Below are 115,343 nucleotides of genomic sequence, written 5' to 3'. Positions count from 1 at the left end.
CTGCTGTGTTCATATATAAATAAGTTCTTTAGTGAATGACGAGACGGTTATTTTCATTCATTATTAAGATACATGTTAGTTAGCTAGTATCGGTAAAAGCGATATGTTTAGTATTGAACAACTTCAGGCATTTGTAGCTACCGTTGAGGCTGGATCGTTTTCGGCCGCAGCGCGTAGTTTAAGTAAAGCGCAGTCGGTAGTAAGTCAGCATATTATTAATTTAGAAATAGACTGTAATGCGACATTATTTGAGCGCACAGGGCGCTATCCACAATTAACCGAAGCCGGTAAACAGTTACTACCCCAGGCTAAGGCCGTGCTTAATCAACACCAGCGATTAACAAACTCTGCATTAGCACTAAACGAAAAAACACCAACCGAAATCACTATCGCACTTGACGAAGGGATCCCGTTTAAAACTATCGCGAGTATTATTAGCAAGCTGCAAAGTAAGTATCCTTACGTATCGCTTGAGTTTTTAAGTGCATCCAGCCATGACATAATTGACATGCTAAACAGCGAAAAGCCTATGACGGGTATTATTTTTAGTGAATTAAATATACCGAGTTACTTAGACTATGAATGTATTGGAACGGTAAAATTTGATTTATATGTTGCTAAGTCGCACCCTTTAGCGGGGATCAGATGTGAGAATATGGATGGTCTTCGGCTACATAGACAACTTCTTCTTCGTTCGCGCAATACACAAACAAGCAGCTTTCAGCTAAAAATTAGCCCAGAGATTTGGTATGCCGATAATTACTTTGTATTACTCGAGCTAGCAATACAAGGTAACGGGTGGTGCTTATTACCAAACCATGTAGCTCTAGATGCAGTACAAAGTGGTGAGCTGGTTAAACTTCCTCTTGAGTTTGAAGAAATGGGTTGGTTGGCTAATGTTGATGTATTACAGCATCAGCGGCATAGTAATCAAAAAGCGTTTAAAGCGCTTCGAAGTGTATTACGAGGGCTGTTATAAAATTTCTATTGTGGAATATTATTTCCATAATGATTGGGTTTTTTACCTCTTTTTTAACTGTGTCAATAAAGCCAAAATAGCGTCATTAACACAGCGTATTAAACGACGAGAGGCAAAACACATGAAAGCAATTGGATATCAACAAAACTTACCTGTTTCAAACGAGCTATCACTTCAAGACATCGAACTTGAAATGCCAACAGCACACGGCCACGATATTTTAGTGGAAGTAAAAGCAGTATCTGTTAATCCGGCTGATTTTAAAATTCGTGAATCAATGCCAGCGCCAGAAGGCGAATACAAAGTACTTGGCTTTGATGCTACAGGCGTTGTTAAATCTGTTGGCGAAAATGTGTCTTTATTTAAACCTGGCGACAAAGTTTGGTATGCCGGCGATGTAACGCGTTCAGGTAGTAATGCACAGTTTCAATTAGTTGATGAGCGTATTGTAGGTAAAATGCCAACGACGTTATCTAACTTTGAAGCCGCAGCGCTTCCTCTTACTAGCCTTACCGCATGGGAGTTGTTGTTTGATAGATTAAACGTAGCTGAAAATGATGATTCTAAAAGTATTTTAGTGATTGGTGCTGCCGGCGGTGTAGGCTCAATTATGGTGCAATTGTTAAAGCAGCGCACTAAGCTTAAAATTATTGCTACAGCGTCTCGCGCCGAAACCACGTCGTGGTTAGAGGATTTAGGTGCCGATACTATTATTAATCACCGTAATTTATTAAGTGAAGAGTTTGCAGCTAAAAATTTAGGTGAAGTAGATTATGTCGTTAGTTTAAATAACACTGCTCAACACTTGCCTGAAATAGTTAAAGTGATTAAGCCACAAGGTAAGTTTGCACTGATTGACGACCCTGAAACACTTGATATTGTGCCATTCAAAACCAAATGTGTGTCGGTACATTGGGAGCTTATGTTTACTCGTTCATTATTTAAAACAGACGATATGCAAGAGCAACACGTTATTTTAAATAACGTAGCGACGATGATTGACGAAGGCCTGATTAAAACAACATTTGGTGAGCATTTAGGCACTATTAACGCCGTTAATTTACGTAAAGCGCATCAGCATCTTGAAACGCAAACGGCTAAAGGTAAAGTTGTTTTAGAGGGCTTTTAAATAACCACTTTATAAGTATATTTTGAGTACACAAAAAAGCCCCTAACGGGGCTTTTTTATATCTGCTATTTGTATAACTGTTTGTAATTAGGCATATGTTCAACCCAAAATGGCGGTGTACCAATATACTCTTGCACGGTTTTAATAAACTCACTTACCAATGGGGTTTGTTTACGATGAGGGTAAAGCGCGTAAATACCTGTGCCCATAGTTGATAGTTTATAATTAGTTAAAAGCGGCACAAGGCCCATTTTATCAATAGGTTCTTCTAGATTAAATAAATCGAGCATTACATACCCAAGCCCTGCTTTTACTGCATCGACCATAGCGCGTACATCACTCACTTTGTAATTGCCTTTCATTTTATGTATTTTTTGCTCATCACCATGAGGCTCAGTGCTTAACTTAACTTGGTCGAGACTTACATCGCCATTGCCATAAATAATAGCGGGTAAAGCTAATAAATCTTCTGGCGTGCTTGGCATTCCGTGCTTTTTTATAAAATCATGTGATGCAACAAGCGCAAAGTGCATATTAGCAATTTTTCTAGCCATTAAATTAGAGTCGTTTAGTTTGCCTATTCTAAAGGCTAAATCGTAATGATCGGCAATAATATCGTTACGCTTATCGTCAAGCATCAAGGTTGTTTTTACCTCAGGATACTTTTGCATAAATATATTAATAGCGGGCTGAATATACTGCTGACCAAAAAACATACCGGAGGTAATGCGCAAAATACCTTTTGGCTTTGCCTGATACGAGTCGGCTATGCTATGGATATCAGAAAGTGTATCGATAAGAATATGCGCTTGCGTTAAAATTTCCTCTCCTGCTGAGGTGAGCGAAAACGAGCGCGTAGAACGATTTAACAATTGCACACCTAAACTGGTTTCGAGTTTTTTAATTTGTTTAGACAGCGACGAATTATCCATATCATGCAGTGCTGCGGCTTTGGCAAATGAGCCTTTTTGCACTACATCTACAAATAACGTTAATTGATTAGTTATCGACATATCACTCTCCTAAATCCCAGTAAGGTGTATCGCCATAATAGCCACTTGCAAAATCAACAAACGCACGTACTTTACTGGGTAAAAACTGTCTGTTTGCATACACCATGTAAAGCCCCATTGGCTCGGGTTCATAGTCTTTTAAAATGCGCACTACTTTACCTTGAGCCAGTGCTTCCCCTGCTATAAATGTTGGCTGCATAGCAATACCACCACCCGCAATGGCTGTATTTAGTAGCAAATCACCATTGTTAGCCACAAAGTTACTTTCAAGCTTTAGCTCGCTTTTTAGCTCATTAACCCCAAATAATCGCTTTGTGGGCTCGCTGTGGGAATAGCGTAAATAATTATGTGACTGTAAATCTAAAAGCGTTTGTGGCGTGCCATGGCGTTTTAAATAGTCGGGTGACGCAAACACCGCTAGGTGTATAGGTGCAATTTTTTTAGCTATCAACGTTGAGTTTTTTAATACGCCAATGCGCAGAGCAATATCAATACCCTGCTCTACTATGTCTACATATTGGTCGGTGAGCCGTAAATCTAACTTTAAATTTGGATACTGCTTTTGAAAATCAACTAGCAAGCCTGCTAAATGCTTTGTACCAAACGACATAGGCGCACTAATACTAAGCACACCCGATACATTTTCGCTTAAGTTATTGAGGGAGTTTTCCATGTCTTCAATATCAATAACCACCTGCTGACAACGCTGATAATACTGATTTCCAGCCTCTGTAACACTTACTTTTCGCGTTGTACGGTGTAATAAACGTGTGCGTAGATTATCTTCCAGCGCAGAAATATATTTGCTGACTAACTGCGGCGAAATATCGAGTTTATCGGCCGCTTTTGAAAATGATCCTTCTTGCACAACGGCTAAAAAGGTCTTCATGGTGGTGAGCTTATCCATTTTTTAACAATGCCTTGTTGATAATGTATAAATAAGTATCATATTTATCGTCAAATTAGAAACTTATATAGTGTTTATAACACGTTTATTTGTTTAAGGTTTTAGTATGACTCAGCCAGCTTTATTTATATCTCACGGCTCGCCAATGATGGCTGTTCAGCAATCGGCTACGTCAGATTTTCTTGCATCATTAGGTCAAACGCTTAGTAAACCACGTGCTATTGTGGTTTTTTCTGCCCACTTTGATGAAGCGCACGATATAGTTATTACATCAGGAGATACGCCGCATACTATTCACGACTTTTATAACTTCCCCAAGCCCCTATATGAAATTCAATACCCAGCACCAGGAGACCCTAAGCTTGCTAATACTATTAGTGAGCACTTTTACAAAGCGGGTATTAAAACGGTGCAAAGTGCAGATCAAGGGTGGGATCATGGTGTGTGGATCCCGCTGCGCTTAATGTACCCAGCAGCTAATATTCCCATTGTTCAGGTGTCTATTAACACGCGTTTAGGCGCTCAGGCGATGTATAAATACGGACAGTTACTTGCACCACTGCGCAGCGATAACGTATTAATTATTGGCTCAGGCGGTATTAGTCACAATCTACGTGAAATATTTAAAAGCCCTGCTACACCTAATCGTGTTCAAATGGTTAATGAGTTTACTTATTGGGTTGAGCAAAAATTAATAGCGCAAAACACCCAGGCGTTACTTAGCTATTTAAATGAAGCACCCCATGCTTTATTTAATCACCCTACCCAGGAGCACTTTTTACCTCTTTTTGCAGCGCTTGGAAGTAGTGACGGTAAAGCCAAAAAAATACATGAAGATATAGAAATGGATATTTTAGCACTCGATGCTTATAAGTTTTATTAATTTGAGCGTTCGTTCAAATTAAGTTAAGCTGTAAGCAAGTACTCTAAAACCAACTTCATTTATTTTATTGCGGAGCAAACATGGCAACTACACTTGCATTTGACGTATACGGTACGCTAATAAACACTCACGGCGTACTGTCCTTACTCGACGACATGATTGGCGATAACGCCCAAGCATTTTCAAATACATGGCGCGAAAAGCAATTAGAGTATTCATTTAGACGTGGATTAATGCAAAATTATATTCCTTTCTCGCTATGTACAAAACACGCACTCGATTACGCCTGCTTAGCGCACAAAACCGAGCTAAGTGAAGATCAAAAGGGGCAACTGCTAGAGCTTTATAAAACGCTTCCTGCGTTCGATGATGTAAAAGCAGGCCTTGAGCAATTAAAAGCGAAAGATTACCGTTTGTTTGCATTTTCAAACGGCGCTGCCGACGCAGTTCATACCTTATTAGAAACCGCTGGCATTAGTGAGCTTTTTGAAGGGGTAGTAAGTGCCGACGACGTTAAAACCTTTAAACCAAACCCAGGGGTTTATAGCCACTTTTTACGCGAAACCAATTCAACAGGCGCAAACACGTGGCTTGTATCAAGTAACCCGTTTGATGTAACCGGTGCCATATCGCACGGTATGCGAGCGGCGTGGATTCAACGATCTAAAGATTCAATTTTTGATCCGTGGGAAATACAGCCAAATACTATTGCAACCGATTTACTCGATTTAAAAGCAAAATTAGAAAGCGTTAACTAATTTTCTATTCCCCCTTTTGCTTATGGTATTAAGTGCCGTGGGTGTAAAGGGGGTTTACGTTTTAACTATTTACTCCCGCCTTTATTAGCTCAATCACTGTATTCATACGTTTTGCCAACGGCCTATTTCGGTGATGGCACACATAAATAGATTCACTAACCGGACATTTTAAATGATGTGTTTTTATAAGTAGTGGTTTATTGAATGCGCCAACAGCATGAGCAGGTAATACCGTAAAACCCAGCCCTAAGCTTACAGGTTCTAGTATCAAACTAATTTGGTTAGAAAATCCCGTACGTCTTATTTGGTCAATATGCTCAAACTCACTGTAGTTTTCGCTTAGTAGTAGCTGCGCATGATGGCTTGCATCGGGGTGAGCAATAAACCCTAGCTCACACAGGGTTTGCCAATTAGGCATGTTTATACCTGCAGGCGTTACAAGTAGTAGTGGCTCTTGGCTTATTTTATGGCTGGTTAGTTCGCTAAATGTTGGAGCTTGAGTTAAAAACCCAATGTCGGCACTGTGGTTTGCTACAGCTTGTTCAACACTTACATTGGGCGCAAAGCGGTAATCAATAATTAGTTCTTTATGCTCAGATTGCAGTGCTAATAATTGATTATAAAACTTTAAACCACAACTGCCCGGAGATTGAATCTTTACCGCTCTGCTGTACGGCGAATCATCTTTTAATTGTTGTTCTAAAAATTGCCAATCATTAAGAAGTAAGCTGCCCTGCTGATATAAGTTTTGGCCCTGAGGGGTAAGCGAAAACTGCTTACCATGGCGCTCAAGTAAAGCGCAGTTAACTTGCTGCTCTAGCTTTTTAATATGCTGACTTACGCCAGACTGGGTCATATAAAGGCGCTCAGCTGTTTGGGTAAAGTGATTTACTTCAACCAAAGTGCAAAAGGTGTTTAGCCATGTTGGATTTATCATTACAAAATGTACTCAAAATGATGATTAATGATAATTTTACTTAATATGTAGCGGTTCGTAAACTAACTCCATCAACTAGTCGTAAGACAAAATAAGTCACACGTTAAAGAGGAAGCATTATGAGTCATACATATCCACGTAGTTTTTCGCACATTGGTATTTCAGTACCCGACGTTGAAAAAGCCGTTGAGTTTTATACAAAGGTTATGGGTTGGTACACTATTATGGAACCTACTTTGATAACCGAAGATAAAAGCCCAATTGGTGAAATGTGTACAGAAGTGTTTGGTGAAAAATGGGAAAAATTCAAAATAGCACACCTATCTACAGGCGATCGTATTGGTGTCGAAATTTTTGAATTTAAAAACCAAGAAAACCCTAAAGACAACTTTGAATACTGGAAAACTGGTATTTTCCATTTTTGCGTTCAAGACCCTGATGTAGAAGGTTTAGCCGAGCGTATTGTGGAAGCTGGCGGTAAAAAACGTATGGAAGCCCCACGTTATTACTACCCAGGTGAAAAACCATACCGCATGATCTACATGGAAGACCCGTTTGGTAACATACTTGAGATTTACAGCCACAGCTACGAGCTAATTTACAGCGCAGGCGCTTACTAAATAGCACTTAGCTAAAAACAAAGACCGCAGTATTTATTACTGCGGTCTTTTTGTTTCAGTTATAGAGTTTTTAAATACACTTCACCGTCTTCTTATTCTCTATAACTTGTTTTTGCTTAGCTTGTGCAGCATGTTTTGCCCTGAGTTGAAAATATTATCAACCTCCAGAAAAACACTACCAATCGAACTGTGTCCTAGTGAATTTATGAACGACATAATGTATTTGTTAGGAACTTTTGCTCTTATCCACAAACAGGCTACATGTCAGTACCGCTGAGATTAAAAAACAAAACATTACGCTTAATGTAAATAATATAAAGTTTTCATTTTTTGATATAGCTGCTCCTTTAAGGAGTATTTCACCGCTATTAAGTGCATCTACTCCTACATAGATCATCAACGGAATTACAAAAAATGCATTGCTGAGCTTAATAAGTAAGTCCTTTGATGAAAGACTTACTAATTGAGAAGCATTATGCTCTTCCTCGTCTCTATTTAATAGTTCGGCTTTTAATAGCTCAAAGCGTTCAGGGTACAAAGCCCTATCAATAGACGTGATAGCTTCTTGCAATTCAGTAATAGAATATTCTGAATAATTTGGTTCCATCTATTAAACCTTCTCCAGTGCCTAACGCTTACATAAGCGGAAAAATATAGTTGACCAAAATGGTTTTAGGAACAAAAAACAGCCAGCTATAATTTTTTCATTTGATATTTACGTTAGGTTTTTTAGTTAACTGTATATAAAACAAGTATATATAGCTAATGGGCCAAAGTAAGAATATGGAAGCTACTAGTTTAAAGTGTCCATTTTTATATGAATGTGCTTGTGCTGAAAACCAACTTAATAAAGCTCCAATTACACATAAAATCTTAAGAATGTTACCAAACCAGTGTTCATTAAGGAAACTCATAAAACTGGTGTTTTGACTTGCAAATATAAATAACAAAAGAGCTGAGGTACCAAATAAGAGACAGCTTCTTGATTCTGAACATTTTAGTAAGAATAGGCTAAAACCATCTTCCATGTTTTCACTAAAAAGTGGATGCTTCATAGAACTCCATTTAACATCTAACAATTTTATAGGCCGCGAATCGAGCATACTTCTGCCGATGTCACGCTCATGTTTCTACTTTATACAGTTTTAACAAATTACCTAAGGCATTGCTATCAAAAGCTATTTAATATTTACAAGCAAAGTTAAGGCATATAAATGCGCGTTTCGCTCATTTCCTTGATTATGTAAGTAAGCAGCAGTTTGGCTGGCTTAATAGGTATTACAAGTATATGATATTGATAATTATTTGCATTAAAGTGTTTTAAAGGTGTGTATGAAAAAGTCTATGTTAACTCTGGCGTTAGTTACGGGTTTGAGTGGTTGTAGTACAACAGCTACGGAGCCTGATAAAAGCTCATCGCTTTATTACTCAGCACTTTATAATGCACAGGCAAAGCCTGTTAGCTCTGTATTATTAGAGCCCAAGTTATTAAATGCCGATGTGGTTTTAGTGGGTGAATTGCATACACATCCGGGCGTGCATTTATTTCAGACTGAGTTATTTGAGCAATTAAGCAAAAGTAATAAACGCACTGCGCTGTCGCTTGAGCAATTTAGCCGCGCGGATCAGCCTATTTTAAACCAGTATGTTAAAGGTGAAATTGGTGAGCAATACTTAATTGATAACACCCAAGCGTGGCCAAATTACAAAAGTGATTACCGTGCGCTGGTAGAGCTGGCAAAAACGAACAATAGCGATGTAATAGCTGCAAATGCCCCTAAAAATATAGTCACCTGTATTGGCAGGCAAGGCATAAGTTACCTAAGTAAACTTGATGAAACACAGCAGAGCTATATTGCAGCCACTATTGATACATCCCCCAGTGATTATAAACAACGTTTTATGACCTCAATGCACCATGGCACGCCAAGTCAAAACGAAAATTATTATGCTGCGCAAGTTACCTGGGATGAAACCATGGGGGAGTCTATCGTTAACTATTTAAATAATCATAAAGATGCGCAGGTAATGCATATAGCGGGCGATTTTCATGTGAAAAATGGCGAAGGTATAGCGCGCGTTATTAAGCGTTTAGCGCCAGAGCTTAAGGTTGTGTGGATATCGCCGGTTACAAGTGTGCAAGCTAACCAAACAGGGTATCAGTTGCAAGTTAACCCTTTGCCACCCCGTTATGTACAAAAAGAACATCAGCAAGCCGCTTTTAAAGCTTTAGCTAAACGAGGCGATCAAACAGTTTGCTTATAAAATGACGACATAGTTGGTGAATTTCTTAACCAGAGCTCAGGTTAACTATGTCGTCATGTATTTAGTTTAGTTATTGCGTGCTTGATTGGTTAGCGCAACCAGCGCTTTACGAACCTCTAACGGGCTGTTGCACTGGGTATTAAAATTAATAAAGTAATTACGCTTTTGGCTTTGTATATAAAAACCAGTGGGTAATAGGCCGCTCATTATTGGGGTGTTATCGGCTACGCCGTAGTGCTGCATTAATATGAGCGACATAGCATCTTGATGGTCGTCGTTCATGTGGCTTATCATGCTTTGCTGCTGGTTTTCATCCCAGTTTTTTGCCTCATCCTGCCATTCGTTTTGCTCAAGCCAAAATATTTTGCCAAAGCCACCAATGTAACGCACACGAATTACGTCTAATTGCCATAATTGAAAGTCGTGCGCGTTGCGATAGCTGGCGGCTTCGGGGTATAAGGCAATATAATTGTTGAGTAAAGTGTCTGCTTGCTCACTTGGCACAACAGAGCCATCACCTACGAGCGTTATGCGGCCGTGCTCGTTTTGATCGCCACTGTCGGTGGCGTCAAATACGGTAAGGCTCATACGTGAGTCGTGCTTTAGATTTTTAGTGTGCTGGGCTATATCGCTAATAAAAAAGTAAACACGGCCTTGTTCGTCGCACATATAGGGGGTTACTGAGCCAAACGGGTAGCCGCGTAAATTATTAGAAATAGTCGACATGACACCCGCATTGGTTTTGTAAACCAAGGTGCGTGCATCGTTTAATGCTTGCTCTCTCATAAAAACTCCTGACGTTGAGAAAAAACCATGGGTGCATCGTTATAAGGATGAGGATTTACGTGCAGTTTCATGGCGTACATTTGTTGTAAGTTTTGTTCAGTTAATACGGTGTTTATAGGCCCACTTTGCAGCACTTTTTTGTTGTGCAATAAAATAGCATCGGTTGCATAAAGGCTGGCTAAATTTAGATCGTGTATTGCAATAATGGCGCTGTTGCCCTGCTCTACAAAGGTTTTAACGCAGCTGAGCAGTGCATGTTGGTGGCGCATATCAAGTGCTGATGTAGGCTCGTCGAGCAGCATTAGTTTAGGCTCTGCCGATTGTGTAAAGGCATTAAGCTGCGCTAAGGTACGCGCCATATGAACACGTTGTTGCTCTCCGCCCGAAAGCGCACTTACGCGGCGAGTTAAGTAATGGCTTAAATCCATAATAGCGGCGTATTTATGTACTTTTTCGCTTTGCATTTTTAATGACTCTACATACGGGTAGCGGCCCATTGCAATAAGCTCAAATACAGTAAAATCAAACCCTACGTGGTTTGCTTGCATCATGACTGCGCGCTGTGTTGCAAGGCGTTTTTTAGCGTGTGAGGCTAAAGGCTTTGTATTAAAAAGTACACTGCCTGTAAAGGAATGCATTCCTGCTAAGGTATGCAGTAAGGTTGATTTACCCGCGCCATTTTCACCAAGTAGTGCGACAAGCTGCCCTGCTTTAGCACTGCCGCTAATGGTGTTTAAAACGTTATGATTATCAAAGCCAACGCTTAAGTTATTAAACGTGATCATGACCAACCTCGCTTATTTTTAACTATTAAATAAATAAACAATGGCGCGCCCAATAGCGCGGTAATAATGCCAATGGGTAGCTCTGCTGGCATTATAACAATGCGTGCTAACCAGTCAGAAAGTAGCAATACCACCACGCCAATTAGCATACAAAGCGGCAGCATATTACGTAAATGCGGCCCTACCATTAAGCGGGCAATATGTGGGACTACCAAGCCAACAAACCCTATTAAACCGGTAAGCGCTACAACCGCACCTACTCCTAATGCAACGAGTATAATTACATATAATTTAAGTTTATTAGTGTCTACTCCTAGGTACTGAGCTTGTGACTCGCCAATCAGGAGTAAGTTCATGGGGTTTTTTAACCGCCACAGGCCAATTAGGCTGATAAACAGTAACGGCGCCGCTTGAATAATAGTGCTCCAGCTTGCCCCGCCTAATGATCCCATGGTCCAATAATTTATTAATCGCAATGCACTGTCGTCGGCAAAAAAGCTCAATAACCCAATAATCGCAAAGGCTAACGCGTTAATAGCAACCCCGACTAATATAAGTGTGGTGATATTAATTTGCCCTTGCTGCTTGGCAATAAAATATACCAGCGAGGTAACGCCAAGCGCTCCTAAAAACGAGGCATAAGGTAAGTACAGCTGAGCGTTAAAATTAAACTGCGCGCTAAGTGCTATAAACGCCACAGCAACCATAGCCGCACCTGCACTAATACCAATAATAGATGGGTCGGCTAATGGGTTGCGGCATAATGCTTGAGTTGCCGCCCCTGTTTGGGCAAGTATCAGCCCTACTAATACAGCAAGTACAAAACGCGGCAAACGTATTTGCATTACCACATTAATTTGCAGGGCATCAAACTGGTTAAAGTACTCGGGCGCAAGCCAAGCAATGGCTAAACGCCAATCCCATCCGGCAGGCCCATACCCTATGCTTAGTAGCGCCAAAGCAAAAATACACACAGAGGCTAATAGCATCCATTTATGGGTTGGGCTAAGTGTTATGGGCGTAAAGCGGCTCAATGTTAGGGTGTTCATAATTGGGTTTTATATTCGTTAAGCTCATTAATTGCTGTGGCAATACGCGGCGACATGCCAAGCGAAAGTAAGCTATCCATTACAAGTAAGTTACAGCTTTGCGCGGCTTTTAATAAGCGTAGCGGAGCTTGCTTACAAAAGGCTTGTTTACCACCAAGGCTTTGTACAACATGCTTTGGCGCAACTAAAAAGTCGGGCTGATTTACAGCAAGTACTTCACTGTTAATTGCTTTAAAGCCTGAATGCGTAGTGGCTATATTAGTAATGCCAGCATAGCTAAATAATAAATTAGGGACGGTTTCTTGCCCTGCGGCAACAAGCCCGCGCTCATTAGCTGAGAGTAAAAATAGTGCACTGTGCGTTTGTTGTTTTGCTTTTTCAGGTAATGAGTTTGTAATGTGCGTAATAAGTGATTGCGCTTTTTGCTTGGCGTTTAAGTCGGTACCAAGGCGTTTAATTAGCTCAAGTAGCTCATTAACTGAGGTGGGCTTTTTATAATGAATTAGCTTAACCCCTGTTGCCTTAATTTGTTTAAGTGCTTGGCTTCGCCCTGCGCCTTCAAGCGCTAATAAGGTGGTTGGGCGCATTGAAAGTACGCCTTCTGCCGCTAAATCGCGGTAATAACCCACTTGTGGTAATTGCGTAGCTTGCTGCGGGTACATACTAGATTGATCAACTGCTACAAGGGTACTTTGTTTGCCCAGTGCATAAATTATTTCTGTAAGGGTGCCGCCAGCACTAATAACGCGCTCCTGTGCAAGTGCAGGTTGAGCGACTAAAGCAAACAATATAAATAGGTATTTCATTACAAACTCCGGCTTTTATTTTTCGGCTATTATAACTAGTTAAATCTAAATGAAAATGATTATCATAATTAATTGATCTTAATTTGACTTAGTTGTAACATCCTTGTCATAAATAATAACTATTATCATTTGGAGTTAAAGTGAACCCCTCTACATTTAAATTTACTGCTATAGCAGCCTTATTACTTGGCTCAGACACTGCATTTGCCGAAAACATAATTGACGAACATATTGTTGTGAGTGGCTCGCGCTTTGAACAAAAGCTTAAAGATGTAACTGGCTCAGTAACTGTTATTACCGAGCAAGATATAGAACGCCAGCTAGCTGTAGATTTACAAACTATGTTTAAATACGATTCAAGCATTGCAACCACTGGCAGCGGTGCAGGCGCGCAAACACTTACCGTACGTGGTGTTGGTGGTAACCGTGTTGTATTTATAAAAGATGGCCGACGCACCAACGATGGTTATGCTGGCGGAGGGGGTTATTTAGTTGGCCGTAATTACTTTGATGTAGCAGGCGTAAAACAAGTAGAAGTAGCCAAAGGTGCTGCATCGTCTTTATATGGCTCTGATGCACTCGGTGGCATTGTGGTTATAACCACTAAAGATCCAAGCGATTACTTAAAAGATAGCAGCAGCTTTGTAAAAATGGCACTAGGGTATCAAGGTCAAAGCAACCAAATTGCCGCTGATATTACCGCTGCAAAAGACTTAGGCGACTTTGCAGTAAGCGCAGTTTATAGCCACCGCGACAGCGAAGAAGTACAAAACTATGACGAAAACTTACCCGGTTATGATGCAAAGTCGGATGCTTTATTAGTTAAATTTGAGCAACAGCTTGATGAAAAACGCACACTTAAATACACCCTTGATTACTTTAATCAAACAATTGAGCAAGTAATAACTCCCGCCATTCAAGAAACTGAAGAAGACGACACTAGTTGGTCATTGGCGCTAGATTATCATTCAGAGGTAGCAACAGCGGCATTTGATAAATGGTACGGACAAGTGTCTTATAGTAGTTACGAGCAGCAAAGCGATCAAATTAGTGGCGCAAGCACCTACACCGATTATAACGACTATCGCTTTGAGCAAAATATTTTAGGTTTAAAAGCGGTATTTAATAAAGGGCTTAAAGGAGAAACCACCGATCACGAAGTGGTATACGGAGTTGATATCGATTTATACGACACCACTCGCCCACGTTTAAAAACACGTGTTTTAGCTGATGGTACGGTTGATTTTACAGACCAAAAACAAAAAGCGTTTCCGGGTGCCGATACCTCTTTAATTGGCGCTTATGTACAAGACAGTATTTCGTTTAAAAACAGTGCCTGGTCGGTTATTGCAGGCGTGCGATATGATTACTACACCCTAGAAGCTAAAAGTGATGAGCTTTACGCTGATGCGCAGCTTGATGATATTACCGAATCTGCTTTTTCGCCTAAGCTAGGTGTTATATATCAAGTGGATGATAACTTATCGTGGTATGGGCAATACGTACGAGGTTTTAAAATACCACCACACGACCAAGCTTATCAAAGCCACGGTGTAGAGCCGTTTTATCAAATATTACCAAACGCTGATTTAGACCCAGAAAGCAGCAACTCATTTGAGCTTGGGCTTAGATACGCAAGCAGCGATATTAGCGTAAATGTAAGTGCTTTTTATGCAGCATACGATGACTTTATAGAAACCGCCGTAGTGGGTGTTGAGCCAACGTATATTCCTGGCGTAAACAAAACGCTGTATCAGTATCAAAATATTAGCGAAACACAAATAAGCGGTGTAGAAGCAGGGATTGCCGTGTATGTTGCTGAAAATATACTGCTTGAGGCAAACGTAGCCTACGTTGATGGTGAAAACAAAGAAACCGATCAGCCACTTACCAGCATTAGCCCGTTAAACGGCTCAGTATTGTTAAGTACAGAACAGGGTAATATTAACTGGACCGCTGCATGGCGTTTAGCTAAATCGCAATCTGATGTAGTACTTGATGCAAACGGTGATAAAACCACACAAGGGCATGGCTACGGCGTTGTTGATTTATACGCAAACTACGAATGGCAAGCGTGGCGGCTAAATGTAGGTGTACTTAACTTGCTCGATAAAGAATATGTACCTTTTGAGTTGATTGCAGGTCAATCGCAAAGTGCTGATTTTAGCCAATACACCCAACCTGGGCGTAACTTTTCAGCAAGGGTAAGCTATCAGTTTTAATTAGGGCTAAACAAATGGCAATAAACGCTGCATGGGTATGCAGCGTTTATTGCACATATTTACTCAAGTCAAATTACTTAATGGTGAGTATACTCAGGTACACTTCTACATACTTAATGCCCATTAACACTTTATATAAACAGCACTTTTAAAGCCAAAATCGCCGTTATTTATAAATTAATTAATCGCAAAGTCTTGGTTTTCTAAATAGCTGGGGCGTTTTTAAAACATGCTGTTAGCTTACTTGCAAGCGTTGTATTTATTGCGCTGTCGCATTCTAATTCCCCGTTATACTCCCCCTTAGTAAGCGGCACTAATCTTAACGAGTCATAGCTTGGTTTACTTTGTATTTTATGAATTACCAAGCCTTGTTGCTGCGTTAGTTTTACTAATGAAAATGCATTTTTGTGTTTTATTAGTCGTGATTTTTCAACATATAACGGGTTTTAAAAAGTTAGTTTGGTAGTAAAACTGCTTTGGCATTAGCGTATTTACCAAATTTTTTGATTGATGACTTAGCACTTACAAAAATAACTGTAAAGGGGGTTAACAGTCACTATAGCAAAGGCATAGTAATGATTTACAAGCCATCAAAAGCAGATGGCTGGCTTAATAAACTCTCTGTAAAGTATTTATCAATTTAAAGTAATACAGTGTATTACTTAACTAAGCTGCGCTTAGCTAATATCGGCCACTACGCATCGGTTACGACCATGCTCTTTAGCATGGTATAGCGCCTTATCGGCACATTTATATACTTGGGCAATATCAGTACTATGCTCAGGCCAGGTCGCAATACCTATAGAAATAGTGATTTTTCCTATGGTGTTTATTTCTGTCGATTCTACTGTTTTACGTAAACGCTCTGCTATTTTATAGGCACTTTGGCTGTTTTCATTTGGTAGTACAAGAACAAATTCTTCACCGCCGATTCTTGATACTATGTCGTCTCTTCTTGATAGTTTTTTAATTATATTTGTTAGCGAAACTAAAGTTTCGTCGCCTTTATCATGTCCAAAAGTATCGTTAACACGTTTAAAAAAGTCGATATCAATTTCTAATATAGCGAATGGGGTTTGCTTTAGCATAAGCTGGTTAAGTAGGCCGTTTAAGCTTCTTCTGTTATGCGTATCTGTTAAGGGATCTGTTTGTGAGTCATGGCGTAGCACACCTATTTGTGCTTGTAATAAAGTAACCTCTCTTAACATCGCTAACTTCAGTTCTTGACTTTCAAAATACCACGACTTCACGCTTTTAAGTTTTTCTAAGCTTTTTGGATCATCGAGTGTATTTGCGTTATCGGCTAATCGCTTTAGCGGCCTTGCTATAAAGTGTGCGAATAAACCAATAAAAATAAATGTGACTAATGCCATAGGTATTGTTTGTTTAATGACTTCAATAGTTAATGTATCTAGCGAAGAGAGCGTTGATTCTAATGGTCTTTGCGCCACTATTCCCCATTTAGATAAAGTAATGGGTGCGTAGCCTGCGAGCATCGGCTTATTTAAGCTATTAATAACCGTTGAAGTGCCTATTTCGCCATCTATAACAGCGTCAATCACAGCATTGTTAGCAATAACGTTGCCGATTCTGGCAGGTTCTGGGTGATATAAAATGCGCTTATTTGAGCTAACAACATAAAGGTACGAACCACCTTTGTAGTAATGTTGTTCTAAAAGCTCATTTAAAATATTTTTCTCTTTTAAATAAAGAGAGCCCCCAATATAACCTAAATACTTACCTTCAGAATCAAATAGCGGGTGCGAAATAAAAACAATTAAATTATCAGCTGCCGATAAATAAGGCTCACTAATTAATGGGCGTTTTTCTTTTAGTGCTTCTATTGCTCCTGGAGACTGTATTTGTTGGCCTATTAAACTTTCAAAGTGAGGCGACGTCGCTGCAACTACACCATGTAAATTAATCACAACAGAGTTAAAGCTATCCGTTTGATGATTTAAACGAATGGCTTCATCGTTTAATAATTTGGAGTTATTTGGTGATTGCTCAATAATTTTAGCTGAGTATTCAAGCTGCTGAAGCGCAGACTTTAAAAAGTTATCAGTTGCGGAGGCTAATTTTTGTGCATAGGCTAAATTACTTTTTAGCGTATATGATGTTAACTGCTCTTTTTGAACCTGATAGGTAGAATAAAAACTCCCTACCAATGTGCTCAGTGCTGCAGAGAATGCGAGTAGCAATATAAGAAATCTTAAATTTAAAGCGGGTAGTAATTTATATAGCAAAGCTGCATTCCAAAGCACTCAAATTCAGCGCGTATTATACGAAGTTAGGTATTATACCCGTTTAAGTGTTTTTAATTAAGTTGGTTTGTTCAATTTAGCGACTATGCGTTAGGGTATGGCGTGATAAATAATATATTCCAGTATTGCCATTTTTTATCCTTTAATCAGTAAAACTCTAGCCAACTAAGTGAACGCACCGAGGTTGTTTATTAAGCTTTAAGATATAAGTTGTTGATGTCGTATAAAAAGGCAATATGACTAATAGATAAGTCAAAGTGTATGGCCATGAAAAAGTTAATATGAGGTCAGGACTAAAAACATCACACTAAGTTTATAAAAAAGGCCAGAAGCAAAAGCTACTGGCCTTTCATTAAAGCCGTCATGTGTTTAGAGACGACGGGATGTTATTTAAACTTATTTACTAACGTTTTTACGACGTCTATTAAACCATACTAATGGAGTAAGTAATAAAGCTATAAAGCCAAAACTACCACCACCGCTAGATTTTGCTTCTGTTACAGGCACTGTTGCTACCGCTTCATTTTTTACCATTACAGTACTTTGTTGAGTCACAGTTGTTACACCATCACTTACGGCAACTTCAAAAACAAGCTCTTCATCTGCAGTAATAGCTGCAGGTGTGAAGCTCAAAGTTGCTGTATCAGTACCAGTGAGCGTAGCATCACTACCGCTAACCTGAGTCCAAGCATAAGTTAGTGTTTGACCATTGCGATCTGACGCTGTTGCTGTAATTGTTCCTGTAGCAGATTCAGTAATTTCCGCTGATGCGCTTTCTACTAAAACAAGTGGAGCTGCGTTATCACATGCTAGTGAATCACCCGCTACAAGTTCTGAAAATACAGGAGATAAAACGTTAGACATAGTTAGGTTATCAATCCACCAACCTAAATCACTTACTGCGCCATCTGATGAAATTCTAAAGCGTACTTTTACTAAGTTGCCGTTTAGAGCATCACCAAAGTTGATAGTTTCATAATTACCATACGCGCCACTATCTTGTACGTTATTACCTGTGTATGTTTCACGTTCTTGAAGCTCTTGAGAATCGTTTTCGATTAGAACAGCGTCATAGCCAACATCAAATGTGCCGCCAATTTCAGTAGCATCAACCCAGTCACCACCATTAACACTAACTTCTACAACACCACCATCCCAGTTTTCCTCGATACTATAGAAATGCCAGAATGAAATTTCAAAGTCGCCAGAGTAACCGACTTCGAATGACTTACTCTCTACTGCTACATCCGATTGGAAGCCATTATTTACAAGGCGCATTGCTTGTGTGCCTAGGCCAAAGCCACCTTGTTCAAAGAATGCAATATTACTACTATTATCCATTACTTGAGTGCCAGCAGCTAAATCACCACCAAACATTACGTTTTCTTTTAAATCTAATAGTGATGAACTTGCTACTTCCATATCATCAGAAACTACAGCTCCAACAGGCGTTTCTGACTTAAAGCCCATATTTACTTCAAACGTAAGTGTTTGATCAAGCGCTTCAACGATATCATCGTCTGTTTCAATTTCAGGGAATGTGACTTCAATTTCTAGTGTTTCAGCTGTACCCGCTTCGTTCAAAGTAACTTTAATATCGTTACTTGTTATTGCTTCGTACGGTTGAACTTCACCAAAAGTAAGTAGGCCATCATTTTCAAATGTTACATCATGATCGCTTATAACTGTCAGTTGTGCTGTTGTACCACTAAGTACTTCACTACCACGGTTAGTAATTGTTACGCTAACCGTACTCGTTTCGCCTTTATCTAAAATATTGTCGTTAGTACAAAAACCAAGCTCTGTACCATTGTACATGTTGTTTAAGTCAGCACTTGCAAAAGCATAGCTAGAAAGCTGTGTTTTATCTGATTCAACTACACCAGTAAGGTCTTCACTGAAACGATCTGGCGATACTGCGCCAAGACCCATACCACGTTTAGCAAATGCGCCTACCATTAACTTGTAATCAGCAGGGTCTACTGCATAGGCAGCAGCTAAAATAGCATCACGTGCTTCAGTGTAGGTTGGTGCTATAGGTGTTAATTTGTAACCTGCAACTAAGTAATCTGCCATTCGAGTTTGTGCTTCATTAAAGCCATGCTCGTTAATAAGCGTTACGTAGTTTTCCCATAATACAGTTGCCCAAATTTCGCCGGCAGCATGAGGAGAAGCCACGCTTGTTGGTGAAATACCAATATCAGCACCAGCATTTTCAGTAATATGTCGGAACGATAATGCATTTACATCTGTATCAGTTGAATAAGGAAGACGACGAATACCGAAGTAGAAGTCTTCTACAAATGTGCCGCTACCATATGCTTTTTGGAACTTATCGTTACCTGTGATATTTATATCGCTTTCTTTAGCGATAAACATTAATGAGTGGAAATCGCCCCAGCCTTCGCCCATTGCGCGGCCTTGGAAGTTAATAAGGCCTGATGAATTACCGACTAAGCGGTTACTAATGTAGTGACCCCATTCATGAGCAATAATACCATTATCAAACGTACCATCTTTTAATGTTGCTTTGGTAAACATGTTTACAGTAACAACTTCACTAGCATCAATTAGGTCATACATTGCATGACCATCAGCGTAATTTAAACCCATATTTGGAATAGTTACAGTATCGTCTTCACCGCCCATTGGTGCCGGTTCTGCTGTATCTGGGTCATTATTAACAACGATAGTTGCTATTGCACCCGCATCTTGTGCATTTTTTACTTTAATTGTAAATGAGCATGAGCCACGGTCTACAATTGCAATTTTACCCGCTAGTTCAGCTGCATTTATAGCAGGCTCACAACCATCATTCACACTTGTTGAATCTACTGTATTTCCATCATCTAAACGAACAACTTCTGCAGCCACATCACTGAATTGGTATTTACCAAAGCCAGATTCTTTTGTTGAAGCTAAAAGGCCTAAAGAGTCATGTGAAGTTACTGTAATACCAAAATCTACACCAACAACGGCATCTTTACTGTTGTACAAGTACATTTGCATACGTGGGCTAGCACCATCAGCTGGCGTAGACATATTTGCGTTATTACGACCTGAGTTATCTTGAGCCTGTGCTTCAATCGGGTCACCTTCTACGCCGCCACGACCAAAGTTAGATACTTGAGCTACATTTGACGTTTCATCAAAACCATGATCATAGAAAAAATCATGTAAAAAGTTATTCATATAAAACAAGTTAACAATAGCCGCTTTACGGTTTGCGTAGCTATTTGCAACTTCATCTACTTTATAAGGGTAGTCAAATGTGAAGTCTGCTGTTGTTTCAGCAGTAAAGTCACCTTCACTAAAGTCTTGAGGTGCAACCACATCTGCGTAAGCAAATACGTTATTACCTGATGTTGTCGTTGCATCATCAGCTAACCATGGGTCCATTGTGCTTAGTTTACTGTAGTAAGATAGAGATACCATTGGCGCGTCTAAAATCTCAGTCTCGTCTACTTGCCCTGGGCCATCTGCAGGAATTACGTCACCGTGCGGGCTTTCCATTGGGTAGCCATCTTGGTTAGCGTAAACACGGTAATTAAAGTCAGCTGCATGAGATTTCAAATCTTTCGCAAAATATACTTTGCTGTTATTCGAATCTACTACATAACTAAAGTAGTCACTTTCTAAAGAGCCAACTTCTGCTACTTCTACTTCAATGTAGTAAGCAGATTTAAGCTCGCCTGCAACTTCAAAAAATACTTCTTTTGCACGTGGTGTACCTAAAACAATCTTAGAGTCATCTAATGATTTAGCCTCATACTTTGCATATCCACCCTCGTTACCAATTTTACGAAGTGAGACATCAATATTTGCTAATTCACTAAATGCTTTTTTTATACTTTGCTCAGAGCTTACAAAACCCGTTAATGCAGCAAGTTTATTTTTAGATGACGACGTATCAGCAAAATAACCCGAGCTTGCTACTAGGTTGTACTCTTTATCCATTAACAAGTTGTATTCGCGGTTAAAAACTTCAACACCGTTTACTTGTTGCTTGTATTTTGCACTAATAGAACCGCGTTTTTGCTCTGATAAATCAACCATAACAGCAGAAGATGCTGTTGTTTTACGATTACTAATACCTGTTAAAGTTTCAATATAAAAGTCAGCAGCATATTGATTACGGTTATCAGCTGCGATTAAAGCCATGTCAGGCTTACGCTGACCTATTGCTTGCCATAAAAATGTTGCTTTACCCATTTGTGCATCGTAAATAGATTTTTGACCCGATACAGTGGCGCGTTCGGCTAAGGTTCTCTGCTGAACAGCAGCTAAAGAAGTACCCTGAGTAACTGCATTTGTAGCACTTACATCATAAAATCGGGTTTGTTCAGCGGCCGTTAGCTCACCTGCTGCTAATGTTGATGCTACAACTATGGCAATAGTTGTTAATTTAAATTGAGACATGTATCCACCTGTTTGTATTTATTATATTAAAGTACTTAATGTTTTTTAATTGATTATTTTATGTAAACGCATAGTTAAGTTGTTAATATACATACTTGAATGAAGCTGAATAGCTTTAAATTTAGAGAAAAGTAAACAAAGGTAAACGAATGCAAAAAATAATTTTTATAAGTTCAGTGCCAATAATTGCAGCTTTATTACTATCTGCATGTAATAACAGTGAAAAAACAGAGGTTAACAACTCTCAGGCGCTACCTAAAACAGCAGAAATCATTATAAAAGAACCATCTAAGAACCAGAAAACTGACACTATTTTTCCTAAAAAAGAAAGTAGTCAAGGTATTATGAAAAAAGCATCTAAAAGCATAAATTCATCGGGTGATAAGCTTATTTTTAACTCTGAGCAGTTATTTAAAGGCGACGTTATTTATAATCAGAACTTAAAGCAAAAAGGTGTAGTAACAGGTACTCTTACCATTACATTAAATACCGATTCTTTGCCTGATGAGTTAAAAAATAATTATGAGTTAGTTAAATCGACAGCTCACAATTACACATTACTTGTTGAAAAGGATGTTGATATTGCAGGATTATCTAAAGATCTAAACAATTATAGCTCAGTGAGCAATGTAGAAGTTGCAATTGATTACTCTCCTATCGAAACACACTTTTAATCAGCAACAATGCACTTACCACTACCATACTTATTAACATGGTAAAGTACTTTGTCAGCACATTTGTAAACTTGGTCTATTTCGTTACTACGCTCAGACCAAGTTGCAATGCCAATAGGAATTATTATAAATCCAATAGTTTACGTATTTATAGACTCAACGGTTTGACGTGATCGCTCCGCTATTTTGCGCACTTTGCTGTTCTTATTAGGTAAAAAAATACAAATTCTTCTCTACCTAAATGCGCCACAATATTGTCTTTTCAAGATGATTTTTAGTTGAATAGGCAGGTTATTGCATTGCTGATTCTAAAGAGTATAAGTTGTTGATGCTAGTTTATTAGCGCAGGCATAGTTATTTTTAGTGTAAGTTTTTAACTGCTCCTTTTGTGCTTGGTAGGTAGAATAAAAGCGACTTACTAAAGTACTAATAAAGGCTGTAATCGTTAAATGAAAAATAAGAAATCGAAGATTAAGGCTATTAATAATTCTTTCGAAAATGAATGCCATCCTAAGTATTAGGCATTCAATACTTGCACCTATAATTGAGCATAAAGCCTGCAATTACACCCTATTAAAAATTTATTACCTAATATCAATAAAGCCAGAAAAAATATAACTTTTCACTAAGTTCAAAACTATAATTTTTCTTCAATTTTTACAATACGTTAATGGTTTTTGTAAAGAAAACCTTCTTTTGCAGTTACTTTAAAAAGTAGTTAAGCTGCATACATTTATCTACTTTTTAGCCTTGGAGTGTGTTTTGCTAAATAAGTGTATTGTACCGTCTATCGTTTTTTTATCTGGGTGTTTAATGCCATTACAATCCTCGTTTGCTAAACCCGTGCTTTCTCTTGAACAACAACTTGGGCAAAAGTTAATACTCGACTTTCGCTACTTTTGCCAGCAAGGAGCAAGTAATAAATGCCGAACTCCAATGACCGAGTTACCTAATGAGCTTGCCGTCGCTATTGCTAAATACGATATTGGCGGAGTTATTTTATTTTCTGAAAACACTCAATCAATAGAACAAACCATTACGCTTAATAGCCAATTGCAAACAGCTGCAAGTAAGTCCAGTAGTAAGCTGCCTTTATTTATATCAATAGATCAAGAAGGCGGACGTGTAGCGCGTTTACCACGCGATGTTGCTACATCATTTACCGGTAATATGTCGATTGGCGCAACGTACAAAAAACACGGTACAAGCTTTGCCACAAAAACAGCAACAGTAATAGCTAAAGAGCTAAATTCGCTGGGTATCAATGTAAATTATGCGCCTACGGTTGATGTAAACATGAACCCCGATAACCCTGTTATCAACGTACGCTCATTTGGTGAAAACCCAGCACTCGTTAGTAAGCTAGGCGCAGCTCAAGTTGCAGGGTTTGAAAACAATGGCGTTATTACTTCGTTAAAGCACTTTCCTGGGCATGGCGATACAAATGTAGATAGCCATACAGGTTTGCCTCAAGTAAACCATGTAAAAGAGGTTATTTACGAGCAAGACCTATCACCGTTTAAACACATTATCGCCAAGCAAAACCCTGGCATGATCATGACGGCGCATATCCAGTATCCAGCGCTCGATAGCACAACGTTTGTAAGTGTTGATGGCAAAACCATGATAAAACCGGCAACAATGTCGCGCGCAATCATTACTGATATTTTACGCGGTGAGCTTAATTACCAAGGTGTTGTAGTAACCGATGCGCTTGATATGGCAGGTATTAGTAACTTTTTTACACCAACTCAAGCGGTAATTAATACGTTTGCGGCTGGGGCTGACATTGCCCTAATGCCCGTTGAAATTAGAACGCCGGATGATTTAAACAAGCTCGATGACCTTATTAAAGAGCTTGTTGCAGCGGTTAAATCAAAACAACTTGATGAGCAAGAAATAGCACAATCTGCGATGCGTATTACCTCTCTTAAAAATAAATTTAGATTAAGCACTAATTTTGACCCTATTACCGCGCTTACTGAAGCTAAGCAGGTTATTGGCAGTGCAGCACATCGTGAAATAGAAGCGCAACTTGCTGTAGAGGCTATAACGCAGGTTAAAAATAATAACAGTATTTTACCGCTTAATTTAAAAGCAGGAAGTAATGTTCATATTATTATGCCCGACACGCGTAAATGTATGGCAATGCAGCAAGCAATTGAAGCTACCAGCCAGCAAAAATTCACCTATAGCTGTAGTAGCTTACAAGGGTTCGACCCTGCACTCGCAAAAGCACAAATACACGCTGCTGATATAGTTATAGCCGGCAATGCAACGCCTAATCAAAGTGCGGTAGAAATTGGCGGTATGGATGATTTAAAAGACGATCCTAATTTTGCACTTAATAATGCAGAGCAACCAAAAGCACTTGAGTCATTATTAAATATGGCAAAAGAGGAAAATAAAAGCACTGTTTTTATAAGCCTAAGAGCACCGTACGACATTGCTAAATTTGGTAATTATGCAAATGCTGTACTTGCATCCTACGCATATAATATTGATGTAGATAAAAACGATATTGTATCTGGGCCTGCTTTTACCGCCCTTGCAAAAGTGTTACTGGGTGAAGCGCCTGCTAACGGCGTACTGCCTGTTATAATAAAATCGCAAAAGGCGCATTAATATGAAACTTAATTGTGATTTAGGCGAAAGTTTTGGCGCGTGGAAAATGGGGCTAGACGATGATGTAATGCCACATATTGATATGGCTAATATTGCCTGTGGTTTTCATGCCGGCGATGCCGATGTAATGGCAAGCACGCTCACACTTGCCAAACAATATAACGTACAAATTGGCGCTCACCCCAGCTACCCAGACCTGCAAGGTTTTGGTAGGCGCTCAATGAATCTTAGTACAAGCGAGCTAATAAACTGCCTGCATTATCAAATAGCCGCTATTGAGGGCATGGCAAAAGTACAAGGTTTAACGCTTAGCTATGTTAAACCGCATGGCGCACTTTATAACGACATGATGGCAAATGAGTCAATATTACAAACCGTTATAAATGCAATTGCCAGCTACCCTACCGATTTAAAACTAATGGTTTTAGCGACTAAAAATGCCAATAAGCACATTCAGATAGCTAAAAACTCAGGAGTTGAGCTAATACTCGAGGCATTTGCCGATAGACAGTACACCGACGACGGGCATTTAGTGTCACGAACACTTGAGGGTAGTGTTCACAACAAAGCTGCATTACTAAAACAAGTAACTCAGCTTTTATCCGATGGCAGCGTGACAACACGAACTGGAAAAAAGCTAACGCTCAACGCCGATAGCTTATGCGTACATGGCGACAACGCTGATGGCATAGCGCTTATAAAAGATATAAAAGCCCTGTGTAACTCAGCTAACTAAACTTTTACACAACCTCAAATAGAAGCTGTAAACCCCCTTTACAGCTTTAACTCATAGAGTTAAATAAGAGCTTCATCGCATCCTACTGTTAATTTAATAATCCCTAACATATAACTACTTAGCAAATTAAAAAAGTAACAACAGGGATTAAAATGAAACAGCTTTTAACACTTAGCCTCATTTTAGGCTGTAGCAATTTAGCCTACGCTGAAACAAATACACTACAACTGCAAGACGTGTTTAATTTAGAATATGCGAATCAGATAGATATAACCGAAGACGGTAAAACCGTTTACTTTGTGCGTAATCGTATGGATATAAAAACAGATCGCAAAGTGGGTAATATTTGGTCTGTTGATTACAAAACCAAACAAATGCAGCCGCTAACCTCTGGCGTGCACATAGATTACTCGCCAGTTCTTTCTCCTGATGGTCAGCGCCTTGCGTTTATATCAACCCGTGACGGCAGCAGCCAAATATATATTAAGTGGCTTAAAACAGGCGCTATGGCAAAAATTAGTAATCTAACGAATAGCCCACGTGCTATTACATGGAGCCCTAACTCTAGCCAATTAATATTTAGCATGTTTGTTCCAAGTGCTGCTTCAGCGCCAGTAACCTTACCAGGCAAACCTAAAGGGGCAACGTGGGCAGAACCAGCTAAATTTATTGACGATGTTTATTACCGTTCAGATGGTGGCGGTTACACGCAAAAAGGTTTTAGCCAAGTATTTTCTATAGATGCTAACGGGGGGAATGCTAAACAGCTTACTCATGATGAGTTTGATAACGCAGGTGATGTTAGTTTTAGTAAAGATGGTAAATCGCTTTACTTCTCTGCAAATAGACACACAAACAATCAGTTAAAGCCTACAAATAGTGAAATTTATAAATTTGATTTAGCTTCGCAAAATATAACAGAAATTACTGACCGAAATGGACCTGACGAGCAACCTAAAATCTCTCCCGATGGTCGTTACTTAGCGTACACAGGTTACGATGATAAACGCACTAACTACGAAAACGCTCAGCTTTATATTCGTGATTTAAAAACAGGTAACACAACTAGCTTAACGCCAGATTTTGATCGTAGCGTAGGTCAAATGAAATGGAGTGCAAACTCCAAAGGCATATACTTTAGCTATGCAGATAAAGGTCAAACCGCCCTCGCCTATCAACCACGCAGCGGCAAGCGTAAAATAATAACAACTCAAATTGGCAGTGTTGCCTTTGGACGCCCTTATTCTGGTGGTGACTTTGATGTAAGCGAAGATGGCGAAGTAGCCTTTACCCTTGCCGATACTCAGCGCCCTGCTGATATAGCAACAATTAAACGCGGTAAAGCGCAGCGTTTAACTACCCTTAATAGTGATGCTCTGGCTGATAAAACTTTGGCTAAAGTGGAAGAAATTTGGATTAAATCAAGCCACGATGAGCTACCAATCCAAGGTTGGATTGCTTACCCACCAGAATTTGACAGCAGCAAAAAATATCCGCTAATACTAGAAATACATGGCGGTCCAGTAGCTAATTATGGCCCGCACTTTAGCGCTGAAATTCAGCTGTTTGCAGCCAAAGGAAATGTAGTTTTATACATGAACCCACGTGGTAGTGATTCATACGGTAAAGAGTTTGCACAAACTATTCATCATAATTATCCAAGTAACGATTTTGATGATTTAATGACTGGCGTTGATGCGCTAATAGCGAAAGGCTTTATTGACGAGTCTAAATTGTTTGTAACCGGTGGCTCTGGCGGTGGTGTATTAACAGCTTGGATTGTAGGTCATACAGATCGCTTTGCTGCGGCTGTAGTTGCTAAGCCTGTTATTAATTGGATCAGCTTTGTACTAACTGCCGATTTTTACCCGTTTTTTGCTGATTACTGGTTTCCGGGTAAACCGTGGGATCACATTGAGCATTACATGAAGCGCTCGCCTATTAGTTATGTTGGAAACGTTAAAACTCCTACTATGTTGCTCACTGGCGAATCTGACTACCGTACACCAATATCAGAAACTGAGCAGTTTTATCAGGCATTAAAACTACAAGGCGTTGATACTGCAATGGTGCGCATTCCTAATGCATCGCATGGTATTACAGCTCGCCCATCAAACTTAATGACTAAAGTAGCTTATATTCAATGGTGGTTTGATAAACACACTAAATAAACTCTGGGTAATAAATTTATAGCTCAAATAAAAGCCACTTCAAATAAGTGGCTTTTATGTTTACCGCCTTAGTATTCAAACTGTAAACCCCCTTTACACTTCTGTGGCAGTTAAATATCGGACTTAGCTAAAACTTCAGTTAGTAAAATTTCGGTTTATAGCATTTTTTGTAACTTGAGTTGGTAAAAAATCGGTTTGAGTCACTGTTTATAGCCTATCAGTTAGTAAAATTTTGTTTTATAGCACAGAGAAGTTAGTAAAAAATCGGTTTATAAATTCGCTAAGTTTGCTTATTAAAACAAAAATCAGTCACTTACCTGCCTTTTAAAGTTGTTGTAAACGCTTTTTACAGCAAAATCACCCCAAATATGCTGTTTTATGAAAGGTTAGTTAAACTCTGATCTGTAAATTCACTCAGGTAGTTAAATAGTGATCCAACATGATTTGGCAAGGGCGTGTTGAACTTTGGTGGGTTAATTTGCAGCAGTATGTTTGGTTTTTAGGCAAGACGGAGCTTATGTAGTGTGGTTATTCCCCATGAATAGGCGATAACGTAGCATAAATACCAAACATGCGCTGCCCTTTGGGTTCTTTCTAGGGACGATAAACTCTTTGTTGCTCGGTTTTTACTTAGCCCACTAGGTTACAAACCTCGCGCCGCGATTTAATCGCCCCTAGATTGAACAAATTTCAATCCACAAAGATCAACACGCCCTAGTTAAAGTCTGATCTGTAATTGTGCTTCAATGTTCTAACTTTACTTAAAGCAATAAAAAAGGGCCTATTGGCCCTTGAGTAACACTATCTAGTTAGGAATTAAAATTGGTTCATGGTGTTATCTTCACCACCGGCTTTTAGCGCATTATCACCAGAGAAGTATTCTTTGTGTGTATCGCCCATGTTAGAACCCGCTAAATCTTGGTGCTTAACAGAAGCCTGCTCACGGCGAATCTCTTGGCGCTGTACATCACGTACGTACGCCAGCATACCCATGTCGCCAAAGTAACCTTCTGATAAAATATCAGTGCTTAGCGCAGCTGTATGGTACGTAGGCAGAGTAATTAAGTGATGGAAAATACCGGCTTCACGTGCGCCATCGCGTTGGAAGTTTTGCACTAGTAAATCGGCTGCTTGAGCAAGCTCTGTTGCATCCATTTCTGGAGCCATTAAGCCTTTGTTGTCGCCAAGGCTTGGGTAAGCACTTAAGTCACGGCCAGCTTCTTGCCATTCTTGATATACTTGCTCACGGAACTTAAGCGTCCAGTTAAACGAAGGCGAGTTGTTGTATACCAGTTTTGCATTTGGCACGTGTTCTTTTACACGATTTACCAGCTCTGCGATTTGTTTAACATGTGGTTTTTCTGTTTCAATCCACAGTAAATCAGCGCCCGACTGCAAGCTCGTAATACAATCTAGAACTACGCGGTCTTTTTCAGTGCCTTCGCGGAATTGAAATAAACCGTTATCTAGGCGAGTTGGTTTACATAACTGGCCATTAATTTTCATTGCCGTGTCGCCTTCATTTAAGTCATCAACACCGTTAATTGGCGTGGTTTCTAAAAATGCATTGTACTGGCTTGCTAAATCACCAGGTGTTTGCGACACAGGTACTTTTTGAGTAAGGCTGGCACCTAATGAATCTGTGCGTGCCACAATAATACCGTTATCAATACCGAGTTCTAAAAAAGCGTAACGTACTGCATTGATTTTTGCTAAAAAGTCTTCGTGCGGTACTGTAACTTTACCCGCTTGGTGACCACATTGCTTAGCGTCAGACACTTGGTTTTCTATTTGAATGGCACACGCACCGGCTTCAATCATTTTTTTAGCGAGTAAATAAGTTGCTTCTTCGTTACCAAAACCAGCGTCAATATCAGCAATAATTGGCACAACATGGGTTTCAAAGTTGTCTATTTTATCAATAACCGCTTGAACGTCACCGCCATTCGCTTTTGCTGCATCTAGGTCATTAAATAAGTGGTCAAGTTCGCGTGCATCAGCTTGCTTTAAAAACGTATAAATTTCTTCAATTAATGCAGGAACCGACGTTTTTTCGTGCATGCTTTGATCTGGCAGCGGGCCAAATGCAGAGCGAAGCGCTGCAACCATCCAGCCACTTAAGTACACATAGCTGCGTTTAGTTGTTTTTTGGTGGCGCTTAATAGCCATCATCATTTGTTGGGCAGTAAAACCATGCCAACACCCCAAAGACTGTGTGTACTGGCTTGTGTCTGCGTCATATGCAGCCATATCTTCACGCATTACGTCTGCTGTGTATTGCGCAATTTCAATCCCAGTACGAAAGCGGTTTTGTAAACGCATACGGCTTGCGTATTCAGGGTTAATAGCTTTCCATGGGCTGCCTTGAGATTGGCAAAGAGTAGAAAGAGTGTCTGTTTCGCGTTGATATGTTGTCATAATAAAATCCTTCGAACGAGTGTGTAAATTATTTTAATGTTGTGAGAGTGGCTAGGAGTGTGTGCTCCGTTTCGCTTGATTCAACATTAGGCTCATTTTTTAGATTTAGTAAATTTATAGTTATTATTGCGGCTATACATTTTGTGAATGGCTAAAAAGCACTCAACATTGCTTTTTTGAGTTATTGTTGCCTTAACGCACAAGCACACAACAACATCGCGACCGTTTAAGGAAGGCAATTATGTCCCACACTCTCACACATTCAGGACTCAGCGTAGACACACAACTTGCTGATTTCGTTAAAAACCAATTACTCCCTGGCACGCATTTGAGTGAGCAGCAGTTTTGGCAAAACTTTGCACATATAGTGCAAACACTTACCCCTACAAACACAGCATTGCTTGAAAAGCGAGAGCTGCTTCAAAAGCAAATAGACGACTACCATCTTGCTAATAAAGCGTGGGATAGCGTTAAGTACCAAGCCTTTTTGCAAGATATTGGTTATTTAGTAAAAGAGCCTGCCAACTTTGAGATTGAAACTCAAAATGTAGAACCCGAGGTAGCGCTTACAGCAGGGCCTCAGTTGGTTGTGCCTGTAAGTAACGCACGCTTTGCACTTAATGCTGCTAACGCACGTTGGGGTTCGTTATACGACGCTTTATACGGCACTGATGTGTTAAGCGAAGACGATGGCGCCGAAAAAGGCACTACTTACAACCCAGTACGTGGTTTTAAAGTCATGGCCTACGCTCGTCAGTTTTTAGATAAAGCATTGCCGCTGACTAATGGCTCGCACATAGAAAGCACTAATTATTCAGTAGTAGATGGCGCACTTTTAATTACGTTACGTGATAGCTCTCAAACCACATTAGCCGACCCATCTCAGCTTATTGGCTATCAAGGTGAAGCGCAAAATCCTACTGTAGTATTATTAAAAAACAATGATTTACACATAGAGCTACATATCGATCACCACCACATTATTGGCCAAGCAGATAAAGCAGGCTTAAAAGATGTAGTGTTAGAGGCCGCACTCACCACCATTATGGACTGTGAAGATTCAGTAGCTGCAGTAGATGCAGAAGATAAAGTACAGGTTTATAAAAATTGGCTTGGTTTGATGCAAGGTAACTTAGTTGAATCGTTTAAAAAAGGCGATAAAACCGTAGAGCGTACCCTACAAAGTGATAAAATATACACCGCACTTGACGGCGGCACCGTTACTTTAAAAGGCCGCAGCATGATGTTTGTTAGAAACGTTGGCCATTTAATGACGAACCCTGCTATTACCGATGTGTACAATCAACCGGTATTTGAAGGCATTATGGATGCGATGTTTACAGCCACCGCTGCCCTGCACGACCTAAACAAAAAAACAGGTATAAAAAATACCAGCGCGCAAAGTATTAATATAGTAAAACCAAAAATGCACGGCCCTGAAGAAGTGGCGTTTACTAACACTTTATTTAGCCTAGTAGAGGAAGCGCTAAGCTTACCTAAAAACACCCTTAAAATGGGTATTATGGATGAAGAACGCCGTACATCTGTAAACCTAAAAGCCTGTATTCATGCAGCTAAAGAGCGTGTGGTATTTATCAACACCGGATTTTTAGATAGAACCGGCGATGAAATTCATACCTCTATGCAAGCGGGTGTTGTACTTCCAAAAGCACAGATTAAACAGCAATCATGGATAAGCGCATATGAGGATCGCAATGTCGATATTGGCCTTGCTTGTGGCTTAAGTCATAAAGCACAAATTGGTAAAGGCATGTGGCCAATGCCAGATAAAATGGCATTAATGATGGAGCAAAAACTAGCACATCCTAAATCAGGCGCTAATACAGCATGGGTGCCCTCCCCTACAGCCGCTACTCTGCACGCAATGCATTATCACGATGTAAACGTATTTACCGAGCAGCAAAGTATTGCTAAACGTACTATTGCTAGCCTTAATGACCTGCTTACACCGCCGCTAATGGCAGACCCTAAAACGCTTTCAAAAGAAGATATTCAAAGCGAGCTTGAAAACAACGCACAAGGCATTTTAGGCTACGTTGTACGTTGGATTGATCAAGGCGTTGGCTGCTCAAAAGTACCCGACATTAACCATATCGGGCTAATGGAAGACAGAGCAACACTGCGTATTTCAAGCCAGCATATGGCTAATTGGTTGCTAAATGGCGTGTGTTCACAGGCGCAAATAAAATCAACAATGGCTAAAATGGCCAAAGTAGTTGATGGTCAAAACGAGCACGACACTGCATATACACCCATGGCAACAAACGAAGAAACCCTTAATAACAGCATTGCCTATCAAGCCGCTACTGCATTAGTTTTAGAGGGCGTAACACAACCTAGTGGTTACACTGAACCACTACTACATAGCTACCGTATAAAATATAAAGTACAAAAAACGAATACGCTTTAACCGCTTAAGCAAAGTTCAGATTAAGTACTAAACCAGCTTTTAAGCTGGTTTTTTATCGTCTGGAATTAAAAAAGCAGCGCTTATATGGCATTTTAAAGGTATATAGATAATACACATGAATATCTAACATTTATTCAAACGTAAAAAAGCGTGTTTTGCATACACAAAACACGCTTTTTAAAGCTTTAGCTAATTAAATCTAATTTTTTACAATGGCATTGTGATAAATATTTTGTACATCGTCACAATCTTCAAGCATATTTATAAACTTATCAAAGTTAGCAATAACTTCTTCGTCTTCAATTTCAATATTAACTTGAGGAATAAACGTAATTTCGTCTACTTCAAAGTTAATGCCTTCAAATGCGTCTTCAAGGGCTGTTTTAGCTTTAAAGTATTCTGTTGGCGGTGCAAATACCGACACTTTACCGTCCTCGGCTTCAACATCGCTAACATCAACATCAGCCATCATTAATGCTTCTAATACTATTTCGTCGTCATCACCCGCAAAGCCAAGTACCGCATAATGATCAAACATATGTGCTACGCAGCCAGGAGTACCAATTTTTGAGTCTGTTTTAGTAAACGGTAAGCGTACATCTTTAATTGTACGGTTCGGATTATCAGTTAAACAGTCAACTATAACCATGCAATTACCAGGACCATAGCCTTCGTAACGGGCAACAGAGTAATCTTCCCCTGCGCCACCGGCTGCTTTTTCAATTGCTTTTTCAATAACGTGTGCGGGTACTTGGTCTTTTTTAGCTTTTTCGATTAGACGGCGTAGTGTTTGATTTACTTCGGGATCGGGATCACCACTTTTTGCTGCAACGTAAATCTCTTTACCATACTTTGAGTTTACTTTTGTTTTTGCATTGGCTGTTTTGATCATAGAACTTTGACGAACTACAAATGCTCTGCCCATTTTGTGCCCCTAATGAATACGTTACGTTTTGCGGTATTTTACCAATTCAAAACGTATTGGGCTAGCTCCGCAATGGGCAAAACTTGATTAATAAAAACTTTTATAACTACATACTTATTTCAGAATAAATTTAATAGCACGCTATTTAACATAATTCTATTTTTTTAGAATAACTTTCAACCAATGTCACTAATTCAACAAAGTCATGTAAAACGTAATCAGCTTGGTCTGCATAGGCTGGCGTTGACTCAGGAGCATATAAACATGCTCGCATGTTTGCATTATGCGCAGCTTGAATATCGTAAAGGTAATCGCCTACATAAAGTAAATTTCTGGCGTTAATGTTCCAAAGTGTAGCAATGGCATTTAAAGCGCTCGGGTCGGGTTTTGCTGGTGCATCACTTCGCGTTAAAACCGTGCTGATAGGAAGTGGATTATTTTGTAATTTAATTGCCGCTGCTTTATCAAAATTGCGAGTAACAATCGCCATCGGAATATTTTTAGACTTTAAAGCATGAATAGCTTCACTCACACCAGGTAATATACTGGCATGTTGTGCATCTATTAATTCGTGTTGGTGAACTATATTCATTGCCTCTTCACGCATATACGGTGAGGGCAACTGAGCAATGTAATCAAGTAAGTCTTGCTCGCAAGGGCAACCTATTTGGGCCTTTATTAATGCAAAATCTAATTCTGATGAAACCAATGTTCCATCTAAATCAAAAATCACTCCAAAAATAGCCTCAACCTGAGTAGTCATATCATTCCCTGAATTTAGTTATTACTAAATGAAATTTAAACATAAAATTCTCTACTGCTTATGCCCTAGGCCGGTAAATACAAAGGGATAAATGAAACTAACTATATTTAAATATTAATACGCACCATTATCAATCTATTGATAACAAAGTAATTTAAGTGCTTGATATATCATGCGCAAAAAAAGGTAAATATACAAATTGAACTCATAAATTTTACGTAAATTTACAAATAACAGATCAAACATGAACGCAGTTTAAACGTATGAAGAAAACGCGCACATAAACAACTGCTGTGCGCGTCGGTTGGGGAAGTTTTAAATATTAATTTTGCTCAAAGCGGGCTTCGAGCCAAGTATCATCTTGAGCAAAGTTTAAAGTTTTAATCTTACCTTTGCCCTCAACGTTTACCATATTTACCTGAGATGGCCATAAATCACGAAGTGCGCCATTACTCATTTTAATTCCTTCAATATTTTCAGGAATTGGTGCTTCTTGGTAAACCCAAAAAAACTTACCATCAACTTGTGCTCCCACAAAGTTAAGCGCTAAAGGCTCACCACTTAATGTTTGTAGAGCAACATGCGATTCAACATACTTAGCAAAACGTTGTTGGTCGGCTTTATTACTAATAATATCAATTTTGCCTTTAAACAATGTTCCTACGGCGTGTTCGGTATCATGTAAATAAAAGCGATGCATTAATTCAACATTATGCGTTCGTTTATTAAAAAGCACGGTTGTAACTGACGACTTTAGTTGATGCGCCATACTTGGCGCAGCAACTAAAAGGCAAACAATAATAAGCAAAAAGCGCATTATTGCTGCTCCTCACCGTCATCCTTTTCGTCTTTCTTCTCATCAGTTTTAAGCTCAGTTTTAATATCTTGCATGATATCGCGACTTACTTTAGCTTTACTCTTTTCCTTTTTAAATACTTCAATACGTGAAGGAATAATACGACGAGGGTAGTTATTGTTTTCAACATCTACGTCAGCTGTTTCCCAGCCTGGATCGACAGTAACTGATACAAGCGGTTTGTTTTTATCGGTAACAATCAGCTTCTGAACGTTTTTATAATTACGACGCCAAATTTCAGCAGGAATATAGCGCTCTTCTTTAGTGCCATCTTCATATGTTAGCTCTAATAAAATAGGCATTACCAAACCACCAAGGTTTGAAAATTCCATAACGTAATAGTTTTTATCTTCTTCTAAAGCACGCTCAAGCGTTTTACGCTCCCACGGCTCTAAGCCTTTTAAAAACTTATTGTACGAGTTACGTTCTTTATTGGTTACAGTAAAACGGTCGTTTTCGTCATAAAAATCGGTAACATCAGAGTTTTTCTCAACCCATGTTTTTTTACCTTGTGCGCGGTTACGCTCAACAAATAATGAAGTAGGTTTGTCTGCTTCAATATCACGTAAACGGCTGTAATCAATATCAGGGTTTTTAGTGTCTAAACGTAGTTGATATACTTTATCTAAAGAGATATCTACATGGTCTGTGGTGTAAAACCAGCCACGCCAAAACCAATCTAAATCAACACCAGAGGCTTCTTCCATTGTACGGAAAAAATCAGCTGGAGTAGGGCGCTTGTATTTCCAGCGCTGAGCATACTCTTTAAATGCAAAGTCGAATAAGTCACGGCCTAAAATTACTTCACGTAAAATATTAAGGGCTGCTGCAGGTTTAGTATAAGCATTAGGACCTAAGCGTAATACACTGTCTGACTGAGTCATAACAGGTACTTGGTTTTCAGACTTCATGTAGCTCACTATATCGCGAGGCTCAACACCCCAAGGAATAGTAGGATCCCATTCACGACCAGCAACGCCATCTAAAAAGCTATTTAAGCCTTCATCCATCCACGTCCATTGGCGCTCATCTGAGTTAACAATCATTGGAAAGTAAATATGACCCACTTCATGAATAACTACGCCAAGTAAAAAGCGCTTTTCAGCTTGAGAATAAGTACGTGTACCATCATCTTGTAACTTAGTACGCGGGCCGTTAAAGGTAATCATTGGGTATTCCATACCGCCAACAGGGCCATTTACCGATTGCGCAGTTGGGTATGGGTAGTCAAAAGAATACTTAGAGTACACTTCCATTGTGTGTACTACCGCTTCAGTTGAGTACTTCTCCCATAAGTCACCACCTTCTTTAGGGAAGAACGACATTGCCATAACTAAAGGTTGAACGTCACCACCTTGCTGATAACCCTTTGCATCCCACATAAACTTACGAGACGACGCCCAAGCAAAGTCACGTACGTTTTGCGCTTTAAAGTGCCACGTTTTAGTTTTGTCGGTGCCTTCTTTTTCGTTTTCTAGCGCTTCTTCTGCGTTAACAATAAACACAGGACGCTTAGATGTTTCGGCTTGCTTTAAACGTTTACGCTGAGTACTCGTAAGTACTTTGCTCGCGTTATCAAGTTTACCTGTTGCCGATACAATGTGATCTGCCGGAACAGTAATCTCAACATCGTAATCACCAAACTCAAGCGTAAACTCACCTGAGCCTAAAAACGGCTTGTTTGTCCATGCTTCGTAATCGGTATAAGCCGCTAAACGAGGAAACCACTGAGCAATTAAGAATATGTCGTTGCCGTCTTCTTCAAAGTGCTCGTAACCAGAACGTGCACCCACTGCATCTTCTTCAACAATGTTGAAGGCAAAGTTCATGCTAAATTCTACTTCTTTACCTGGTTTTAATGGCTCGTTTAAATCGATGCGCATTAAGGTATCAACTACAGTTACGCGTAGTTCTTTACCATCGTCATCTTTTACGCCACTGATTGTATAACCCAGTTCGTTGTCGCTCATAAATTGCTGGCGACGTAATTCACCTAAACTTAATTTAGCGGGCTTTTGAGCTGGTAGGCTTTCTAAAGTGCTTTTAAATGTTTTTGTTGTTTCGGCAATAGAATCGCTTTTAAAAATATTTTGATCTAACTGTAACCATAAATATTTAAGCGTATGTGGTGAGTTATTTTTATATTCAATGCTTTGACTACCAGTAATGCGGTGCTTTTTTTCATCTAGCTTCACATCAATATCGTAATTTACACGTTGCTGCCAGTATTTTTCACCTGGTTCGCCAGCGGCACTACGATAAACATTGGGTGTAGGAAGTGCTTCGTCTAATTGACGAAATTTATCAACAAAAGAACCTTTTGTTTGCTCAACCGAAGACGCCATAGCTGCACTCGATATTGCGAACGGCAATACAAAAGCACTTAGCGTAAGACCTATTTTTTTCATTGTTAGTCCTAATATAATTTTGTGAGCGTACTTTGACAAATATACCAGTTAGCTTCAATAAATTAGCGACCAAGTACCGTATTTTTAGGGTGATGCTCACTTAGTTTTTTAGATTGAAAAATACAATTATTTTGTAACAAAATACGAATAGATAAAAACTGTAAAGGGGGTTTACAAAATTGGGTTTTAATAATGGTTTTGATCGGTTAAATACAAAGTCCCAGAACTTAAAAAAATATCATTCATTTTATATATATTGCTAAAAAAGTATTGCTTTGGCATTACCAGGTAAACCATTAATCCTACGTATAAGTATTACTAATTCGCAACAAGTAAAATGGCCTAAAAGCCCTTTCTACTGAACAAAAACACAGTGAAACGAGTAAATAATTGGCTCAAATATTGCCGAACTTCATTAATATTCGCTATTTGTACGATAAATGACAAATAGTGTAATTTTAGGTTGATCTTTAGTGCTGTTTATATTTAAAATCGCCAACCTTTTTATTTGAGGCAAATAAATTCGTCACATTTATCCTCAAATTAATATCGATTACTAGCAAGAAATGCGGTGGGCTTATGGATTTTTACATCCTAAAAAAACAACAAGAACTAATTGCGATTCCAGCAAGTGAGAATAACTGTAAGCAGTATCTCGATTCGGGTTATTTTTATATCGATAAAGTAGCAGCGTGCAACGAAACTAATGCATTAAAGGCGCTACACGCAAAACAAACTAAAACGTTAAAAATTCCATTATTAATGGCACTTTTAGCATTACCGGTTGTTTTTTCAGCTTGGTACAGTTTAACCTAACGTAATGCATGCCTTAGGCTTGCATCTTTAACAGCCTTGGGTATATTGGCGCTCTTACGGTTTTATTAAGAGCGCGACATGAAAGTCCTCCACACCTCAGATTGGCACCTTGGCCAACAATTTTACGAACACGATCGCCGTGTTGAACATCAAGCTTTTTTTACATGGTTATTAGCCACTCTTGTTGAACAACAAATAGATTTACTTTTAGTTGCTGGCGACATTTATCATACAGCGACACCAAGCGCTAGCGCCGAAAATCAGCTTTACCAATTTATTAAAGACGCCAAAAAAGCATGCCCACTATTACACGTAGTGATTATTGCGGGTAACCACGACTCTGCAAATCGTATTTTGGCGGCTCAGCCATTACTTGCACAGTTTGATACTCACGTAGTAGGGCGCTTTGATATCGCTACACCCGATGAAACTGTTATTACCATAAATACTAATGGTAAACGCGCTGTAATCGTCGCTATGCCATTTTTACGCGCAAGCGATATAAGTTCACTTAGCCAAACCGAAAGCGGCCCTAGTTATGCTCAAGGCGTTGCAAAAGCTTACGAACTTGCCTTAGAGCAAGCTGTTAATATAAATGAGCAAAACTCACCATTAATAGTTATGGGGCATTTACACGCTAAAGGCGGAGATATATCAAGTGATTCTGAGCGTAACTTAGTAATAGGCGGTGAAGAGTCTATTTCAGCTAATGTATTTGGTAAACAAGCTAACTATGTGGCACTTGGGCATTTACACAAAGCGCAACAAGTTGCTAAAAGCGATGTTATTCGCTACAGCGGCACACCCATTCCAATGTCGTTTTCAGAGCGTAACTACACGCACCAAGTAAATGTTGTTGAATTTATTACTGATGAAAAACAACAGATTAGTACAACTGTAAACCCCCTTTACATTCCGCGATCTGCCGATGTAATTGTTTTACCAAAAGGGGAGTGCGTACCATTAAGCGAACTGTGCGAGAAAATTAAAGCACTCGACACATCACAAAATACAGTAGCGCCTTATTTACGTGTAAAGCTTAAATCGAGCGATATCGACACCACCTTCAGAGAGCAAATAGAACAAGCGCTTGAAGGTAAGCATATTAAATTTTGTGGTATTGAACGCGTACGTGAGCAATTAGCTAACAATGACGACAACACCGTATTTGAAGATTTAAGCGAAGTTGAAATGCTCAACCCGCTTAATTTATTAGAACAAGCATTCGCAAATGATAAAGACATGGCAGGGCAAAGCGTACCCGATGAGCTAAAAGCACTTTTAAGTGACGTGATAAACGAGCTAACGGAGCAAGAACAACTATGAAAATAACCGCAGTTCGTATTCATAATTTAGCTTCAATAGTTGACGCTGAAATAGACTTTACTAAAGCCCCATTAAAAGACGCGGGCTTATTTGCGATAACAGGCGATACCGGCGCAGGTAAAAGTACCTTTTTAGATGCGATATGTTTAGCGCTTTATACAAAAACAGCACGCTTACGTGGCGACAAAGGTAATTTAATAGAGTTTAACGGCGACAGCATTAAGCTTAATGATGCGAGAAACTTACTGCGCAGAGGTACCTGGGAAGGCTACGCTGAGGTCGACTTTTTAGGGCAAGATAAACAGCTTTATCGTGCGCGTTATACTATTTCACGCACCCATAAAAAGGTAACTGGCAAACTTAAAGTAGCCGAGCACACATTAGTTACCCTGCCAGACGAAACCCTAATAGCAGACAAAAGCCACACAATAAAAGAAGTTGAGAGCAAAATAGGGCTTAACTTTGAGCAGTTTTCGCGTGCGGTGTTATTAGCGCAACACGAGTTTGCTGCATTTTTAAAAGCCACTGGCGATGAGCGAGCGCAACTTTTAGAGTGCTTAACAGGCACCGATAAGTTTAGCCGTATTGGCGTGCGTATTTTTGAGCGTCATAAAGAGCAAGTAGCAAAGCTTGAAACGCTTAAAGCAGGCCTTGAAAGCTATACTCTATTAACACCAGAAGAACTTGAATTACAAAAAACTAAGCTAGCCGATTTAAAAGCGCAAACCGAATACACTAAAAAAGAGCTGACCAAAGCAGAAAAAGCACTTAGCTGGTATCAGCAAGCTACAGTGCTTGAGCAAAGTTTACTGCATGCACAGCAAACACAGCAACAAGCAAGCTCAGCGCTTGAAAGTATCGTTGAGCAAAGTGAGCAAGCTAAACAAGCCAAACAGGCGCTTGAAATAAAAGACAACCGCAGCCGCTTTACTGTTTTAACTGATCAAAATACGGTTCAAGATGAGCAAATTACAGCGCTTAAAAGTGTTGACCATTTAGCGGTAATTAACGAGTGTAATACCGCGCTTATTAAACATACCGAGCAGCTTAATAACGCAAATGAGAAAAAACAAAATGCAGCGCCCGTTATCGCTAAAGCGCGCGAGCTCGACAGCAATATTGCTTTGCAAAGCCAAAGTATAAGAGGTACTGAGTCACAAATAGCTAAAGAGCAAACGCAGCTTGATGAGCTCAAACAACAGCTCAAACAAAGCAATAATGAGCTTGAACTTGCTAATACCGACTCAGCTAAAAGTCAGCAATGGCTTAATGAGCATGCACAGCTGCACGTTTTAGCAAAAGATTGGAGCTATTATAAACAAAGCTTTACTACTTACTTAAGTGCACAACAGCAATTAGCCGCAAACGTTACGCAAAGCCAAACTCTTAATAGCGAGCTTACAAATCAGAGTGAGCTTTTAAATACGCAAAATAATAAAGTGCAGCAGTGCGAGGCGTTACTTAATAATGAGCAATCGGCATTACAGGTATTAGATAATCAGCTGACTGAATTTAATGCAGAGCATTGCGACGCGCAGCTAAAGAGTATTGATTACTTAAAAGAGCAACGCGAGCGTTATGGGCAATTTAATACAGAACTAAAACAAAGCACGCAACGCCAACAAGTGCTCAACCAGCAGTTAAATGAAAGCCAGCAAGCTCATGCTTTACTTAATCAACATTTAATAACCAGTGAGCAAGCGCTAAAAGGCAGCGAGTACGCACTTAACCAAGCGCGCTTAAGAGCCAGCGAAAACGTTGAGCATTTACGTACTGAGCTTCGCCCTAATGAGCCTTGTTTAGTGTGCGGTGCAACGGAGCACCCGTACGCGGTAAATCAAAATCAGCAATTAAATAACTTAATTACTGATTTTGAAAATGCTTTTAATACCGCCAAAAAGCAATTTGAGAATGCACAAAGCGAGCTGCATAAGCATCAAACTCAACATGCTGTATTAGCTGCTGAACACGGACAACTTGAGCAAGTAATACAAACGGCAAAAGCTAAACAGCTTGATATTAAAAATACCATGCAAGGTGCACGTACCGAGCTTAACGACTTAACGGCCGATCAGCTTGAAGTCACTTATAAGCGGTTAACGGAGCAAAAAGCGCAGTATTTTGAGCAACAAAAACGCCAGCGTACACTGCAAACTAAAGTAAATGAGCTACAAGCAGCACTTAAAGCAGAGCAGCAAGCACAGCAGCAACTTAGTAATAAACAGCTTGAGCTTACACATCAGCAAAACCAAATAACGAGTAAGCATAGCGAACTAAATGCGCAAATTAACGAGCTGGATACAACGCTTAATAGTCAATTTGAAAACAGTGATTTTTGGCAGCAACTACAAGGCAATACGCTTGAGCTTACCCAGTTGCACGAGCAGGTTACGCAGTACCAGCAAACTCAAACGCAACTCGAGCAAAGCCAAAAACGCCAACACACAGCTAATGAGCAAATAAAGCAGCTTACCCCGCTTATAAGTAACAACGAACAATCGTTAAAAACACTCAATGAAGAGCTCATAAAAGCTAAAGCGCTATTAAGCACTGTGCAAACTGAGCGCTTAGCATTATTTAATAACGAGCAAATAAGCGCAGACGACTACCAAGCAAAGCTCACAAGTGAGCAAGAGCAAAAGCAATTGCTGGTTCAAGCAAGTCAAAAAGCGCATGATGATGCTATTAAGCAGCGAGACGAGCACGCTATAACACTTAAAAACGCAGAGCAACGCTTGCTTGAAAACAGTCAAGAGCTAGCAACGCTTGAGGCACGTTATAACGAGTGGTTTAGCGACTTTAAAGCGCAATTTAGCAATGCGACGCACGAACAGGTCAAAATTTTACTAACACTTAGTAGCGAGACGATTAAAGCGCATTTAAATCAGCACGAGCAGTTAACTCAAGCGCTAACCGATGCAAATGCCGCATTAAAACAGCAGCAACTTACGCTTGAAAAACACAACAGTAGCGATAAACCAACGCAAAGTGCAGAGGCTTTAAATACCCAATTAAGTAGCTTAAACGAGCAACAAACGCAGCTGCAAAGTTCATTACTAGCGACTAATACTGCCATTGAGCAGCATAACCAAAATACAAAGGCGCTTGAAGGTAAGCAAGCCGAACTAACAACGCTTAAAACGCAGGTTGAACAGTGGCACTTGCTTAATAAAGTACTAGGCGATGCAACGGGTAAAACCATGCGTAACTTAGCGCAAACACAAACATTAAAAATATTACTGCACTATGCCAACAGCCATTTAAAAACACTCAACAAGCGCTACGAATTAACGGCAATAGCACAAACGCTCGACATTGCGATTATTGACCGCGACATGGCCGACGAGCAACGCTCTGTTAATACGCTCTCGGGCGGGGAGTCATTTTTAGTATCACTGGCGCTTGCACTTGGTTTAGCATCGCTTTCGTCAAACAAAGTACAAATCAATTCTTTGTTTATTGACGAAGGGTTTGGTACGTTAGACAGCGAAACCCTCAGCATTGCAATGGACGCTCTTGATTCATTACAAGCACAAGGTAGAAAAGTAGGCGTTATATCGCACGTAACACAAATGAGCGAGCGCGTAGCCACTCAAGTGCATGTAGCCAAAAAGCCAGGTGGATATTCCACAGTTGAAGTTATATAGCTATTAGGGAGTTTAAAAATGCCAACATTTACAGGCGAACAAGCAACACAATACGATAGCCGCATTACTCGTTTAGTTCCAGGTTATGAGTTATTACACCAACTAACTAACGCACAGCTACAAGCAACGCTAAGCGACAATGCACATATTTTAGTAGTAGGGGCAGGCACTGGTAAAGAAGTGCTCGCACTGGCTGCATTAAACCCAACATGGCAATTTACTGCGCAAGATACATCAGCCGATATGCTTGCTATCGCACAGCAGCAATTTGATGAACAAGGCATAACTAGTCGCGTAACGATTCACAATGGCCCTGTTGATAAATTATCAGTTAAAGCTGATGCCATTTTATGTTTATTAGTCATGCATTTTGTACAAGACAATGGCGATAAAAAGCAGCTATTAAAAGCAATGAAGGGCAATCTTAAAAAAGATGCACTCCTTTATATTGCTGATTTAATGCGCCCCGAAACGACGTTTGAGCGCGAAGCCCAACTTACGACGTGTGCGCAATTAGGTTTAACCGAAACCGGTAAAACACAAATGGGACACGATTTAGAAAATGAGTTTTACCCACTCGATAGAATGCGCTTTAGCGAGCTGCTAAATGAGTGCAAATTTGGTATTCCAAAGCTGTATTTTAAAGCGCTAGGTTTTAGTGGGTATGTAGTTTAATTTATCGATCTATTTAGAAGAATGTGGCTTACACCACTGAACTGTGTGCTTATGGCGCGGTATTGTTTTACATTCTTTATTAGAGTTGGCACCTGGCTCGCTAGCATATTGCGAGCTTGGGGCTACGTTGGCACAACCTGCAGCCAATAATATAGCAAATACGGGTATTAATTTTTTCATTTCATCACCTATTAAAATATGTTTTAAAGCGCATTGCAGTTACTGTAAATACAAAGCGCTTATTAGTTTGCTAGCATCTCTCACCAATATGGCGGGTAGTTATGCATCTACAAAAATAACTTCGCCAGTAATAAAGCCATCAACCGAACGCTCAAACGCTTTACCTACAAGCTTGCCTGGTACTGGTTGAAAACCTGGCATCATCTCGCCGTATACGTCCCATGCTTCTTCAAGTACGGTAGGGTTAACCACATTAATACGTGTGCCACGTGGCATTTCAAGTGATACGCATTTTGCAAACGTATCTATTGCACCGCTGGTTGTTGCATCAGCAATCGCAAACGGAATAGGTTTAACGTTTAAAATACCGCTAATTAGCGTAAATGAACCGCTATCGGCAATGTACTTTTGACCAATGCGTACAAGGTTAATTTGCCCCATCATTTTGCTCATAATAGTGCTCATCCACTGGGCTTCGCTCATATCTGCAAACGTTTCGTACTCACATAAACCTACGGTATTAACTACGGCATCAAAATGGCCTACTTTTTCGTACAGTTCAGTAATTGATTGCTCGCTGGTAATATCAACAATATGATCCACATCGCCCGAACGACCCGCTGTAATTACTTTATGCTTAGATAAACCGGTTAATGCCGCTTGACCCATTTTACCTAGTGCGCCTATTAAAATTACTGTTTTCATTGTTTGCTCCAATCATTTGTTCACTTTAGTGTGTAGGAGCATAGTAAGGGAGTATTTTAACAATTAGAAACAACCCTTTTATGTAAGAGATACAAGATAATTTGGTTATGTGATAAGTTAAATATTATTACTAAATAACACTGGCAGCGGCATGAGCAAGTTAGACCGATTAGATATAAAACAATTGCGTATTTTCCAAGCGCTCATTCGCGAGAAGAACGCCTCAAAAGCAGCGAGTAAATTGGGCTTAACCCAACAAGCAGTGAGTGAGCAACTAAAAAAGTTACGCGATGTGTTTGACGACCAGCTGTTTTTGAGAAAAACCACTGGCTTTGTGCCTACACCTTATGCAGAGGAGTTGTCGGTAGACATAGACAAACTCCTAAACGACTTTCAGGCATTATTAGCACCTAAAATATTTGACCCAAAAACAGTTAATGATGAGTTTGTAATAGCCGCTACCGACTACGCACAGCAAGTCGTTTTACCAGCATTAGTTAAAGTACTCCGGGCACAAGCGCCAAATTTAAAGCTTATAATAAGAGACTTCGAGATAGACAGCCTGCACGATTTAATGGAAAGCGGCAAAGTAAACCTTGCTATTGCATTTCCTGACTATATCCCAAGTACTTATCCCATTATTAAATTGTTTGAGGAGCAACATATTTGTGTTACCTCGCCGAATTCATCAATAGCAGGAACTAAGCCAAGCCTTGCTGAAATCGCCAGTTATCCAAGTATTATTGCCTCGCCTTCGCGTCCAAATTTTAAAGGGTCTATTGACGATTGGTTTAAAAGCTTTGATTTAACGCGTAACGTAGTGGTGTCGGCACCGTGTTTTTCTATTGTGCCGATGTACCTAGAAACAACCGACTCTATCGCATTTTTACCCTCACGCGCAGTAAGCTCAGAGCTAGTAAAAATAGAGCTGCTACAGTTACCCGCGCCGTTTGACGTAATAGCCGCATGGCATCCGCGCTACAATAAAAACCCGCTTCATAAATGGGTAGTATCAAAGTTGGTGGTTGAGTGATTTGAGAGTTATTATTTGTAATAAAAAATAAAGCGGTTTTAATAAAGCTTTTAAGACAAGAGCATTATGAAACGTAGATCGATTAAGTGAAGCGCCACCCGTCGCTCTAATATCAACATCACTCAGCATGTTGCTATGCCAGCAATCCTAACCAATCTCGCCAAGTGCTTTCATAGCGGCTTGTGCTTTATCTGTTTGTACGAAAATGTGGTCGTGATAAAACGCAGCTACCACATTAGCACTAATACCATGCTCAGTGAGCTTTGCAGATACCGCAGCGGTTAACCCTACTGCTTCAAGGCTTGAATGCACGTTAAGAGTAATTAAATTATATTTACTCTCAAAGGTAATACCGGCTTTATCGGCGGTTTCAGCTTTTAATATAAGAGTTAGCCCTTCTTCTTCTACATAAGTAGCAAGTGGCTCTAAATGAATATAATCAGCGAGCTTTCCTGCCAAGCAACAAAAAATATACTCGCCTTGCTTAAGCTCTGGCTGCATTGATTTTAATAATTGGTTTAACTCTAAAATTCCAGCCATGGTCGCTCCTATTAACCTAATTCAATTCAATTCAATTGGCAGATTCAATTCAATTCAAATAAGTAAGTCTATTTTCAAACTGTTTTTTAATTAAATTACTATCTCGTTTAACTATTATTTTTTCGACAATATCCCAAACACCGATCAAATTTTAAGGCTCTATTGGCGATTGGTTTAAGCTTATACCATTCCAATAAATAGCAGATCTATTTTACTTGCTAAAACAACCCATTTCTTTGTTGTCAATTTCGCAAAGGGAACAACCATTTACATCAATTTACGCCTAGAACTGAATTGTTTTTTCGGCGTAAAATTTAGATCACATACTTAATGGAATTGGTATTAAATACTATAAAAGGAGTAAGTTTAAAGAGTCGCTTAGTTTTTAAGTTGAGCAAATTAACTTTCAATCATTTTTATTATTTTTGCAGGATTCCCACCTATAACAACGTTATCGCCAAACGATTTTGTAACAACAGCACCCGATGCAACAACTACATTATTACCTAAAGTAACGCCTGGATTTATGACTGCATGACCACCAATCCAACAATCATTTCCTATTGTTATTGTTTTTGCATATTCGAGCCCACTTCTTCTATCAATTGGGTTTATAGGGTGTGTAGCGGTATAAATTCCAACCTGTGGTGCAATAAAGCAATTGTTACCAATATTAACTTCCGCAGCGTCTAAAATAACGCAGCCAAAATTAGCATAAAAATTTTCACCTACATGAATATTTGACCCATAATCACAATTAAATGATGACTCTACATGAACTTGTTTTCCTGTTGAGCCAAATAACGCATGTATAATTTGAGCTCTTTCATCCAAATTAATAACGCTTGTTTGATTTAGCGCCTCCGTTTTTAAGCTAGCTTTTAATCGTAATTCAATAAGCTCAGGGTCACTTGGGTCATAATACTGACCAGATAGCATTTTTTCTTTTTCTGTCATAATTTAAAATCCAAATAATATATTTTATATAAGTGGCAGATTCAGCTTTTAAGCTAAGCACCACTACCTTTGTTTAATACGTGTGCATTTAGGTACTTTTAACTATTTTTTAGTTTTGCAACTAGCTCGCTAAGCCTAGCTATTTTTATATTACTTAGCTGCCTGTAATCAAAATACGGGCATACTATAATGTTGTTGGCTGTATCTATTGCAAATTCGTCGTCGAGCCACTCAAATTGAGCATTAAGCTTACCTTGTTGGAGTAAGCTTTTAGCGTGCGTACGACCTGCGATTATATGTAGTTGGTTTTTATTATTCGAAGCTTTATCTGTACAAGTAACAGTAATATTAGGCGCGCTAAATAACAGGGCCGTTTTACTATTCTTTTGCAGTAAAAACTCATCGCGATATTGCTGCCAAGTAGACGCTTGTTTAGCAAATGAGTAATGCTCACTTGGTAGAGCAAACAATACTTTGGCGTACACGTTAAACACTTTGCGCCAACCATTACCACAGTGCTGGTTTATGGTATTTATTTGCTCATTTATAACCGGTTCAAGGCATTGAAGTGTTTCACAAAACGGCATTGGTGGCGCTTTTGCTACGTACACTGCCACGCTAAATTGCGTATCGCCTAAGCCAACTAATTGTGTGTTCAAGTTAGTTAGCCTTGTTTTGCGCTAAAATACGATCGAGATTATTAGCAAAATTTTGACGGTCGGTTTGACTAAGTGGAGGCGGCCCACCACTCATTTCTACACCACTTGAGCGCATGGTATCCATAAAGTCGCGTACGTTAAGTATTGAGCGAATATTCTCCGTGGTGTAAAGCTCGCCACGCGGGTTGAGCGCCTGCCCACCGTTATCAATTACTTCACTCGCCAGCGGTATATCGCCAGTAATCACTAAATCGCCTTTTTCAATACGTTTCACTATTTCATCATCGGCTACATCAAAGCCTGACGATACTTGAACGCGACTTATGTATTTTGACGGCGGAATACGCATTGCGTGATTAGCCACTAAAATAGTCTCGATTTTCATACGCTCTGCCGCTCTAAAAAGTATTTCTTTTATAACGACAGGACACGCGTCTGCATCTACCCAAATTTTCATGCTATGGTCATTCTTATTGCTTTAGAATTAAGACGATCCTATAGCAAATTTTATTCTTGTGAAATAGTATAAATTACATAATCGAAAAGGAGCTTACATGAAGGCCATAAAATACGGTTTACTTATTACAGGGCTATTTTTTCTTAGTGCCTGTACCAGCCCTCCTGAGGGAATAATACCCGTTAAAAACTTCGACATACAAAAATATAAAGGAAAGTGGTTTGAAATAGCGCGGCTCAATCACTCATTTGAAGAAGGTATGGAGCAAGTTACCGCTACGTATTCTATTAACGACGACGGCACAGTAAAGGTCCTTAACAAAGGTTATTTAACGGATGATAAAAAGTGGGATGAAGCTGAGGGCTTAGCTAAGTTTGTTGAAAACACCGACACAGGGCATTTTAAAGTCTCGTTTTTTGGTCCATTTTACGGCGCTTACGTTATTTTTGAGCTTGACCAACCCGATTACCAATATGCTTTTATAACCAGTTACAACAAAGATTACTTGTGGTTTTTGTCGCGTACACCAACAGTTAGCAAAGAGCTTAAAGAGCACTTTTTAACTAAAGCGAAAGAGTTAGGCTTTGCTACCGATCAAATTATTTGGGTAAATCAAGAGAGCATGTAAAGGGGGTTTACAGTTAGCTGTATGCGCTTTTAAAGTGGTAATAAAAACGTCATCTAACTGTAAAGTAACTTAAATATATAAACGCTATATTGCTAGCACTTACAGTGAGACAGTAAGTATTAGGAACACTGAATATCCCCTATTGTTGGCAAGCTATATAGCTTGCCATTTTTTTGCCTAGGGCGTATTGATCTTTGTGGATTGAAATCTGTTCAATCTAGGGGCGATTAAATCGCGGCGCGAGGTTTGTAACCTAGTGGGCTAAGTAAAAACCGAGCAAAGCTTCCGCGTCCTGCTCACGCCCCTTACCTACATCCATGTAGGCAACAAAGAGTTAATCGTCCCTAGAAAGAACCCAAAGGGCAGCGCATGTTTGGTATTTATGCTGCGTTATCGCCTATTTATGGGGAATAACCACACTACATAGGCTCTGCCTTGCCTAAATACCAAACAGTCTGCTGCAAATTCACCCACCAAAGATCAACACGCCCTAATCTATGGGAAAGTAACGGATCACGTTTTTACTAACTAAAGCTAGTTTAACGCTAAAAATAACCCACTTAGTACAACTAACACGCTATTTAAAACACTAAACCACTTTACGTAGCCTACTAAAAAGTTATAAAAAACCATTATAATTAAGACACTTAGGCTCATAAACCCACAAAATAGTAACGCGCCATAACCACTTTGAGTTGTTACGCAAAGTACTAAGCTTAGTAAAATACTGATCCAAGCAATAAATAGCAGGCTTTTACTTTGTAATTCTGTAGGGCGTTTTTTAAATACATCTTTAAAATGATTAAACTTAGCCAGTGCAAAACCATTAAAACCAAACAAACACAGACTAAAACCAAGTAAATCAATCATGATTTTTGCCTTTTAAGATTATTAGATTGGTTAGGGCTAATTATTTTTGAGGTGTTTTTAGCAGTACGTAATTTTTCGGTTTGTATAAAAAACAATATACTAAACAATAAAAACAGTGCATCAAAAGTAAATAAAGCCCACTGTTTGTGCATCAAATAGCTAACTATATTACCGTTGGTTGTAAGGGCATTAATAACCGGTACACTTAAACATGCAACAGCATTTATAGCTGCCATAACTCGCCATTGCAGTGTGTCGCGCTTTATAAGTGCTAAAAGAGCAACCGCTAGCCATGTTAAAAAGAACGCGAGTATTTCTTTATCGGCGCGCTCTGCGGTAGTTGGGCTAAGTAGTCTGTTAGCGATAAAAAATGCACACGTTGCCAGTGGAAGTCCCATAATAGTGGCTAGGTTTAACCCTTCAACTAGTTTTAAACTAAACGAAGGTTTAACGTTATTTTTAGTTCGCTCGCGAATTCGCTTAGCCCACATAATACAGCCAGAGCCAATCATTACACAGCCTGCAATACCGCCTAATACGTATAACCAGCGCAACAACCACGTAGCTAAACGCCCCGTATGCATTGAATTAAGCGACTCGTAAAGCGCTTTGCTGCTAGTTAGTTCGTCATCAGTTTTAGCGACCATTTGCCCTATAGCACCACTAAATATTAAGCGTGGTGCTTGGTCACGCAGTGTTTTACCTGCGCTTACCAATACGGTAATTGTTGAAGCTGCCATATTTGGTTGGTTAACTTGTACGCGAGTAATATCTGCATGAGGCCACTTAGTATAAACCTGATCCAAAATGCTTTGAATCGGCACCATTGACGATTCGCCTTGGGCTTTATCGGTCATGGTGTTGCGAGGGGTTACATCGTTAAAAAAGCCACGCATGCCGTTATCGTAAGACGTTTGCGCAGGGTAGGGAAACAACATAAATATGAGCGTAATCATGCCCGTGTAAGTAATCATTAAATGAAAAGGCAGGGCAAGCACAGAGCTTAAATTGTGGGCATCTAACCACGTACGGCTACCTTTATTACGTCTAAAACTAAACATATCTTTAAAAATACGCTTATGAATAACCACACCCGATATAATGGCAACTAGCATAAAAAAGCTAGCAAAGCACACAATCCAGCGTGCGGTTATTGCATCCATGTAATGTAAATCATAGTGCAGCCGATAAAAAAAGTTACCACCTTTAGTATCTACAAAGGGTTCAAGCTCTTTCATGGTATTAGGGTTTAACTGTGTGTTTTTAAACTGGCTGCGGCGCTGGCCTGGCTCTTTTGGCTTTGCATAACCATAAATTAAATAAGGAATACGCGGCTCAGGTAATGTAATACGCCAGCTTGATGAGTTAGCTCCATGGTTAGCTAAGTAATCGAACCCTGTAATTATTTGTTGTTTTTGCGCTTCTATACGCTGTGTTTGGGCTTGTACATTATGTATGGCAGGTTGATTCCACAGCGTTATTTCGTCTCTAAAAAAGCTAAGTGTTCCTGCAAAAAATATTAAATATAATAACCAACAAACGAGTAACCCTACCCAAGTGTGTAACCAAGTCATCGATCTAAAAAAGCTGTCTTTCATACCCAACCCTTTAGTAATACAAGCAATCCGATAAACGCACCTGTACTTAGTAAAATACTGATCCAAACTTTTCTTAATGATTTAACACTAAAGGCATAAATAAATACGACGGCATAAATTAAAATGCTGATTGAAACACTAAACAGTACAGCGTCTTGCTTAGCTATTGGCAATACAAAACTTAATAACGCAGTACTTGCAGAGGTAAAGGCATAGCCACCAATTATGGCAATAAAAAAACGTAAAAATACCAAAACTCGATAACTGCTTACGCTTTTTACTATAAGCGCAATTACGTTAACCTTATCGAATGGCGCACTGTGCAAAGGTGCCTGCATAGTTAATTAATCCCTTTATTTAAAGCTGAGGATAAAACAAAGGCGCTATTATATATGTTACAAATACAAAAGATAGCTATTCTCATTTACGGCGACTAACTTTTAGTAAATTATCCTTCTTACTTAACCTGAACCTTGGTTAACAGGTTTTATACGTATTGAATTATGGTGATATTTAAATTTATTTTCTCTAGCGCTGAAAATAGCAGCTCGAGATAGATTTATTATCCAGAGTTCAGGTTACTTAGTAAAATACTGATCTGTTATTGTTTAATGATATTGCACAGGCTGTATGTAAAGCTTAAGGTTAATAAACTGAGTAAAAATAAAGAGTGAAATAACGATGAGCGATCACGAAAAACTAAATTACGTTGAGTTTCCTGCATGCGACTTACCCGCAACTAAGGCCTTTTTTAGTCATGTATTTAATTGGCAGTTTACTGACTACGGCCCAGAATACACGGCGTTTAGTGGGCAGGGGTTAGATGGTGGGATTTTTCAGGCTCCATTAAAATCACTAACTCAGCATGGGGCAGCATTACTTATTTTTTATAGCGACGACATACACGCAACCTTTAAAAAAGTAGAGACATTTGGCGGAGTAATATTAAAACCTATTTTTGAGTTTCCTGGCGGTTGTCGGTTTCACTTTACAGAACCAAGTGGTAACGAATTTGCGGTATGGGCGAAAGAACACTAGGTACTATAAGGGCTGTAGGGCATTTAGGCTTAAAGATCAGGATTTTACTAACTAATCGCCATTTGAGATAAAATAAACCGATTTTTTACCAACTCATTTATCCTAAATGGCCATTTAGGATAAAAATTAAGCATTTAAGGCCAAATAAACATGAATAGTCACCAATTAATAGACCAAGTTAGTAAATGCGTGATCTGTGATCCTCATTTACCTTTAGGGGCTCGACCTGTAATACAATTTAACCCAAACGCACGTATTTTAATCGCAGGCCAAGCACCGGGTATAAAAGTTCACGAAACAGGCGTGCCGTTTAACGATGCAAGCGGAAACCGCCTACGAGAATGGCTTGGGCTAACACGTGATGAATTTTACGACGCTAATAATATAGCAATTTTACCTATGGGCTTTTGCTACCCGGGTAGGGGGAAGTCGGGTGATTTACCACCGAGAAAAGAATGTGCCCCAGCATGGCGCGAGCAATTATTGGCTGCACTACCAAATATTGAGCTGACAATAGTATTAGGTAAATACGCGCAGGCGTATCATTTACCGGAGACTAAAAAAATGCCACTTACGGAGTTAGTAAAATCGTGGCGTGAGTATTGGCCAAATTATTTAGTGCTTCCACACCCCAGTCCGCGTAATAATATATGGCTTAAAAAGAATCCATGGTTTGAGCAAGATGTACTTCCAGAACTGGGTAAACGCATTGCTACTATTTTAAATAAGTAATGCTTCTAGCATTAGGATTTATTGTAAAGGGGCGTTATACCAATCCGCAATAATACTTAATCATTTTGCGGGGCTAAACGTGTCGCTACCTGTGTTAAAAAATTCTCATTTAGAACAACTAAATAGCGAATTTTTTGCCTAGCTATCAACACGTTTTTCTATCCTCAAAATAGATCACTTAATTAAGCGAATTGGTATACAGTTAACTTAAAAATTAACACTCCAATTAAAAACAATAACAAACGAGGCTGTCTAATTTGAATGCATCTATATTAACTGAAGTAATACTTCCGCTCGCCCTTGCACTTATTATGTTTGGTATGGGTCTTGGGCTCACAACAAACGATTTTACTCGTCTATTTAAAAGCCCGCTCGCCATTGTTATGGGTTTAATAGGCCAACTTGTAGCAATGCCTTTATTAGCATTAGGGCTGTGTTATTTACTTAACCTACCAACGCCTATAGCTATTGGTTTAATGATATTAGCTGCCTGCCCAGGCGGTACTATGTCAAATGTAGTAAGCCAGCTTGCTAAAGCTAATTTAGCGCTTTCGGTAAGTTTAACCGCTGCCTCTACCGCAATTAGTATAATAACCACACCGTTTATTATTGGCTTTGCTATGAGCCAGTTTGCCCCAGCAGACGATGCTACTTTCTCTATTTTAATTACTTCATTAGGGCTATTTTTTATTACCTTAGTGCCAGTTGCTATAGGCATTTGGTTACGTCACTTTAAAAGTGATTTTGCCATTAAAGCAGAGCCGTTTTTTAGACGCTTCTCGTTGTTTTTTATGCTTATGATGATTGCAGCACTAGTAATAAAAGAGCGCGATTTATTAGTTAGCTCATTTAACGATGTATTTTGGGCGTGCATAGCACTTAATATTGGTTCAATGGTTGTTGGTTGGTTAATTGCTAAGTGTTCAAAATTAAATTTAACTGATTCGCTGACGCTTTCAATTGAGGTTGGAATTCAAAATGCATCGTTAGCTATTTTAATTGCTATTAGCTTTTTGAATAAACCAGAATACGCGGTCACCGGTGGCGTGTATGGCCTTGCCATGTTTATAGGGCCACTGCTATTAATTGGCGGGTTAAAGCTTAAAAATAAACGTACCGCTAGGGCTGTTAACTAGGACTTTTAATTAGGGCATGTTGACCAAGTTACTTTAATTTAAGGCTACGGATAACGTAGCCGTAAACTCCAGTCTAAAAATACCACCTGTTAAATGTATGCTCTGCACCCATCGCGTCAACAAGTTGTAGGCTTACAAAAGACTCTTAAGCTTGAATATTGCACTAGGCGCTGAGCTTGTTTGCGCGAGGAGTGAAGCTTCTAATTACTAGGGCGCATTTTAGGATAGGATAAGAGTGTAAGTAATACGGTAAAAAAGCAGTTAATTATTTGGTTACTAAAACTGCGCCTCAAATATGAGGCGCTACTTTAAAACTTACTATTTGGTTTGCATGTTTTTAGCGCGTTCTTCTGCATCTATTAATGCTTGCGATTTAGGCGCGCGTTTTTTCTCTTCTATTTTGGGCTTTTCAGCCGAGTCAGGATCCCAGCTTGAGTCTAACGATAAGTTAGCAAATGGATTGTTACTGTCTGCTTTTTTAGGCTCAATTACTGGCTCATCAACTAGCGGTGTTGTTTGTGCTTGCTCGGGTATCGCGTCTTCTTTTTTAGGCATCGGCTTTTCACCAGGTAATGGTGCATCTGGGTTAAATGTACGCACTTCTGGTTCTTTAAAGTCTTGCTCGGTTGTATACGTAGTCGATTGGGCGTCAGATATTTGCTCTGGAGCGTGTAAATCTATAACCGGCTCACTCGCTGTTACTGGCTCAGGAGTAGTAATAACCGGCTCTACAGTGTTATGTTCGGCTTCTATTGGCGCAGATTCCGTTACTTGCGCTGTATAGTGCTTACGTTGTTTTTTTACTGGCTTTGCATCTGGGTCAAAGTCGCGTACCTCTGGCTCATTAAAGCTGCTGGCATTTTTAATGCGCTCTAAGGTTGTTTTGGCGGCGGCTTCAAATTCGGCGGTATTAGGCTCAGGTTTTTGTTTTACTTCGTTAAACGTAGCGGTACTTGTTTGCTCTAAAGTATCAGTTAAGTTAAGCGGTGTAGGCTCAATTTCGCTTGTTTTCACTTGTGTAGCTACGTTGTTTTGCTCATCTGAAATTTGCGTTGTTGTATGTTCAATATCAGTATTTTGCGCTGTGTTAGTAGGTTCCACTGACTCTTCATTTGTCGCTACGCTGCTCTCAACTGCTTTATTATTTTGAGTTGCTTCGTTGATGACGACAGGCTCAATCTCTGGCTCTTTTGTTGTTTGTACTGGCTTTGTTGCTTTAGTTTCAGGTTTAGCTGACGTAGCAATTTTTTCTGATTTAACTTTAGGTGGAGCCGCTATAGTCGGTTCTGCCATCGCTTTGCTTTGTTTTGCACGGCGCAGGCGCACGACTATCATAGCGCCAATAAGTACCACTATAACAAGTATTAAAGTGGGTAAAAGTAACGAGCTTGGGCTCTGCGCTACAGGTTGCGGCGTAATTACTGGCGCTGGTTTAGTTAACACTGCTGCTGGTTTTACAGGTACAGGCTTTTCAGGCGTAGGTTGAACGTTTTGCTCTGGCGTTGCCGGTTTTACTTGCTCTATCACAGCTTCGTTTTTTTGCTCTGTAACTACTTGCTCGGGTGCTGCTTTTGTTGGCTCTGCATCAATTACTATTTCGTTACTGTTGGTATTTAGCTGATCGTTTATTTGTTGTTTTTGATCATTAGTTAAATTAAGGGTTTGCTCGTTGATGCTTTCTTTAACAGCTTCTTCAGTGGGTTTAATTACAGGGGCAGGTTCAACAATTTTAGGTTGTGGCTGAGTAATAATAGTCGGTTCAGGCTCTATTATTTGGGGCTTAGGTTGTGCTTGAATTTCTTTTGGCTTATTACAGTTATTTTTGTAATCACGCGCAGCTTTACGATATTTTTGACTCGCTTTATTATTACTATTTTGCTGTATTTCTTGTTTAATTAAAATGCACATAGCTTCGTTGTATGCAGCACTTTGCGCACTATAAAATAAGGCAAAGCAAAGGGTAAATCTAATTAGTTTTGATATCATGAAGTTATGCGCGCTTAAATATTAATAGTTTGATTTTAAGCGCAAAATTAAAAATTATCCAGAGTAATACAACTAATCAATAACCATAAGGCTGCGATATTCATCGTAAGCAAATTGGTCGGTCATACCGCTTATATAATCTTGGATTAATCTACAACGATAATAAAACTCGTATGCCGCAAAGTGATCGGGCTCTTCTTGCATCGCATCTATTGCGTGTTGGTAACTATTTAAGTGCTTTTTAGAGAGCTTTTTAACAAGTCGCGACTCTATTAATAAACGTGAATCGCCATTTAGTGCACGCTTAAAGTCATCCTTGTTTAGTAGCAGTAATGGTTTATAGCAATCGAGCAAACCATTAATTATGCGATACCCTTGTAGCTCTAATTTTTCGACTTCTTTGTTTGAAAATACATGCTCAAGCGCTACCTGCTTTAGTGTTTTAGTTACTGCATGTAGATGGCTTCTATCTTCTAAAAGCGCTTGGTTAAAATCGCCATGATAAATAGGTTCTATATTTTCGATAAAGCGTTTTGCGGCGTGATTTACTAGCGGATGTAGCAATGCAACCCGCAAGTATATAAAAAATTCACTATTAAAATTATAGGGTTGTGCTTGTGCACGCTCTAGTGCGTAGTCTACTGCTTTGTCTACAAAATTTTGATGTTGAGCGTCGTCGATTAACAGGTTTATTAATACTTTTTTGTAACTACTTTTAAGTTTTTCGCACAGCAACTCAGTGCTTATTATGTCTTTTTCTACGGCGTCTTCTATGTCGGCTAGGCAATACGAAATGTCGTCGGCGGCTTCCATTATGTAACTTGCAGGATGGCGGCAGTAAGGCTCAATAGTGAGCTCTTTTTGTAGCGCTTCAACAAAGTTTTTTTCGCTGTAGTAGTAACCCACTTTTTTCATTAAGTAGTTTTTATTTTGGGGTATGTCTTTTACATCAAGCCCAGCAGGGCGAGTGTATTTTAAAATACCAGCACTTTGGCTGTAGGTTAAATTAAGCGTTTGCAAAGAATGAATTATACGTATGCCTTGAGCGTTGCCCTCAAAGTTACAAATATCAAGCGCAAGGTGTTTAAAAACAACACCTATACCGGTGTTTGGTTCTTTACAGCGCTCGGGTGTTACGCTTGCTAGGTTGTTATTAAACCAGTGGTTAATAGCCGCTTCGCCAAAATGCCCAAACGGTGGGTTGCCTATGTCGTGCATTAGGCAGGCCATTTCTACTAAGCTTTCTAGCGGGCGTTCTAGGTCGGTTAAGCCGTAATCTTTTTGCTGTTGGTAGCTTAAATTAGCAAAAATACGTTGCACTATAAAACGACCAACCTGTTGTACCTCAAGCGAGTGAGTTAAGCGCGAACGAACAGCTGCGTTACGCTCAAGCGGAAACACTTGTGTTTTTTGCTGCAGCCTGCGAATAGCAGCACTGTTAATAATACGTCCACGGTCGCTTTCTAGCGCCATTTGTAAGTTAGAGGTTGTGCGGTACATTCGTGCTGGCGTTATTTTTTTACTAAAATCTATGGTCATCTTTATACTTGTCCTTTTTTACAATTGATGACTGGCATAGTTTTTAGCACATAGTCATTTGTCTTTAATATACAGGGTTTAATCTATCAGTTTGTATCATAAAGTAACAACTTGCTTTAAAATAATTTTTTGAGTAATTGTTGTGCATTTATAGGTGTTTATAATGAAACAGTGGATTTTAAAGGCAGTATCAATTTGCCTAATGTTAGGAATGAACAGCGCATTTGCTGCAAAAGAGCAAACTGTGGTGCTTGTATCAATTGATGGCCTGCGTTGGGATTATATTGAAAAACACGGCGCGCCAAATTTAAAAGCAATGGCCGAGCGCGGTGTTCGCGCACAAAAGCTAATACCTGTTTATCCAACTAAAACGTTTCCTAACCATATTTCTATTATTACGGGCTTACTGCCAGTAAACCATGGCATTGTTGATAATAGCTTTTGTGATAAAGCGCGTAAAAACGACTGTTACAGCATGGGCAAAGCATTGGGCGATAGCACATGGGTAAAGGGTATTCCGCTTTGGAATTTAGCCAAAATGCAGGGACTTAAATCGGCTACTTATTTTTGGCCTGAGTCAGATGCATTATTTAACGGCATGACACCAGATTACTTTTATCACTATTCTAAATACAGCGATTACCAAAGCCGTGTTGATCAAATTATTCAGTGGTTAAGCTTACCAAAAGCACAGCGCCCACGTTTTATTGCGAGTTACTTTTCGCTAGTTGATAGCATGGGCCATGAATTTGGGCCAGACGCACCACAAACGCGTGATGCAGTTAAACAGCTTGATGAATTAATGGGGCAATTACAAACTCGCTTAAGTAAATTAGAGCAAGAGGTAAACTTAGTTATTGTCTCGGATCATGGTATGGCGAGTATAGATCCAGATAAAAGCATTGATGTAACCACACTGCCTCAAGATGAAAACTTTTTAGTTAAAAATACTGGCCCACGTTTACTTATTTATACCCAACCGGATGCTAAAAACGCTGATATTGAAGGTTATAAAGCACGTTTACGAGATGCGTCAAACGGTCGTTATACAGTATTAACTGACGAGCAATTAGCAGCGTATCATTACAATAAAGGCACTCGCGTAGGCGATATTGTGGTGCAAACTACAGCGCCAGCGGTATTTACCAATGGTAAAAAACCAACCTATTTAGGGACTCACGGTTATGCATATACCGAGGATATGGCAGCATCATTTATTGCTGTAGGCCCTGCATTTAAACAAGGTGTAAGCCTTAAAGAAGTAAATAACCTTGATATTTACCCAGTACTTGCAAAAGTGATGGGACTTAAATTGTTAAACAAAGTAGATGGCAATGGTAAAACATTAATGCCAGCAATTAAGCAAAAAATCGTTGTGCATTAGCTTAATCTAAAAGAGCGCGTAAGCGCTCTGCAGGGAAGAACATGTTAAAACTTTAAAGTGGGCTATTTAGCCCACTTTTTTATTGGGCAGCTTATTTAAAGTTAGCAATACTTGTTTTTGTAGCAGTAACTGTGCGAATTGCATGCGCTTGGTTTGTAATACCAAATGCAATACCGTTTACGCTCCAGCCAGGGTTAGAGAAGTAATCGTACTGAGTTGCGCTACCGTAAACGTGCGGGTAAGCCATTATACTTGCAAACTCGTTTTGTACGCCATGACCCATGCCATCTACATATACACCGCCAGACGTATCACCTTGTTTGCGTGAATGCGCTAAACCTTGGTTATGACCAAGTTCGTGTACAAATGTCGTTGCACCACAATCAATTGCAGTGATTGAGTACATACGGCTGCTCATTGAGCTGTATAGATTGCCATTAGTGCCTTGGCCAACCCATGCTAAACCACATGAAATAAGCCCATTGCCAGCACTTTGACCAGTACCTAATACGGCAATCATGTCGGCTTTCCAATCGCTGCGTAAACCATCTACGTAGCTGCTATTTGTAACCGAATCTAACCAATCCTCAGACGGCGTTACTGCATAGTCACCTAAGTTTTGTTTGCCAGCTAAGCGTAGTGTTATATCAACGCCATTTTGGCTATATACCTGATTACTAAAAGCAATTAGTTGATTTATTTTAGTGTCAATATTGCTAGTTGCAGCAGCTGATTGGTCGGTATATAAAATACCGATATCGATTGTTTCTGCTTGTGCAACACTTGCAGCACATAATGCCGCAGCCAGTGCGGTTGTTGTGATTACTTTTTTCATTATTGTATTTCCTTACTCTTGTTGTGGTTGGAACTTGTTTTTAACTTGGTTGATCTCATAAAAAGCAGACACACTAAAGCTGCCCTATAGTGCGGCTTTAGTTGTTTTTTATATTTTGATTATTGGTTAGCCATCAATTTTTGGTGCAAATATATCGATGCTTTTATCTGATTTGGGTTTTGGTGCGGTTACATCATGCTCGATGTGGCTTTTATATAAATCGCGTTTTGCTGCAATCCATCCGTACTTACCTTTACTTTCGAATACATAATTGCCAGAAGGCGCAGTAAATTGACCATATACGGCATCTTTACCTACCGTTAAAACGGTATTATGCATACGGCCATCAACACCCACTATTTTGCCAAATATGCTCTTATCGCCATTTTCAGACTCAACCACATTAGTCACTTCTGCGGTGAATGTTTCGGCTGTTTGCGGAATAGCTAAATCAAAATTTTCGCCAGTCTCTAACGCCTGTAAAGAATTTAAATCAAACTCAATATAGGCCTCGTTATGTAAGTCGGTAGGTAAAACTTTTGCGTTTATAAGCACTTGCTTTGCTTTGTCGGATAGGCGATTTACGGCATCAAATTCTTCAAACGGTAAGCTGTTGTCAGGGGCAATAATAGGTTTAACGGTAATTGGATCTTTACTCATATCAATAGGTGCAGGGGGATGTGTATTGCGCGTTTTTTGTAAATCAATAGGAACAAAATCAATAGCAACAGGCGCGATAGGTTCGCCCGTTTCATCTGCATTAAAAAATAGCCCATAAACTGCAAATGCCGATAATGGTATAGCAATTAGTAAGACGACAGATCTCTTCATTTGTTTCTCTTTTAGTGTTTTTGGTTAACTGTTTGTTATGTTTTATATTATTAAATGGATTAGATCAAGATAATAAATGTAACCGAAAAGAATTAATTCTAAATTTCATAATTCCTTATAAAATATAAGGATATTTATTTTTGGTATGTTTTTCACTCTTTTTAGTATTGGTTTTTTGTAGGGTTTATGCGGCCTTTGGCGCGTTTGTGGGTACTTGTTTGTTTAGTTAAATACAATGGTTAAAAGTGACTTTTTGACGTTAATTACAATGAAAAATAAAAAGTGAATTTTTTTCACTCTTTGTAAACTAATCGCTAATTGCAATGCATTTATCGGGCACGTATGTTGTGTGCTGCATAAATGGCATTACGAGGGATTTATGAAGGTGTCTGATCAGTTGCTTAACCGAATTACAGCAGGGCTTGTGGCTGTAATTATTGGTTTTTCGAGTTCCATTGCATTGATTTATCAGGTGGTGATAACCCTTGGAGGTACGCCTGATTTAGTAGCTAGTTGGATTTTAATGCTTGGTTTAGTGATGGGCACAACGTCAATAGGTTTGTCGTACTATTACAAAGTGCCTGTTTTAATTGCGTGGTCTACCACGGGGGCTGCATTACTGATTTCAAGTGCACAAGGGTATAACTTAAACGAGGCTATTGGCGCGTTTATGCTCAGTGCATTGCTCGTTTTTTTGTCGGGGGTGACGGGCTGGTTTGAAAAAATAATGAACCGTATTCCAAGTGAGCTTGCGTGCGCCATGTTGGCCGGCGTACTTGTTACCTTTGGTATTGATGTGTTTAATTTTATGAACGACATGCCTTTAGTGATTGGCTTAATGGTTGTTATGTACTTTATTGGTAAACGCTTTTTTGCCCGCTTTGCTATGTTAAGTGTGCTTATTATAGGTGTACTACTCGCTTGGCAAATGGGCCATATTGATACCAGCGCACTGCACTGGAAAATGAGCGAATTTGCTTATATTGACCCCGTTTTTCACTTGCAAGCATGCATTAGCATAGGTTTACCACTTTATATAGTTACCATGACCTCGCAAAATTTACCGGGTATTGCTGTTTTAAAAGCGCATAAATATAAAGCGCCAATATCGGCTACTTTAAACGTGACTGGTTTTGTGAATATATTCACAGCCCCATTTGGAGTTTACTCTATTAATTTAGCTGCTATTACTGCTGCTATTTGTATGAGTGATGAAGCGGATAAAAATCATGATAAACGTTATTGGGCGAGTATAGCTGCGGGCGCATTTTATATTTTAATGGCGCTGTGCGCAGCTACATTAGTTGGGTTGGTAGCAAGTTTACCGCAGGCACTTATTTTAGCTTTGGCGGGCATTGCGCTATTTGGCACCATTGCTAATAGTTTGCAGCAAGCCCTTAGCAGTACTAAATATACGGAGGCCGCAATTGTTACTTTTTTAGTAACAGCATCTAACTTAACATTGCTTTCAGTGGGGTCTGCCTTTTGGGGGATTATAGCAGGTGTGCTTACGCTCCTTATCACCCAAAAAGACTAAAAGCTTTATTGTGTACAAAGAGCTGCTGGTGAGTATTTAAAACAAAATTATAGTTTATTTATATCATTAAAATAGCTTAACTAAGCTTATAAAAAAGGCTGCAATTGCAGCCTTTAGTTTTATAAAACAAGATTTACCTAATCAAAAGTATGATGGCGAGTTACACTAAACCGATTAAGTATATGGTGCATAATATACACAATGCACAAACTTAATATTATAGCCACCGATACCGAGCTAAACCGGTACATTGCGCTATAAACAAGATCTTGGCCTGGTCCGAGTGAGTTCCCAAATAAAATACCAAACGTAGTCAACACACCAAAACCAATACCAGGTATGCCTCCGCCTAAAATATGAAAACGCGCAAAAAGAAACGAAAGTATCCATAAAATAGCCATCGGAAAAAGTAAAAAATCAGAGTGACTATACAAAAATAGTTGCGATAGTAACGCTGCATTACACCCTATAAGCGTTCCAATTGCTCGCTGCCAACCAGCCATACCTGCGGCTTTCCAGCATAATGAAAACAAAATAAGCACAGAAGCTGCCTGCGCAGATATTGAGTCTTGTAAATCAAGAACCTGAAAAACCACAAAAGAGAGCGTAGCCACGGTTGAGCATAACAATACCTCATGGCGAATACTTTCTTTTGCTTTAGCTGGCATTACTCGCCCGGGCCTTGCGGTTACATCAGGAAATAGGCCATGCATTAATGCTCCAATAACAACGGTTAAAAATATAGCCAAACCATTAGTTAAAATTAACGGATAAATACTACTTCCTTCATCAACATAGCTCGAAAAATGCAGCTGAATAGAAAGGCTTATCACGCCTAAAGCGCCAAATAAAAAGGCACTACCGCTACTCATTTGGTAAAATAAAAAGCAAAAAACACCAAACACTAATAATGTCATAACGACTGGTAAGTGAGAAAACAATCCCTGCATTATCAGCACTATAAGCGCGCTAAATGCAGCAGATGCTATAAATTGATTTATAAGCCCACGACTTAACGTAGGTACCATGCCCAATATCAACATAGGATAAACGGTAAAAAATATACCATTTGGCCAGTTCATTAATTTACTAATAGTAAAGCCAAGGGTGCATCCACCAGCAATGCGTAGTGCTTGGCGAAGGCCATTAGAGTCTAATTGTGGGCCTTGGCTAACAATTTGAGTCATAAAGTCTCCATTAATAAATGTAGTGTAACCAGCTAATAAACCTAATTTGTGCAGAGCCAAACCATTGCCCAATTGTCGATTCTGGTAATAATTGTACTGTTGCACGTGACCCGCTCGGCATGTTTGCTATTAAGTCTTGATGATTTACGAGCTTTAAATGAATGCGTTGACGCTGTGCATCGCGTACCCAACGATTGCTGGTTTCTGTTGTACTTAGTAAACCATTTGCACTAAGTTGACCGTTGCTAACACCTGCTTCAAATGTTTCTAGTATTGCGTCGTAAACTTCACCTGGGCGGCTATCAAATACTACGCGCGCTTGAGTGCCTTGCTTCATATTTGAGAGTGACTTTTCTCTAAAGTCGGCAACTAAATCGGCTTTTTTAGCGACAATAGCTAATAATGGGCTACCTGCAACAGCATACGCGCCGTCTAATAACTGTAAGTTAGCAACTACGCCGTCACTTAGTGCACGTACTTGCGTGTAGGATAAATTTAACTCAGCCTGCGCTAACTGGTTAGCAGCATGACGCATAGCTAAGTTTTTATTACCTGAGTCACCTCTAGCTAAAACTGCTTCAGCTAACTGCGCTTCTAGAGCCGCAACATTTGCTTTACTGGCTTCAAAGTTAGCACGAATGCTTTCAAGCTCTTGCTCCGATATAGACTTTTGAGTATAGAGTTTTTCGCCTCTGCTTTTTAATAGCTTTTGCTCATGCTGCTTAGCATTTGCAGCACTAATTTGTGCTTCAAGGGCTTTAACATTGGTATCAAGACGCTTATTTTGTAATTTGGCATCATCAAGCGCGAGTTGAGCTTGCTCTTTGGCTAAATTATATGGGCCTTCATCGATACTAAATAATATATCGCCCGCTTTAACTGGTTGGTTATTATTAACTTGCACACTAGTGACTCGGCCACTAATTTGCGGTGATATTTGCACAACAGGGTGGTATACACGTGCCTGTGGTGTCACAGGTAAAACCATATCGGCCACTAAATAGTAAATAAATACTAAGATAAACCCTATGAGAGAAAACCTTACATAGCGTGCAAACTTTTGATCCGGTGTCATTTTTAGCCTTACTTATTAACTTGAATACATTTAAGGGCGTTTTGCTCTATTTTGATCAAACCAAATGCAATGGCATCTAGCTGCTCAACAGATAAACCGCTGTATAACTGATTTTTTATATCGGAAATGGTCTCTTGCAATGAATGTAAAATGGCATCACTTTGTTCAGTAAAATAGAGTCTTTTACTGCGCTTATCATGTTTGTCTACACGGCGAACGATTAACGATTGCTCCTCTAATTGCTTAAGCGTGCGAGTCAGTGAAGGCATTTCTATCCCTAAGCTATTAGCAAGTTCAAGTTGTGTTAGTCCCTCACCACGCATATTTATATGCATTAGTGCAGTCCAGCGCGACTGAGTAAGCCCCAAAGGCTCAACAGCAATGGTTACTGCTTCGCGGCATAAGCGATGAACTCGGCCCATATTACCGATAACGGTTAAATCGAGCGTCTCGTGAAAAGGTTTTTGTGTAGGCATAGCCATCCCAACATAGTTAGCAAGCTAACTATTTTATCATTACTTAGCAAGCTAAGTAAATGTGCGTAAGTGCGAGAAGTGGCAAAATATTTGCTAAACCTCACCTGTAAAAAAATGGTGAGGTTTAGGGAGTTTTAAAAGTTAAGTAAATTAGCTGGGGAGTATTGATCGGTAAGTACTTTTGTATCTGCAGGCCAATCTTGGCCGTCTTTAGTAAAGTGCATAAGTTGGCTAATCGCTTTTATATCTACACCGTATTTTACTAATTTAGGGGCGAGAGCATTAACACGCGTGTTAATTTGCGCTTCGCTCGGTATTGATTTAAGTCCCGCTAAAATAATACGGTTGCTGCGATTTTCGCGGCTTACATTTATAAAGTCGCCAAATACAGCGTGGTAAGTTGCCGACTCATGCTCATAAAGTTTACTACTTGAAAACGTATTTGCGGCAATAACGCCACCATCGGCTAATACGCTTTGTACTTCTTCAAAAAACTCTTTAGTGAGCAAATGCTCCGGAATATAGTCACCGTTAAACGCATCCAAAATAATCCAATCGTACTTTTTCTTTTTAATAGCGGCGCGCTTTATAAAAATACGGCCATCTTGCACGCTTGATGTCACTAAGTCGTTTTCTATAAAGTTAAAGTAATCGCGTGCAACTTTAGTTACTGCAGGATCTATTTCAACATTATGAATATTTGCAGTGGGGTATAGCTCATGAATAACGTTAGAAAGTGTACCGCCACCCAATCCTATAATAAGTACACTTTTAGGGTTGTCGGTCACTAAAAGGCTCGCAAACGTCAATTTTGTGTAATTAAAAACAAGTTTGTCGGGATTGCTTTTATACATGCAACTTTGGCTTGTTTGGCTACTTTTAGTATTAAATTTAAGGCAACGTAAGTCGCTTGTTTCTTCAACAATAATATTGCGATAAAGCGAGCGTTCTTCATGAATAACCTTACTAAACGCAGAACCTGAAAACACAATTAATGGCAGTAGCAAATATTTAAGCATGAGCAAGCCCCTTATTATTAACCAAGGTATTAATAACAATCGCGACTAAACCCAGTGCCCCAAGTGTTAAAGCAAAGGCGCTAATAATTGTATTCACGTCAAACGCGAGTACAAAGTAAAAAGAGGTAATTATAGTACCCAGGGCACTGCCAAGCGTACTTACAAAGTATAAACGCCCAGCCACTTGGCCGCTTTTATCGCTATCTGTTACCAGTAAGCGCACAGAGTAGGGCGAGATCATGCCTAAAATAACGGTAGGTATAAAAAATAAAGCAGTTGACGCTAAGAGTGAGCCGTAGCGGCTATCTTCAATATGGGTAAATATAAATTCCATTATAGGCTGCGAAAATAATGTAATAGGCACAACCATAATGCTGGCAATTAAAAATATTAGACCATATTTGGTAAGGGATGCATTTTTAGTGCTGAGTTTACCACCAAGTAAATACCCAAAAGATAAACTAAGCATAAACACAGTAATTATACTGCCCCAAATATGCACGCTACTGCCAAAAAAGGGGGCAAGAATTCTCCCACCTAAAAGCTCAATGCCCATTATGCAAAAGCCGCTGCAAAAAGCTAAAAAGTAAATTAACGCGTTTGTTTTTATGCTCATGTAATTATCGTTATGTAACTTAAGTAGAACACTATACTAACGTGATGCATACAAAGCTGCTAGGGCCTGTTGACCTTTCAGGATTAAAAATTGTTCTATCTAGGGGCGATTTAATCGCGGCGCGAGGTTTGTAACCTAGTGGGCTCGGTAACTGCTCCTGCGTTACCCTACTGGCTTACATCCATGTAAGAATAAGTAAAAACCGAGCAAAGCTTCCGCGTCCTGCTCACGCCCCTTACCTACATCCATGCAGGCAACAAAGAGTTAATCGTCCCTAGAAAGAACCCAGAGGGCAGCGCATGTTTGGTATTTATGTTGCGTTATCGCCCATTAATGGGGAATAACCACACTACATAGGCTCTGCCTTGCCTAAAAACCAAACATGCTGCTGCAAATTTAACCTCGAAAGATAAATAGGCCCTAGGGTAATAATTAACCTAAGTTTAATTTAAAAAAGAAGTTTTGTTATAGCAATTTGTTAGTTAGTTGAATTCTGATCTATTTAGCTTGCCTAGGCCCTCGCGATTTAACACTTAAGACGCTTTTTCATTTAAATTAAATTTCTTAAGTTTTCTTTAAGTTTCACTCGTTAAGTTTAAACCCTGAAATATAAACAGGTTTAAATGAGCGAGCTTATGCAATTAGCCCACACTTCTACATCATTAGATTTAACACAAAATAACAGTCAGTTTATTAGTGCTCGTATTGATGATGTGCATCGAAAAAATCTCGAAAATACAGTGAAAGAAGGTTTTTTAGTTGCGTATAACGCTAAGCTTACTTCTTTTATGCCACTACTTTGCCAATACGTTACCGAGCAAGGAAAGTGCACGTTAGGGCTAAGGCAAGCAACTTCGCCATTGTTTATTGAGCAATATTTAGCATCACCCGTTGAAGATTTTTTAGATGAAAGTATTTCTCGCAATAAAATTTTTGAACTTGGTAATCTCTGCTCTACAAATCGAAGAGCAACACTTGCACATTTTATTATTGTTAACGAAGCTCTGCAAAGTGTGGGGGCAAAACATTTAGTGTTTTGTGCAACCAACAAAGTGCGTGCTTTATTGCGCTTACTTGGTGTTACGTGTACCGAAATTGCACTTGCGAGCAGTTTTGTAGTTGAGAACCCATTAAAGTGGGGCAGCTATTACGCCAACCAACCAACAGTATGCATTGTGAGCCTAGAGCAAGCTCACCAACAAGTATTAAATACCCCAATGCTTTATAGTTTGATGCAGCAAAACCACTCAAATATCAATTCTTTGGTAAACGCATTGGTGAATGTATGAACTACTATAATACTCATTCAGTATCGCCATTAATTATTGCCCATAATAAAGATCTAACACGTGAAATTAACGGTGATGAGTTTAACCAGCAAATACAAAAAGTAGTAAAAATACTACAAAGCTTTAACGGCAAATGTGTCGCTTATAAGCTCGATAATACGCCAGCTTGGCTTGTTATTGATGCCGCTACTGCGGTTTCTAATAAAGTGGCTGTGCCAATTGCTCACTTTTTTAGTGAACAACAAACTCAATATGTACTAGCGCAATGCGGCGCTAATGTATTTATGAGCGACACGCTAAACCCTTTATTTGGGGAGCCGACCGCATCAATCAATTTATTTGAGTGTTACACATTATATATTTACGAAATTGTTGCAGCTAAACCCGTCAGTTATTTTCCAGAAACTCAAAAAGTAACGTTTACATCAGGATCGACTGGGCAACCAAAAGGCGTGTGTTTATCTACAAAGAGCCAAATGCAGGTAGCGCAATCGCTGTGCGATAAAATTAATATTAAAAACCCTGTTCATTTATGTTTATTGCCGCTTGCTGTATTGCTTGAAAATATAGCCGGTGTGTATGCCCCTTTAAAAAGTGGCGGTACAGTGCATTTAATGCCGTTAAATGAATTAGGCTTTGTTGGAACTACATTAAAACAGCCCGCACAGCTTATAGCTGCTATTGATAAAGTTAAGCCAAATACGCTTATTTTAGTGCCTGAACTATTAGCATGCTTAGTCGCTTTTGCAGAGCAAGGGTGGCAACCGCCTAGTTCGTTACAGTTTATTGCAGTAGGTGGTGCGCTTGTCAGCGAAATGCTAATAGTTAAAGCGCGTAGCTTAAACTTACCGGTGTACCAAGGTTATGGACTTTCTGAGGCGGCATCTGTAGTTAGTTTAAATACGCCCACAAACGATAACCTTCACAGTGCAGGCTCTGTGTTACCTCATATTCAAACCAAAATTGAAAATGGCCAGCTTTTTATAAAAGGCGATTTGTTTTTAGGTTACTTAAATCATCAACCTCACGACAAAAACCAGTGGTATGCAACCGGCGATCTGGTCGATCAGCATCAAAATACCTTATTTATTAAAGGCCGCTTAAAAAACCTAATTATTACCAGCATGGGGCGCAATATCAGTGCCGAGTGGCCTGAATCACTATTACTAAGTCAAAGCGGTATTTTACAAGCGGTTGTGTTTGGTGAAGGTCGACCTTTTTTAACCGCCATTATTTATGCCGATTCAAAGCTAAGTAACCCAGCGTTAGCGCAATACATTAACGCAATTAATAAACAACTACCCGACTATGCACGAATTCAAAAATGGCATCGTTTAACTGCCCCATTAAGTGTGCAACAAGGATTATTAACCACAAATAATCGCCCAAAACGAGATGCCATAAGTAAGCAGTACCATGCTGTGTTTGAGCAATTTTACCGACTTGGAGAAGTAATTAATGAGTGATTTTTTTAACACCCTTAAAGAGCAAACTAAACAAGAGCAAAACTATCTGCTTGCAGCACCTATTATTCAGCGTGTTTTTAAAGGCGAAGCATCACTTGAAGAATACGCCTCGTTTTTAGCACAAGCGTATCACCATGTTAAGCACACCGTGCCATTAATGATGTCAGTTGGTGCACGATTAACTGACGATCAAGAATGGCTGCGCGAAGCGGTCGCAGAATACATTGAAGAAGAAATAGGCCATCAAGAGTGGATACTTAACGATATTGCAGCCTGTGGTTTTAATAAAGAAGCAGTGCGGTGCAGTCAGCCACAATTTGCTACCGAGATGATGGTGTCGTATGCGTACGACTCCATTGCACGTAAAAATCCATTGAGCTTTTTTGGCATGGTGCATGTACTTGAAGGTACTTCGATAGCGCTTGCTGATGGCGCGGCTTCAAACATTGCTAATGCTGTGGGCTTACCTAAAAAAGCATTTAGTTATTTAACCTCTCACGGCGCACTTGATATAGAGCATGTAAAGTTTTTTGAAAACCTGATGAACCAAATAACAGATGAGGCGGATCAAGAAGCCATACTTCATGGTGCAAAGCGCTTTTATCGTTTATACGGCGATATATTTCGTGGACTCGATGATGAACCGTTTTTTAAAGCAAGTGCACAAGGCAAATCGGCATGAGCAGCTCTTTATGTGTGCTAACTGGTGCAACAGGCGGAATAGGGCAAGCAATTGCTAAAGCCCTATATGCAAAAGGGTGGACGTTACTGCTTGTAGGGCGTAATACGCAAGCTCTTGAAAAACTGAGCCGTGAATGCCCAGACAGTGAAACATTTACTGGCGATTTAACCGACGATACAACACGCATTAACTTAGCCATAAAAGCCAAGCAACTCGGTGGCGTTAAATTACTTATTAATAACGCTGGCGTAAATACGATGCAAAGCCTTGAGCACACAAGTAATGAGCAAATAGATAATATGCTGACTACTAATTTGTCGGTACCTATTAAATTATGCCAACTATTTTTAGGGCAGTTACAATATACCAAAGGCACCATTGTTAACGTGGGATCATCGTTTGGCAGTATTGGTTACCCGTTTCAAACACTTTATTGCGCCAGTAAATTTGGTTTACGTGGTTTTACAGAAGCGTTATCGCGTGAGTTGAATGGTTCAGGCGTTAAAGTGACCTATTTAGCACCAAGAGCAACAGATACCTCTATTAATAGCAGTAAAGCGCGGGCAATGAATAAAGAGCTCGGTAATAAAATGGACTCGCCAGAATTAGTTGCTCAAGAGTTATTAGCACTTATAAGTTCGAACCAAACAAGGCGCTTTATTGGTTTTCCTGAAAAATTATTTGCACGCATAAATGGCGCATTCCCAAGCGTTGTTGATAACGCTATTGCAAAACAACTTCCTAAAATCAAACGCTTTTTAAGTTAACAAACACATACAAGGGCAAAATTATGTATAAATTTACACTCGCATTATATTTAATATTAACGGCTGTATTTACGACCGCAGTACAGGCAGATGAAGCGCAAGACTTAACCTCAATTCAACAAAAGTGGGCAATTGCCAACTACGAACTTGAAGACGATGCGCAAATAGACGCGTTTACGCAACTAAGTGAGCAAAGCGCGTTATTTGTTAAAAACTACCCAAGCTCAGCACAAACACATATTTGGAATGGAATTGTGTTAGCTAGCTTTGCAGGTGCAAAAGGGGGCTTGGGTGCACTTGGTTTGGCAAAAGAGGCAAAAGTGTCACTTGAAAATGCACTCTCAATAGATGGCACTGCATTAAATGGCTCAGCTTACGCAAGCCTTGCAACGCTTTACAGTAAAGTACCTGGTTGGCCAATTGGTTTTGGTGATGACGACAAAGCTGAAAAATTATTTAAACAAGCGCTCGCTTTTAATCTCGAAGGCATTGATACTAATTACTTATACGGTGAATATTTGTATGACGAAGGCGATTATAAACAAGCTAAAGCACGACTACTTGTAGCACAAGCTGCGGGCATTCGTGATACTCGTGCAAAAGCAGATGAATATCGCCAACAAGCAATAAGCCAGCTATTGGTAAAAGTAGATAAAAAACTAAAAAGATAAACACATAATGCATTTATTACTCGTTGAGGATGATCATTTAGTGGCGCAAGGGCTTATTCGCTCTTTGCGTCAAGAGGGCTACAGTGTAGAGCATAGTGGCACAGTTAAGCATGCCTTAGAGTGCCTTTCTAGTGGTGAAATTGAGCTTGTTATTCTCGATTTAGGATTACCTGACGGCGATGGCTCGCAAGTTTTAAAGCATATTAAAGCGCAAAAAAAAGTAATACCGGTGGTTATTTTAACTGCTCGCGGCAGTATTGATGACAAAGTCCAAGGGCTTGACATGGGCGCTGACGATTACCTTGCAAAGCCGTTTGACCCCGCTGAGCTATTTGCCCGTTTACGTGTAGCAAGTCGGCGCATTAACCAAACACAATCAAGCTTATTGCGCTGTGGTGATGTAGTAATGGATACATCTGCTCATACAGTTACACAAAGTGGGCAGTCACTTACACTACCGCGGAAAGAATACATGCTTTTAAAAGCGCTGATGGAAAATCAGGGAAGGGTGCAATCAAAACAACAACTCGAAAATAAACTTTACCAATGGGGTGAAGAAGTTGGCTCTAATGCCATAGAGGTCCATATTCATCATCTTCGTAAAAAATTCCCTAGCGATTTTATTAAAACCTTACGTGGCATTGGCTACGTAGTTGGTAAGCGTTAGGGTGTGTTTATCTTTCGAGGTTGAAAATGTCTATTCGTAAACGCCTGACCTTAATTTTACTTTCAATGATGGTGCTAACTTGCTTTTTAGCATTAGTAAAAGGCTATCAAAAAAGCATGCACCACGGCGAAAACTTGCTTGATAATGAACTTAAAATAGTGGCTGGCGTTTTAATTGAGCAACCATTGGTACTAAGCACAGATGCAGTACAAGTAAGTAATAATAGCGCTCAGTTGTTGTATCAAATTTGGCAAAATAATAATTTACTTAGTGGCTCATCGAGTTTAACGAATAACCAAATTAGTTTTAGCGAGGGCTTTCAAACAGCCAATGTAGCAGGGCAGCGTATGCGGGTATTTGTGATGAGTAAAAACACCCGTAAAGTCATTGTTGCTGAACCTATGGCAAAGCGTTTTGAATTAGCTGAAGCCGTTATTTTATCTGCAATGTTACCTATGCTATGGGCAGTCCCTCTGCTTGCTATTTTTATTAGCTTTTTTGTTAAATACGCATTAGCCCCTCTTACCCGATTATCTAAGCAGTTGGCGTCTCGCCAAGCTAACGACTTTACGCCAATTAACTGGCAAGTAACCGACGAAGAAATTAAACCGGTTATTAATCGTTTAAACGACTTATTTAAACGCGTAGAAACCGCTTACTTACGAGAGCGCTTTTTTGCCTCAGATGCAGCTCACGAATTACGTACCCCGCTCAGTAGCTTAAAAATTAATGTACATAATTTGGCTAATAAACAAAGTAATCTGCAAGACCATCAAGAATTACAAGCCATGTCGCAGGGCATTAACCGCTTAAGTAATATTGTTGAACAAATGCTAATTTTAGGGCGCACCCAGCCTGAGCAATGGCAGAAGCAGTTTAGCGAGCAATCATTGCTAACCATTACCCAACAAGCCGTGTCGGAGCAATACGATAAAATAGACGAAAAAAACCAAACGATTAGCCTCGAAGGCGATGATTTTGTAATTAATGGTGATGAGTTTACATTAACGACCCTTATCTCTAACTTGCTCAGTAATGCGATTAAATACACACCTAGTAACGGTCAAATTATAATTAAATTAGCATCAAGTAATAATGACTATAGTTGGCAAATTGATGATTCTGGTGCGGGGATGACTGAAGAGCAAAAAGACCGAATATTTAATCGCTTTTATCGCGTAGGTGGCGATCAACATCCATCAGGCGAGCAAGGTGCCGGTTTAGGTATGGCGATTGTTCAACACATTATTGCTATTTATGACGCAAAAATTCATTTAGCGAATAGCTCTTTAGGTGGATTAACCGTTAAGGTTACTTTTACAGGAGTAAAAAGTGACTAAACGTTTATTCAATCAATGTCTTTGTTGTTTGCTATTTTTGTCGTTTAACGCGGCGAGTAAAGAGTACCTTATTATTTTAAAAGATCATTTGTTTTATCCCTCGCAAATAATTATTCCCGCAAATAAAAAAGTAAAACTATTGATAGAAAACCAAGACAGCACACCAGAAGAGTTTGATAGCTTTGATCTAAACAGAGAAAAAGTACTCTACCCAAATCGTAAAAGCATTATTTATATAGGACCGCTAAGTAAAGGGCATTACGAGTTTTTTGGTGAGTTTTCGCCAAATACAGCAAGGGGCGTTGTTATAGTTAGCGATGAAGGGGCGCAGCATGCTAATAACTAGTTTAGTCATGAGCCTTAACCAATTACTACCTGTGGCTATTTTATTAGTATTACTACAAGTAGTTAAAAAACAGAGCTCTTTGCGAATATATTCTGCTTTATTAATAGGCGCGGTAATGTCGTTTTTGTACATGCAAAGTGCGTCGTGGGTGAGCCAGTGGTTTGAACACCAAGGGTTAGAGTACTCACAAATAGGGCTATGTATCACTATATTTATTGCTGTATTGGTATTTGCACTAAAGCAAAAGTCAGCGGCATTTTATATCGCAGTTATAAGCACAATAACGCTCTATTTAAGCCATTATATTATTTACCTCACCAGTTTTTGGCAAAATAGTGATGCAGGGCAAAGCTTATTTATTGGCACTTTATTAGGTGTTGGAATTTGTTTAAGTTTTAGCGTATTGCTGTACTTTTTAATGAATGCAATTAAGCACCGTTTTGGTATGTACCCGCTTTTTACTTTGCTTGCTTTTAACAGCGCGGCTAAGTTATTAGTTGCATTGGATTTGGCAAGCCAAATAGATTTAATTACAAACACCTCAACAGTGTGGGATTTACGCGATGTATTAAGCGAAAACTCTGAGCTAGGCCGCGTACTGCGTGCTCTTGTTGGTTACGAGGCCACTCCTGATTTAATGAGTGTACTTATATATAGTACAAGCAGCGTGTTATTTTTATTACTTTGTTATGTTATTCCGGCTTCAATAACTAAGGAACGTGTATGAAAGCACTCAACCTATATTTAGCGCTTAGTTTTACCGCTCTTTGTTTGTTGGTATTCTCAATCCAAGCAAAGGCTGATGGTATTGTTGTTGATAAGGTATATCACCCCTATGTTTTGCCTTTTGAGCGTGAATTTGAGTGGCGATTAGTGTCGCACCAAACAGATAGTGGCAACATACTAGCGCAGCGTTTGGGTGGTGGCGGTGCTATTAACGATACAATGGCACTCGAAGGCTATTTAGTTGGTGAGCGAGACGATAACGGCGATTTTGGATTAGAAGCTTATGAGCTTGAGCTACGTTGGCAATTAATTGAACAAGGTAAATTATGGGCTGATTGGGGCGCGTTATTTGAGCTTGAAAAAAAACATAACGAAGATGTGTATGAGGCAACCTCGGGTTTTGTGATCGAAAAAGAATTTGGAAAAACAAGTCTTACGCTAAATGCTTTTTTGGTTTATGAGTGGGGGCAAGACATTAAAAACGAATGGGAAAGTGAGTTTAGAGCACAATATCGCTATCGATATCGCTCTGCTTTCCAGCCTTCTATAGAGGTTTACCTAGGTGAAGACTTTATTGGTATAGGGCCTGGCTTTATAGGTTTACAGCGCTTTGATGGGCAAAAGCAATTAAAATGGGAAGCGGGTTTCATCACTGAGATAAGCCAATCAGAAAAAAACCATAGTTTTAGGCTCGCATTAGAATTTGAATTTTAATAACCAATGATAGCTGTTTTGGTTGTTTATCATTCTGATTATAGATAGGTACTTGACATATTATTTAAACTCTATATAGTGGGCCGCAGCTAGAAAGAAAGCATGTAAGCTATAAATCTCCATTTCGATATAAGTAATACTTGTAGTACCGTCCTGAAGTTTTTAAAGTACCATCTCATTTTTTGCTACACCCGCTCTTATGAGCATATTTTTATTTTTATTTCAGGATATTACAATGTCTAACATCGTATCAGGTACAGTTAAGTGGTTTAACGAGTCTAAAGGTTTTGGTTTCATCGAGCAAGAAAATGGCCCAGACGTTTTCGCACATTTCTCAGCAATCAAAAGCGAAGGTTTCAAAACTTTAGCTGAAGGCCAACGTGTAGAGTTTACTCTTTCACAAGGTCAAAAAGGTCCACAAGCTGATAACATCACAGCTGTATAATTTTACTTTTTAAGTAAAATGAAAAAAAAGCGCTTAAGGCGCTTTTTTTGTGTCTGAAATTTGACTCAAACCAAGCAACGTCCATTATCAATGTAAATTAACTAAATGATATTGCTATTATTAAGCCCCTCCTAATATTTATTTTTCTATTCTTCTAAGTCATTGCGTGCGCTAATGCAAGTGAGTTTAAGCTTGTAATTTATACCGAACATTTCTCCCTTATAATTTCAAAACAACAAATTCAAAACGACAAAGACCAGCTTGTTAGTAGTACTTTCGATATTGTAAAAGATATTTGCACAGCTATTGATATAACCTGCGAGTTTAAATTGCTTCTTTGGAAGGGTGCTTATAACTTAGTTCATAAAGACCCTCACTTAGGCATTGTTTCAATAGCGAAAACACCGAACGTGAACCTCTATTTATTGGAATTGGTATTAGTATAAATAATCAAAAAGATGCAAAGCAGTTTTCTTTAAAATTGTAAGGGGTGATATATACGAATCATAGTAAATTAAATTGGTTTTAAAGCGGGTAAAAACTTACTAATGTTTGGAGGCGAAAACAATATATGGATTTGTTTTTAAAAAGAAAAATAGATCTAATTTTGGGCTCATAATGACAATAATGCATCAGCTGGAACCTTTGACTATAAAGTGGGGAAGGTGCTGAAAGGCTGTAAAAATTATATCTTTGTGCGCTTGCTAGCAATTGCATCGCATTTAATAAGTAAGTAGTTGTGCGTGTCATAAAGCGATTTAACAAAGAATATAAAAAGTTAAAAATGAAAGATGATTTTGCCGCCTATAAGCATACTTACCTTCAATGATTTATCTTTCATAAGGCAGCCCTTTATTTTGCTTTATTTTTAAAAATGCAGCTTGCAGTGCTTCTATTAAATGCATATCTGTTTTTTTATTCGCAGCTAAATAAGCATCAATTGTTAGCTCATCTATTTTATAAATAAACTTTAAGTGTGCTGGTTCAAGCTTTAAATAGTCGATCATCTGCTGCATATATAATGGATCGTCTACTATTAAATCTACTTTTTTAGCTAATAGTAAAGAGTATGATTTTTGAATATCAGAGGTTAAAACAACTTCAAATCCAAGTTTCGTGAGGGTTTGTGTTGAAAAGTCATTGCGTTGCATTGCAATTTTATACACTTTTGCTTGTTCAGTATTATTTATAATAAGATCATCACGCTCTGATAGGCCGATAAAGCCCAGCTCAAATCGTCCAACTGGTCCAATCCAATAAAATTTATTTTCTCGCTCTACAGTGCGTGCAAGGCTGTATATAAAGGTGTTTTTTAACTCATCTGCAATTTTATAAGCACGTGCCCAAGGATACATTTGAATGTTAGGTGTGAGATCAGCCTCAGCAAATATATCTCTAATAAACTGAGTACCTTCACCTGCTACCTCGCCATTAATCAATACTTGGTTTGGTGGTGCTAACTCTGTAACAACAAGCAGGGCTTCCTTTGCTTGAACATACACAGAGCAAATTAAAAAAAGAGAATAAAGAATATATTTCACAATAGCGAATCGTCATTCGGTTAGCTTAAGTAATAATAAGTGTGGCTGAAAATATGAAAAACACAAAAATTATTTATGTGAACTTGTTACTAAGATATTGGTTTATTTGAGTTATGTATAACTATAAAGGAGGCTAAATAGATAAGTGGCTTGAGATTTGAAGTAGATGAGGCTAAAAATTAAGGCCTAAAACGATAAAAGGGCCTTGCGGCCCTTGGTGAAGTATCGTTCAAGTCAGATAGAGCTTTAACCCCTTAAAGCGCTATCCTCTTGTTTTGCAACACCGGTGTTCATCTCAATAAGTTTCTAAGCTAGCGAGAGGAAAAACCCAGCAATTGCTGCGCTCATAAGGTTAGCCATAGATCCGGCTAACACTGCTCTGAGCCCTAAGCGTGCGATATCCTTCCGCCGACTAGGCGCCATACCGCCTAACCCACCTAGTAAAATGGCTATCGATGATAAGTTAGCAAACCCACATAAAGCAAAAGTAACGATTGCTTGTGTGTGCGCGCTTAACGTATCGCGATAATTTATAAAGTCTAAGTAAGCAACAAACTCGTTTACTACTATCTTTTGACCAATAAAGCTGCCGGCTATAATCGCTTCATCCCATGGCACACCTAGTAACCATGCAACTGGAGCAAATACATAACCTAATATTTCTTGAAGCGTTAATGTTGGGTAATCAAACCACCCGCCAATACCGCCTAATAAACCGTTTAATAATGCAATTAGCGCTACAAAAGCAAGTAACATTGCACCTACATTAAGTGCTAAATGCATACCGTTTGCAGCACCTGATGCAGCTGCATCAATTACATTTACAGGTTTATCTTCGTCATCTAAATCTAAATCAGCTAAGTTATCTCTAGGCGTTTCAGTTTCTGGCACAATCATCTTGGCCATTAAGAAACCACCTGGTGCAGCCATAAAGCTCGCAGCAATAAGATACTTAAGATCTACGCCAATAATTACGTAACCGGCCATTACAGAGCCTGCTACAGTGGCTAAGCCACCTACCATTACTGCAAACAATTCCGATTTTGTCATCGTTGCTATAAATGGCTTAACTATTAACGGTGCTTCAGTTTGGCCTACAAAAATATTTGCAGTTGCTGAAAGCGATTCTGTGCGAGAGGTCTTCAATAATTTTTGTAAACCGCCGCCTAAAATCCTAATTATCCAATCCATAATGCCAAGGTGATATAACACAGCAACAAGCGCTGAGAAAAACACGATAACTGGCAAAACTTGAATTGCAAAAATAAAACCTAATGTGTCTTGTGAGGCGAGTGGACCAAATAAAAACCCAATACCATCATTAGCATAACCAATAACCGACGAGACGGCTGATGACATGCTAGTTAACACATTTTTTCCTGCTTCGAAAAACAGAACAAAACCGCCTATAACAATTTGCATCGCAAATGCTATACCAACGGTTCTTAAATTAATTGCCTTGCGATTAGTTGACGCAGCAAAGGCAATGCTTAGTAGCACACACATGCCTACTAAGCTCATAAATGTTGTCATACAAATGTTTCCCGTTGTTATTCTTGTAGTAAATATTTAATTTTACTTTTTATTATATCAATCGCAACGCGGTTCATGCCGCCTCGAGTCACAACTAAATCAGCATTATGCTTAGAAGGCTCAATGAATTGATAAAACATCGGTCTAACAGTTGCCTGATATTGCTCAACAACAGATTGTAATGTTCTGCCTCGTTGCTCCATATCACGTTGCATACGACGCATTAAACAAATATCTAAAGGTGTGTCTATAAACACCTTAATATCAAATTCTTTATTAAGCGCTTTATCACTCAATAGTAAAATACCTTCAACAATCAGTATTTTAGCAGCTGGCACTCGGCGTGTGGTTGCGCTACGCGTGTGCTGTGCATAATCATACGTTGGTACTTCTACTGAGTTACCACAACGAAGTTGCGTTAAATGCTCAAGCATTAATGCGTGTTCAAATGCATCTGGATGGTCGTAATTTGTTTGCGTACGATGAGCCATCGGCAAATGCGACTGATCCTTGTAATAAGCATCTTCTTCAATAATGGCGATAGCGCCTGGTTCAAGCTCATTAACCAATTCATTGTAAATTGTTTGGCTAAAAAGAGATTTGCCCGACGCTGATGCGCCTGCAATGGCTATAATAGTAGTTCGTGTCACTAAAGTTCTCATCCACACAGAAAGATATATTGTTGGTAGATCACAATAGCAAAAAAGACACGATTAATCTCTTTTGCTTCGCTCAAGGGTGCAAATTTATAATGTTTAGGTTTTATGAAACAGGACTTTTGTCCTGTACGGAAAATTCGATCAGCGGATAAAGTAACCACCTAGAATCAAAGTGAGGTCAAAATGGCAAGAGCAATTATTTTAATGGCAGATAGCCTAGGAATCGGTGCAGCACCAGATGCAGATAAATTCGGCGATCTTGGGGCTAATACATTCGCTCACTTACTAAAAGCATATTACGACGAAACAGGCAGTGCGCTGTCGCTTCCTAACCTATCAAAACTTGGGTTAGTGGATGCATGCGAAGCTGCCGGTGGCGAACCGTGTTTAATTTCAGACCGCCAAGCTCCTCAAGGTGCATGGGGTTACGCTAAAGAAATCTCTAGCGGAAAAGACACGCCATCAGGTCATTGGGAAATGGCAGGCGTACCGGTATTATTTGATTGGGGATATTTCCCAAAAACACAGCCAAGTTTCCCACAAGAATTTATAGACGAGTTTATTGCTCGTACAGGTATTCCTGGTATTTTAGGCAATTGCCATGCATCAGGAACTACCATTTTAGAACAGCTAGGTGAAGAGCACGTAAAAACAGGTAAACCAATCTGTTACACCTCAGCTGATAGCGTGTTTCAAATAGCCGCGCATGAAGAGTCATTCGGCCTAGAGAAGCTTTATCAAGTTTGCGAAATCGCACGGGCGCTACTTGATGAAATGAATATAGGACGAGTGATTGCGCGGCCATTTTTGGGTTCAAATAGCCAAGACTTTGCTCGAACGGGTAATCGTCGTGACTATTCAGTACTTCCGCCTGCACCAACATTGCTAGATGTACTAGCAAAAGACGGCGGCGAAGTAATTAGTATTGGTAAAATTTCAGATATTTACGCGCATCAGGGCATAACCCAAAAGCATAAAGCACCTGGACTTATGAACTTGCTAGAAAAAACCAGCGAAGTAATGGAAAGCGCGCCAGATCGTAGCTTAATCTTTACTAACCTAGTTGATTTTGATGAAAAATTTGGTCATCGTCGTAATCCAGTAGGATACGCAAAAGCATTAAAAGAATTTGATGACTATTTACCAACTATACTAAATCAGTTAAAAGCAGATGACGTATTAATGATCACTGCAGATCATGGCTGTGACCCAACCTTTCCAGGTTCTGAGCACACTCGTGAATACGTACCTGTTATTGCATACCAGCCAGGTATGAGTAACACACCATTAGGTGAACGCAACAGCTTTGCAGATATAGGTCAAACACTGGCACAGTGGTTTAGCTTATCTGCGCTTGATTACGGCGACAGCTTTTTAAATGAGCTAAAAACGCCAAATAAAAAGGAAAACAATTAATGAGTACTCCGCATATCAGTGCAAACGTTGGTGATTTCGCCGAAACAGTATTAATGCCAGGCGATCCGCTACGTGCGCAATATATTGCTGAAAACTTTTTAGATGATGCAGTACAAGTTACAGGCGTTCGTAACATGTACGGTTTCACTGGTACTTACAAAGGTAAGCCAGTAAGTATCATGGGTTCAGGCATGGGCATTCCATCAATGTCTATTTATGCACGTGAGCTAATTGTAAGCTTTGGCGTTAAAAATATTATACGTATTGGTACGTGTGGCGGTATTGGCACAGATATCAAAATTCGTGACGTAATTTTTGCACAAGGTGCAAGCACAGATTCAAACGTAAACCGTGCACGCGTACGTGGCTACGATTTTGCTGCTATTGCTAACTTTGACCTACTTTTAAACGGCGTAAACGCTGCTAAAGAGCTAGGCATTAAAGCAAAAGTAGGTAACGTATTTACGACAGACACATTCTATCAAGCAGATGATTCGTTCTATAAAGACTTAGACAAGTTAGGCATGCTAGCAGTAGATATGGAAACAGCAGGATTATACGGCGTTGCAGCTGAATACGGCGCAAACGCAATGGCATTATTTACAGTAAGTGACCACGTAATCACTGGCGAAGCAACACCTGCTGATGAGCGTCAAAGCACGTTTAACGAAATGGTTAAAATTGCATTAGAGTCAATAGCTTAAATAATACATAACAGTTCCTTGGTAACGTATTCACTAAGTTTTGGAGACACGCCCAAAGTGAAGTGAGACTAAACCTCCAAAGCCGCATTTTATGCGGCTTTTTTTATGCCTGAAGAAAATGGGTAGCAGCTTCTAATTACTTATACCAATTCGCTTAATTAAGTGATCTATTTTGAGGATGGAAAAACGTGTTGATAGCTAGGCAAAAAATTCACTATTTAGTTGTTCTAAATGAGAATTTTTTAACGCCCGCAAGCAGCGCGTCTACAAGTGAATTTTAGCCACCGCGTTAAGTTTTCCACGTAGGCGCAGAGCTTGCTCGCGCGAGAAGCGCAGCTTCTAATTACTTAATCACCCATCCTAAAAACTACGTTTTTAAACGCCCGTAAGCAGCGCGTCTACAAGTGAATTTTAACCACCGCGTTAAGTTTTCTACGTAGGCGCTAAGCTTGCTCGCGCGAGAAGCACAGCTTCTAATTACTTAAGCTAACTACTCTAAAAGCGCAGCGTCTCTAAACCTCTTTGTGAATTAATCACTTTAGGCCCTAACTCTACGGTAGAGCAGAGTTTGTAGAGCGAAGTAAAGCTTCTAATTACCCAACAAACATAACCTTTAAAAACAAAAAAAGGGCCAAGGCCCTTTTTTATGATGTTGCGCCTAATCATACAGGCCAAATACTGAGTGCTTAAACAACTTCACCAGCTACTATCGTATTAAAGCTGTCGTTGTCATGTAAGCTTGCAAATGCGCTCTCATGTAATAGCTCATTACGTAAATTTGGAGAGTATTCAAGTGCCATTTTAATGTCGGCTAATGCATCAGCATGCTTATGTGTTAGCGCATAAGCACATGCTCGTTGCCAATAGGCATAACCATAGACACTATCTATATCAATGGCTTGATTACACAACTCAATGGCTTGTGCTGTTTCATTTATTTCTAATAACGCATCGGCCTTATAAGCAATGGCTTCAACATCCTCTGGTTTGCGTTTTAAAATCTCATCAAATATTTCAATTTTATTAGCAAAATCACTTTCTAAATTGGCGCGCATCCATAACGAATGAACCTCGTTGGTAACTGATATGCGCTCTTGGTTACTGAGTATTTCTTCTGAGCGTACGCGTAGTTTTTCTTCAAGAATTTTTAATCGGTCTTCATACTCGTCAGTAATTACACTTACACGTGTATTTACAATATCTTCTACTTTGTTTTTAACATCGCGTAGTGAGTTCCAGCCCACTAAAACCAAAATAGAAGCCGTAGCGGTAATTATAAAAAATACATTATTAATAGTATCGGTAGTGTATGTTAATGCGCGATCTGCAGTATCAAGCTGTGCATGAGTAACTTGCTTAGTTACATCCTCACGGAGTTTTTGTTGATCTTGCCTTACGGCTTTTAGCTCGTCGAGTATGTAGCGCTCCATTAGCGGTTTAAACATAGACTCTTTAAGTTGTTTGAGGGCTTGTTGCTCTTGTTGTGCTGTAGGGGCTGCTGGTTTTTGTTCAGCAGAATTTACTATGCCCGAAAAAAAAGTTAAACAAACAAAAAGTGTAGATAGGTAATAACGCATCGGTACGCCTAATTAAATTAATTACTGTAATAACTTTAACATGCAGGGCTGAATGGCACTAGGGCGCGTTGACTTTTCAGGATTAAAATTGACCTAATTTAGATAGGAGTAATAGTTGTAAGAATTTTTTAGCCTAGTGAGCTTAGCAATAACAGGTTAAAGCATGAGCATTTTGCTAATACTTAGTTGGTTTTAAGAAAAAATAGGCAAAAAAAACCAGCTCAATATGAGCTGGCAAAAACTGCTTAAAACAACAATATGTCGTAGGGATTCACAGGAGAACAACTTCATACTAACTGAATCTTTATGAACAAATACTTAATTCAATTCAATTAGTTAAAAATATAAGAATACTCAAAGTATTCGGTTTATAAAGTAAAGGTGCATTGGGCTTAAGTAATGCACCTTTATAATTATAACTATATAACTACAATTTCATGGTGAAGGGGGGTATTCCAATGTGCGCTTCAAATAAATTAAAGCCACTTTCAAACCCTTCACATACCATTACGCCGAAATTTTGCAATTCGATCACAGGTCTAGTAAAAAGGTTAAGGTTAATTCACTAATTTTTTTTATCTTACGTAATACCTTACACGAGCGTCATCAGATTTATTTTTACTATTATTTTGAATGTAATTACAAAGCTATTGTTAAATACATCATTAGCAAAAGGCCAATCAAAAATATAAATTGGAGCAATCGTTTTAAATAGTATGTTGAGGCTGGCGTAGCATAATTTATGCGCCTATATTAAGGATACGTAAGTGTTTAGGCAGGCACACTAAATAATAAGTAAGCCGATTAAATAAAAATAACCGTTACTTTTTAAAAAGTTATAAATACATAAACAACAATACTGATTGATTAAGTATTTTACTTTTCTATTATAAGGATTCCAGAATGAGCAACCCTAAAGCAGGCCAATGTCCGGTCATGCACGGCAGTAATACTAAAACGTCTAATCCCAATACTGATTGGTGGCCAAATGCCCTAAACTTAGACATTCTTCATCAGCACGACACCAAATCAAATCCATACAATAGCGACTTTAATTACGCTGAAGCATTTAAATCAATCGATCTTGACGCGCTAAAAACAGACGTAAAAAGCTTAATGACCGATAGCCAAGATTGGTGGCCAGCCGATTGGGGACATTACGGCGGTTTAATGATTCGTTTAGCATGGCACTCAGCGGGTTCATACCGTTTGGCCGATGGTAGAGGGGGCGGTGGTACAGGTAATCAACGTTTTGCGCCACTAAATTCATGGCCAGACAACGGTAACCTCGACAAAGCGCGCCGTTTACTTTGGCCAATAAAGAAAAAATACGGTAACAAGCTTTCATGGGCCGACTTAATTATTTTAGCGGGCAACATGGCATACGAATCAATGGGTTTAAAAACCTTTGGTTTTGCCGGCGGCCGAGAAGATATTTGGCATCCTGAAAAAGACGTTTACTGGGGAGCTGAAAAAGAATGGTTAGCGCCAAGTGATGGTCGTTACGAAAGTGTAGATAAACCAGACACCATGGAAAACCCATTAGCCGCAGTACAAATGGGCTTAATTTATGTAAACCCTGAAGGTGTAAATGGTATACCTGATCCGCTTAAAACAGCGGCCCAAATTCGCGAAACTTTTGCGCGTATGGCAATGGATGACGAAGAAACCGCTGCATTAACGGTAGGCGGGCACACAGTAGGTAAAGCACATGGTAATGGCAAAGCAGAAAACTTAGGCCCAGAGCCAGAAGCTGCTGACGTACACGAGCAAGGCCTTGGTTGGAATAACACTACAACCCGTGGTATTGGCCGCGATACAGTTACATCAGGTGTAGAGGGCGCATGGACTACGCACCCAACACAATGGGATAACGAATACTGTAAGCTTTTATTAACCTGCGAATGGGAACTCACTAAAAGCCCTGCAGGTGCTCATCAGTGGGAGCCTATTAATATTAAAGAAGAAGACAAGCCTGTCGATGTAGAAGATTCATCAATTCGTTTGAACCCAATGATGACAGATGCTGATATGGCCATGAAAGTGGACCCAACGTACCGTAAAATTATTGAGCGCTTTTATAACGACTTTGACTACTTTTCAGACGTGTTTGCACGTGCCTGGTTTAAACTAACTCACCGCGATTTAGGTCCTAAATCATGTTACTTAGGTGCCGACGTACCAAGCGAAGACTTAATTTGGCAAGATCCAATTCCAGCCGTTGATTACACATTAACAGACGACGAAATTAGCAATCTAAAAACCACATTATTAAATTGTGGTGTTAGTGCCGCTGATTTAATAAATACAGCTTGGGATAGCGCACGTACTTATCGTGGTTCTGATAAACGTGGCGGCGCAAATGGTGCACGCATTCGTTTAGCACCGCAAAAAGATTGGCAAGGTAATGAGCCAGAACGTTTAGCATCAGTACTTAGTGCGCTTGAAAAAGTGCAGGCTGGCTTGAGTAAACCTGTTAGCATCGCCGACTTAATTGTTTTAGGTGGTACAGCAGCCGTAGAACAAGCTGCAAAACAAGCCGGTGTTGATGTAAACGTGCCGTTTGCTCCAGGACGTGGAGATGCAACAGACGAAATGACTGATGCAGAATCGTTTGATGTACTAGAACCCATTCACGATGGTTTTAGAAACTGGCTGAAAAAAGATTACGCAGTATCAGCGGAGGAGTTATTACTAGAGCGCAGCCAACTAATGGGATTAAGTGCACCAGAAATGTCGGTACTTATTGGTGGGATGCGAGTACTAGGTACTAACTATGCTGGCAGCGAGCATGGCGTATTTACAAATAGCGTGGGTTCATTAACCAACGACTTCTTTGTAAACTTAACTGACATGTCAAACCGTTGGGAGCCAACTCAAAAAGGTTTATACAATATAGTAGACCGTAAAAGTGGCACTACTAAATGGACTGCAACACGCGTTGATTTAGTATTTGGATCAAACTCTATATTGCGCGCACTTGCTGAGTTTTATGCACAAGACGACAATAAAGAACGTTTTGTACATGACTTTGTAAATGCATGGGTAAAAGTAATGAATGCCGATAGATTCGATCTTAAATAATCTGTACGCTAAATAAAAACGGGGGAGTAATAATTTACTCCCCCGTTTTTGCATGTAGTCCTGGTCAGTATTACTTATAAAATATTGTAATTTATCTAAGTCATATAAAAATTAGGCATTAAAAAAGGCGGCAAAAGCCACCTTCTTATAAAACAATAAAACTTATAGAAGTGCAAAAAGCTTTTGTAGTTGTGGCATGTATTCGCTGACAAGTTCAAGGTTGCTTTCGCTTACTAAAGACTCTGTAGACTCCTCAGCTGCGCTTGACGATTTACCAAACGAACCCATTAACGAACTAGCGCCTTTATCTTTAGCACTTTTCATGCTTTGAAAACCGCCCATTACTTTATTCGCTGTTTCTTGATTATCAGCAGATAAACCCGATTTAAGGTTTTCGATATAAGCCATTGATACTTCAGAACCTACAGTTACTAGTTGCTCTGGTGTAAAGCCGTAGCGGCCTGTAACACCCGCGAAGCTTTTGTATAGGTCTTGCTCTTTAATCATGCTTAGTGCGCTATTAGCTAGAGAGCTTTGTTCGTCAACACTTTGATCTGCAGAACCACCTAGCATACTTGCTAAGTCTAAGTCTTTTAAAGACTCTTGGCTGCTTGCCCAGCTCGTTACAGCTGGCAGTGCTTTCATATAGCTTTGAAGTTGACCTTCGTTAATATCTACTGCAAGGCTTGAGAAACTCATTGCTAATAAGCTAAGTGATACAAGTATTTTTTTCATTGAGCATTTCCTAGTATTAAAGTTGTGCCAATTAGAAACTAATAAGCAACACTTGCCAACACAAAATAATATATTGGCTGATTTTATAGTACAATTTATGAGAATTTATTTAAGTTCTAAGAATTTAGTTCATTCACCACAAGCTAATGTACTGATGATATAATACATTTTTGACAAATAGAGCTGAACACAATGTTAACAATTTCAAATACTGTCACTATCGATGAATGGGAACTAGAGCTAACGGCTATTCGTTCGCAAGGTGCCGGTGGTCAAAATGTTAACAAAGTCGCAAGTGCAATTCATTTACGCTTTGATATTAACCGCTCTAAATTACCTGATTTTTATAAAGAGCGTTTGCTAGCCTTAAATGATACAAGAATTACCAAAGAAGGCGTTTTAATAATTAAAGCGCAAAGCCATCGTACTCAAGAGCTAAACCGAGAAGATGCCCTTAAGCGCTTAAAAGATTTAATACTTAGTGCTACCGTTGTTAATAAAGCGCGTCGTGCCACCAAGCCCAGCCGTAATTCACAGCGAAAGCGCATGGATAAAAAAACTAAACACGGGCAAAACAAAGCGCTACGCGGCAACATAAAGTTTTAGTTTTAAACGGTATTAATAAAGTATAGAAGGGACTTGATGCCTACATGCAGGCATCATTTTTACATCGTATTGTACGTATAAAAATATGAGTGAGGGGTAGCCTCACTTATATTTAATAACTATTAATACCTACTTAGCCATTTCTAAATCAGATTCTGCATTTGCCAACATTGCAAACTCTTCATCAGCGCTTTTAGCAACTAAGTGTTTTGAGCTATAGCCAAAGTAATATGCGGCGCCCACAATAAACAGCACCATAGTGTATAAAAATGCACGAGGGTCAAACGCATACACACCCGTTAATGCTATAAGCGAAAGTACTAAAGCAATACTTGACGTAACTACGCCACCTGGAGTTTTGTACGGGCGAGGTAAATCAGGTTGTTTAACGCGAAGTAAAATATGGCTCAGCGCCATTAATGCATACGAGAGCGTTGCACCTACTACTGCCATTGCAAGTATTAAGTCACCCTCACCACTGAGTGATACTAAAAAGCCAAATACTGCCGGTACAATCAACGCACGTGCTGGCACTTTGCGATTAGTCGTAATAGACAACGAACGTGGTAAATAACCGGCTCTAGATAAAGCAAACACTAAGCGACTATAACCATAAATAATAGAGAAAAACGAAGCAACTAAACCCGCAAGCCCTAATATATTTACAACGGTTGCTAAGCCCTCACTACCCGATGCATTTAATGCATCAACTAAAGGTACAGCACTTGCCCCCATTGCAGCAGCACCGCCAGCACCAGGTACTAAAACAACAACTAAAAAAGCAGTAAATAACAAAAAGATCATTGCACCAATTATGCCTTTCGGCACATCTTTAGTGGGATCTTTTGCTTCTTCAGCAGCAAGCGGTACACCTTCAACCGCTAAAAATAACCACATGGCAAACGGTAATGCAGCCCAAACCCCGTACCAACCTAAAGGTAAAAACTCACTGGCTCCCACTGCATCGGTTACGGGGACGTCAAATAAGCGCGATGCATCAAAATTTGTGATTAAAACAAAAGCCGTTGCAATAATAGCTAATACCGCTAAACCACTTATTACCATCATTACTTTAAGCGCTTCTCCTACGCCCGCTAAATGAATTCCCACAAATAGTAAGTAAAATAATGCATATACCCATGGGCCATTAAATCCGGTGAGGGCTTCAACTGCCGAGCCTATAAAAATAACAATAGCAGCGGGCGCTAAGGCGTATTCAATTAATACGGCAAGCCCGGTTAAATAGCCTCCCGCTGGCCCCATAGCTTGACGCGCAAAACTATAACCACCGCCTGCAGCAGGTATTGCAGCTGACATTTCAGCAAGCGATAGTACAAGCGCTAAATACATAACCGCCATTAATACTGCAGCAATGGCAAAACCACCCCAACCGGCTTCGGCGATACCAAAGTTCCAGCCTGCAAAGTCACCCGATATTACATACGACACACCCAAACCTGCGAGCAATAACCACCCCGCAGTACCCCGTTTTAACTGTCTTTTAGCAAGGTACTCTGTATTATTATTAGTAGACATAACCTTTCTCCGTTGATGTTTAGTTTTTATTTTTTATTTCATGTGTTTTTAATTAAAATTATTCAGCAATTAAAAAGTTAGTGGTTGAAACCTGATGCTCAATTACATCATCTTGTGTGCGGTCTTTTAAATTAACCCCAGTTAGTTTTAGTTTTTTAGCTTCACGTAATAAGTACAGTGCGCGTCTCGCCGCTTCTGTATAAGGTAGGCCTGCAGGGCGAATATTCGATATGCAATTACGACATGCATCGTTAAGTCCTGTTTTGGGCTCCCATGTTAAATACAAGCCAAGGCTATCTGGCGAACTAAGCCCTGGGCGCTCTCCTATTAACACCATAACCACCTGCGCATTTAGCAACTCACCTATATCGTCGCCAATCGCTACTCGCCCTTGCTCAACCAAAGTAATGGGAGCAATTTTAAATTGCTTGTCTGTTGTAAGGTGCGTTAATAGCTCTGTTATAAATGGGTATGCATTTTTTTGTACCGCCAACGACGAAAGTCCATCAACCACTACAATCGCTAAATCGTATTTAGCCTGCGCAGTGTGCTTTTGTTTATTCATATAGCTGAGAAGTACTTGCCTACCATTTTCATCAAGTTTGCGGCCTAAATCGGGTCGCTGAAGGTAAGTAACCCTGTCAACGGCTTGGCTGTGTAAATGCAGGGGAGGGGCAACCTCTTTTAGAGCATTAATACTGCCTAGTTGCTCAGTCATTTCGTTAATATCAAGCGGAAAACTCACCGCATCACGCGCTTGTGCATGAGATAGCTGAAAAGCCAGCATTTCTGAGGTTGGCAAACTTATACCAGCGCGACCAAGCCCAATACGGGCGTCGGTAAAACGCCGTAAATCACTCCAAGGGTTGTGCACTACATTACCGTTATTTTTATGCTCATTTACTGAGTTATCTAATGGAGTGGTCGGTTTTGAACGTGATTTCATGAGCCACCTCCAGCAATTGCACCCAGAGGTTTAGCAAAAGCGGGAGGCAAGGTATCTGAAAGTGTGATGTCGGTAGTGCTTTGCATAATTTTCATTTTGCTTAGCCATGCTTCAAACTCAGGGGCGGGTCTAGAGCCAAGAACTCGACGCACATATAATGCATCATGAAACGACGTAGTTTGGTAATTAAGCATAATATCGTCAGAGCCAGGTATTCCCATTACAAACGAGCAACCTGCAACACCTAACAGCGTTAGCAAATTATCCATATCGTTTTGATCGGCCTCTGCATGATTGGTGTAACACACGTCGCACCCCATCGGTATGCCTAGTAACTTAGCGCAAAAGTGATCCTCAAGTCCTGCTCGGGTAATTTCTTTACCATCAAACAAATATTCAGGGCCAATAAACCCCACCACGGTATTAACCAGTAACGGATCAAACTTACGAGCAACTGCATAAGCGCGAGCTTCACACGTTTGCTGATCAAGCCCATGATGCGCATTTGCTGAAAGCGAACTGCCTTGCCCAGTTTCAAAATACATCACATTATTGCCAACAGTGCCGCGCTTTAAACTCAAAGCGGCATCTTGCGCTTCAGCTAAAGTATTTAAATTAAAACCAAAACTTGAGTTAGTAGCCTCCGTGCCGCCAATCGACTGAAATACCAAATCAACCGGTGCGCCAGCTTCTATACATTCAATAGTGTTAGTAACATGTGTAAGCACACAGCTTTGCGTCGGTATGGCGTATTTTTGAATAACATCATCCATTAATGTCATTAATTTAATGGCCTGGGCAACGTTGTCGGTTGCTGGGTTTATACCTATTACGGCATCGCCATTACCGTATAGCAGCCCATCAAGCATGCATGCAGCAATACCGTTAATATCGTCAGTTGGATGATTGGGTTGTAAACGTGTAGATAAATGCCCAGGGAGGCCAATAGTGTTTCTAAAAGCACTTGTAACATGGCACTTTTTAGCAATTAATATGAGATCTTGATTGCGCATTATTTTGCTAACTGCAGCAGCCATTTCAGGCGTAATTCCTTGCCTTATACTTGCAAGTACAGCGGGTGTTGCAAAGTCGCTTAAAAGCCAATTACGAAAATCGCCTACAGTTAAATGTGCAATAGCCATAAAGGCATTGGCATCGTGCTCGTCAATAATTAAGCGTGTAATTTCGTCATCTTCGTAGGGAATAAGTACCTCATTTAAAAATGTTTTAAGAGGTACATCGGCCAATGTCATTTGAGCCACAGCACGTTCTTGTGCTGATTGTGCAATGACGCCCGCTAAGCGATCACCCGAACGCTGTGGCGTTGCTTTAGCCATTAACTGGGCTAAGTTCTTGAATTTATAAGTGTGTGTACCTAAAGTGTAACTGTACGCTTGCCCCATGATTTACTCCACATAACTAACATGATAAACCTTGGTATAGGTTTTGCTGCATCTTTAGCTATAAATCAATTTTCAATAGTTACAAGACAGCTTATTTTGTACCAAGTAACTATCGAATTTCGGCAAAAGATTATTTATTAATCCAATTCAATTGGTTACATACGCAAAGCGGTGTTAACTTAACCATAATAAAAGTGTAACGAAAAAGAGCATCCCCTATATGGCGCAGCAAAGTAGCTACAACGCACCACTAAAGAGCAAGGTGCAAACACACGATATAGACGAGCAAGCGCATAGCCTTACTCAATGGCAGCAAAAATACGATCAAATGAGCGATGGCAGCTTTTATGGTTTTATTGAAGAAACAGATTACGTCAATATTCATGTGTTTAAAGAATACACCGAGCGAGCGCTTCGTCAGCAATGTAACATCGCCCCCAATTCGGTTTGGCTTGGCATTCCTTGTCAGTCGCAGCAAAGTAAGATTAATGGTCTAAGTGTGGCAAGTAATCAATTTATGTGCCGCACAAGTGATAATGACTTTGAGCTGATAACCCCTGAGCAATTTAATATTTATGGTTTGGTAATCGATTGGAATTCAATTGAATATATGGCGCAGCTACAAGGCGTAACATTGAAAAACCTATCATCTGCACAATCAGCTCGCTTATCGGTAAGCAACTCATCATTGCAAACGGCAAGGCAAATAATTAATAGCATGGTTGTAGGCAAGGGCTTTGGACTTAAAACCGAATCACAGCAAGATATGCTAAACATGTTGGCACTACACTTATTACAAGCAGATAATCCACAACAAAATATTGCGCCAAGTTATAAACATCGAAAAGCCGTAGTAGATAAAGTAAAAGATTACGTGGCCACAAATCCACAAAACCCAATAACCATAACTGAGCTGTGCGAGCTTGCCTTTGTAAGTAGGCGCACACTTCAGTATAGTTTTGAGAGTGTTTTAGGAATTAACCCTTTGCGGTTTTTACGTTTAACACGTTTAAATAATGTAAGGCGGGAACTAAAAAAACCAAACCAAGATAAGCCAATTTCAGTAATAGCAGCCAATTGGGGATTTTGGCATGCGGGACAATTTGCTAAAGATTACACGCAACTATTTGGTGAAAACCCATCACAAACAGTTAAAAATTCAGCACAGCAGTTTAAACCACCGTGCTCTACAAACTTGTAGGTGCGAATTTACTTCGCGCTCATGTAACGTGGCTTTAATGCTCTAAAAGTGAAAGCGAGGTATAAAACCTCACCTACATCGTGCAAACACTAAACCCGTAGGCGCGAATTTATTTCGCGCTTATGTAATTTAGCTTTAATACTTTAAAAGTGAAAGCGAGGTATAAAACCTCACCTACATCTTGCAAACACCAAACCCGTAGGTGCGAATTTATTTCGCGCTTTAGTAACATGGCTTGAATGCTCTAAAAGTAAGGTATAAAACCTCACCTACACCGTGCAAATACCAAACCCGTAGGTGCGAATTTATTTCGCGCTAATGTAACGTGGCTTAAATGCTCTAAAAGTGAAAGCGAAGTATAAAACCTCACCTACATCAACACTNAAACCCGTAGGTGCGAATTTATTTCGCGCTCATGTAACATGGCTTTAATGCTCTAAAAGTGAAAGCGAGGTATAAAACCTCACCTACATCTTGCAAACACCAAACCCGTAGGTGCGAATTTATTTCGCGCTCATGTAACATGGCTTGTATGCTTTAAAAGTAAAAGCGAGGTATAAAACCTCGCTTACTATATTCAAAAGCCCTATTTGATCGGTGCTATTTAAGCCGCGATTAAATAGGACTCTTGTCCTGAATGCTTGTTGTTGCGTTTAAACGAGCCTTTGCCTTTTTTAGCTTTAACCACTTGTGGTTTAAATAATTTAGAGGTGACCATCGCCGCTAGTGCATTGTGGTTTATAACGCCTCGTCCTGTGTCTACCGCGCTGGTGTTTGCGGTTTTTGCTTTAGATTTTTTAGTCATATATTTCCTATCAGCCAATGGTTATTTTAAGTTAAATAATAAAAAGGCTTTTATATTAGCCTATTTAAGAGATGGCGATTGTAGGCTTAATTGTCAACCGCGCAAGTATTTTTAATGCCCAACAGGTACTTTTTTAGTAATAAAAAAGTATAAAAAAAGCGCAGTTAATAACTGCGCTTAATATTACTTTAGTTTGCTTTATAAATTAAAAACTAAAGCTTACTTTTGCATAGTACGTTCTGCCGTCAAAGCCGTAAGGTAATGCACGTACTGGGTATTTAAATGCGCCGTTGGTGATAAAGTTAAGTACTTCGTCGTCGCCTAGCTCGTCTGGCGTTTCGTCAAATACGTTATCGGCACCCACTGAAAGCGCAAACATGTCGTTAATTTGGTAGCTAACATTTAAATCAACTAACACAGCAGACTCAACCGTACTTGTTGGTTTAAACGATCCTGTTGGCGAAAGCTCACCTGGTAATGAAATATGGTCATTACCAAAGTATTTTACATCTGTTTCGCCAAAGTAGTTAAAGCGAATGGTTGATGTGTAGGCATCGCGTTCGTAGTCAAACGTAAGCGTTGCACGTTCACTAGGTTGTCCGTCGGTAAAAAAGCTACGTTGTAAATCATCAAAAGCAACCGCTTCAGGAATACCGTCTTCAGCATTTACGCCGTCAATTTTAGTATCGTTTAGGTTACCTGCAAAGGTTACTCCTAAATTGCCACCTTCAACTTCTGTACGGTACGATGCAATAATATCAACGCCTTGCGTAGTAGAATCAACCGAGTTTGAGAAGTAGTTAGCTTGCACAGCTCCAGTTGCTTGTAGCGCTGCAACTGCTTCTGAGCTAAACGATACGTCGTCAGCGGTAAGTAAGCTGCCAAGCGTAATACGGTCTTCAATTTCTACACGGTAAAAATCAACCGTTAACGAAAGCTCGCTTGTTACATCGTAAACAAAACCTGCACTGTAGTTTGTTGAAGTTTCAAGCTCTAAGCTATCTACGCCTAACGCACTTGGGAAAGCGGTCCCTGTGTTTGCAGTGAACGATTGCGTTAATGTGCCGTCTGAGCCTAAGTTAGTTGTAAAGGCTGTATAACCACTTTGTTGAAGTGATGGTGCTCTAAAACCAGTAGATACCGCACCACGTACAGCAAAATCATCTGAAAATTCATAACGTGTTGCTAATTTACCAATTAAATCATCCCCAGCATCTGAGAAATCTTCATAACGTAGCGCACCACTGACGTTCCATGCATCGGTGATCATAGTTTCTACGTCTACATAAACTGCGTAGCTGTTACGGTCGCTGTCGTTAGCTGCTTCAGGGCGTAGGCCGTTATAAGCCTGAAAACCACACTGTGCAAATTGGTCTGGATCGTTTACTGATGGGTACGAGGTATCCATATTTGCTAGTCCACAGGCGTATGATGCTTCATCGCCAGGTACTATTTCGTAGTTTTCTTTACGATATTCAGCGCCTACTGTTACATATAAAGGTTCACCACGGCCAATATCTACAATACCGTTTACATCAAGGTTAAGCGTTGTTTGATCAAATCTAAAACCACCTGAGTAACCGCCACTAGGGCCTGAGTTTGCTGCAATATCGGCATCGCTTGCACTTGGGTTGTTAAATAAATACTCAGCCGCGTAAGAAGCGTTTAATGTATTGCGTGATGTAAAGTCGTATTGATTTTCACCATAAACAGCCGATACATCGTAATTCCAATCTGTGTTTATATCGCCTTTAAAACCAAGCGCGACTGAAATATCTTGTGCTTCGTTATATATGCGCGGTAAAAAACCATCGCTATATACTTGGGTTACGTTTTTAGACGCTTCGTTAAAATTACGGTAAAAACCATTACCCAGCGCCGTGCGCTCTGAGTAGCCACCAAACGAGTAAAGCTCGCCGTCGCCCATTGGTAATGCCATGTTGTAAAATAACGACGTAAATTCACTTTCTGAGTTACCTTGGCCCCAGCGTACGTCTTCACTTAACGTACCTGGTTCAACATTAAGCGACCCCCCCGTATCACGCTCGGCGCGGTTAGTGCCATCGGCATCACGGTACTCAAGCGATAGGTTAATAAAGCCGCCTTCGTTGCCTAATTCAAAACCACGGTTTAAACCTGCTGAAATAGTGTCGCCGTCACCTTCACTTGTGCCGCCGTATTGTATAAAACCCGTTGTAATACCGGTTGAGTTATTAAGAGATAAGTTAATTACGCCTGCAATAGCATCAGAGCCATATTGCGCCGCTGCGCCATCGCGTAATACTTCAACGCCTTTAAGGGCCGTTAGCGGAATCGCATTCATATCAGTACCCGCAGCGCCTGCGCCTACTGTACCGTTAAGGCCAAAAATTGATTGGTTATGACGACGTTTACCATTTACTAATATAAGAGTTTGATCTGGCTGTAGGCCACGAAGTGTTGCGGGTCTAAATAAATCAGAACCGTCAGATACTTGTGTACGCGAAAAGTTAAATGAAGGCGCTGTCGCTTGAAGGCTTTGGCCAAGCTCGGTAAAGCCACCTTTGGTTAAATCATCTGCGTCAATTAAATCAATAGGAGAAGAAGACTCTGTAGAAGTACGGTTAGATACACGCGATCCTAATACAGATATTTGCTCAATGTTTTTAGCAGCTTGCACTGGTGCTTCTTCTGCGTTAACAATGCTTGGTGCGCTAAACGCGAAAGCAACGGCTACAGCAAGTGTGTTTAAACGGTATGTTGGCATAGTGACGACCCTGTTTTTTTGTGTTCTTATAATATGTGTGTGGTTATGGTGCTCATAACCTGTTGCAAACATCCTAGCAACATATGCAAACAAAAAGAAATGAAAAAAACTAAATATTTGGTCTAAGTATGCAAATAAATTTCAAGATAAGAAAAAACTACCTTTAATCGATTAAAATACACGCTACAAGGGCATTAAACTTCAAAAAAAGATCTATTAACTTTTTATTTACATTGTGGTTTTGTTCGTTAGTTTACGCTTTTAAAGGTAATAGGCAGCGGATGGTCGTACCTGTCCCTAATGTGCTGTTAACTTCTATTTTTCCGCCATGATCGCTCACCATAGCGTATACAAGTGTCATACCCATACCGGTACCTTCACCAACTTCTTTTGTTGTATAAAAAGGGTCAAACATATGCGCTATTGTGTCTTCACTCATTCCACAGCCATTATCTTTTACCTCAATACAGATATTTGTGTTTAGTTCAAAAATATTGACCTCAATAATGCAGCCTTTTTCTAAATCAAGCTCGCATGCTTGCCAAGCATTCATTAAGAGATTTACAAAAATTTGATTAATTGATGATAAATTGCACCAAATAAGTGGTAGTGGTTCAAACCGCGTTTTTATCTCGCATAGTTTGAGTTTGTTACTTAATAACCTTAAAGCATTATTAGCACCCGTTGTTACATCGGTTAGTTGCTTATCTTGCGAGGAGGAGGGGTGGGCAAAGTTTAATAAGTCATGCACAATTTGTTTTATTCGTTTGAGTCCTTCAACGCTGTCGTTAACTTGTCCCTGCAAATTGTTATAAAGCCACGCATACGGATACTGTAAGTTGAGTATGTCGATTTCGTGTTTAAAACGGCTCTCTTTAATTTCGTTGTTTAAGTATTGCTCGTTAAGCTTTAGCAACGTGATGAGCAAAGGAGTAGAATTTTGTAAGCTTTCTATATTACTCATTGCATAGGCAAGCGGGGTATTTATTTCATGGGCTACGCCTGCACAAAGCGTTCCTAAGGTTGCCATTTTTTCGGTTTGCACAAACAGCATTTGCTGGTGTTCTAAATCGGCTACTTTTTTTTGTAATTCATTATTTATGGCAACTAAAACGGTGCTTTTATCTTTGAGTAATTGTTCTGCGGCCAAGCGCAGCTTTTGTTCGTTTAAAAAAGCACGTTCAAAATTACCATCTGATCCATTCATTCCTTTCATCCATATAGATAACTTTATACTTAACGTTTAGTCGTCTACATGCAAATTTGCAACTTTAGTGTGAGCATTTATCTACTTATAGATAATAACCACATTAGGTGACTCCTACTCTATATAAAAGGTAAGCATAAACAGGTCACGGATGTTTTTTTAAGCTATTATTTAGCCAGAAGTAATTTAAAGGCGGCGCAATGACTCAAGCAACACCAAACACACCAATGAATCAGGTTGATGTACTTTGTATTGATGATGACGAAATAGTACTACGTACGTTAACACGACTACTTGAAGTAAATGGCTTAACGGTTATTGTTTGCGATAATCCGCAAAACGCATTAACACTTTTTAAAAATCATGAATTTGGTTTAATTATTAGCGACATGCGGATGCCAGTAATGAACGGTGCCGAGTTTTTAGAAAAAGCGCGTGCGCTGGCACCCGACACTCAACGCATTTTATTAACCGGTTACGCCGATATACAAACAACCCTAGCGGCTGTTAACCAAGGGCAAATAAATGGTTATATTCAAAAACCATGGCAAAACGACTTATTACTTCGAAGCATTAAAGATAGCCTAGAAAAATTTGCGCTAAAAAAGCAAAACAAAAAATTAGAAACACAAGTTAAGGCGCAAAACCAAGAACTACTTGAGCTAAACAACACGTTAGAGCAACGAGTAGAAAAACGTACCTTACAAATCAAACAAGTTTTAAAAAAGCTAGAAGACGCCAACGAGCGCGAAAAACAAGAGCACAAATCAACCGTTGAGCTGCTATATAATTTTGTTAACGCAAACCCTTACCTTGATGGCAACAAAGCACAAAATATTGCAAATACCTGCACACAAATAGCGCTTTACTTAAATCTGTCGCAAAAAAGCATCGATCTTGCCCCAATGGCGGGTTATTTAGCACAAATAGGTTTGCTTGCTATGGACCCTGAACTTTATAAAAAACCGCTAAATCGGCTAAATGAGCAACAACGTAAGACCTTTTATACTCATCCAAGTACTGCACAATTAATGCTAATGCCAGCAATACACTTACACGATTTATCGGATGCTATTTATTATCAGTTTGAACGTTTTAACGGAAATGGAATGCCCAAAGGCCTTGCTGGAAACGACATACCGATAGGGGCTATGGTATTAGGGTTAGCGCGCGATTACTGGGACGCGTTTGAGCAGAGCAATGCAAGCGATGAAAAGCAGCGCCACGAGGACGCACTCGAAAGTGTAAAACTTTATAGTGGTTCGTTTTACCACCCTAAAATAGTTCGTGCGCTTGAAGCAAGCCATGCAAAACTACACGAACAAAAAAGTTCAGCAGGATCAGTACTAATTTGTAATGCCCATGAGCTTAAAGATCAAATGATACTCGGCCATGCTCTGCACAGCCATTCGGGTATAATGTTGCTGCCTAAAGGTCATGTATTTAGCCGCAAATCAATAGAAAAACTGCAGCAACTAGAATCTAAAAAACCAGCCCCATTTAGAATTATGGTTAAAACTGCTAAATGATTGATCTAAACGGCAGTTTTTTTCGTTACAATGTGCATAAAATACATTATTGAATTTGCTTGAAGGAGCACTCTGTGTCGCGATTTTCTGCGGTTACTGACAATCCCCATGATGGGCGTTTTAACCAAAAAACGGGAATACTGCTTACTAACTTAGGTAGCCCTGATGCACCAACAGCTGCTGCGCTTCGTATATACTTACGTGAGTTTTTATCAGATCCACGCATTGTAGAAATACCACGCCTAGTATGGATGATAATTTTACATGGCATTATTTTGCGTGTGCGCCCTAAGCGTTCGGCTAAATTATACGAAAGTATATGGACCGAAAATGGCTCGCCGCTTACTCACATCACTCGACAACAAAGCGTAAAGCTAAATACCTTATTAAAAGAGCAAGGTTATACCAATACCGAAGTGGTAATGGCAATGCGCTATGGTAATCCCTCAATAGAGGCCGGCCTTGAGGAGCTTCGTGATAAAGGCTTAACGCGTATTATTATATTGCCAATGTATCCGCAATATTCTAGCCCAACCACGGGTTCAACGTTCGATGCTGTATCAAGCGTACTGCGTAAATGGCGCTGGGTGCCAGAGCTGCATTTTATTAATGGCTATCATAAAAACACCCGTTATATTGAGTCACTTGCTAATAGTATTAGTGAGGATTTAGAAGCGAATGGTATGCCACAAAAAATTGTTTTTTCGTATCACGGTATGCCAAAACTATTTTTAGAGCGCGGCGATCCGTACCACTGCCTATGTTTACAAACCACGCGTTTAGTTGTCGAAAAACTAGGCCTTGATAAAAACAAAGTAATTAGTACTTTTCAAAGTCGATTTGGTAAAGCCGAGTGGTTAAAGCCATATACCGATGCAACCCTTGAAGCCCTGCCTGATGAGGGTATTACCGATGTAGCTATTATCAGCCCTGCTTTTAGCGCCGACTGCCTAGAAACACTTGAAGAGCTAGAAGGCGAAAATCGTGAAATATTCGAAAACGCAGGCGGCAAAAAATACCGTTACATAGCGGCACTAAACGACAGAGACGACCACATAGAAGCTGTGTTTGATGTTATAAAACCGATGTTGTAAATCTGATTATAAAAGCACATAGCTATAAATAGTTCGCATTAAGCGGTGTTAAAATTAACACCGCTTTTTTGTTTTAAGGGCTTTTAAAATATTTAGTTAATTAATTCACAAAGAGGTTAAGAGGCGCTGCGCTTTTAGAGTAGTGATAAAACATAAAAATACTGTTTTTGGCTTTCTCATTTACTCCTCTTTTACTTCTCATTGTGCAAATAAAAGCTTTTAAAGGGCGAATTAATTCACAAAGAGCTTAAGAGACGCTGCGCTTTTTAAAGTAGTGATAAAACATAAAATACTGGTTTTTGTTTTCGGCTTTCTCATTCACTCCTCTTTTACTTCTCATTGTGCAAATAAAAGCTTTTAAATGGCTAATTAATTTACAAAGAGCTTAAGAGGCGCTGCGCTTTTTAAAGTAGTGATAAAACATAAAATACTGGTTTTTGTTTTCGGCTTTCTCATTCACTCCTCTTTTACTTCTCATTGTGCAAATAAAAGCTTTTAAAGGGCTAATTAATTTACAAAGAGCTTAAGAGGCGCTGCGCTTTTAGAGTAGTGATACATATTGGCCGATCTGGTTTTTCTCAGCTATTACTGATTACCTTATCTTTGTGAAAGAAATTACTTATATTTTTAATAATAATTAAAATAAAAACGTATTGCGGAGGGGGAGAATACCTAAGCAACAGCAATTAAACGCTATCGCTTAAAGTATAAATCAATCGCTTTAGTGAGGAGCTCGTCGAGCTGTTCTTCAAATTCTTCTATATCAATATCAAAATGCTTTAAGTACGCATGAGCCTGAGCAAGTGATAAATTACGGCTGTTAACGCTATATTGTCGCTCGTCTATGGCTTTATCGTAACGAGGTAAAAATACAAATTGGCCATAAAATGGTGACTTAATATGTTTATTTGCAAAACGACAAAAATCTTCAACATGCTCAGCACCCTTAGGGCCAAGGCAACCGGGCTCGATGCGATACATTAAGCGAATTTTTTTGTCGTCATTTATTTGCATATAAAGCCTTTATCTAAAAAACAGTACGCGTACTATTTTTCCATCTTTAATTTGGTAACTCGAAATAAGTTCTGAGCGTTTATCAACTACCTTTTCGTCAGTTGAGCAGGTTTCTGATAGTTCGTGATCAATCACTATATCGCCGTGCACTATGCGCTTAATTGGTGATGAGTGAATACACTTTAACTTTTTAAACATTAGCCCATAACGTTCTATTAGTTTTTCTTTACCTTTAAATAATAGCTCATTAGGGAAAATATAAAACTCAACGTCTTCGGCATACACACGAAGAAACTCTTCAATGTTACGCGCGTTATACGCTTTAACTAACTGCTCTACTACCGCAAGTGATTCGCGCGATTGCTTAGCTTTAGTTTGTTGCTTAACTGTCAGCGCTTCTTTTGCTTGCGTAACTGCTTTTTCAGCTTCGGCTACAGCCACTGCTTTTTCTATTTTATTTTTCGGCTTTTCAGTAGGTTTAATCTGCTCGTTACCCAATACCTTTGAATCGTCTGGTTTAGTCGCATCAATTGTTGGCTTTTTAAGCTCAGGTGCTTTGTATTCAAGCGTATTTACTTTGTCGTCAGCTTTGACTTGAGTTACTGATTGCTCATCTTCAACTTTTGGTTTTTCAACGTTTGCTTGAGCTTCAACTTGCTGCTCTTTTTGCTCAGGCTCGCTTTGTTCTGCGGCGTAAGTAATAAGCGCAACGGTGGTAATTAACGAGGCAAAAATAATAGATAACGGTTTCATAACTTTCCTAAAATGAACACTAAACACGTGTAATACCAATTACATTAAATAAGTGATCTATTATAGCGTCAAGAAAATAGCACAATAACAAGGCGAAAATTGTGACATATAGTTGTTCTATATGAATAACTTTTAACGCAGTTAGTGAGTTATTTAATGCGATAGAATGATCATATTTTTGATAATATTGGTATAAGGGTGCAACATAGCAAATTTTAACGTTATCGGATAGTTAATACCACCACTGTAGCCTACCAGTACTGCTCTACAGTAATGTTACCGGGTGCTTTGCGGCGGTTACGCGTAAAGTTTTTATCGAGAAGTAGCGCGGTGGTGTCTTTTACCATTTGTGGATTTCCGCAAATCATAAATTGCGCGTTACTAGGCTCAGGATTTAATTTTACATGTTCAAACAAGCCGTTGCTCTCAATAGCGTTAGTAATCCGGCCACTTAAGCCTTGTAATGGCTCTTCTCTACTTACAACAGGAATGTAGTTGAGTTGTTCTGGGTACACTCTTAATAACTCGTTAATAAGTGCCTGATAGCTTAAGTCGTTATTAAAACGTACACCATGCACTAAGTTTATGCTTTTGTATTTTTTCCATACATCGGGCTGTTGTAATATCGATAAAAAAGGGCCTATGGCAGTGCCAGTACCTAACATCCAAAGCTGATCGCTTTGTGGTATTTCATCAAGGGTAAAAAAGCCGGTTGCGTGTTGTTCTATAAGTACGGTTTCGCCAGGTTGTAATGTAGCTAAACGAGGAGAAAGCAAACCGTCAATAACGTTAATAAGGTAAAATTCAAGATCGGGGTTTTCAGGGGCATTCACATATGAATAAGCCCGAGCAATACGCTTGTCGCCATCCATTATAGAAAGCTTTGTAAATTGCCCTGCTTTAAACGGCTCTACATTAGCATTAACGGTTAAGCTAAAGAGCGTTTCGCTCCACCATGTTACGCTTTTTACTGTTGCTTCAACCCAATTAGACATAGTTACCTCTTGGTTTAGCCATTAAAGTTTTAAATAACTCACTCCATAAACATTAGCATTAAGTGACAAAGACTTACAGGAGAATATGACTAGATTTAAAGCTGTGATGTATGCAGAATTTACCAATAAAATAATGTGAATAATTAGCTCTGCGATAAGAGCCATTAATTGCATAAGGAAAAGCGAAGCAGCAGTAACTAAGAAAAATAAAGTCAAAAAAACAGTGCTTTTTTATTTTATCACTCACTTTAAAAGCGCTGCGTCTTATATCACCATTAGTGAATTATTTACTTGAAAAACTATTGCACTAGGAGAAGCCAAAGAGGAGTAAATGAGAAGAACCAAGCCAGAAAACGAGTATTTTATCACTGACTCTAAAAGCGTAGCGTCTCTTAACCTCTTAGTGAATTATTTATTTAAGCCTTTATTAATTAATTTTATAGTTAAACTCAAATTCCACACATAAAAAAACGGCGCTAAATTTAGCACCGTTTTTATAAGCAATTAGAAAAAGTTTACGCTTTTTTCTCTTCACAACTTGCTAGGTATTCGTCAAACGTACCTTGGAAGTCGATTACTTTTTTATCTTTAATATCAATGATACGCGTAGCTAATGACGATACAAACTCACGGTCATGGCTTACAAAAATAAGCGTACCTTCAAAGTCTTTTAATGCATTGTTAAGCGCTTCAATGGCTTCCATATCCATGTGGTTAGTTGGTTCGTCCATTACAAGCACATTAACGTCTTGCATCATTAACTTACCAAATAACAGGCGGTTTTTTTCACCACCAGAACAGTTACGTGCTTTCTTGTTTGAATCGTCTGCTGTAAACAACAAACGGCCTAACATGCCACGAACCATTAAATCGTTGTGCTTAGCTGTACGCCATTGCGACATCCAATCAAACAACGTTAAATCGTTTTCAAAATCTTTAGTGCTGTCTTGCGGGCAATAACCAAAGGTCGCATTTTCAGACCATTTAATTTCGCCTTCATTACTTTTAAGCTCATCTACTAAACAGCGTAAAAATGTAGTTTTACCCACACCATTTTCGCCAATTACAGCAAGCTTAGCGCCAGCTTCTAATAGTAAATCACCACCAGTAAATAACATTTCGCCATCAAAACCATGGCCAAGCTTATTAACTTCAAGCGCCTGACGATACATTTTTTTACCTTCGTCAAACGAAAGCGATGGGCTCATACGGCTTGAAGATTTAACTTCATCAAGCTTAATTTTATCCATTTTTTTAGCACGCGAACTCGCTTGCTTAGCTTTTGAAGCGTTAGCACCAAAACGGTTAACAAAGTCTTGTAGCTCGTCAATCTCAGCGCTCTTTTTAGCATTTTCAGCTAAAAGTTGCTCGCGTTGTAGGCCCGCAGCATCTAAAAACTTCTCGTAGTTACCAGGGTAAATACGCAGCTCGCCGTAATCAATGTCGGCCATGTGTGTACATACCGAGTTTAAAAAGTGACGGTCATGCGAAATAATAATCATCGTACATTTACGTTTGTTAAGCTCGTTAGCAAGCCACGTAATTGTATGAATATCCAAGTTATTGGTAGGCTCATCCAGTAGCAAAATGTCAGGATTTGCAAATAACGCTTGTGCTAAAAGCACACGTAGTTTCCAACCTGGAGCAACGTTTGCCATTAACCCGTAATGAAATTCTTTATCGATACCCGCTTCAAGCAAAATTTCTTCAGCGCGGCTTTCTGCCGTGTAACCGTCCATTTCAGCAAATACGCTTTCAAGATCGGCTACTTTCATGCCGTCGTCTTCGCTCATTTCTGGTAACGAGTAAATACGTTCGCGCTCTTGCTTTACTTTCCAAAGCTCCACGTCGCCCATAATTACCGCGTCTACAACGCTGTATTGCTCAAAAGCAAACTGGTCTTGGCTTAGGTTACCTAATTTCAACCCTGGAGTAATAGATACATTACCCGCACTTGGAACAAGCGCACCGCTTAAAATTTTCATGAAAGTCGACTTGCCGCAGCCGTTAGCGCCAATTAAACCGTAACGGTTACCGTTACCAAATTTAGCTGAAATGTTTTCAAACAACGGCTCTGCGCCAAACTGCATCGTAATATTTGCGGTGGAGATCAAAAAGGGTAATCCTAGATTAGTACTGACAGGAGTACGCTGCAGCAAAACGCCACAAACAAGAACCAGACAATAGGGTAAATTAGCTGGCGAATTATACAGATCAGCCACAACGAATGAAAGATAAAAGGCAGCTAATTTATAACCAAGCGAAAATAACGACAATTCTCAATTTTAAGCCACTATTTTTAGCGTGAGCGGTGGTGCTTACTTACAGTGGGGAATGTAAATAAGCACTAACGCCAGGCAATATTAAAGAAGTGTTGCAGCCAAAGAGCTAAGTTATTGCCCATGCTTTAATGCACAGGTTGATAAATTAACTTTATAGCAGCCGCATTTTTAGTAATTAATTGATTAATGGTCGCCACGTCATCAAGTGTTAGCGACTCCTTGCTTAGCATAAAATGCACATTGTTAACGTTAATCGGTGTAATAGACTTTACCTGCGTAATTGAGGGGTGTTTTTTTACAAAGTACTGCGCAACCACAGAGTCTTCAATAACATAGTCGATTCGTTTTTTATCTAGCATGCTAAATCGATTATTTGCTTGAGCAGTAAGCACTACCTGTGTTGAATACTTAGTTTTTAGTTGTTCAAGCTCGTTACCAAAAAAGCTTCCTCGGTTAATACCTGCTGTAAAATCTTGACTAAAAAGATCAGCCAAGCTGGTTACATCAGCTGAGTCTTTATGCTTATAAAGGTGCATAACTTCTTCGCGGTATGGCAAACTAAAGTGCGCATATTGAGCACGTTTTTTTGTGTAACTTGCCGCGTAGGTTATATCTACTCGGCCATTTTTAAGCTCAGCTTGAACACGCGAAAAACTCGGGAAATAAGTCCATTTAATACAAAATTTTGAATCTTTAAAAATAGCGTTTACAGCATCCACTTCTGTGCCTAAAAATGTATCACCTTGCTTAACAAGGTAAGGCGGCCAATTAGTTTCGTTAGTGCCCATTACCAATGTTTTTGAACACGCAAGGGCATTAACGTGAGTAAATAGCAGTGTAGTAAATGTTAAAAATAAAGTTTTCATTACACTCCTAGTATTTAAACAGCGCTTTAAGTGCTGTTTTGTTTTTGTTTATATGCTCATCAATTACTGCAAGCTCAGTAACCGATACCGTTTTTTTGCTAAACATTAAATAAATATCGTCTTTATTTACATACTCAATGTTGGTTACTAATTTTATATTTGAGCCTTTTTGGCCAAAATAAGCCCCCACCAATTCGTCTTCAATAGCAAAATCAATACGTTGTTTATTAAGCATTTCAAAGCGTTTGCTGGTTTCACTCGTGTATTCAATTTGTTTTTTATGCGTTGTTTTATATTGCTCAAACTCCTCGCCGTAATAGCTTCCAAAGTTAGCGCCAACACTAAAGCCTTGTTTAAAAATATCTTCGAGGCTTTTAACACTATGCTGATTATTTTTGTTTTCGTATAAACGCATAACCTCAGTTCGGTAGTTATCGCTAAAGTGCACATATTTAGCGCGTTTATCGGTATAACTTGCAGCCCATCCTAAATCAATACGGCCGTATTTAAGCTCAATAAAAGCCCGCTTAGAATTTGGTAGTAACTTAACCTCAAAACAAAAAGGGGAGTCAGCAAATATAATGTTAAGTGCATCAACCTCCGAGCCTTGCAGCTTACCGTTAATGCCCATTACATAAGGCGGCCAAAAAGCATCGTGCGATGCCACGCTAAAGGTTCTTTCACAAGCAAATACATTAAATGGAGCCGTAAACAGCAAACATAAAAATACGGTAATTAATTTATTCATTACGCCTCATAGTTATTATTTTGCTCATTATTACAACAGTATAAGCCAGCTTTTGTATTTTAGCGGCACGGGTTTGTTTAAATTTGTAAATATTTCGTTAAAAATTAATTTTAGGATAAAACAACCAAACTAGCGTTGTTGGTAACCTTATCTATGGGTACACTAATAATAAATTAATACATAGCAGGGCACGTTATGTCGCCAACTAAAATTCGCAACAATGTTATAAAACTCAGTGAATTAAGCACTAAACAACCAAACTACTATTTTATACAAGGTTATTTAATGGGGTTAGGTGCATTACCCCAAATGCTTCCCCCGAGCGAGTGGCAACCTGATTTATTTGGAGATATTAACCTTCAAAAAGAGATCGAGCTAAAATACCTCGAAAGCTTAATGGCTCTGTATAACCAAAGCATGGATAAAGTAATTCAAAACGAATTAAAAATGCCAGCAAAATGCAGCCTAGCCAAGCAAGACTACCGAGATTCGCTAAAGCCGAATATGCCCCTACCAAGTTACTGTAAAGGGGTTTTACAGGCGCTTAAACACATAAATAAACGTGCACTTAATGCACTACAAAAACAGGCTGTTGATAGTCTAAGCGGCGTTTTAAAAGCGTTTACTAGCGAAAAAGCAGCGGCAAAAGTATTTGGTGAATTTGCCCAATATAACGCCCAAGAATATAAACGTAATTATGTGTATTTTATGGCCGACGCTATTTTTGAACTTCGATTTAGTAACGACCTAACTTTAAGTGATGAAGATGAGGCACAATTTAACAACAGCTTTTTAGACGAAGAATCAAATGAATTAGATGAGCTTGATGAACTACTTGAACTGGTTCTTGCCGACACAGAACTAAAAGCACTTGAGCCAATGCTGATGCTTTTAGAAATGATGGAAGGGCACATAACAAAGCAATTTATTAAAGACAACACAGGGCACTTTTGGGGCTTGCACGAAACCCGCCCTTATATGATGCTTCGCGCGCATCGAGCAAAAGTACACGCACTGCATGGCTATACCCAAAAAGCGCAATCAGAACTCGAAGAGTTATTAACGCTAAACCCAAACGACAATCAAGCAAACCGCTTTTTATTAATGAATTGCCTAATAATTAATAAAGAATGGGACAAGTTAGACGCTCTATTGGTTAAGTCCGACAGTGAAGAGCTACACGCAACAGCAAGCCGTGCGCTAAGTGCTTTTGTAAAGCATGGTGATTCAAAACCAGCTAACGATTACAAAAAAATGCTCCAGCAGCAAAATAAACACTTTACCAAAATACTTACAGGGCAAGAAAAACTAAAAGAACAACAGCCGCCATACTTCAGCCCAGGCAGTAAAGAAGAAGTCGCTGTTTATCTTGATTCGTTAGGTAAGCAGGCGTGGATTTCGGTGCCATCGAGTCTTTTTTGGCTAAGAAAAAAGTAAACAAACCTAAACGCTAGTTAATAACTAAACACGTAACTTAAAAATGCTAAGCGCGATTTATATCGCGCATAACTCCATCAATAGCTGCTTTCAACTATCTCGCCTTGTTTAAGCTTTTGCATCGTATAGCGCGCCACACTTCATTTTGACCTCTTAATCGGTCATTAAGGTGTTAATGACCGATTAAGCGGTATTTAGCTTGTTTGCAAATTATAAGTAATAGTATGAGAGTCGCTCATTATTGGTATGTTGATATTTTAGAGCTGAAGCTTTTAGTTAAGGTGATCTGGTGTCTCGTTAGCAGCAAAGGTTGGCAAGCGCCCCTTAGAATATGACAACACACTAGAGGAAGACAGAGAAGGTCGTGAGCTTTAGCTTTTTTAAATTCATTATTAAGCGGGTTTAAATTAATGATTAAGTACTTTATGGTATTATTAAACGCTCAGATTAAGGATTAATTAAATGATATATCTTGATTCAGCGGCTTCGTATCCACTACTTCCAGAAGTTAAAACATCTTTAATAGATGCATTCGATAATTGTTATGCAAACTCAGCCTCAGGTCACATTTTAGGTGAAGCGGCTTTGCAAAAAGTAGATAAAGTAAGAGAAGAACTTGCTGATATGATTGGTGCATATCCAAGTGAAATTATTTTTACTAGCGGTGCTACTGAGTCTAATAATATAGCCTTCAAGAGCATATTACTTAATAGCGATCATCCAAAAGACAAAAATCATATTATTATTAGTGCTATTGAGCATAAATGTATTTTTGCTATTTGCGAGTATTTAAAAGGCGAAGGCTTTGAAGTGTCCATTGTTTTGCCAAACAAAGAAGGAATTATTGAGCCTAAAAGTATAGTAAGCCTGATCAAACCATCTACAGCAGTTGTTTCTGTAATGCATGTCAATAATGAATTAGGAACGATTAATCCCATTTCCGAAATTGGTGAAATATGTTTTGAGCACAATATTCTTTTTCATAGTGATGCAGCGCAAAGCTTCGGGAAAACTGAGATTGATGTAGATGATCTGAATGTTGATATTATGTCGTTTTCAGCTCATAAAATCGGTGGTCCAAAAGGTATTGGAGCTGTCTATATTCGAGACTTGCGTAAACGCTCTCTAACACCTGTTATTCATGGTGCAGGGCAAGAGCAAGGAGTTAGAGGCGGAACAGTAGCAGCGCCGCTAATAGTCGGTTTTGGAACGGCAATAAATACATTTCCACACAGTTATCTAAGCTTTGTAGATAAAGGGATACGTAACTACTTGTTAAAGCAGCTTACTATTGCTGAAATCCCTTTTTCTATAAACGGTAATGAAAAAGCTTTACCGCATATGGTTTCTTTAACTTTACCTAAAACAAATGTAGGTATTTTGGTACGAGACAATGAAGAGCTCTTTTGTTTAGCTCAAGGCTCCGCTTGCTCTTCTAAAGAAATTGAAGCGTCACATGTTTTAACTGCATTAGGTCTGAGTCGTGAAGAAGCTGAATTTACTTTTCGCATAAGTTTTACGAACGAAATCACCACCGCAGATATTAATCTATTGATTTCAGCTATAAAAAAAGCGGCTATTTAGCCGCTTTCTTATTATTTATAGCATGTTACACAGGCTCCACCGCCTTCTGCTTCATCATAAATATCATCTAATTCATTGAATTCACATATACCGTTAAAGTCGCCTAACAGTGCATTGCGACGCTTTTTCTTGTTAAAGCGAGCAACTTTCTTCTCGTGATTTTCAATAATTCTTTTTTGTACTGCTGGGTCTTCTAATGTTTCTAATGGCTGGCCTTGACCCATCCAATAAAAGCGTTCACCTACAGTAGTATTGTTGTCATCGCCTTTTTCAAAAGCTTTGGCTTCTTCAAATAAATCAGGGTGCTTTTCCATAAGCTTAACCCATTCAATTTTTCTCTGATAAAAACAAAATGTACAACCAGAGCGAGAGCGCCATTTATAATATTCAGGCAGTTCTAGACCATTGCGCTGTAATATATTTTCTATGTCACTTCTTACTATGCCGTGTTCTCGAAATGGAAATACTGATTCAATCGGTTTTTCAATGGTCATATAGCCAGAGCGATCAGGTTCATCTGCTCTTATGCCAACATAGTTTTTGATTTTATAGCCATCTTGAATAAAACTGTCTAACCACTGCTCAAATGGCTTTAACTTCATTTGAACAGTACACCATCTATCTCTTTGCGACGGTAAGTAATTACCATGCTCTTTTAAAAGATGAGCAAAGTCTTTTTCACCACGCCCTTCAATATTATTTAAAGAGCGGGCATTTAAGCGATGAATATAACCAAGCTTCTCTTCTAGCTGATCTATAAAAGCATTTGTTTCAGGTAACTCATAACCTGTATCGGTAAAGAAGTACTCTACGTCTAGTTCAGGATAAGTCTCTTTAACAAATAGGGCTAAAGCGCTACTATCTTTACCGCCCGAAAGCCCTAAAACATGTTTAATTTTTTCCGTCATCGAGCACCTCAGATTCTGTTTGATCCATCAAATTAGTTAAAAGGCTTGTAAGTGCAGCAAGTTGCTTTTCTTTTGGCATTGTAGCTATCGATTCTTGAATACTGCTTACAGCAGACTTAACGTCAGCATCAATCGCTAAATCATGCTTAATAAAACTACCAAACTCTAAGTGGTTACCATTACTATCTGTTGTAAGAAAGGCAAGTGGTTTGGACGTACCTTTTGCTTGTAAATTACTAAAGGATTCAATTCGTCTAAATTGCACACATAAATTTTGTAATTCATCTAGCCCAGTACGCAAAAGCTTGTCTGTCCATTTTGGCTCAGGCACACCAGTTAATATATTAATTACAAACTCAAATTTAGATTTACCATCAATGAATTGTGACAAGCGATTTGCTAAATCTTTTACTTTAGGACGTTTAGCTTCTTTTTCAACTATGTCGCAGCGGGCTTTTAAAACACTATTAAAATCTTCACCTAACATATTAATAATAATTTGTTTAAAACCAGTGAGTAGCATTTCGTGTTGAGCACTCAAGTCTTCTATAGCTATTTTTAAATTACTACCTAGCTTATCTTCAAGCGTTGGGTCGTCTTTTTTGAATCCAAAAACAGCTGGTAAGTCATCAAGTATTAGTTTGAAAGGGTCATTAGCCGCAATTACTTTATTTCTAAAGTCTCTTGCTTGCTTTGTTAATCCATTCGTTTTATCACCAGTAAAACTTTCACCACTGGTTTTTTTTACCCAGGCAGGAAGCTTATGTACTATACCTACAATATGCTTAGCAATATTTAAAATAACAGCTTTATTTTTAACTTCCCCTAATGTTGCTTGAGCAAGGTTATCCAATAAATGACTTTGAATTTCTGAAATTTCAAAGTACCTAACACCTGCTTCAATCGGATGTTTATATATTTTATTTACTAATTCTTCGTCAAGTTCAGGTATAAAAATAAACTGATTAGTTGAATCCCAATCGTAAAAAGCTACTTGCCCTTCAAGTGACTTTAAAAGAGCTAAACCATAAATACGGCATAAACCAGCAGTTAAACCATATGGTGGCAGCATCCACATTTCATAAAGCTCAGCCATCGTTACTTGTTTTGTAGTTGAGTTTTTCTTAATAAACTCAAAACCACTTTCAAATAACTCATGCATTTTAGGGTTTGCTTTTATAGCGTCTTTGCTCCACTCACTTGGGAACAAGAAACCTTCAGGCGTTTCGCAGTGCCAACCTTTACTCTTTAAACAAGAAAGATATAGCCCTTTTTCTGGAGGAAATGATTTTTCATCAAAACCTAAATCTTTTTCATCGCCAAATCTAAACATTGCATTCATTAGCTTACGAATAGCACTGTTTGCACTACCAGAAGGCTTTGAACGGTTCACAAGCTCGTTTATTACTACTGGTGACTTGTTAAATAGATCATTTGCAATTTTTGAGGCGATAGATGTTAAAGGTGCCGTATCTAACTTTTTACCGCAATGAAACCAATCAGCGTTTTTGTAAACATACTGCAATTCATGGTCAACATTAGACTGCGCAAATTTAATCCGATTCTCTAGCTCATTTTTTGCAATTAGATCATGCGTTATTTTTTTCTCGTCTTTGAGTATTTGTTTTAAAGCAATTAACCCAATAGCAGCATTTTTAAGGTTTGAAAAGTCTTCAAACTTTCCAACAATACTGAAAGGCATTGCTTCTTCATGAGGTTTAAGTGCTTTAGCAATATCTCCATTCACGCATAAAATAAACGTAGCAAATGCTTCACCCGTTTTAGGTTGGGTAACAAATGGCTTGATAAGATCAACATCGTATTTGTTTATCAGCTTTGTAGTTGCCCAGCGCATAGTACCTGTTTTATGGTAATGTGCCGTTGCTAAAATATTTTGCGGTATATCACATATTTCAGTCCAATCCACACCATAGCTTATGGCTTCAATACGCTCATTGATAAGGTTATTAATGTCGATATCACTACCTTGAAACACAAATAAAGCATCGTGTTTTTGTCGGTAAATAATGACCGTCCAAGTCTCTAAATCTATCAGAGATTGCATTATTTCGGCAGCTTCATAACCGCGACTAACGAAGTATTTTTTTATAAAATCACGTTTGCCATGTAACTGATGATGAAAACCAAAGATAGTGAGTAGGGCGATTAACTTAGTTATAGCTGTATGGAGTTCACCGCCTTTTTGCTCTGCTCTATAAATAGCATCACAACCCTCTAACCATGCCTTACTATCTTGAGAAGTAACAATTAAATGATGTAAGTTATGATGTAAATAATCCCAATACATTTCAGGACGATATAGATTTAACGCTTCATTGAGTTCGCTATACTCTGTTTCTAAGAACTCTCTGAACCCATACTTTTCATGTGATGCTAAAAAGCCAAACAAACTACGTTCATTTTGTGAAAAGCGGCGACGAGAAACAGGGCCAAGTAATAAACTAACTATAGGATCAAGCGGTAGCGTATTACTTAACGCATCAACATTTTTGTTTTGATTTACAAACGCAGAGCTAACAGCGTCAACTAACTTTTCATACTTTGACTCAATAGCTTTTACTACTTTAGGTGCTCTAAATATTGAATCACCAACAAGTATTAAAGATTCATCAATTGAAGGGTTAAAGCTTAAGTCTCTATAGCGGCCTTGAACTTTACTCCACTCTTGCTGTGTTTTAACGTCTTTATTTTTAGCGTAATCAGAGAATGCTTGATGTAAAAAGCCAACCAGTAATACAGGGCGCTTAGTCTGTTGAACAATATCGGCCAGAGACTGAAATAAATGTAAGTCTTTATTTGCACGCGATTGATAGTCTAAAGCTTTGCCCATTTCGTCGAGTAGAATTAAAACGCCGTCTTCATTATCACTTTGTTTTTGTAGAAGAGATTTAATCTTGGCTAAACATTCATCATCATTAAGAGCCAGAATATCTTCAGTATTATATTTAACGTTAAATGCTTTCAATAAACTGATTAAAATACTATTAGCAGGCGCTTCTAGACCGCAAACATGTTTAATTGTTTTCCAGCCGTTAGTAATTTTAAATCTAGCATCAAACTCAGTAATTACCTTTTGAGAACTATTAAGTTTGCTCAGTGCGTAATTACGTTGGTCTGAATCAGTAGAAAGTAAGCAAGATAAAAATAAGGCTACAGTTGATTTACCAGAACCATAAGGACCGGTGATTGTATATGCTCTTTGCGTACTACCTTCAAATTCACGGCTAACAGTATCAAGTACATTTATCGCTGTACCATGTACAATAAAATCATCAATAAAAGGTTTTAGGTTTGCACTATCAACATCAATGCGAGTGGAGCTTTTATATCGTTGGTTAATTGCAATAATAGATTCAGACATTGTATTTGCCGTAATAGTCATTTAAGTAATTGATAATATTGTTTTTTGCAGAGTCAGAGACATTAACTTGCCTTAGCCCTAGTGAATCAACCCATGATATGTTTTTGTTAGTATGTTCTTGAGCTTCATCGAGTTTTTGCCCTAATCCAGATTCAGACAACCTAAATATACGTCCCGGTGAACACGGTTTAGTCAGTAACGAATCAAAGTCAATAGTACTCACGTTAGAGTCAACGGTTTCTACTTTGAAAAACTCAAGTAATGCATATATAAATACGTCAATAGGTAGCTCAGGTCTTTCTGTTAAATTACTAACATAAAAAGAACGACCATTGTCTTGCACTAAATTAAGCTCGGCAAGCGGAGAGGTGAAGTGATCTTCATCTATTTTTTTTGTTGTTGTCTTAACTTTCTTACTGTACATATTTAAAAAACAATCCATGTCTTTTTTTATAGTTGTAACATTACCAACTTCACTTTTAACTAAGCGTTTTGCATCTTCATAGCAATCATCAATCAGTTTTGATTTCTCAAAGTGCTGAACATTAGAGTAGTTAAAAAAGTATCGATATGCAGTTAAGTGCTCATCATTAAAGTTTAACCAAAAGTGCAACAACCATATAGAACC

Annotated in this window: 97 protein-coding genes (2 of these 97 cut by a window edge); 43 read left to right on the top strand and 54 right to left on the bottom strand. The window is 39.2% G+C overall.

The features are described from left to right. On the bottom strand, window positions 1-13 hold the beginning of the coding sequence (locus I6F66_RS05500; RefSeq protein ID WP_165727937.1) for a PACE efflux transporter. Its footprint begins 416 nt before the window's first position; the window shows 13 of its 429 coding nt (coding positions 1-13); the start codon lies at window positions 11-13; its stop codon lies beyond the left edge, outside the window. A gap of 90 nt (window positions 14-103) precedes the next feature. Here I6F66_RS05500 and I6F66_RS05495 point away from each other — a divergent pair, with 90 nt between their 5' ends. Then, window positions 104-979 carry a LysR family transcriptional regulator gene (locus I6F66_RS05495; RefSeq protein ID WP_197159927.1) on the top strand — a complete coding sequence of 292 codons (876 nt, stop codon included), beginning with the start codon at window positions 104-106 and terminating at the stop codon, window positions 977-979. 121 nt (window positions 980-1,100) lie between these two features. Beyond that, entirely contained in the window at window positions 1,101-2,108 is a 1,008-nt protein-coding gene (locus I6F66_RS05490; protein WP_166376679.1) for a zinc-binding alcohol dehydrogenase family protein, read from the top strand. Between the two features lie 65 nt (window positions 2,109-2,173). Here I6F66_RS05490 and I6F66_RS05485 read toward each other — a convergent pair whose 3' ends face one another. Next, entirely contained in the window at window positions 2,174-3,121 is a 948-nt protein-coding gene (locus tag I6F66_RS05485) for a LysR family transcriptional regulator (protein ID WP_197208877.1), read from the bottom strand. Between the two features lies 1 nt (window position 3,122). After that, on the bottom strand, window positions 3,123-4,028 hold the full coding sequence (locus tag I6F66_RS05480) for a LysR family transcriptional regulator (protein ID WP_197119001.1): 906 nt from the start codon (window positions 4,026-4,028) through the stop codon (window positions 3,123-3,125). 106 nt (window positions 4,029-4,134) lie between these two features. On the opposite strand from I6F66_RS05480, the gene I6F66_RS05475 reads away from it, so the two are divergent. Then, a complete protein-coding gene (locus I6F66_RS05475; RefSeq protein WP_165727934.1) occupies window positions 4,135-4,911 on the top strand; it encodes a class III extradiol ring-cleavage dioxygenase in 777 nt (258 codons plus the stop codon). 80 nt (window positions 4,912-4,991) lie between these two features. After that, a complete protein-coding gene (locus tag I6F66_RS05470; protein ID WP_024591580.1) occupies window positions 4,992-5,669 on the top strand; it encodes a haloacid dehalogenase type II in 678 nt (225 codons plus the stop codon). 61 nt (window positions 5,670-5,730) lie between these two features. Here I6F66_RS05470 and I6F66_RS05465 read toward each other — a convergent pair whose 3' ends face one another. Next, on the bottom strand, window positions 5,731-6,606 hold the full coding sequence (locus I6F66_RS05465; protein ID WP_197208876.1) for a LysR family transcriptional regulator: 876 nt from the start codon (window positions 6,604-6,606) through the stop codon (window positions 5,731-5,733). Between the two features lie 119 nt (window positions 6,607-6,725). Between I6F66_RS05465 and I6F66_RS05460 the strand changes: the two genes are divergently transcribed. After that, the gene (locus I6F66_RS05460) at window positions 6,726-7,226 is read left to right on the top strand and encodes a lactoylglutathione lyase family protein (RefSeq protein ID WP_002959229.1); all 501 of its coding nucleotides are present in this window, start codon (window positions 6,726-6,728) and stop codon (window positions 7,224-7,226) included. 226 nt (window positions 7,227-7,452) lie between these two features. Here I6F66_RS05460 and I6F66_RS05455 read toward each other — a convergent pair whose 3' ends face one another. Continuing rightward, window positions 7,453-7,833: a hypothetical protein gene (locus I6F66_RS05455; protein WP_010552898.1), complete on the bottom strand. Its 381-nt coding sequence runs from the start codon at window positions 7,831-7,833 to the stop codon at window positions 7,453-7,455. 725 nt (window positions 7,834-8,558) lie between these two features. Between I6F66_RS05455 and I6F66_RS05450 the strand changes: the two genes are divergently transcribed. Further along, window positions 8,559-9,491 (top strand): ChaN family lipoprotein, encoded by a 933-nt coding sequence (locus I6F66_RS05450; protein ID WP_165739569.1) that lies wholly within the window; start codon window positions 8,559-8,561, stop codon window positions 9,489-9,491. A gap of 66 nt (window positions 9,492-9,557) precedes the next feature. Here I6F66_RS05450 and I6F66_RS05445 read toward each other — a convergent pair whose 3' ends face one another. The 4 genes from I6F66_RS05445 to I6F66_RS05430 are packed head-to-tail and all read right to left on the bottom strand — an operon-like array spanning window position 9,558 to window position 12,917. Continuing rightward, entirely contained in the window at window positions 9,558-10,277 is a 720-nt protein-coding gene (locus I6F66_RS05445) for a HugZ family protein (RefSeq protein ID WP_197208875.1), read from the bottom strand. Then, the gene (locus I6F66_RS05440) at window positions 10,274-11,062 is read right to left on the bottom strand and encodes a heme ABC transporter ATP-binding protein (protein WP_166377507.1); all 789 of its coding nucleotides are present in this window, start codon (window positions 11,060-11,062) and stop codon (window positions 10,274-10,276) included. The genes I6F66_RS05445 and I6F66_RS05440 overlap by 4 nt, the downstream gene beginning before the upstream one ends. Next, the gene (locus I6F66_RS05435; protein WP_197208874.1) at window positions 11,059-12,111 is read right to left on the bottom strand and encodes an iron ABC transporter permease; all 1,053 of its coding nucleotides are present in this window, start codon (window positions 12,109-12,111) and stop codon (window positions 11,059-11,061) included. Before I6F66_RS05435 ends, I6F66_RS05440 begins: the two co-directional genes overlap by 4 nt. Next, window positions 12,108-12,917, bottom strand: coding sequence for a hemin ABC transporter substrate-binding protein (locus I6F66_RS05430; RefSeq protein WP_197208873.1), 810 nt, complete (start codon window positions 12,915-12,917; stop codon window positions 12,108-12,110). The genes I6F66_RS05435 and I6F66_RS05430 overlap by 4 nt, the downstream gene beginning before the upstream one ends. Before the next feature lie 140 nt (window positions 12,918-13,057). Between I6F66_RS05430 and I6F66_RS05425 the strand changes: the two genes are divergently transcribed. Continuing rightward, window positions 13,058-15,139, top strand: coding sequence for a TonB-dependent hemoglobin/transferrin/lactoferrin family receptor (locus I6F66_RS05425; protein ID WP_197208872.1), 2,082 nt, complete (start codon window positions 13,058-13,060; stop codon window positions 15,137-15,139). 677 nt (window positions 15,140-15,816) lie between these two features. Here I6F66_RS05425 and I6F66_RS05420 read toward each other — a convergent pair. Together I6F66_RS05420 and I6F66_RS05415 are read right to left on the bottom strand one after the other, a co-directional pair. Further along, complete coding sequence (locus I6F66_RS05420) at window positions 15,817-17,340, bottom strand: sensor domain-containing diguanylate cyclase (RefSeq protein WP_165727926.1); 1,524 nt, start codon at window positions 17,338-17,340, stop codon at window positions 15,817-15,819. 459 nt (window positions 17,341-17,799) lie between these two features. After that, a complete protein-coding gene (locus I6F66_RS05415) occupies window positions 17,800-21,822 on the bottom strand; it encodes a rhombosortase-dependent M36 family metallopeptidase (protein WP_197119010.1) in 4,023 nt (1,340 codons plus the stop codon). Window positions 21,823-21,971: 149 nt separating this feature from the next. Between I6F66_RS05415 and I6F66_RS05410 the strand changes: the two genes are divergently transcribed. The 4 genes from I6F66_RS05410 to I6F66_RS05395 all read left to right on the top strand — a co-directional run bounded on the left by I6F66_RS05410 (window position 21,972) and on the right by I6F66_RS05395 (window position 28,028). Next, on the top strand, window positions 21,972-22,496 hold the full coding sequence (locus I6F66_RS05410) for a hypothetical protein (protein ID WP_024592711.1): 525 nt from the start codon (window positions 21,972-21,974) through the stop codon (window positions 22,494-22,496). An 813-nt stretch (window positions 22,497-23,309) separates the two neighbouring features. After that, window positions 23,310-25,121 carry a glycoside hydrolase family 3 protein gene (locus I6F66_RS05405; protein ID WP_197208871.1) on the top strand — a complete coding sequence of 604 codons (1,812 nt, stop codon included), beginning with the start codon at window positions 23,310-23,312 and terminating at the stop codon, window positions 25,119-25,121. Between the two features lies 1 nt (window position 25,122). Beyond that, on the top strand, window positions 25,123-25,857 hold the full coding sequence (locus tag I6F66_RS05400) for a 5-oxoprolinase subunit PxpA (RefSeq protein ID WP_197159935.1): 735 nt from the start codon (window positions 25,123-25,125) through the stop codon (window positions 25,855-25,857). A 152-nt stretch (window positions 25,858-26,009) separates the two neighbouring features. Then, entirely contained in the window at window positions 26,010-28,028 is a 2,019-nt protein-coding gene (locus I6F66_RS05395) for a S9 family peptidase (protein ID WP_197208870.1), read from the top strand. Between the two features lie 816 nt (window positions 28,029-28,844). Here the strand turns inward: I6F66_RS05395 and I6F66_RS05390 are convergent. Further along, entirely contained in the window at window positions 28,845-30,446 is a 1,602-nt protein-coding gene (locus I6F66_RS05390; RefSeq protein ID WP_165741547.1) for an isocitrate lyase, read from the bottom strand. 241 nt (window positions 30,447-30,687) lie between these two features. Here I6F66_RS05390 and I6F66_RS05385 point away from each other — a divergent pair, with 241 nt between their 5' ends. Then, window positions 30,688-32,877 (top strand): malate synthase G, encoded by a 2,190-nt coding sequence (locus I6F66_RS05385; protein ID WP_165741548.1) that lies wholly within the window; start codon window positions 30,688-30,690, stop codon window positions 32,875-32,877. Between the two features lie 199 nt (window positions 32,878-33,076). Here the strand turns inward: I6F66_RS05385 and I6F66_RS05380 are convergent, their stop codons facing one another. From I6F66_RS05380 to I6F66_RS05365, 4 genes are all read right to left on the bottom strand, one after another. Further along, entirely contained in the window at window positions 33,077-33,802 is a 726-nt protein-coding gene (locus tag I6F66_RS05380; protein ID WP_165741439.1) for a YebC/PmpR family DNA-binding transcriptional regulator, read from the bottom strand. Between the two features lie 145 nt (window positions 33,803-33,947). Continuing rightward, entirely contained in the window at window positions 33,948-34,565 is a 618-nt protein-coding gene (locus I6F66_RS05375; protein ID WP_165741440.1) for an HAD family hydrolase, read from the bottom strand. Between the two features lie 322 nt (window positions 34,566-34,887). Next, on the bottom strand, window positions 34,888-35,382 hold the full coding sequence (locus I6F66_RS05370) for a DUF6702 family protein (RefSeq protein WP_165741442.1): 495 nt from the start codon (window positions 35,380-35,382) through the stop codon (window positions 34,888-34,890). After that, a complete protein-coding gene (locus tag I6F66_RS05365) occupies window positions 35,382-37,829 on the bottom strand; it encodes a M1 family metallopeptidase (protein WP_024592705.1) in 2,448 nt (815 codons plus the stop codon). Before I6F66_RS05365 ends, I6F66_RS05370 begins: the two co-directional genes overlap by 1 nt. Window positions 37,830-38,408: 579 nt before the next feature. Between I6F66_RS05365 and I6F66_RS05360 the strand changes: the two genes are divergently transcribed. The 4 genes from I6F66_RS05360 (at window position 38,409) to I6F66_RS05345 (ending at window position 44,293) form a co-directional block, all read left to right on the top strand. Continuing rightward, window positions 38,409-38,645, top strand: coding sequence for a hypothetical protein (locus tag I6F66_RS05360; RefSeq protein WP_002959190.1), 237 nt, complete (start codon window positions 38,409-38,411; stop codon window positions 38,643-38,645). Between the two features lie 78 nt (window positions 38,646-38,723). Beyond that, the gene (locus I6F66_RS05355; RefSeq protein WP_197119025.1) at window positions 38,724-39,971 is read left to right on the top strand and encodes an exonuclease SbcCD subunit D C-terminal domain-containing protein; all 1,248 of its coding nucleotides are present in this window, start codon (window positions 38,724-38,726) and stop codon (window positions 39,969-39,971) included. Continuing rightward, a complete protein-coding gene (locus I6F66_RS05350) occupies window positions 39,968-43,618 on the top strand; it encodes an AAA family ATPase (RefSeq protein WP_197119026.1) in 3,651 nt (1,216 codons plus the stop codon). The genes I6F66_RS05355 and I6F66_RS05350 overlap by 4 nt, the downstream gene beginning before the upstream one ends. An 18-nt stretch (window positions 43,619-43,636) precedes the next feature. Further along, a complete protein-coding gene (locus I6F66_RS05345) occupies window positions 43,637-44,293 on the top strand; it encodes a class I SAM-dependent methyltransferase (RefSeq protein ID WP_165741057.1) in 657 nt (218 codons plus the stop codon). A 9-nt stretch (window positions 44,294-44,302) separates the two neighbouring features. Here the strand turns inward: I6F66_RS05345 and I6F66_RS05340 are convergent, their stop codons facing one another. Together I6F66_RS05340 and I6F66_RS05335 are read right to left on the bottom strand one after the other, a co-directional pair. Continuing rightward, complete coding sequence (locus I6F66_RS05340; protein WP_165741056.1) at window positions 44,303-44,473, bottom strand: hypothetical protein; 171 nt, start codon at window positions 44,471-44,473, stop codon at window positions 44,303-44,305. 99 nt (window positions 44,474-44,572) lie between these two features. Next, window positions 44,573-45,178, bottom strand: coding sequence for a short chain dehydrogenase (locus I6F66_RS05335; protein ID WP_165727910.1), 606 nt, complete (start codon window positions 45,176-45,178; stop codon window positions 44,573-44,575). A 151-nt stretch (window positions 45,179-45,329) separates the two neighbouring features. On the opposite strand from I6F66_RS05335, the gene I6F66_RS05330 reads away from it, so the two are divergent. Beyond that, complete coding sequence (locus tag I6F66_RS05330) at window positions 45,330-46,211, top strand: LysR family transcriptional regulator (protein ID WP_165741055.1); 882 nt, start codon at window positions 45,330-45,332, stop codon at window positions 46,209-46,211. Window positions 46,212-46,358: 147 nt separating this feature from the next. On the opposite strand, the gene I6F66_RS05325 is transcribed toward I6F66_RS05330, so the two are convergent. The 4 genes from I6F66_RS05325 to I6F66_RS05310 form a co-directional block, all read right to left on the bottom strand. Further along, window positions 46,359-46,751, bottom strand: coding sequence for an ACT domain-containing protein (locus I6F66_RS05325; RefSeq protein ID WP_197119027.1), 393 nt, complete (start codon window positions 46,749-46,751; stop codon window positions 46,359-46,361). A 399-nt stretch (window positions 46,752-47,150) separates the two neighbouring features. Next, complete coding sequence (locus I6F66_RS05320) at window positions 47,151-47,708, bottom strand: sugar O-acetyltransferase (RefSeq protein WP_231611834.1); 558 nt, start codon at window positions 47,706-47,708, stop codon at window positions 47,151-47,153. Between the two features lie 98 nt (window positions 47,709-47,806). Further along, complete coding sequence (locus I6F66_RS05315; RefSeq protein WP_197208869.1) at window positions 47,807-48,367, bottom strand: hypothetical protein; 561 nt, start codon at window positions 48,365-48,367, stop codon at window positions 47,807-47,809. 1 nt (window position 48,368) lies between these two features. Further along, window positions 48,369-48,824, bottom strand: a complete 456-nt coding sequence (locus I6F66_RS05310) for a YaiI/YqxD family protein (RefSeq protein WP_007376692.1) — start codon at window positions 48,822-48,824, stop codon at window positions 48,369-48,371. 97 nt (window positions 48,825-48,921) lie between these two features. Here I6F66_RS05310 and I6F66_RS05305 point away from each other — a divergent pair, with 97 nt between their 5' ends. After that, the gene (locus I6F66_RS05305; RefSeq protein WP_197139454.1) at window positions 48,922-49,452 is read left to right on the top strand and encodes a lipocalin family protein; all 531 of its coding nucleotides are present in this window, start codon (window positions 48,922-48,924) and stop codon (window positions 49,450-49,452) included. A 534-nt stretch (window positions 49,453-49,986) separates the two neighbouring features. On the opposite strand, the gene I6F66_RS05300 is transcribed toward I6F66_RS05305, so the two are convergent. The 3 genes from I6F66_RS05300 to I6F66_RS05290 are packed head-to-tail and all read right to left on the bottom strand — an operon-like array spanning window position 49,987 to window position 52,258. Then, window positions 49,987-50,322, bottom strand: coding sequence for a DUF3325 domain-containing protein (locus tag I6F66_RS05300; protein WP_197139455.1), 336 nt, complete (start codon window positions 50,320-50,322; stop codon window positions 49,987-49,989). After that, window positions 50,319-51,920, bottom strand: coding sequence for a PepSY domain-containing protein (locus I6F66_RS05295; RefSeq protein ID WP_197208868.1), 1,602 nt, complete (start codon window positions 51,918-51,920; stop codon window positions 50,319-50,321). The genes I6F66_RS05300 and I6F66_RS05295 overlap by 4 nt, the downstream gene beginning before the upstream one ends. Then, entirely contained in the window at window positions 51,917-52,258 is a 342-nt protein-coding gene (locus tag I6F66_RS05290) for a hypothetical protein (protein ID WP_007583591.1), read from the bottom strand. Before I6F66_RS05290 ends, I6F66_RS05295 begins: the two co-directional genes overlap by 4 nt. 343 nt (window positions 52,259-52,601) lie before the next feature. Here I6F66_RS05290 and I6F66_RS05285 point away from each other — a divergent pair, with 343 nt between their 5' ends. From I6F66_RS05285 to I6F66_RS05275, 3 genes are all read left to right on the top strand, one after another. Beyond that, entirely contained in the window at window positions 52,602-52,958 is a 357-nt protein-coding gene (locus I6F66_RS05285) for a VOC family protein (protein WP_007583589.1), read from the top strand. 150 nt (window positions 52,959-53,108) lie between these two features. Then, on the top strand, window positions 53,109-53,690 hold the full coding sequence (locus I6F66_RS05280; protein ID WP_024591552.1) for a uracil-DNA glycosylase family protein: 582 nt from the start codon (window positions 53,109-53,111) through the stop codon (window positions 53,688-53,690). Between the two features lie 257 nt (window positions 53,691-53,947). Then, window positions 53,948-54,826, top strand: a complete 879-nt coding sequence (locus I6F66_RS05275; RefSeq protein WP_101216036.1) for a bile acid:sodium symporter family protein — start codon at window positions 53,948-53,950, stop codon at window positions 54,824-54,826. A gap of 318 nt (window positions 54,827-55,144) precedes the next feature. Here the strand turns inward: I6F66_RS05275 and I6F66_RS05270 are convergent, their stop codons facing one another. Then, window positions 55,145-56,812 (bottom strand): cell surface protein, encoded by a 1,668-nt coding sequence (locus I6F66_RS05270; RefSeq protein WP_197208867.1) that lies wholly within the window; start codon window positions 56,810-56,812, stop codon window positions 55,145-55,147. Window positions 56,813-56,884: 72 nt separating this feature from the next. Continuing rightward, window positions 56,885-58,351, bottom strand: coding sequence for a dGTPase (dgt, locus tag I6F66_RS05265; RefSeq protein ID WP_007583580.1), 1,467 nt, complete (start codon window positions 58,349-58,351; stop codon window positions 56,885-56,887). A 163-nt stretch (window positions 58,352-58,514) separates the two neighbouring features. On the opposite strand from dgt, the gene I6F66_RS05260 reads away from it, so the two are divergent. Beyond that, entirely contained in the window at window positions 58,515-59,735 is a 1,221-nt protein-coding gene (locus I6F66_RS05260) for an alkaline phosphatase family protein (RefSeq protein WP_165728810.1), read from the top strand. A 91-nt stretch (window positions 59,736-59,826) separates the two neighbouring features. Here the strand turns inward: I6F66_RS05260 and I6F66_RS05255 are convergent, their stop codons facing one another. Continuing rightward, complete coding sequence (locus I6F66_RS05255; RefSeq protein ID WP_007583576.1) at window positions 59,827-60,570, bottom strand: zinc-dependent metalloprotease family protein; 744 nt, start codon at window positions 60,568-60,570, stop codon at window positions 59,827-59,829. 126 nt (window positions 60,571-60,696) lie between these two features. Beyond that, a complete protein-coding gene (locus tag I6F66_RS05250; protein WP_165728809.1) occupies window positions 60,697-61,401 on the bottom strand; it encodes a hypothetical protein in 705 nt (234 codons plus the stop codon). 379 nt (window positions 61,402-61,780) lie between these two features. On the opposite strand from I6F66_RS05250, the gene I6F66_RS05245 reads away from it, so the two are divergent. Then, entirely contained in the window at window positions 61,781-62,938 is a 1,158-nt protein-coding gene (locus I6F66_RS05245) for a benzoate/H(+) symporter BenE family transporter (protein WP_165740504.1), read from the top strand. 137 nt (window positions 62,939-63,075) lie between these two features. On the opposite strand, the gene I6F66_RS05240 is transcribed toward I6F66_RS05245, so the two are convergent. The 5 genes from I6F66_RS05240 to I6F66_RS05220 form a co-directional block, all read right to left on the bottom strand. Next, on the bottom strand, window positions 63,076-64,125 hold the full coding sequence (locus I6F66_RS05240; protein WP_165740505.1) for a DUF2955 domain-containing protein: 1,050 nt from the start codon (window positions 64,123-64,125) through the stop codon (window positions 63,076-63,078). A 10-nt stretch (window positions 64,126-64,135) separates the two neighbouring features. Further along, a complete protein-coding gene (locus tag I6F66_RS05235; protein ID WP_121953524.1) occupies window positions 64,136-65,200 on the bottom strand; it encodes an HlyD family secretion protein in 1,065 nt (354 codons plus the stop codon). Between the two features lie 8 nt (window positions 65,201-65,208). Then, window positions 65,209-65,676 carry a MarR family transcriptional regulator gene (locus tag I6F66_RS05230; protein ID WP_007583567.1) on the bottom strand — a complete coding sequence of 156 codons (468 nt, stop codon included), beginning with the start codon at window positions 65,674-65,676 and terminating at the stop codon, window positions 65,209-65,211. 134 nt (window positions 65,677-65,810) lie between these two features. Then, a complete protein-coding gene (locus tag I6F66_RS05225) occupies window positions 65,811-66,695 on the bottom strand; it encodes a spermidine synthase (RefSeq protein ID WP_166377541.1) in 885 nt (294 codons plus the stop codon). After that, window positions 66,688-67,311 carry a fused MFS/spermidine synthase gene (locus tag I6F66_RS05220; protein ID WP_007583564.1) on the bottom strand — a complete coding sequence of 208 codons (624 nt, stop codon included), beginning with the start codon at window positions 67,309-67,311 and terminating at the stop codon, window positions 66,688-66,690. Before I6F66_RS05220 ends, I6F66_RS05225 begins: the two co-directional genes overlap by 8 nt. A 635-nt stretch (window positions 67,312-67,946) precedes the next feature. Between I6F66_RS05220 and I6F66_RS05215 the strand changes: the two genes are divergently transcribed. The 11 genes from I6F66_RS05215 to I6F66_RS05165 all read left to right on the top strand — a co-directional run bounded on the left by I6F66_RS05215 (window position 67,947) and on the right by I6F66_RS05165 (window position 76,424). Further along, complete coding sequence (locus tag I6F66_RS05215) at window positions 67,947-68,600, top strand: thermostable hemolysin (protein ID WP_033026818.1); 654 nt, start codon at window positions 67,947-67,949, stop codon at window positions 68,598-68,600. After that, window positions 68,597-70,066 (top strand): AMP-binding protein, encoded by a 1,470-nt coding sequence (locus tag I6F66_RS05210; RefSeq protein WP_165728807.1) that lies wholly within the window; start codon window positions 68,597-68,599, stop codon window positions 70,064-70,066. The genes I6F66_RS05215 and I6F66_RS05210 overlap by 4 nt, the downstream gene beginning before the upstream one ends. Beyond that, a complete protein-coding gene (locus I6F66_RS05205) occupies window positions 70,059-70,748 on the top strand; it encodes a TenA family transcriptional regulator (protein WP_165740508.1) in 690 nt (229 codons plus the stop codon). Before I6F66_RS05210 ends, I6F66_RS05205 begins: the two co-directional genes overlap by 8 nt. After that, window positions 70,745-71,515: an SDR family oxidoreductase gene (locus I6F66_RS05200; protein ID WP_165740509.1), complete on the top strand. Its 771-nt coding sequence runs from the start codon at window positions 70,745-70,747 to the stop codon at window positions 71,513-71,515. Before I6F66_RS05205 ends, I6F66_RS05200 begins: the two co-directional genes overlap by 4 nt. A gap of 23 nt (window positions 71,516-71,538) precedes the next feature. Continuing rightward, the gene (locus tag I6F66_RS05195) at window positions 71,539-72,186 is read left to right on the top strand and encodes a hypothetical protein (RefSeq protein WP_165740510.1); all 648 of its coding nucleotides are present in this window, start codon (window positions 71,539-71,541) and stop codon (window positions 72,184-72,186) included. A gap of 7 nt (window positions 72,187-72,193) precedes the next feature. Next, on the top strand, window positions 72,194-72,853 hold the full coding sequence (locus tag I6F66_RS05190; RefSeq protein ID WP_165740511.1) for a response regulator transcription factor: 660 nt from the start codon (window positions 72,194-72,196) through the stop codon (window positions 72,851-72,853). 26 nt (window positions 72,854-72,879) lie between these two features. After that, window positions 72,880-74,193, top strand: a complete 1,314-nt coding sequence (locus tag I6F66_RS05185) for an ATP-binding protein (protein ID WP_165728802.1) — start codon at window positions 72,880-72,882, stop codon at window positions 74,191-74,193. After that, complete coding sequence (locus tag I6F66_RS05180; protein ID WP_024591521.1) at window positions 74,186-74,539, top strand: cupredoxin domain-containing protein; 354 nt, start codon at window positions 74,186-74,188, stop codon at window positions 74,537-74,539. The genes I6F66_RS05185 and I6F66_RS05180 overlap by 8 nt, the downstream gene beginning before the upstream one ends. Then, a complete protein-coding gene (locus I6F66_RS05175; protein ID WP_165728801.1) occupies window positions 74,526-75,266 on the top strand; it encodes an iron transporter in 741 nt (246 codons plus the stop codon). The genes I6F66_RS05180 and I6F66_RS05175 overlap by 14 nt, the downstream gene beginning before the upstream one ends. After that, complete coding sequence (locus I6F66_RS05170) at window positions 75,263-75,979, top strand: hypothetical protein (protein WP_165740513.1); 717 nt, start codon at window positions 75,263-75,265, stop codon at window positions 75,977-75,979. Before I6F66_RS05175 ends, I6F66_RS05170 begins: the two co-directional genes overlap by 4 nt. A 235-nt stretch (window positions 75,980-76,214) precedes the next feature. After that, window positions 76,215-76,424 carry a cold-shock protein gene (locus I6F66_RS05165; RefSeq protein ID WP_002959120.1) on the top strand — a complete coding sequence of 70 codons (210 nt, stop codon included), beginning with the start codon at window positions 76,215-76,217 and terminating at the stop codon, window positions 76,422-76,424. 830 nt (window positions 76,425-77,254) lie between these two features. Here I6F66_RS05165 and I6F66_RS05160 read toward each other — a convergent pair. From I6F66_RS05160 to udk, 3 genes are all read right to left on the bottom strand, one after another. Next, entirely contained in the window at window positions 77,255-77,965 is a 711-nt protein-coding gene (locus I6F66_RS05160) for a transporter substrate-binding domain-containing protein (protein WP_197208866.1), read from the bottom strand. A 306-nt stretch (window positions 77,966-78,271) separates the two neighbouring features. Further along, on the bottom strand, window positions 78,272-79,498 hold the full coding sequence (locus I6F66_RS05155) for a NupC/NupG family nucleoside CNT transporter (RefSeq protein WP_007583535.1): 1,227 nt from the start codon (window positions 79,496-79,498) through the stop codon (window positions 78,272-78,274). A gap of 17 nt (window positions 79,499-79,515) precedes the next feature. Continuing rightward, complete coding sequence (gene udk, locus I6F66_RS05150) at window positions 79,516-80,148, bottom strand: uridine kinase (protein ID WP_007583533.1); 633 nt, start codon at window positions 80,146-80,148, stop codon at window positions 79,516-79,518. Between the two features lie 192 nt (window positions 80,149-80,340). On the opposite strand from udk, the gene I6F66_RS05145 reads away from it, so the two are divergent. Then, window positions 80,341-81,573 carry a phosphopentomutase gene (locus I6F66_RS05145; RefSeq protein ID WP_010555228.1) on the top strand — a complete coding sequence of 411 codons (1,233 nt, stop codon included), beginning with the start codon at window positions 80,341-80,343 and terminating at the stop codon, window positions 81,571-81,573. Further along, window positions 81,573-82,277, top strand: coding sequence for a purine-nucleoside phosphorylase (gene deoD, locus I6F66_RS05140; protein WP_002959109.1), 705 nt, complete (start codon window positions 81,573-81,575; stop codon window positions 82,275-82,277). Before I6F66_RS05145 ends, deoD begins: the two co-directional genes overlap by 1 nt. Before the next feature lie 686 nt (window positions 82,278-82,963). On the opposite strand, the gene I6F66_RS05135 is transcribed toward deoD, so the two are convergent. Further along, window positions 82,964-83,854, bottom strand: coding sequence for a tetratricopeptide repeat protein (locus I6F66_RS05135; protein ID WP_007583526.1), 891 nt, complete (start codon window positions 83,852-83,854; stop codon window positions 82,964-82,966). A gap of 903 nt (window positions 83,855-84,757) precedes the next feature. Between I6F66_RS05135 and katG the strand changes: the two genes are divergently transcribed. Next, complete coding sequence (katG, locus tag I6F66_RS05130; RefSeq protein WP_197208865.1) at window positions 84,758-86,938, top strand: catalase/peroxidase HPI; 2,181 nt, start codon at window positions 84,758-84,760, stop codon at window positions 86,936-86,938. A 162-nt stretch (window positions 86,939-87,100) separates the two neighbouring features. Here katG and I6F66_RS05125 read toward each other — a convergent pair whose 3' ends face one another. Next, window positions 87,101-87,673 (bottom strand): hypothetical protein, encoded by a 573-nt coding sequence (locus I6F66_RS05125; RefSeq protein ID WP_010555231.1) that lies wholly within the window; start codon window positions 87,671-87,673, stop codon window positions 87,101-87,103. A gap of 192 nt (window positions 87,674-87,865) precedes the next feature. Between I6F66_RS05125 and arfB the strand changes: the two genes are divergently transcribed. Next, window positions 87,866-88,279: an alternative ribosome rescue aminoacyl-tRNA hydrolase ArfB gene (arfB, locus tag I6F66_RS05120; protein WP_007583522.1), complete on the top strand. Its 414-nt coding sequence runs from the start codon at window positions 87,866-87,868 to the stop codon at window positions 88,277-88,279. A 129-nt stretch (window positions 88,280-88,408) separates the two neighbouring features. On the opposite strand, the gene eat is transcribed toward arfB, so the two are convergent. Genes eat through I6F66_RS05105 form a run of 3 tightly spaced genes read right to left on the bottom strand, consistent with a single transcriptional unit; the run spans window position 88,409 to window position 92,164 of the window. Further along, window positions 88,409-89,815 carry an ethanolamine permease gene (gene eat / locus I6F66_RS05115; RefSeq protein ID WP_197208864.1) on the bottom strand — a complete coding sequence of 469 codons (1,407 nt, stop codon included), beginning with the start codon at window positions 89,813-89,815 and terminating at the stop codon, window positions 88,409-88,411. Window positions 89,816-89,873: 58 nt separating this feature from the next. Then, window positions 89,874-90,761: an ethanolamine ammonia-lyase subunit EutC gene (gene eutC / locus I6F66_RS05110; RefSeq protein WP_197141686.1), complete on the bottom strand. Its 888-nt coding sequence runs from the start codon at window positions 90,759-90,761 to the stop codon at window positions 89,874-89,876. Further along, window positions 90,758-92,164: an ethanolamine ammonia-lyase subunit EutB gene (locus I6F66_RS05105; RefSeq protein WP_024594012.1), complete on the bottom strand. Its 1,407-nt coding sequence runs from the start codon at window positions 92,162-92,164 to the stop codon at window positions 90,758-90,760. The genes eutC and I6F66_RS05105 overlap by 4 nt, the downstream gene beginning before the upstream one ends. A gap of 220 nt (window positions 92,165-92,384) precedes the next feature. On the opposite strand from I6F66_RS05105, the gene I6F66_RS05100 reads away from it, so the two are divergent. Beyond that, window positions 92,385-93,365 (top strand): helix-turn-helix domain-containing protein, encoded by a 981-nt coding sequence (locus I6F66_RS05100; protein WP_165741312.1) that lies wholly within the window; start codon window positions 92,385-92,387, stop codon window positions 93,363-93,365. Between the two features lie 604 nt (window positions 93,366-93,969). On the opposite strand, the gene arfA is transcribed toward I6F66_RS05100, so the two are convergent. The 3 genes from arfA to I6F66_RS05085 form a co-directional block, all read right to left on the bottom strand. After that, window positions 93,970-94,170: a ribosome alternative rescue factor ArfA gene (arfA, locus tag I6F66_RS05095; RefSeq protein WP_002963106.1), complete on the bottom strand. Its 201-nt coding sequence runs from the start codon at window positions 94,168-94,170 to the stop codon at window positions 93,970-93,972. Window positions 94,171-94,375: 205 nt separating this feature from the next. Further along, the gene (locus tag I6F66_RS05090; RefSeq protein ID WP_197208863.1) at window positions 94,376-96,916 is read right to left on the bottom strand and encodes a TonB-dependent siderophore receptor; all 2,541 of its coding nucleotides are present in this window, start codon (window positions 96,914-96,916) and stop codon (window positions 94,376-94,378) included. A gap of 253 nt (window positions 96,917-97,169) precedes the next feature. Beyond that, on the bottom strand, window positions 97,170-98,123 hold the full coding sequence (locus I6F66_RS05085; protein WP_007583514.1) for a sensor histidine kinase: 954 nt from the start codon (window positions 98,121-98,123) through the stop codon (window positions 97,170-97,172). A 200-nt stretch (window positions 98,124-98,323) separates the two neighbouring features. Here I6F66_RS05085 and I6F66_RS05080 point away from each other — a divergent pair, with 200 nt between their 5' ends. Next, complete coding sequence (locus I6F66_RS05080) at window positions 98,324-99,652, top strand: HD domain-containing phosphohydrolase (RefSeq protein WP_165735969.1); 1,329 nt, start codon at window positions 98,324-98,326, stop codon at window positions 99,650-99,652. 74 nt (window positions 99,653-99,726) lie between these two features. Continuing rightward, window positions 99,727-100,746: a ferrochelatase gene (hemH, locus tag I6F66_RS05075; RefSeq protein WP_197208862.1), complete on the top strand. Its 1,020-nt coding sequence runs from the start codon at window positions 99,727-99,729 to the stop codon at window positions 100,744-100,746. Between the two features lie 693 nt (window positions 100,747-101,439). Here hemH and I6F66_RS05070 read toward each other — a convergent pair. From I6F66_RS05070 to I6F66_RS05045, 6 genes are all read right to left on the bottom strand, one after another. After that, on the bottom strand, window positions 101,440-101,760 hold the full coding sequence (locus I6F66_RS05070) for a hypothetical protein (protein WP_197119042.1): 321 nt from the start codon (window positions 101,758-101,760) through the stop codon (window positions 101,440-101,442). 9 nt (window positions 101,761-101,769) lie between these two features. Next, the gene (locus I6F66_RS05065; protein ID WP_165728790.1) at window positions 101,770-102,513 is read right to left on the bottom strand and encodes a nuclear transport factor 2 family protein; all 744 of its coding nucleotides are present in this window, start codon (window positions 102,511-102,513) and stop codon (window positions 101,770-101,772) included. Window positions 102,514-102,764: 251 nt separating this feature from the next. Beyond that, window positions 102,765-103,508, bottom strand: a complete 744-nt coding sequence (locus I6F66_RS05060; RefSeq protein WP_101164395.1) for a ferredoxin--NADP reductase — start codon at window positions 103,506-103,508, stop codon at window positions 102,765-102,767. Between the two features lie 515 nt (window positions 103,509-104,023). After that, complete coding sequence (locus I6F66_RS05055) at window positions 104,024-105,622, bottom strand: ABC-F family ATPase (protein ID WP_197119044.1); 1,599 nt, start codon at window positions 105,620-105,622, stop codon at window positions 104,024-104,026. Window positions 105,623-105,915: 293 nt separating this feature from the next. Then, window positions 105,916-106,656, bottom strand: a complete 741-nt coding sequence (locus I6F66_RS05050; RefSeq protein WP_197177100.1) for an ABC transporter substrate-binding protein — start codon at window positions 106,654-106,656, stop codon at window positions 105,916-105,918. Between the two features lie 7 nt (window positions 106,657-106,663). Then, a complete protein-coding gene (locus I6F66_RS05045) occupies window positions 106,664-107,404 on the bottom strand; it encodes an ABC transporter substrate-binding protein (protein ID WP_197208861.1) in 741 nt (246 codons plus the stop codon). Window positions 107,405-107,599: 195 nt separating this feature from the next. Between I6F66_RS05045 and I6F66_RS05040 the strand changes: the two genes are divergently transcribed. Further along, window positions 107,600-108,841 carry a UPF0149 family protein gene (locus tag I6F66_RS05040; protein ID WP_197208860.1) on the top strand — a complete coding sequence of 414 codons (1,242 nt, stop codon included), beginning with the start codon at window positions 107,600-107,602 and terminating at the stop codon, window positions 108,839-108,841. Between the two features lie 462 nt (window positions 108,842-109,303). Beyond that, window positions 109,304-110,425 carry a cysteine desulfurase family protein gene (locus I6F66_RS05035; RefSeq protein ID WP_197116866.1) on the top strand — a complete coding sequence of 374 codons (1,122 nt, stop codon included), beginning with the start codon at window positions 109,304-109,306 and terminating at the stop codon, window positions 110,423-110,425. 11 nt (window positions 110,426-110,436) lie between these two features. On the opposite strand, the gene I6F66_RS05030 is transcribed toward I6F66_RS05035, so the two are convergent. The 3 genes in view from I6F66_RS05030 to I6F66_RS05020 are tightly spaced (each overlapping or abutting the next) and all read right to left on the bottom strand, a layout consistent with a single transcriptional unit that may run on beyond the window. Continuing rightward, a complete protein-coding gene (locus tag I6F66_RS05030; protein WP_197208859.1) occupies window positions 110,437-111,333 on the bottom strand; it encodes a phosphoadenosine phosphosulfate reductase family protein in 897 nt (298 codons plus the stop codon). After that, complete coding sequence (locus tag I6F66_RS05025) at window positions 111,317-114,715, bottom strand: AAA family ATPase (protein ID WP_197208858.1); 3,399 nt, start codon at window positions 114,713-114,715, stop codon at window positions 111,317-111,319. Before I6F66_RS05025 ends, I6F66_RS05030 begins: the two co-directional genes overlap by 17 nt. Then, on the bottom strand, window positions 114,708-115,343 hold the 3' portion of the coding sequence (locus tag I6F66_RS05020) for a DUF4007 family protein (protein ID WP_197208857.1). The gene runs 300 nt beyond the window's last position; 636 of the gene's 936 nt are visible here — the last part of the coding sequence; its start codon lies off the right edge, out of view — the gene reads right to left on this strand; its stop codon occupies window positions 114,708-114,710. The genes I6F66_RS05025 and I6F66_RS05020 overlap by 8 nt, the downstream gene beginning before the upstream one ends.

This window comes from Pseudoalteromonas sp. NZS100_1 (assembly GCF_015864285.1).
GTDB lineage: Bacteria > Pseudomonadota > Gammaproteobacteria > Enterobacterales > Alteromonadaceae > Pseudoalteromonas > Pseudoalteromonas arctica.
Note: the sequence above shows the minus strand (reverse complement) of the source record. Positions and strands in the feature narration are given on the sequence as shown.

What these genes read in the sequence shown, in the direction of transcription:
- I6F66_RS05495 (WP_197159927.1), top strand. Translation starts at nt 104, where the DNA reads ATGTTTAGTATTGAACAACTTCAGGCATTTGTAGCTACCGTTGAGGCT.
- I6F66_RS05490 (WP_166376679.1), top strand. Translation starts at nt 1,101, where the DNA reads ATGAAAGCAATTGGATATCAACAAAACTTACCTGTTTCAAACGAGCTA.
- I6F66_RS05485 (WP_197208877.1), bottom strand. Translation starts at nt 3,121, where the DNA reads ATGTCGATAACTAATCAATTAACGTTATTTGTAGATGTAGTGCAAAAA.
- I6F66_RS05480 (WP_197119001.1), bottom strand. Translation starts at nt 4,028, where the DNA reads ATGGATAAGCTCACCACCATGAAGACCTTTTTAGCCGTTGTGCAAGAA.
- I6F66_RS05475 (WP_165727934.1), top strand. Translation starts at nt 4,135, where the DNA reads ATGACTCAGCCAGCTTTATTTATATCTCACGGCTCGCCAATGATGGCT.
- I6F66_RS05470 (WP_024591580.1), top strand. Translation starts at nt 4,992, where the DNA reads ATGGCAACTACACTTGCATTTGACGTATACGGTACGCTAATAAACACT.
- I6F66_RS05465 (WP_197208876.1), bottom strand. Translation starts at nt 6,606, where the DNA reads ATGATAAATCCAACATGGCTAAACACCTTTTGCACTTTGGTTGAAGTA.
- I6F66_RS05460 (WP_002959229.1), top strand. Translation starts at nt 6,726, where the DNA reads ATGAGTCATACATATCCACGTAGTTTTTCGCACATTGGTATTTCAGTA.
- I6F66_RS05455 (WP_010552898.1), bottom strand. Translation starts at nt 7,833, where the DNA reads ATGGAACCAAATTATTCAGAATATTCTATTACTGAATTGCAAGAAGCT.
- I6F66_RS05450 (WP_165739569.1), top strand. Translation starts at nt 8,559, where the DNA reads ATGAAAAAGTCTATGTTAACTCTGGCGTTAGTTACGGGTTTGAGTGGT.
- I6F66_RS05445 (WP_197208875.1), bottom strand. Translation starts at nt 10,277, where the DNA reads ATGAGAGAGCAAGCATTAAACGATGCACGCACCTTGGTTTACAAAACC.
- I6F66_RS05440 (WP_166377507.1), bottom strand. Translation starts at nt 11,062, where the DNA reads ATGATCACGTTTAATAACTTAAGCGTTGGCTTTGATAATCATAACGTT.
- I6F66_RS05435 (WP_197208874.1), bottom strand. Translation starts at nt 12,111, where the DNA reads ATGAACACCCTAACATTGAGCCGCTTTACGCCCATAACACTTAGCCCA.
- I6F66_RS05430 (WP_197208873.1), bottom strand. Translation starts at nt 12,917, where the DNA reads ATGAAATACCTATTTATATTGTTTGCTTTAGTCGCTCAACCTGCACTT.
- I6F66_RS05415 (WP_197119010.1), bottom strand. Translation starts at nt 21,822, where the DNA reads ATGTCTCAATTTAAATTAACAACTATTGCCATAGTTGTAGCATCAACA.
- I6F66_RS05410 (WP_024592711.1), top strand. Translation starts at nt 21,972, where the DNA reads ATGCAAAAAATAATTTTTATAAGTTCAGTGCCAATAATTGCAGCTTTA.
- I6F66_RS05405 (WP_197208871.1), top strand. Translation starts at nt 23,310, where the DNA reads ATGCCATTACAATCCTCGTTTGCTAAACCCGTGCTTTCTCTTGAACAA.
- I6F66_RS05400 (WP_197159935.1), top strand. Translation starts at nt 25,123, where the DNA reads ATGAAACTTAATTGTGATTTAGGCGAAAGTTTTGGCGCGTGGAAAATG.
- I6F66_RS05395 (WP_197208870.1), top strand. Translation starts at nt 26,010, where the DNA reads ATGAAACAGCTTTTAACACTTAGCCTCATTTTAGGCTGTAGCAATTTA.
- I6F66_RS05390 (WP_165741547.1), bottom strand. Translation starts at nt 30,446, where the DNA reads ATGACAACATATCAACGCGAAACAGACACTCTTTCTACTCTTTGCCAA.
- I6F66_RS05385 (WP_165741548.1), top strand. Translation starts at nt 30,688, where the DNA reads ATGTCCCACACTCTCACACATTCAGGACTCAGCGTAGACACACAACTT.
- I6F66_RS05380 (WP_165741439.1), bottom strand. Translation starts at nt 33,802, where the DNA reads ATGGGCAGAGCATTTGTAGTTCGTCAAAGTTCTATGATCAAAACAGCC.
- I6F66_RS05375 (WP_165741440.1), bottom strand. Translation starts at nt 34,565, where the DNA reads ATGACTACTCAGGTTGAGGCTATTTTTGGAGTGATTTTTGATTTAGAT.
- I6F66_RS05370 (WP_165741442.1), bottom strand. Translation starts at nt 35,382, where the DNA reads ATGCGCTTTTTGCTTATTATTGTTTGCCTTTTAGTTGCTGCGCCAAGT.
- I6F66_RS05365 (WP_024592705.1), bottom strand. Translation starts at nt 37,829, where the DNA reads ATGAAAAAAATAGGTCTTACGCTAAGTGCTTTTGTATTGCCGTTCGCA.
- I6F66_RS05360 (WP_002959190.1), top strand. Translation starts at nt 38,409, where the DNA reads ATGGATTTTTACATCCTAAAAAAACAACAAGAACTAATTGCGATTCCA.
- I6F66_RS05355 (WP_197119025.1), top strand. Translation starts at nt 38,724, where the DNA reads ATGAAAGTCCTCCACACCTCAGATTGGCACCTTGGCCAACAATTTTAC.
- I6F66_RS05350 (WP_197119026.1), top strand. Translation starts at nt 39,968, where the DNA reads ATGAAAATAACCGCAGTTCGTATTCATAATTTAGCTTCAATAGTTGAC.
- I6F66_RS05345 (WP_165741057.1), top strand. Translation starts at nt 43,637, where the DNA reads ATGCCAACATTTACAGGCGAACAAGCAACACAATACGATAGCCGCATT.
- I6F66_RS05340 (WP_165741056.1), bottom strand. Translation starts at nt 44,473, where the DNA reads ATGAAAAAATTAATACCCGTATTTGCTATATTATTGGCTGCAGGTTGT.
- I6F66_RS05335 (WP_165727910.1), bottom strand. Translation starts at nt 45,178, where the DNA reads ATGAAAACAGTAATTTTAATAGGCGCACTAGGTAAAATGGGTCAAGCG.
- I6F66_RS05330 (WP_165741055.1), top strand. Translation starts at nt 45,330, where the DNA reads ATGAGCAAGTTAGACCGATTAGATATAAAACAATTGCGTATTTTCCAA.
- I6F66_RS05325 (WP_197119027.1), bottom strand. Translation starts at nt 46,751, where the DNA reads ATGGCTGGAATTTTAGAGTTAAACCAATTATTAAAATCAATGCAGCCA.
- I6F66_RS05320 (WP_231611834.1), bottom strand. Translation starts at nt 47,708, where the DNA reads ATGACAGAAAAAGAAAAAATGCTATCTGGTCAGTATTATGACCCAAGT.
- I6F66_RS05310 (WP_007376692.1), bottom strand. Translation starts at nt 48,824, where the DNA reads ATGAAAATTTGGGTAGATGCAGACGCGTGTCCTGTCGTTATAAAAGAA.
- I6F66_RS05305 (WP_197139454.1), top strand. Translation starts at nt 48,922, where the DNA reads ATGAAGGCCATAAAATACGGTTTACTTATTACAGGGCTATTTTTTCTT.
- I6F66_RS05300 (WP_197139455.1), bottom strand. Translation starts at nt 50,322, where the DNA reads ATGATTGATTTACTTGGTTTTAGTCTGTGTTTGTTTGGTTTTAATGGT.
- I6F66_RS05295 (WP_197208868.1), bottom strand. Translation starts at nt 51,920, where the DNA reads ATGAAAGACAGCTTTTTTAGATCGATGACTTGGTTACACACTTGGGTA.
- I6F66_RS05290 (WP_007583591.1), bottom strand. Translation starts at nt 52,258, where the DNA reads ATGCAGGCACCTTTGCACAGTGCGCCATTCGATAAGGTTAACGTAATT.
- I6F66_RS05285 (WP_007583589.1), top strand. Translation starts at nt 52,602, where the DNA reads ATGAGCGATCACGAAAAACTAAATTACGTTGAGTTTCCTGCATGCGAC.
- I6F66_RS05280 (WP_024591552.1), top strand. Translation starts at nt 53,109, where the DNA reads ATGAATAGTCACCAATTAATAGACCAAGTTAGTAAATGCGTGATCTGT.
- I6F66_RS05270 (WP_197208867.1), bottom strand. Translation starts at nt 56,812, where the DNA reads ATGATATCAAAACTAATTAGATTTACCCTTTGCTTTGCCTTATTTTAT.
- dgt (WP_007583580.1), bottom strand. Translation starts at nt 58,351, where the DNA reads ATGACCATAGATTTTAGTAAAAAAATAACGCCAGCACGAATGTACCGC.
- I6F66_RS05260 (WP_165728810.1), top strand. Translation starts at nt 58,515, where the DNA reads ATGAAACAGTGGATTTTAAAGGCAGTATCAATTTGCCTAATGTTAGGA.
- I6F66_RS05255 (WP_007583576.1), bottom strand. Translation starts at nt 60,570, where the DNA reads ATGAAAAAAGTAATCACAACAACCGCACTGGCTGCGGCATTATGTGCT.
- I6F66_RS05250 (WP_165728809.1), bottom strand. Translation starts at nt 61,401, where the DNA reads ATGAAGAGATCTGTCGTCTTACTAATTGCTATACCATTATCGGCATTT.
- I6F66_RS05245 (WP_165740504.1), top strand. Translation starts at nt 61,781, where the DNA reads ATGAAGGTGTCTGATCAGTTGCTTAACCGAATTACAGCAGGGCTTGTG.
- I6F66_RS05240 (WP_165740505.1), bottom strand. Translation starts at nt 64,125, where the DNA reads ATGACTCAAATTGTTAGCCAAGGCCCACAATTAGACTCTAATGGCCTT.
- I6F66_RS05235 (WP_121953524.1), bottom strand. Translation starts at nt 65,200, where the DNA reads ATGACACCGGATCAAAAGTTTGCACGCTATGTAAGGTTTTCTCTCATA.
- I6F66_RS05230 (WP_007583567.1), bottom strand. Translation starts at nt 65,676, where the DNA reads ATGCCTACACAAAAACCTTTTCACGAGACGCTCGATTTAACCGTTATC.
- I6F66_RS05225 (WP_166377541.1), bottom strand. Translation starts at nt 66,695, where the DNA reads ATGCTTAAATATTTGCTACTGCCATTAATTGTGTTTTCAGGTTCTGCG.
- I6F66_RS05220 (WP_007583564.1), bottom strand. Translation starts at nt 67,311, where the DNA reads ATGAGCATAAAAACAAACGCGTTAATTTACTTTTTAGCTTTTTGCAGC.
- I6F66_RS05215 (WP_033026818.1), top strand. Translation starts at nt 67,947, where the DNA reads ATGCAATTAGCCCACACTTCTACATCATTAGATTTAACACAAAATAAC.
- I6F66_RS05210 (WP_165728807.1), top strand. Translation starts at nt 68,597, where the DNA reads ATGAACTACTATAATACTCATTCAGTATCGCCATTAATTATTGCCCAT.
- I6F66_RS05205 (WP_165740508.1), top strand. Translation starts at nt 70,059, where the DNA reads ATGAGTGATTTTTTTAACACCCTTAAAGAGCAAACTAAACAAGAGCAA.
- I6F66_RS05200 (WP_165740509.1), top strand. Translation starts at nt 70,745, where the DNA reads ATGAGCAGCTCTTTATGTGTGCTAACTGGTGCAACAGGCGGAATAGGG.
- I6F66_RS05195 (WP_165740510.1), top strand. Translation starts at nt 71,539, where the DNA reads ATGTATAAATTTACACTCGCATTATATTTAATATTAACGGCTGTATTT.
- I6F66_RS05190 (WP_165740511.1), top strand. Translation starts at nt 72,194, where the DNA reads ATGCATTTATTACTCGTTGAGGATGATCATTTAGTGGCGCAAGGGCTT.
- I6F66_RS05185 (WP_165728802.1), top strand. Translation starts at nt 72,880, where the DNA reads ATGTCTATTCGTAAACGCCTGACCTTAATTTTACTTTCAATGATGGTG.
- I6F66_RS05175 (WP_165728801.1), top strand. Translation starts at nt 74,526, where the DNA reads ATGCTAATAACTAGTTTAGTCATGAGCCTTAACCAATTACTACCTGTG.
- I6F66_RS05170 (WP_165740513.1), top strand. Translation starts at nt 75,263, where the DNA reads ATGAAAGCACTCAACCTATATTTAGCGCTTAGTTTTACCGCTCTTTGT.
- I6F66_RS05165 (WP_002959120.1), top strand. Translation starts at nt 76,215, where the DNA reads ATGTCTAACATCGTATCAGGTACAGTTAAGTGGTTTAACGAGTCTAAA.
- I6F66_RS05155 (WP_007583535.1), bottom strand. Translation starts at nt 79,498, where the DNA reads ATGACAACATTTATGAGCTTAGTAGGCATGTGTGTGCTACTAAGCATT.
- I6F66_RS05145 (WP_010555228.1), top strand. Translation starts at nt 80,341, where the DNA reads ATGGCAAGAGCAATTATTTTAATGGCAGATAGCCTAGGAATCGGTGCA.
- deoD (WP_002959109.1), top strand. Translation starts at nt 81,573, where the DNA reads ATGAGTACTCCGCATATCAGTGCAAACGTTGGTGATTTCGCCGAAACA.
- I6F66_RS05135 (WP_007583526.1), bottom strand. Translation starts at nt 83,854, where the DNA reads ATGCGTTATTACCTATCTACACTTTTTGTTTGTTTAACTTTTTTTTCG.
- katG (WP_197208865.1), top strand. Translation starts at nt 84,758, where the DNA reads ATGAGCAACCCTAAAGCAGGCCAATGTCCGGTCATGCACGGCAGTAAT.
- I6F66_RS05125 (WP_010555231.1), bottom strand. Translation starts at nt 87,673, where the DNA reads ATGAAAAAAATACTTGTATCACTTAGCTTATTAGCAATGAGTTTCTCA.
- arfB (WP_007583522.1), top strand. Translation starts at nt 87,866, where the DNA reads ATGTTAACAATTTCAAATACTGTCACTATCGATGAATGGGAACTAGAG.
- eat (WP_197208864.1), bottom strand. Translation starts at nt 89,815, where the DNA reads ATGTCTACTAATAATAATACAGAGTACCTTGCTAAAAGACAGTTAAAA.
- eutC (WP_197141686.1), bottom strand. Translation starts at nt 90,761, where the DNA reads ATGAAATCACGTTCAAAACCGACCACTCCATTAGATAACTCAGTAAAT.
- I6F66_RS05105 (WP_024594012.1), bottom strand. Translation starts at nt 92,164, where the DNA reads ATGGGGCAAGCGTACAGTTACACTTTAGGTACACACACTTATAAATTC.
- I6F66_RS05100 (WP_165741312.1), top strand. Translation starts at nt 92,385, where the DNA reads ATGGCGCAGCAAAGTAGCTACAACGCACCACTAAAGAGCAAGGTGCAA.
- arfA (WP_002963106.1), bottom strand. Translation starts at nt 94,170, where the DNA reads ATGACTAAAAAATCTAAAGCAAAAACCGCAAACACCAGCGCGGTAGAC.
- I6F66_RS05090 (WP_197208863.1), bottom strand. Translation starts at nt 96,916, where the DNA reads ATGCCAACATACCGTTTAAACACACTTGCTGTAGCCGTTGCTTTCGCG.
- I6F66_RS05085 (WP_007583514.1), bottom strand. Translation starts at nt 98,123, where the DNA reads ATGAATGGATCAGATGGTAATTTTGAACGTGCTTTTTTAAACGAACAA.
- I6F66_RS05080 (WP_165735969.1), top strand. Translation starts at nt 98,324, where the DNA reads ATGACTCAAGCAACACCAAACACACCAATGAATCAGGTTGATGTACTT.
- I6F66_RS05070 (WP_197119042.1), bottom strand. Translation starts at nt 101,760, where the DNA reads ATGCAAATAAATGACGACAAAAAAATTCGCTTAATGTATCGCATCGAG.
- I6F66_RS05065 (WP_165728790.1), bottom strand. Translation starts at nt 102,513, where the DNA reads ATGAAACCGTTATCTATTATTTTTGCCTCGTTAATTACCACCGTTGCG.
- I6F66_RS05060 (WP_101164395.1), bottom strand. Translation starts at nt 103,508, where the DNA reads ATGTCTAATTGGGTTGAAGCAACAGTAAAAAGCGTAACATGGTGGAGC.
- I6F66_RS05050 (WP_197177100.1), bottom strand. Translation starts at nt 106,656, where the DNA reads ATGAAAACTTTATTTTTAACATTTACTACACTGCTATTTACTCACGTT.
- I6F66_RS05045 (WP_197208861.1), bottom strand. Translation starts at nt 107,404, where the DNA reads ATGAATAAATTAATTACCGTATTTTTATGTTTGCTGTTTACGGCTCCA.
- I6F66_RS05040 (WP_197208860.1), top strand. Translation starts at nt 107,600, where the DNA reads ATGTCGCCAACTAAAATTCGCAACAATGTTATAAAACTCAGTGAATTA.
- I6F66_RS05035 (WP_197116866.1), top strand. Translation starts at nt 109,304, where the DNA reads ATGATATATCTTGATTCAGCGGCTTCGTATCCACTACTTCCAGAAGTT.
- I6F66_RS05030 (WP_197208859.1), bottom strand. Translation starts at nt 111,333, where the DNA reads ATGACGGAAAAAATTAAACATGTTTTAGGGCTTTCGGGCGGTAAAGAT.
- I6F66_RS05025 (WP_197208858.1), bottom strand. Translation starts at nt 114,715, where the DNA reads ATGTCTGAATCTATTATTGCAATTAACCAACGATATAAAAGCTCCACT.